General features: G+C 29.8%; 117 protein-coding genes, 2 riboswitches and 1 other annotated feature (1 of these 120 running past the window's edge). Of the genes, 28 read left to right on the top strand and 89 right to left on the bottom strand.

The features are described from left to right. The 22 genes from N4A55_RS12960 to lgt form a co-directional block, all read right to left on the bottom strand. Positions 1 to 1317, bottom strand: partial view of a YifB family Mg chelatase-like AAA ATPase gene (locus N4A55_RS12960; RefSeq protein ID WP_293757068.1) — the 5' portion only. The gene continues 222 nt to the left of window position 1, outside the view; only the first 1317 of its 1539 coding nucleotides appear in the window; its start codon is at positions 1315 to 1317; its stop codon lies off the left edge, out of view. Between the two features lie 222 nt (positions 1318 to 1539). Then, a complete protein-coding gene (locus tag N4A55_RS12955; RefSeq protein WP_293757066.1) occupies positions 1540 to 1947 on the bottom strand; it encodes a DUF6241 domain-containing protein in 408 nt (135 codons plus the stop codon). A 280-nt stretch (positions 1948 to 2227) separates the two neighbouring features. After that, positions 2228 to 2683, bottom strand: coding sequence for a transcriptional regulator NrdR (gene nrdR / locus N4A55_RS12950; protein ID WP_293757064.1), 456 nt, complete (start codon positions 2681 to 2683; stop codon positions 2228 to 2230). Between the two features lie 119 nt (positions 2684 to 2802). Next, the gene (locus tag N4A55_RS12945; protein ID WP_113675232.1) at positions 2803 to 3066 is read right to left on the bottom strand and encodes a YlmC/YmxH family sporulation protein; all 264 of its coding nucleotides are present in this window, start codon (positions 3064 to 3066) and stop codon (positions 2803 to 2805) included. Between the two features lie 58 nt (positions 3067 to 3124). Continuing rightward, positions 3125 to 3901, bottom strand: a complete 777-nt coding sequence (sigG, locus tag N4A55_RS12940) for an RNA polymerase sporulation sigma factor SigG (RefSeq protein WP_293757062.1) — start codon at positions 3899 to 3901, stop codon at positions 3125 to 3127. Positions 3902 to 3983: 82 nt separating this feature from the next. Then, the gene (sigE, locus tag N4A55_RS12935; protein ID WP_443083836.1) at positions 3984 to 4694 is read right to left on the bottom strand and encodes an RNA polymerase sporulation sigma factor SigE; all 711 of its coding nucleotides are present in this window, start codon (positions 4692 to 4694) and stop codon (positions 3984 to 3986) included. Positions 4695 to 4790: 96 nt separating this feature from the next. Then, on the bottom strand, positions 4791 to 5708 hold the full coding sequence (locus N4A55_RS12930; protein WP_293757058.1) for a sigma-E processing peptidase SpoIIGA: 918 nt from the start codon (positions 5706 to 5708) through the stop codon (positions 4791 to 4793). A gap of 237 nt (positions 5709 to 5945) precedes the next feature. Then, entirely contained in the window at positions 5946 to 7064 is a 1119-nt protein-coding gene (ftsZ, locus tag N4A55_RS12925) for a cell division protein FtsZ (protein WP_293757056.1), read from the bottom strand. Between the two features lie 191 nt (positions 7065 to 7255). Further along, positions 7256 to 8011: a cell division protein FtsQ/DivIB gene (locus N4A55_RS12920; RefSeq protein WP_293757054.1), complete on the bottom strand. Its 756-nt coding sequence runs from the start codon at positions 8009 to 8011 to the stop codon at positions 7256 to 7258. A 10-nt stretch (positions 8012 to 8021) separates the two neighbouring features. Then, entirely contained in the window at positions 8022 to 9278 is a 1257-nt protein-coding gene (murA, locus tag N4A55_RS12915) for a UDP-N-acetylglucosamine 1-carboxyvinyltransferase (RefSeq protein WP_293757052.1), read from the bottom strand. 165 nt (positions 9279 to 9443) lie between these two features. Beyond that, positions 9444 to 10598 (bottom strand): FtsW/RodA/SpoVE family cell cycle protein, encoded by a 1155-nt coding sequence (locus tag N4A55_RS12910; RefSeq protein WP_293757050.1) that lies wholly within the window; start codon positions 10596 to 10598, stop codon positions 9444 to 9446. Positions 10599 to 10607: 9 nt separating this feature from the next. Beyond that, positions 10608 to 11960 carry a UDP-N-acetylmuramoyl-L-alanine--D-glutamate ligase gene (murD, locus tag N4A55_RS12905; protein ID WP_293757048.1) on the bottom strand — a complete coding sequence of 451 codons (1353 nt, stop codon included), beginning with the start codon at positions 11958 to 11960 and terminating at the stop codon, positions 10608 to 10610. Positions 11961 to 11980: 20 nt separating this feature from the next. Beyond that, positions 11981 to 12949, bottom strand: coding sequence for a phospho-N-acetylmuramoyl-pentapeptide-transferase (mraY, locus tag N4A55_RS12900; protein WP_293757046.1), 969 nt, complete (start codon positions 12947 to 12949; stop codon positions 11981 to 11983). A 45-nt stretch (positions 12950 to 12994) separates the two neighbouring features. Continuing rightward, positions 12995 to 14383 (bottom strand): UDP-N-acetylmuramoyl-tripeptide--D-alanyl-D-alanine ligase, encoded by a 1389-nt coding sequence (locus N4A55_RS12895; protein ID WP_293757044.1) that lies wholly within the window; start codon positions 14381 to 14383, stop codon positions 12995 to 12997. 27 nt (positions 14384 to 14410) lie between these two features. Beyond that, complete coding sequence (locus tag N4A55_RS12890) at positions 14411 to 15868, bottom strand: UDP-N-acetylmuramoyl-L-alanyl-D-glutamate--2,6-diaminopimelate ligase (protein ID WP_293757042.1); 1458 nt, start codon at positions 15866 to 15868, stop codon at positions 14411 to 14413. An 86-nt stretch (positions 15869 to 15954) separates the two neighbouring features. After that, positions 15955 to 17880: a penicillin-binding transpeptidase domain-containing protein gene (locus N4A55_RS12885; protein WP_293757040.1), complete on the bottom strand. Its 1926-nt coding sequence runs from the start codon at positions 17878 to 17880 to the stop codon at positions 15955 to 15957. 80 nt (positions 17881 to 17960) lie between these two features. Continuing rightward, a complete protein-coding gene (locus N4A55_RS12880) occupies positions 17961 to 19757 on the bottom strand; it encodes a peptidoglycan D,D-transpeptidase FtsI family protein (RefSeq protein ID WP_293757038.1) in 1797 nt (598 codons plus the stop codon). Positions 19758 to 19762: 5 nt separating this feature from the next. Further along, on the bottom strand, positions 19763 to 20296 hold the full coding sequence (locus N4A55_RS12875) for a hypothetical protein (protein WP_293757036.1): 534 nt from the start codon (positions 20294 to 20296) through the stop codon (positions 19763 to 19765). A 3-nt stretch (positions 20297 to 20299) separates the two neighbouring features. Next, a complete protein-coding gene (gene rsmH, locus N4A55_RS12870) occupies positions 20300 to 21241 on the bottom strand; it encodes a 16S rRNA (cytosine(1402)-N(4))-methyltransferase RsmH (RefSeq protein WP_293757034.1) in 942 nt (313 codons plus the stop codon). Between the two features lie 41 nt (positions 21242 to 21282). Continuing rightward, complete coding sequence (gene mraZ, locus N4A55_RS12865; protein ID WP_293757228.1) at positions 21283 to 21714, bottom strand: division/cell wall cluster transcriptional repressor MraZ; 432 nt, start codon at positions 21712 to 21714, stop codon at positions 21283 to 21285. Between the two features lie 396 nt (positions 21715 to 22110). Beyond that, entirely contained in the window at positions 22111 to 22281 is a 171-nt protein-coding gene (locus N4A55_RS12860; RefSeq protein ID WP_293757032.1) for a Spo0E family sporulation regulatory protein-aspartic acid phosphatase, read from the bottom strand. A 53-nt stretch (positions 22282 to 22334) separates the two neighbouring features. After that, positions 22335 to 23192 (bottom strand): prolipoprotein diacylglyceryl transferase, encoded by an 858-nt coding sequence (gene lgt, locus N4A55_RS12855; RefSeq protein ID WP_293757030.1) that lies wholly within the window; start codon positions 23190 to 23192, stop codon positions 22335 to 22337. A 275-nt stretch (positions 23193 to 23467) separates the two neighbouring features. On the opposite strand from lgt, the gene N4A55_RS12850 reads away from it, so the two are divergent. Then, positions 23468 to 23641, top strand: coding sequence for a hypothetical protein (locus tag N4A55_RS12850; protein ID WP_293757028.1), 174 nt, complete (start codon positions 23468 to 23470; stop codon positions 23639 to 23641). 177 nt (positions 23642 to 23818) lie between these two features. Beyond that, positions 23819 to 24916 carry a redox-regulated ATPase YchF gene (gene ychF, locus N4A55_RS12845; RefSeq protein ID WP_293757026.1) on the top strand — a complete coding sequence of 366 codons (1098 nt, stop codon included), beginning with the start codon at positions 23819 to 23821 and terminating at the stop codon, positions 24914 to 24916. Positions 24917 to 25074: 158 nt separating this feature from the next. On the opposite strand, the gene N4A55_RS12840 is transcribed toward ychF, so the two are convergent. The 3 genes from N4A55_RS12840 to N4A55_RS12830 are packed head-to-tail and all read right to left on the bottom strand — an operon-like array spanning position 25075 to position 27855. After that, on the bottom strand, positions 25075 to 25761 hold the full coding sequence (locus tag N4A55_RS12840) for a hypothetical protein (RefSeq protein ID WP_293757024.1): 687 nt from the start codon (positions 25759 to 25761) through the stop codon (positions 25075 to 25077). Next, positions 25754 to 27196, bottom strand: a complete 1443-nt coding sequence (locus N4A55_RS12835) for a sensor histidine kinase (RefSeq protein ID WP_293757022.1) — start codon at positions 27194 to 27196, stop codon at positions 25754 to 25756. Before N4A55_RS12835 ends, N4A55_RS12840 begins: the two co-directional genes overlap by 8 nt. Positions 27197 to 27198: 2 nt before the next feature. Beyond that, entirely contained in the window at positions 27199 to 27855 is a 657-nt protein-coding gene (locus N4A55_RS12830; protein WP_293757020.1) for a response regulator transcription factor, read from the bottom strand. Between the two features lie 156 nt (positions 27856 to 28011). Between N4A55_RS12830 and N4A55_RS12825 the strand changes: the two genes are divergently transcribed. After that, positions 28012 to 28701, top strand: a complete 690-nt coding sequence (locus N4A55_RS12825; RefSeq protein ID WP_293757018.1) for a coenzyme F420-0:L-glutamate ligase — start codon at positions 28012 to 28014, stop codon at positions 28699 to 28701. Between the two features lie 46 nt (positions 28702 to 28747). Here the strand turns inward: N4A55_RS12825 and N4A55_RS12820 are convergent, their stop codons facing one another. From N4A55_RS12820 to N4A55_RS12775, 10 genes are all read right to left on the bottom strand, one after another. Beyond that, complete coding sequence (locus tag N4A55_RS12820) at positions 28748 to 30427, bottom strand: BatD family protein (RefSeq protein ID WP_293757016.1); 1680 nt, start codon at positions 30425 to 30427, stop codon at positions 28748 to 28750. Continuing rightward, positions 30417 to 31262 (bottom strand): tetratricopeptide repeat protein, encoded by an 846-nt coding sequence (locus N4A55_RS12815; RefSeq protein WP_293757014.1) that lies wholly within the window; start codon positions 31260 to 31262, stop codon positions 30417 to 30419. The genes N4A55_RS12820 and N4A55_RS12815 overlap by 11 nt, the downstream gene beginning before the upstream one ends. Continuing rightward, positions 31259 to 32248, bottom strand: coding sequence for a VWA domain-containing protein (locus N4A55_RS12810; protein WP_293757012.1), 990 nt, complete (start codon positions 32246 to 32248; stop codon positions 31259 to 31261). The genes N4A55_RS12815 and N4A55_RS12810 overlap by 4 nt, the downstream gene beginning before the upstream one ends. 37 nt (positions 32249 to 32285) lie before the next feature. Then, positions 32286 to 33254 (bottom strand): VWA domain-containing protein, encoded by a 969-nt coding sequence (locus N4A55_RS12805; RefSeq protein WP_293757010.1) that lies wholly within the window; start codon positions 33252 to 33254, stop codon positions 32286 to 32288. Next, complete coding sequence (locus tag N4A55_RS12800) at positions 33251 to 34042, bottom strand: hypothetical protein (RefSeq protein ID WP_293757008.1); 792 nt, start codon at positions 34040 to 34042, stop codon at positions 33251 to 33253. Before N4A55_RS12800 ends, N4A55_RS12805 begins: the two co-directional genes overlap by 4 nt. Continuing rightward, a complete protein-coding gene (locus tag N4A55_RS12795; RefSeq protein WP_293757006.1) occupies positions 34039 to 34860 on the bottom strand; it encodes a DUF58 domain-containing protein in 822 nt (273 codons plus the stop codon). The genes N4A55_RS12800 and N4A55_RS12795 overlap by 4 nt, the downstream gene beginning before the upstream one ends. A 15-nt stretch (positions 34861 to 34875) precedes the next feature. Beyond that, positions 34876 to 35829: an AAA family ATPase gene (locus N4A55_RS12790; RefSeq protein WP_293757004.1), complete on the bottom strand. Its 954-nt coding sequence runs from the start codon at positions 35827 to 35829 to the stop codon at positions 34876 to 34878. Positions 35830 to 35987: 158 nt separating this feature from the next. After that, positions 35988 to 36911: a DUF5655 domain-containing protein gene (locus N4A55_RS12785; RefSeq protein ID WP_293757003.1), complete on the bottom strand. Its 924-nt coding sequence runs from the start codon at positions 36909 to 36911 to the stop codon at positions 35988 to 35990. Between the two features lie 471 nt (positions 36912 to 37382). Next, positions 37383 to 38231 (bottom strand): patatin-like phospholipase family protein, encoded by an 849-nt coding sequence (locus tag N4A55_RS12780; protein WP_293757001.1) that lies wholly within the window; start codon positions 38229 to 38231, stop codon positions 37383 to 37385. Between the two features lie 220 nt (positions 38232 to 38451). Next, a complete protein-coding gene (locus N4A55_RS12775; protein ID WP_293756999.1) occupies positions 38452 to 39786 on the bottom strand; it encodes a diguanylate cyclase domain-containing protein in 1335 nt (444 codons plus the stop codon). A gap of 266 nt (positions 39787 to 40052) precedes the next feature. Between N4A55_RS12775 and coaBC the strand changes: the two genes are divergently transcribed. The 6 genes from coaBC (at position 40053) to N4A55_RS12745 (ending at position 44824) form a co-directional block, all read left to right on the top strand. Further along, the gene (gene coaBC, locus N4A55_RS12770; RefSeq protein WP_293756997.1) at positions 40053 to 41249 is read left to right on the top strand and encodes a bifunctional phosphopantothenoylcysteine decarboxylase/phosphopantothenate--cysteine ligase CoaBC; all 1197 of its coding nucleotides are present in this window, start codon (positions 40053 to 40055) and stop codon (positions 41247 to 41249) included. 148 nt (positions 41250 to 41397) lie between these two features. Beyond that, positions 41398 to 42300 (top strand): Rossmann-like and DUF2520 domain-containing protein, encoded by a 903-nt coding sequence (locus tag N4A55_RS12765; protein WP_293756995.1) that lies wholly within the window; start codon positions 41398 to 41400, stop codon positions 42298 to 42300. Positions 42301 to 42313: 13 nt separating this feature from the next. After that, entirely contained in the window at positions 42314 to 43102 is a 789-nt protein-coding gene (gene panB, locus N4A55_RS12760; RefSeq protein ID WP_293757226.1) for a 3-methyl-2-oxobutanoate hydroxymethyltransferase, read from the top strand. Then, the gene (panC, locus tag N4A55_RS12755; RefSeq protein WP_293756993.1) at positions 43099 to 43947 is read left to right on the top strand and encodes a pantoate--beta-alanine ligase; all 849 of its coding nucleotides are present in this window, start codon (positions 43099 to 43101) and stop codon (positions 43945 to 43947) included. Before panB ends, panC begins: the two co-directional genes overlap by 4 nt. Before the next feature lies 1 nt (position 43948). Continuing rightward, entirely contained in the window at positions 43949 to 44299 is a 351-nt protein-coding gene (panD, locus tag N4A55_RS12750) for an aspartate 1-decarboxylase (protein WP_293756991.1), read from the top strand. A 126-nt stretch (positions 44300 to 44425) separates the two neighbouring features. Beyond that, positions 44426 to 44824 (top strand): hypothetical protein, encoded by a 399-nt coding sequence (locus N4A55_RS12745; protein WP_293756989.1) that lies wholly within the window; start codon positions 44426 to 44428, stop codon positions 44822 to 44824. 216 nt (positions 44825 to 45040) lie between these two features. On the opposite strand, the gene N4A55_RS12740 is transcribed toward N4A55_RS12745, so the two are convergent. The 18 genes from N4A55_RS12740 to N4A55_RS12655 form a co-directional block, all read right to left on the bottom strand. After that, positions 45041 to 46426: a sensor histidine kinase gene (locus tag N4A55_RS12740; RefSeq protein ID WP_293756987.1), complete on the bottom strand. Its 1386-nt coding sequence runs from the start codon at positions 46424 to 46426 to the stop codon at positions 45041 to 45043. Positions 46427 to 46428: 2 nt separating this feature from the next. Further along, positions 46429 to 47145, bottom strand: coding sequence for a response regulator transcription factor (locus N4A55_RS12735; RefSeq protein ID WP_293756985.1), 717 nt, complete (start codon positions 47143 to 47145; stop codon positions 46429 to 46431). Between the two features lie 121 nt (positions 47146 to 47266). Then, positions 47267 to 47719: a hypothetical protein gene (locus N4A55_RS12730; RefSeq protein ID WP_293756983.1), complete on the bottom strand. Its 453-nt coding sequence runs from the start codon at positions 47717 to 47719 to the stop codon at positions 47267 to 47269. 76 nt (positions 47720 to 47795) lie between these two features. Next, positions 47796 to 48686, bottom strand: coding sequence for a damage-control phosphatase ARMT1 family protein (locus N4A55_RS12725; RefSeq protein WP_293756981.1), 891 nt, complete (start codon positions 48684 to 48686; stop codon positions 47796 to 47798). 109 nt (positions 48687 to 48795) lie between these two features. Next, positions 48796 to 49110, bottom strand: coding sequence for a YbjQ family protein (locus tag N4A55_RS12720; protein ID WP_293756979.1), 315 nt, complete (start codon positions 49108 to 49110; stop codon positions 48796 to 48798). After that, positions 49091 to 49324: a hypothetical protein gene (locus N4A55_RS12715; RefSeq protein WP_293756977.1), complete on the bottom strand. Its 234-nt coding sequence runs from the start codon at positions 49322 to 49324 to the stop codon at positions 49091 to 49093. Before N4A55_RS12715 ends, N4A55_RS12720 begins: the two co-directional genes overlap by 20 nt. Before the next feature lie 104 nt (positions 49325 to 49428). Then, complete coding sequence (locus tag N4A55_RS12710; protein ID WP_293756975.1) at positions 49429 to 50259, bottom strand: stalk domain-containing protein; 831 nt, start codon at positions 50257 to 50259, stop codon at positions 49429 to 49431. Between the two features lie 17 nt (positions 50260 to 50276). Next, on the bottom strand, positions 50277 to 50675 hold the full coding sequence (locus tag N4A55_RS12705; protein WP_293756973.1) for a GerW family sporulation protein: 399 nt from the start codon (positions 50673 to 50675) through the stop codon (positions 50277 to 50279). A 33-nt stretch (positions 50676 to 50708) separates the two neighbouring features. Then, positions 50709 to 51647, bottom strand: a complete 939-nt coding sequence (locus N4A55_RS12700) for a DUF2953 domain-containing protein (protein ID WP_293756971.1) — start codon at positions 51645 to 51647, stop codon at positions 50709 to 50711. A gap of 19 nt (positions 51648 to 51666) precedes the next feature. After that, the gene (locus N4A55_RS12695; protein ID WP_293756969.1) at positions 51667 to 52368 is read right to left on the bottom strand and encodes a TIGR01906 family membrane protein; all 702 of its coding nucleotides are present in this window, start codon (positions 52366 to 52368) and stop codon (positions 51667 to 51669) included. A gap of 46 nt (positions 52369 to 52414) precedes the next feature. Next, entirely contained in the window at positions 52415 to 52729 is a 315-nt protein-coding gene (locus N4A55_RS12690) for a hypothetical protein (RefSeq protein WP_293756967.1), read from the bottom strand. 181 nt (positions 52730 to 52910) lie between these two features. Beyond that, positions 52911 to 53081 (bottom strand): hypothetical protein, encoded by a 171-nt coding sequence (locus N4A55_RS12685; protein WP_293756965.1) that lies wholly within the window; start codon positions 53079 to 53081, stop codon positions 52911 to 52913. A 116-nt stretch (positions 53082 to 53197) separates the two neighbouring features. Further along, positions 53198 to 54625, bottom strand: a complete 1428-nt coding sequence (locus N4A55_RS12680) for a hypothetical protein (RefSeq protein WP_293756963.1) — start codon at positions 54623 to 54625, stop codon at positions 53198 to 53200. Between the two features lie 8 nt (positions 54626 to 54633). Beyond that, positions 54634 to 55857 (bottom strand): ABC transporter permease, encoded by a 1224-nt coding sequence (locus N4A55_RS12675; RefSeq protein ID WP_293756961.1) that lies wholly within the window; start codon positions 55855 to 55857, stop codon positions 54634 to 54636. A 39-nt stretch (positions 55858 to 55896) separates the two neighbouring features. After that, entirely contained in the window at positions 55897 to 57108 is a 1212-nt protein-coding gene (locus tag N4A55_RS12670; RefSeq protein WP_293756959.1) for an ABC transporter permease, read from the bottom strand. Between the two features lies 1 nt (position 57109). After that, on the bottom strand, positions 57110 to 58675 hold the full coding sequence (locus tag N4A55_RS12665) for a hypothetical protein (RefSeq protein WP_293756957.1): 1566 nt from the start codon (positions 58673 to 58675) through the stop codon (positions 57110 to 57112). Between the two features lie 268 nt (positions 58676 to 58943). Continuing rightward, entirely contained in the window at positions 58944 to 60203 is a 1260-nt protein-coding gene (gene rpsA, locus N4A55_RS12660; protein ID WP_293756955.1) for a 30S ribosomal protein S1, read from the bottom strand. A 129-nt stretch (positions 60204 to 60332) separates the two neighbouring features. Then, positions 60333 to 60491 carry a hypothetical protein gene (locus tag N4A55_RS12655; RefSeq protein WP_293756953.1) on the bottom strand — a complete coding sequence of 53 codons (159 nt, stop codon included), beginning with the start codon at positions 60489 to 60491 and terminating at the stop codon, positions 60333 to 60335. A gap of 150 nt (positions 60492 to 60641) precedes the next feature. Here N4A55_RS12655 and N4A55_RS12650 point away from each other — a divergent pair, with 150 nt between their 5' ends. Together N4A55_RS12650 and N4A55_RS12645 are read left to right on the top strand one after the other, a co-directional pair. Next, positions 60642 to 60821, top strand: a complete 180-nt coding sequence (locus N4A55_RS12650) for a spore coat protein (protein ID WP_293756951.1) — start codon at positions 60642 to 60644, stop codon at positions 60819 to 60821. Between the two features lie 16 nt (positions 60822 to 60837). Continuing rightward, entirely contained in the window at positions 60838 to 61092 is a 255-nt protein-coding gene (locus N4A55_RS12645) for a spore coat protein (RefSeq protein WP_113675372.1), read from the top strand. A gap of 67 nt (positions 61093 to 61159) precedes the next feature. On the opposite strand, the gene N4A55_RS12640 is transcribed toward N4A55_RS12645, so the two are convergent. Genes N4A55_RS12640 through N4A55_RS12630 form a run of 3 tightly spaced genes read right to left on the bottom strand, consistent with a single transcriptional unit; the run spans position 61160 to position 65250 of the window. Continuing rightward, positions 61160 to 63316 (bottom strand): DNA topoisomerase III, encoded by a 2157-nt coding sequence (locus tag N4A55_RS12640; RefSeq protein WP_293756948.1) that lies wholly within the window; start codon positions 63314 to 63316, stop codon positions 61160 to 61162. 17 nt (positions 63317 to 63333) lie between these two features. Then, complete coding sequence (locus N4A55_RS12635; RefSeq protein WP_293756946.1) at positions 63334 to 64011, bottom strand: uracil-DNA glycosylase; 678 nt, start codon at positions 64009 to 64011, stop codon at positions 63334 to 63336. A 21-nt stretch (positions 64012 to 64032) separates the two neighbouring features. Further along, positions 64033 to 65250 carry a mechanosensitive ion channel family protein gene (locus N4A55_RS12630; RefSeq protein ID WP_293756944.1) on the bottom strand — a complete coding sequence of 406 codons (1218 nt, stop codon included), beginning with the start codon at positions 65248 to 65250 and terminating at the stop codon, positions 64033 to 64035. 223 nt (positions 65251 to 65473) lie between these two features. On the opposite strand from N4A55_RS12630, the gene N4A55_RS12625 reads away from it, so the two are divergent. Together N4A55_RS12625 and N4A55_RS12620 are read left to right on the top strand one after the other, a co-directional pair. Further along, positions 65474 to 65869 carry a hypothetical protein gene (locus N4A55_RS12625; protein WP_293756942.1) on the top strand — a complete coding sequence of 132 codons (396 nt, stop codon included), beginning with the start codon at positions 65474 to 65476 and terminating at the stop codon, positions 65867 to 65869. Between the two features lie 142 nt (positions 65870 to 66011). Continuing rightward, positions 66012 to 66323 (top strand): hypothetical protein, encoded by a 312-nt coding sequence (locus tag N4A55_RS12620; protein WP_212691358.1) that lies wholly within the window; start codon positions 66012 to 66014, stop codon positions 66321 to 66323. A gap of 24 nt (positions 66324 to 66347) precedes the next feature. Here the strand turns inward: N4A55_RS12620 and N4A55_RS12615 are convergent, their stop codons facing one another. Further along, complete coding sequence (locus tag N4A55_RS12615) at positions 66348 to 66707, bottom strand: MmcQ/YjbR family DNA-binding protein (RefSeq protein WP_202975256.1); 360 nt, start codon at positions 66705 to 66707, stop codon at positions 66348 to 66350. A gap of 26 nt (positions 66708 to 66733) precedes the next feature. Then, positions 66734 to 68674, bottom strand: a complete 1941-nt coding sequence (locus tag N4A55_RS12610; protein WP_293756938.1) for an endonuclease MutS2 — start codon at positions 68672 to 68674, stop codon at positions 66734 to 66736. Between the two features lie 559 nt (positions 68675 to 69233). Here N4A55_RS12610 and N4A55_RS12605 point away from each other — a divergent pair. Next, the gene (locus tag N4A55_RS12605) at positions 69234 to 69428 is read left to right on the top strand and encodes a hypothetical protein (protein ID WP_293756936.1); all 195 of its coding nucleotides are present in this window, start codon (positions 69234 to 69236) and stop codon (positions 69426 to 69428) included. A 115-nt stretch (positions 69429 to 69543) separates the two neighbouring features. Here the strand turns inward: N4A55_RS12605 and N4A55_RS12600 are convergent, their stop codons facing one another. Further along, on the bottom strand, positions 69544 to 70350 hold the full coding sequence (locus N4A55_RS12600; RefSeq protein WP_293756934.1) for a rhomboid family intramembrane serine protease: 807 nt from the start codon (positions 70348 to 70350) through the stop codon (positions 69544 to 69546). A 226-nt stretch (positions 70351 to 70576) separates the two neighbouring features. Here N4A55_RS12600 and N4A55_RS12595 point away from each other — a divergent pair, with 226 nt between their 5' ends. Both N4A55_RS12595 and N4A55_RS12590 read left to right on the top strand, forming a co-directional pair. After that, positions 70577 to 71011: a MarR family winged helix-turn-helix transcriptional regulator gene (locus N4A55_RS12595; RefSeq protein ID WP_293756932.1), complete on the top strand. Its 435-nt coding sequence runs from the start codon at positions 70577 to 70579 to the stop codon at positions 71009 to 71011. Between the two features lie 96 nt (positions 71012 to 71107). Further along, positions 71108 to 71581: a glutathione peroxidase gene (locus N4A55_RS12590; RefSeq protein ID WP_293756930.1), complete on the top strand. Its 474-nt coding sequence runs from the start codon at positions 71108 to 71110 to the stop codon at positions 71579 to 71581. A 157-nt stretch (positions 71582 to 71738) separates the two neighbouring features. Here N4A55_RS12590 and ald read toward each other — a convergent pair whose 3' ends face one another. From ald to gcvT, 7 genes are all read right to left on the bottom strand, one after another. Continuing rightward, entirely contained in the window at positions 71739 to 72857 is a 1119-nt protein-coding gene (ald, locus tag N4A55_RS12585; protein WP_293756928.1) for an alanine dehydrogenase, read from the bottom strand. Between the two features lie 102 nt (positions 72858 to 72959). Next, positions 72960 to 73421: an Lrp/AsnC family transcriptional regulator gene (locus N4A55_RS12580; RefSeq protein ID WP_293756926.1), complete on the bottom strand. Its 462-nt coding sequence runs from the start codon at positions 73419 to 73421 to the stop codon at positions 72960 to 72962. A gap of 356 nt (positions 73422 to 73777) precedes the next feature. Next, positions 73778 to 75184, bottom strand: a complete 1407-nt coding sequence (gene lpdA / locus N4A55_RS12575; RefSeq protein ID WP_293756924.1) for a dihydrolipoyl dehydrogenase — start codon at positions 75182 to 75184, stop codon at positions 73778 to 73780. Between the two features lie 24 nt (positions 75185 to 75208). Continuing rightward, positions 75209 to 76663, bottom strand: a complete 1455-nt coding sequence (gcvPB, locus tag N4A55_RS12570) for an aminomethyl-transferring glycine dehydrogenase subunit GcvPB (RefSeq protein WP_293756922.1) — start codon at positions 76661 to 76663, stop codon at positions 75209 to 75211. Beyond that, a complete protein-coding gene (gene gcvPA / locus N4A55_RS12565; protein WP_293756920.1) occupies positions 76664 to 78004 on the bottom strand; it encodes an aminomethyl-transferring glycine dehydrogenase subunit GcvPA in 1341 nt (446 codons plus the stop codon). Between the two features lie 28 nt (positions 78005 to 78032). Continuing rightward, the gene (gcvH, locus tag N4A55_RS12560) at positions 78033 to 78410 is read right to left on the bottom strand and encodes a glycine cleavage system protein GcvH (protein ID WP_293756918.1); all 378 of its coding nucleotides are present in this window, start codon (positions 78408 to 78410) and stop codon (positions 78033 to 78035) included. Between the two features lie 70 nt (positions 78411 to 78480). Further along, positions 78481 to 79587, bottom strand: coding sequence for a glycine cleavage system aminomethyltransferase GcvT (gcvT, locus tag N4A55_RS12555; protein WP_293756916.1), 1107 nt, complete (start codon positions 79585 to 79587; stop codon positions 78481 to 78483). A 211-nt stretch (positions 79588 to 79798) separates the two neighbouring features. Then, a riboswitch (glycine riboswitch) is annotated at positions 79799 to 79873 on the bottom strand. A gap of 3 nt (positions 79874 to 79876) precedes the next feature. Further along, positions 79877 to 79977, bottom strand: a riboswitch (glycine riboswitch). 282 nt (positions 79978 to 80259) lie between these two features. On the opposite strand from gcvT, the gene N4A55_RS12550 reads away from it, so the two are divergent. The 3 genes from N4A55_RS12550 (at position 80260) to N4A55_RS12540 (ending at position 83316) form a co-directional block, all read left to right on the top strand. Then, complete coding sequence (locus N4A55_RS12550; RefSeq protein WP_293756914.1) at positions 80260 to 81459, top strand: LysM peptidoglycan-binding domain-containing protein; 1200 nt, start codon at positions 80260 to 80262, stop codon at positions 81457 to 81459. 87 nt (positions 81460 to 81546) lie between these two features. Further along, positions 81547 to 81855 (top strand): hypothetical protein, encoded by a 309-nt coding sequence (locus N4A55_RS12545; RefSeq protein ID WP_293756912.1) that lies wholly within the window; start codon positions 81547 to 81549, stop codon positions 81853 to 81855. A gap of 9 nt (positions 81856 to 81864) precedes the next feature. Beyond that, positions 81865 to 83316 (top strand): spore germination protein, encoded by a 1452-nt coding sequence (locus tag N4A55_RS12540; protein ID WP_293756910.1) that lies wholly within the window; start codon positions 81865 to 81867, stop codon positions 83314 to 83316. Between the two features lie 31 nt (positions 83317 to 83347). Here the strand turns inward: N4A55_RS12540 and N4A55_RS12535 are convergent, their stop codons facing one another. The 3 genes from N4A55_RS12535 to N4A55_RS12525 are packed head-to-tail and all read right to left on the bottom strand — an operon-like array spanning position 83348 to position 85187. Then, entirely contained in the window at positions 83348 to 84079 is a 732-nt protein-coding gene (locus N4A55_RS12535) for a class I SAM-dependent methyltransferase (protein WP_293756908.1), read from the bottom strand. A gap of 8 nt (positions 84080 to 84087) precedes the next feature. Continuing rightward, positions 84088 to 84453: a DUF4363 family protein gene (locus N4A55_RS12530; protein WP_293756906.1), complete on the bottom strand. Its 366-nt coding sequence runs from the start codon at positions 84451 to 84453 to the stop codon at positions 84088 to 84090. Positions 84454 to 84482: 29 nt separating this feature from the next. Next, positions 84483 to 85187 carry a DUF421 domain-containing protein gene (locus N4A55_RS12525; protein ID WP_293756904.1) on the bottom strand — a complete coding sequence of 235 codons (705 nt, stop codon included), beginning with the start codon at positions 85185 to 85187 and terminating at the stop codon, positions 84483 to 84485. A 269-nt stretch (positions 85188 to 85456) separates the two neighbouring features. Here N4A55_RS12525 and N4A55_RS12520 point away from each other — a divergent pair, with 269 nt between their 5' ends. Then, positions 85457 to 86818: an aminotransferase class V-fold PLP-dependent enzyme gene (locus tag N4A55_RS12520; RefSeq protein ID WP_293756902.1), complete on the top strand. Its 1362-nt coding sequence runs from the start codon at positions 85457 to 85459 to the stop codon at positions 86816 to 86818. Between the two features lie 31 nt (positions 86819 to 86849). On the opposite strand, the gene abc-f is transcribed toward N4A55_RS12520, so the two are convergent. Together abc-f and N4A55_RS12510 are read right to left on the bottom strand one after the other, a co-directional pair. Further along, the gene (gene abc-f / locus N4A55_RS12515) at positions 86850 to 88763 is read right to left on the bottom strand and encodes a ribosomal protection-like ABC-F family protein (RefSeq protein WP_293756899.1); all 1914 of its coding nucleotides are present in this window, start codon (positions 88761 to 88763) and stop codon (positions 86850 to 86852) included. Positions 88764 to 88871: 108 nt separating this feature from the next. Next, on the bottom strand, positions 88872 to 89018 hold the full coding sequence (locus N4A55_RS12510) for a hypothetical protein (protein ID WP_293756896.1): 147 nt from the start codon (positions 89016 to 89018) through the stop codon (positions 88872 to 88874). Between the two features lie 308 nt (positions 89019 to 89326). Between N4A55_RS12510 and nrdJ the strand changes: the two genes are divergently transcribed. Next, positions 89327 to 91684, top strand: coding sequence for a ribonucleoside-triphosphate reductase, adenosylcobalamin-dependent (nrdJ, locus tag N4A55_RS12505; RefSeq protein ID WP_293756894.1), 2358 nt, complete (start codon positions 89327 to 89329; stop codon positions 91682 to 91684). Positions 91685 to 91776: 92 nt separating this feature from the next. Here the strand turns inward: nrdJ and N4A55_RS12500 are convergent, their stop codons facing one another. Further along, positions 91777 to 92037 (bottom strand): hypothetical protein, encoded by a 261-nt coding sequence (locus N4A55_RS12500; RefSeq protein WP_293756891.1) that lies wholly within the window; start codon positions 92035 to 92037, stop codon positions 91777 to 91779. A gap of 163 nt (positions 92038 to 92200) precedes the next feature. On the opposite strand from N4A55_RS12500, the gene N4A55_RS12495 reads away from it, so the two are divergent. Beyond that, positions 92201 to 92536: a YlbF family regulator gene (locus N4A55_RS12495; protein WP_293756888.1), complete on the top strand. Its 336-nt coding sequence runs from the start codon at positions 92201 to 92203 to the stop codon at positions 92534 to 92536. Between the two features lie 105 nt (positions 92537 to 92641). Here N4A55_RS12495 and N4A55_RS12490 read toward each other — a convergent pair whose 3' ends face one another. The 9 genes from N4A55_RS12490 to ku form a co-directional block, all read right to left on the bottom strand. Then, positions 92642 to 92995, bottom strand: a complete 354-nt coding sequence (locus N4A55_RS12490; protein ID WP_293756886.1) for a hypothetical protein — start codon at positions 92993 to 92995, stop codon at positions 92642 to 92644. A gap of 138 nt (positions 92996 to 93133) precedes the next feature. Beyond that, on the bottom strand, positions 93134 to 94390 hold the full coding sequence (locus N4A55_RS12485; protein ID WP_293756883.1) for a hypothetical protein: 1257 nt from the start codon (positions 94388 to 94390) through the stop codon (positions 93134 to 93136). Between the two features lie 233 nt (positions 94391 to 94623). Beyond that, positions 94624 to 95694: an NAD(P)H-dependent flavin oxidoreductase gene (locus N4A55_RS12480; RefSeq protein ID WP_443083834.1), complete on the bottom strand. Its 1071-nt coding sequence runs from the start codon at positions 95692 to 95694 to the stop codon at positions 94624 to 94626. A gap of 208 nt (positions 95695 to 95902) precedes the next feature. Then, positions 95903 to 97579 (bottom strand): 2-isopropylmalate synthase, encoded by a 1677-nt coding sequence (gene leuA, locus N4A55_RS12475; RefSeq protein WP_293756878.1) that lies wholly within the window; start codon positions 97577 to 97579, stop codon positions 95903 to 95905. Positions 97580 to 97865: 286 nt separating this feature from the next. After that, positions 97866 to 98108, bottom strand: a binding site (T-box leader). Positions 98109 to 98206: 98 nt separating this feature from the next. Next, positions 98207 to 99682, bottom strand: a complete 1476-nt coding sequence (gene gltX / locus N4A55_RS12470) for a glutamate--tRNA ligase (protein WP_293756875.1) — start codon at positions 99680 to 99682, stop codon at positions 98207 to 98209. 133 nt (positions 99683 to 99815) lie between these two features. After that, positions 99816 to 101063: an EAL domain-containing protein gene (locus N4A55_RS12465; RefSeq protein ID WP_293756872.1), complete on the bottom strand. Its 1248-nt coding sequence runs from the start codon at positions 101061 to 101063 to the stop codon at positions 99816 to 99818. A 175-nt stretch (positions 101064 to 101238) separates the two neighbouring features. Further along, positions 101239 to 102132, bottom strand: a complete 894-nt coding sequence (gene ligD, locus N4A55_RS12460) for a non-homologous end-joining DNA ligase (protein ID WP_293756870.1) — start codon at positions 102130 to 102132, stop codon at positions 101239 to 101241. Then, positions 102125 to 103072 (bottom strand): ATP-dependent DNA ligase, encoded by a 948-nt coding sequence (locus N4A55_RS12455; RefSeq protein ID WP_293756868.1) that lies wholly within the window; start codon positions 103070 to 103072, stop codon positions 102125 to 102127. Before N4A55_RS12455 ends, ligD begins: the two co-directional genes overlap by 8 nt. 18 nt (positions 103073 to 103090) lie before the next feature. Continuing rightward, complete coding sequence (ku, locus tag N4A55_RS12450; protein WP_293756866.1) at positions 103091 to 103930, bottom strand: non-homologous end joining protein Ku; 840 nt, start codon at positions 103928 to 103930, stop codon at positions 103091 to 103093. Positions 103931 to 104133: 203 nt separating this feature from the next. Here ku and N4A55_RS12445 point away from each other — a divergent pair, with 203 nt between their 5' ends. From N4A55_RS12445 to N4A55_RS12435, 3 genes are all read left to right on the top strand, one after another. Continuing rightward, complete coding sequence (locus N4A55_RS12445; RefSeq protein WP_293756864.1) at positions 104134 to 104301, top strand: hypothetical protein; 168 nt, start codon at positions 104134 to 104136, stop codon at positions 104299 to 104301. Between the two features lie 81 nt (positions 104302 to 104382). Beyond that, entirely contained in the window at positions 104383 to 105018 is a 636-nt protein-coding gene (locus N4A55_RS12440; protein WP_293756862.1) for a lactate utilization protein, read from the top strand. Between the two features lie 131 nt (positions 105019 to 105149). Continuing rightward, a complete protein-coding gene (locus N4A55_RS12435) occupies positions 105150 to 106649 on the top strand; it encodes a TraB/GumN family protein (protein WP_293756860.1) in 1500 nt (499 codons plus the stop codon). 263 nt (positions 106650 to 106912) lie between these two features. Here N4A55_RS12435 and glyA read toward each other — a convergent pair whose 3' ends face one another. Continuing rightward, a complete protein-coding gene (glyA, locus tag N4A55_RS12430; RefSeq protein ID WP_293756858.1) occupies positions 106913 to 108145 on the bottom strand; it encodes a serine hydroxymethyltransferase in 1233 nt (410 codons plus the stop codon). Between the two features lie 364 nt (positions 108146 to 108509). Here glyA and N4A55_RS12425 point away from each other — a divergent pair, with 364 nt between their 5' ends. Continuing rightward, positions 108510 to 109286 (top strand): threonine/serine exporter family protein, encoded by a 777-nt coding sequence (locus tag N4A55_RS12425; RefSeq protein ID WP_293756856.1) that lies wholly within the window; start codon positions 108510 to 108512, stop codon positions 109284 to 109286. Next, entirely contained in the window at positions 109283 to 109702 is a 420-nt protein-coding gene (locus tag N4A55_RS12420) for a threonine/serine exporter family protein (RefSeq protein ID WP_293756854.1), read from the top strand. The genes N4A55_RS12425 and N4A55_RS12420 overlap by 4 nt, the downstream gene beginning before the upstream one ends. Positions 109703 to 109776: 74 nt before the next feature. Here the strand turns inward: N4A55_RS12420 and N4A55_RS12415 are convergent, their stop codons facing one another. The 5 genes from N4A55_RS12415 to N4A55_RS12395 form a co-directional block, all read right to left on the bottom strand. Then, entirely contained in the window at positions 109777 to 109986 is a 210-nt protein-coding gene (locus N4A55_RS12415; protein ID WP_293756852.1) for a hypothetical protein, read from the bottom strand. Between the two features lie 3 nt (positions 109987 to 109989). Further along, complete coding sequence (locus N4A55_RS12410) at positions 109990 to 110706, bottom strand: N-acetylmuramoyl-L-alanine amidase (protein ID WP_293756850.1); 717 nt, start codon at positions 110704 to 110706, stop codon at positions 109990 to 109992. 182 nt (positions 110707 to 110888) lie between these two features. Beyond that, a complete protein-coding gene (locus N4A55_RS12405) occupies positions 110889 to 111059 on the bottom strand; it encodes a hypothetical protein (RefSeq protein ID WP_293756849.1) in 171 nt (56 codons plus the stop codon). A gap of 155 nt (positions 111060 to 111214) precedes the next feature. After that, on the bottom strand, positions 111215 to 111700 hold the full coding sequence (locus tag N4A55_RS12400) for a GNAT family N-acetyltransferase (RefSeq protein ID WP_293756847.1): 486 nt from the start codon (positions 111698 to 111700) through the stop codon (positions 111215 to 111217). Between the two features lie 92 nt (positions 111701 to 111792). Further along, positions 111793 to 112449 (bottom strand): HAD family hydrolase, encoded by a 657-nt coding sequence (locus tag N4A55_RS12395; RefSeq protein ID WP_293756835.1) that lies wholly within the window; start codon positions 112447 to 112449, stop codon positions 111793 to 111795. Positions 112450 to 112635: 186 nt separating this feature from the next. Between N4A55_RS12395 and N4A55_RS12390 the strand changes: the two genes are divergently transcribed. Continuing rightward, on the top strand, positions 112636 to 112809 hold the full coding sequence (locus tag N4A55_RS12390) for a hypothetical protein (protein ID WP_293756832.1): 174 nt from the start codon (positions 112636 to 112638) through the stop codon (positions 112807 to 112809). A 49-nt stretch (positions 112810 to 112858) separates the two neighbouring features. Here N4A55_RS12390 and N4A55_RS12385 read toward each other — a convergent pair whose 3' ends face one another. Beyond that, the gene (locus N4A55_RS12385; RefSeq protein WP_293756829.1) at positions 112859 to 113662 is read right to left on the bottom strand and encodes a hypothetical protein; all 804 of its coding nucleotides are present in this window, start codon (positions 113660 to 113662) and stop codon (positions 112859 to 112861) included. Between the two features lie 38 nt (positions 113663 to 113700). Beyond that, positions 113701 to 115104, bottom strand: a complete 1404-nt coding sequence (locus tag N4A55_RS12380; RefSeq protein WP_293757224.1) for a recombinase family protein — start codon at positions 115102 to 115104, stop codon at positions 113701 to 113703. Positions 115105 to 115343 lie beyond the last annotated feature (239 nt).

The raw sequence follows: 115343 nt of genomic DNA, 5'->3' as shown, positions 1-115343 counted from the left end.
CATTGAGTTAAAATATATCTTAGAATCTTTATATCGTTCTTGCTGAATCTCATGGGCTCTCATTACTCGTTTTTTAATATCCTTTGAAGTTTCCATTGTCTTCTTATTATTAAGTTCATTGTAGTTAACATTATTGGCCTCTACATGCAAATCTATTCTATCTAGTAGTGGGCCAGATATTTTATTAAGATATCTTTTTATTTGTAATGGAGTACAGCTACATTTTTCTCTATCTGGATAATATCCGCACGGACAAGGATTAAGAGAAGCTATAAGCATAAAATTAGCTGGATATGTAATTGTTGCACTCACCCTAGAAATTGTTACTTTACCATCTTCTAGAGGTTGTCTCATTACTTCTAATACATTTTTGCTAAACTCAGGTATCTCATCTAAGAACAATACCCCATTATGAGACAAACTTATTTCTCCTGGTCTTGGAATTCTTCCTCCACCTGTCAACGCTGAGTTTGATACCGTATGATGGGGAGCCCTAAATGGTCTCTTAGTAACTAGAGCCTGATCTTTTTTTAACAATCCAGCTACACTATATATCTTAGTTATTTCTATACTTTCTTCAAAAGTCAGATCTGGCAATATGGTAGGTAATCTCTTTGCCATCATAGTTTTGCCAGAGCCAGGAGGACCTATCATTAAAACGTTATGAGCCCCTGCGGCTGCTATTTCTAATGCCCTTCTAACATTTTCTTGACCTTTTATATCACTAAAATCAATTATATTTTCTTCATTATCCCATGATTCATGGAACAACTTTTCTATATTAATTCCCTTTGGTTCTATTTTAATATTGTTATTTAATAATTCAACAACCTCAGATAAGTTTCTAACACCGATAACATCAATACCTTCTACCACTGCACCTTCATCAACATTATCTATAGGCATGATACATCTTTCAAAACCATTCTTATATGCACTATAAACAATTGGAAGTATACCATTTACTTTCTGAACTTCTCCATTAAGAGATAATTCCCCAATGATTAAGGTTTTATCCAATGATTTGGTGTCTATTAACTCCATACATGATAAGATACAGGTAGCTATTGGTAAATCAAATGCAGGTCCTTCCTTTCTTATATCAGCTGGAGCTAAATTCACTGTTATTCTCTTGCAAGGAAAACTAAATCCTGAATTGTTAATAGATGTTCTTACTCTTTCTATAGATTCTTTAACGGCAGAGTCTGGTAATCCGACCAAATCAAGTCTAGGAAAACCGCTTGATATATCTACCTCCACCCCAACAATGTATCCGTCTATGCCCAGCAACGCAGCACTATAAACTCTGTTAAACATGTTGTCCCCCCTTGTCATATGTATATTTGGTTATGCAATAAAATGAAATGTTAAACAATTTAAGAATTTATTATGTCCAACTTATTAAAGCATTAACCTTATTAGTAATTTTTAGTATATAAATAATCTACATAATTATATCATAAAATAATCATATTATTAATAACAAATTAATATTTCAATTAAATATAACTAAACACTAAGTACTACAATCTAAATTGACTATTCTTTTAATTTATAAGCTTTTCCGACACTTCCACCTAACTTATCCCACAGATAATTATGTTCATCAACTGTACAGGAAAAATCTTCATTCTTCCAGTTATATAATATAGTCAAGAGTCTCTTTTTATCAGGATAATCAGATACAAGAACTTCGGTAATTAAGTAGTTTACTCTTTCTTCAGTAATCTCAATCTCACCCCATATTTCATCAGCAACAATTTTAGTGTTGGCCATCATGTGCATTTCCTTCCATACTTCTTTTTCATCTCTAACATATACTTTAGTTAGTTCTGTCGTTTGAATAAGTTCTTGATACTTGGTATCGTCAATCTGTTTAATTTTGTTTGAGCATCCAGTTATAGATATAATTATTAAAATTAATATAAACATCCTATTTATTTTCAAGTCTCTCACCTCTAGCTAGTTGAATATTTTTACATGGTATAATTAGAATAAGTTCCCCTTTTATACTAGCTTTTCCAAACTGAATTAGGATTATTATATTCATACTAAACTAACAAGTGTTATATTATTCCATACATTAAAAGAGACTATACCTCGTCTTCCGTAGGAAGTTTAATCGTTAGGAAAGTTTCCTTGATGGCATATGAAAATGCTTCTGTTTCATATGCTTAATTAGAAGAACTTTCCTATAAAAAACAAAAGAGGCTTCCCACTGGGAAACCTACTTATCATTCAATATTTTTTTCAATTCATCCATAAAAGTATTAATATCTTTGAACTCACGATATATAGATGCAAATCTAACATATGCTACTTCATCTATGGTCTTAAGTTTTTCCATCACCTTTTGACCGATATCTTTACTTTTAACTTCTTTTTTTAATGAATTATACAAACTATTTTCTATTTCATCTACTAATCCTTCAATTTCACTCATTGACACAGAACGTTTATGACAAGATCTAACAACACCATTCATTAATTTATTTCGATTATACGGTTCTCTTGTCTTATCTTTTTTAATAATGACTAAAGGTATTGTTTCTATCTTTTCATAAGTAGTAAATCTTTTGCCACATGCTTCACATTGTCTTCTTCTACGTATTAAATTGTTTTCATCTGATGGTCTTGAGTCAACTACTTTTGTATTATCCTCATTGCAAAAAGGACATCTCATAAGTTATTCTCCCTACTTTCCGCTTATAGCCACTATTTTAGTCATATTATAAGTTATAAGCAGAAAAAGGTCAACCTTTGATTTTAAATACTTATAATTATTTAAAATACTTTTAATAATTAGTATTCTGATTCAACCAATGACTTATCCACATTGATATCAACCAGAATAATATCTTCACCTATTTTTTTTATGCTATCCCAGGGTATTTGATATTCCTTGCCTCTACCAAACATTCCAAATATTTTAGCTGGTCCTGGAACAATTAGTTTAATCAATTTACCTTCCTGTAAATCAACTTCAATATCACTTATAAATCCTAATCTAATACCATCGTTAGAATTTATAACTTCTTTTTGTTTCATATCATATATTCTAACCATACTAATTTCCCCCTAAAAGCTGTCCTTACTTAGATTACTATTTTAAATAATTTACTAGTTAATTTAAGTATCTTTTCATATGTCTTATAGCTGATTTTTCCAGTCTCGATACTTGTGCTTGAGAAATACTTATCTCACTAGCAACTTCCATTTGTGTTTTACCTTCAAAAAATCTAAGCTTCAGTATATTAAACTCTCTTTTAGGGAGTTTTTTCATAGCTTCACCAAGAGCTATTGATCTAACCCATCTTTCCTCTTTATTCTTTTTGTCACTTACTTGATCCATTATATATAAGGAATCGCCCCCATCATTATAAACTGGTTCAAATAGTGACACAGGATCTTGAATAGCATCAAGAGCAAAAACAACATCTTCTTTTTTCATATCTAACTCTTTTGATATTTCCATAATAGTTGGTTCTTTATTATTCTGTCGTAATAACTTTTCTTTTGCTTGTAAAGCTTTATAAGCTGTATCTCTAAGAGACCTACTGACCCTTATACTATTATTATCTCTTAGATACCTTCTTATTTCCCCTATTATCATTGGTACGGCATATGTTGAAAATTTAACATTTTGAGTAATATCAAAGTTATCTATCGCCTTAATAAGTCCTACACAACCAACTTGAAACAAATCATCTACCATTTCCCCTGAATTACTAAATCTCTGGATTACACTTAATACTAACCTCAGATTACCGTGAATATATTCATCACGAGCAGCAAGATCTCCATCAAGTATCCTATTAAATAATTCTTCCTTTTCTTTATTCTTCAATATGGGTAATTTAGATGTATTCACACCACATATTTCAACTTTGTTCAATGCCATACGCTACCTCCAGTAATCATTTTGTCATATATTTTTCCTTATACTAAAATGATTGCCAGTGGTAATATATTTATACCTTTTTTTATTGCATTCTAATAATTTCCTTTTGTAATCTTTTTATAATTTTCTTCTCAAGCCTTGATATATATGATTGTGATATGCCTAACATATCAGCAACTTCTTTTTGAGTTTTTTCTTCGCCATCTGCTTTCAGTCCAAATCTAAGTTCAACAATAACTCTTTCTCTATTAGACAATTTGCTAAGAGCCTTTTTCAATAATTCTTTATCTACTTCTTCTTCAATATTTCTATAAATAACGTCTTCCTCAGTACCTAGTATATCCGATAATAATAGTTCGTTTCCGTCCCAATCTACATTAAGGGGTTCATCAATAGATATCTCTAACTTTGTTTTATTATTTCTTCTTAGATACATAAGGATTTCATTTTCTATACATCTAGAAGCATAGGTTGCTAACTTGATTTTTTTATCAGGTTTGAAAGTATTTATAGATTTTATCAATCCTATGGTACCAATTGAAATTAAATCTTCTACTCCAATACCAGTATTTTCAAATTTCTTAGCTATATATACTACAAGTCTTAGATTATGCTCAATAAGTATAGATTTCACCTTAAAATCGTTCTCACTACCAAGCATAGCAATAATCCTTGATTCTTCTTCATTCCCAAGTGGAGCAGGCAATATCTCACTACCACCAATGTAGTGAATCTCTCCATTATCCCACAAAAATAATTTTCTAAATCTCTCAATAAATTTTATGCTAAAAATATCAAATATGTTTTTACTTTTACATACCAATTCTATTCCCCCTATTATATCTCTTGCTTTATATTAGAATCAAAACAAAAGATAACCAATAATATTCTAATGTACACTAACTAATTCGGGATGTATAAGGACTTGGTAACTGTTATCATTGGAAAGCTTTTTATCATAAACAGCAATCACCACATCTCTATAATCTTTTGTTTCATCACCAAGGTTAATACATATATTATCCGCAACAATTCCTAGTAACATACCATTTTCATTACCAAGTGAAGAAAATGGTATAAGCCTTAATTTCAAATTACTATTTTTACCAAAATCTGTAAAATTAGAAATGTTATATAAATCACTAGAGATACTTAGTAACTTATCATAACAATCTTTTTTTAGTAAATTCTTTAATAGTCCACTTTCTGCAATAAGAACAGGATTTTTTGTTATAGGATCGTATAGATTATTGCCTGTATCCAATAAGCCATTAACCTTAATCTTACAATCGTCAATATTGATTTCAAGTCCAAATAAATTTTTATTAGCCCTAATTGTACTAGACATTACTTTTCTAACGATTCTAAATATGATAATTGCAATTATTCCAAAAATTACAAATAGCCCTACTCTCAAATTCATATTATATGTACCATTTATTACTTTGCTTACAGCAACTCCAATAAATGAATAGTAATATAATGCAAACATTAATCCTCCAAGCATGATTGCGCTCAAATACATAATAATTGTTAATTTTACAAATTCACTTAATCTTATAGGTCTGAATGATATGTATATTAATAATATACTAGTTAACAAGTATCCTACGATAACATTGAAAAAATAACTGTCATAAGGAAGTATGACTATAATACACATCATTAATGCTCCAACCATAGCACCAATAAATAACCTAATCTTCTTGGTATTTTTCTTAGTTAGAATTTTAACTATCCATAGTATAATATAGTCCATTATCAAATTAATAATGAAGACTATGTCAATATAAACTTCTAAATACACGCCCCCCCTCCTTTACAAATTTGTAATAAATCAATGTTTTCTTAGTTTTGCTATATGAATACTATAGTATATTTTATTCACATATTCTTTAAGCTATGCTAATTATAGCATGCTTAATTGGAATAATTTGTCAAAAACTATAAATGAATTCTGTTTTTTTTTTTATATTTTTCAACAATAAAGTTGACAAAAATTAAAGAGGCTACTCCCGAAGGAATAACCTCTCACTTAATAATACTATCTATTTCTTTTTCTTTGTAAAAATGGTGGAATATCTATAGGTTTTTCATCAATATGTATATCTGTCTGAACCTTTTGCTCTGTCTCAGTAGTAGCACTAACCATTTCACTGGTTTTAGAACTAATCTTACTAGGATTATCAGTTTTACCTTCTGTAATAGGTATTTCAAAACCAGTTGCAATTACAGTTACTACCAATTCATCTTCGAGAGAATCATCAATAATCTGACCATAGATTATATTTGAATCATTGCCTGTAGCTTCTTGTATTAATTGAATTGCATCATTAGCCTCGAACATGGACATATTCGAATCACCACTAATGTTAATAAGTATGTGTTTCGCCCCATCAATAGTTGTTTCAAGTAATGGACTTGAAATAGCCATTTGTGCAGCTTCCTCAGATTTATTATCACCTTTAGCTTTTCCAATACCAATATGTGCAATACCTTTATTAGACATTACAGTTTCTACATCAGCAAAGTCAAGGTTAATTATACCTGGTGTATAAATAAGATCCGAAATGCCTTGTACACCTTGTTGTAATATTTCATCAGCTTTCTTGAAAGCATCTTTTACCGTTGTTCTTCTATCAATAATAGATAACAATTTTTGATTAGGTATGACAATTAATGTATCCACTGATTTCTTTAATGCAGTTATTCCTGCATCTGCATTCTTCATTCTAACTCTGCCTTCAAAATCAAAAGGTTTTGTTACAACACCAACTGTAAGAATCCCCATCTCTCTAGAAATGTTAGTTATTACAGGGGCTGCACCAGTACCAGTACCACCGCCCATACCAGCAGTTACAAATACCATATCTGCGCCTTTAATAGCTTCAGATAGTTCTTCTTTGCTCTCTTCAGCAGCTTTCAGACCAACTTCTGGATTAGCTCCAGCTCCTAGTCCTCTAGTGAGTTTTTCACCAATTTGAATTTTAACAGAAGCTTTTGAACACTGTAGAGCTTGTACATCAGTATTAACAGCTATAAACTCAACACCATTTAACCTATCTTCTATCATTCTATTAACAGCGTTATTTCCACCTCCACCTACTCCAATGACAACAATCTTCGCCACACTTGCCTTTTCATTCATCTTAATTTCAAGCAAAGTAGTTCCTCCTAACAAATCTTTCTTAATCTATATGTATTTAAGTGATTTTATTTACATAATCTCTTACACATAATAATATATTTTTTTGGATAATTAATCAATATAAAAATTGATTTTTTTGATTATTTTTTTATGTATTTAATTAAAAATAAAACTATTTTAAGTTTTTACTTATTAAAACCTAGTCATTATTTACTATTATAGGGAGTAAATATAATTTTTCTTTTTTCCGCATCCGTTAAGTCAATTGTTCCTTCTACACCTTTAGGTATTTTTTCCATTAAGCCTTTCAGTAGTTCAAATTTCCTATTAATGTCATTTATGTTGCCCATTGATATAGATATTTTGTCGATTTTTATTATAATTTGTTCTGGATCATTGTAATTAAAATCAATATAGTCTATTTTGAAATCAAATTTTTTCATCTTATGTGAGATTTCTAATATAGCTTTAAAAATGTCTGTATCATCCGCAAACAACTTGTCCCCAATTACAAAATGGTCAAAAGATAGCCCGTGTACAATAGGTATATTAACTTGCAAATCATTTGTATAATCAATTACAGTACCGTTTTTACTAAGACATAGGTATTTACCCATATATGGAATATAGGATATTACACTTTTTTCAGTTACCACAATATCTACATTGTTATAAGAACGGTACTTAATATCTATATTCTCAATATATGGATATTCTTCCAAACAAAGCTCTTTAGAAGCTAATTTATATACAAACAAATTTGTCTTTTCATGAATACCTACAATATTCTTAATCATCTCTTCACTATATAATTTATTTCCTATAACAGTAATGATATTTACATTAATAAGTTGAAAGGCAAAAATAACTAGGATAAATACTAAGCAAATTATTAATAAGACAAATTTACCTGTTTTATTTTTACGCTTTCTAACTTTTTCCATCGAAATAACATTAGACATATTATCACCTTTAATCTGAAGAGTATTTTATATTGGCTCCCAACAAGCTTAAATCTTTTTCCAAATTTTCGTATCCTCTTAAAATATGACTAGCATTATTAACAATAGTTTTACCTTCTGCTCCTAGGCCTGCTAGTACTAATGCCGCACCACCTCTTAAATCTTCTGCAAAAACTTCTGCTCCATTTAATCTGTTAACTCCCTTTAATACTGCTATTCTTCCATCTATAATAATATCAGCACCCATTCTAACTAATTCGGCAACATGTTTATACCTTGATTCAAATATTGTTTCAGCTATAATACTTGTTCCATCAGCTGTAACAAGACAACTCATTAACTGGGCTTGCATATCAGTAGGAAAACCCGGATAAGGTTGTGTTCTTATTAGATCAAGTGATTTTAATCTTTCGGGCGCTTTTATTAATATACTATCTTCAAATTCTTTTATAAAACATCCCATCTCATTAATTTTAGTTATTGTTGAGTTTAGATGTTCTTTACATACGTCTTTTAATAGGACTTCTCCTCCTGCAGCAGCAACTGCACACATGTAAGTACCTGCCACTATTCTATCTGGCATTATCCTATATTCAACTGAATTTAATTTATTAACACCTTTTATGATAATTGTATCTGTTCCAGCCCCTTCTATCTTAGCTCCCATTTTACATAAAAATTCTTGTAATTCTACTATTTCAGGTTCTTTAGCAGCATTATTAATAGTTGTAATTCCTTCTGAGAGTACTGCTGTCAACATTATATTTTCAGTGGCTCCAACACTTGGATAATCAAGACTAACCTTATTGCCGATTATTTCGTTAGTGCTACATTCAATAAACCCATGCCTATCTTTTATATCAACATTCATCTGCTTTAAAGCTTTCAAGTGCAAATCAATTGGACGAGTTCCAATAGAACAACCACCTGGAAAAGATATCTTCACAGTTTTTAATCTTCCAAGAACAGAACCTAATAGGATAATGGAAGATCTCATCATCTGAACATATTTTTCTGGTATTATATGAGTTGTTATATTGGAAGAGTCGATTATTAATACATCTTTATCCCATTTAATTGTACACCCTATTGCAGTTAGTATGTTGAGCATATTATAGACATCTAGTATTTTTGGACAGTTATGAAAATATGTCTTCCCTTCATTCAAAACAGTAGCTGCAAGTAATGGGAGAACTGCATTCTTTGACCCTTGCACTTTTATTTCGCCACTTAGACTGTATCCGCCTTCTATAATATATTTACCCATGTACTGCGACCTCCGCACAAATAGCAATTCTATATAATTCATAGTATTCATTTACTGCTTTTATGTTACTATATAACTTATCCCTTAATCAATTATAGTAACATATAAGGTTAATATAACAATAAATGATTAATCATTGTAACGTGCGGGTTGTTTTATGTATTTCTATCCCGCTTTATTAATCTTTGATTTTCTAGCTATACCAAGTACCATACCTATCTCAACCATAAGAAATAATAATGACGAACCTCCATAACTAATGAATGGTAAAGGCATACCTGTTGCAGGTATTGAATTGGTAACTACTGCGATATTAATTATTACTTGCAATCCAATCTGTGCCATTACACCAACAACTATAAGCAAACTATTAAGATCAGAGCAATTACTAGCTATTACCATACATCTCCATATAAGTAAGATGAACAAAATGATAAGGGCCAAAGCTCCAATTAAACCTAATTCTTCACATACTATTGAAAATATGATATCGTTATGTGCCTCAGGGATAAAACCTCTTTTTTGCATACTTTGACCTAGACCCGTGCCAAATAAACCACCTGTACCTATAGCATATAAGGATTGTATAGTCTGATATCCTTTTCCAAGGGGATCTGTCCAAGGTCCTTCAAGCCATATCTTAACTCTATCTGCTCTATAACCAGCTAGCAATATTCCAAGTCCACCACCTATAGCGCCTGGCAGAGCAGTTATCAACATCAGTTTGTAGACTTTGGGTACTGCTACAAATAAAATAGCCACACCTAATGCAAAAACAACAATAGCTGTACTCATATTGGTTGCACCAACTAACGCTGTTGGAATTCCTATAATAAATAATATGAACATCATTAATCTATATTTATCTAAGTGACTTACCATTTTTGATGCAACATAAGCAATAACAATAATAATCATCAACTTGGCAAACTCAGAAGGCTGGAAATTGACAGGTCCAATAACCAGCCATCTCTTAGCCCCTTTAATTTCTTTACCAACAAGTAATACCAGAACCAAAAAACCTAGAGACATTATGTAAAGTAACAAAGCAAATCTATTAAAAACATGAAAGTCTATTCTTGATACAATCATCATTACAATTATTCCTAGAACACCCCACATAATTTGCTTCTTAAGGTAATGAGTACTATCATTGTACATATCAATACTATAATAATAACTAGAGCTATATATCATAATGATTCCAAAAACAATAAGAATAACCACTATTGCAACAAGAGTAAAATCTGTTTGATTGTTTTTCCTCTTTATAAGCGACCGTTTCTTACTATGTCTCTTGATTGTTTTTTCATGCAACATAACCCCTCCCTATTGGTTATCTAATTCACTAACATATTGCTTAAATAAATTACCTCTTTCTTCAAAGTTTTTAAACATATCCCAACTTGCACATGCAGGTGATAACAAAACATTGTCTCCATTTTCAGCCAAAAAATATGCCTTATCTACTGCTTCTTTTAGGTTATTTACTTGATATATTGATTCAAATCCATTCTCTCTAGCAGCATCTTCAATCTTATATGCTGTTTCACCAAATAGAATTAAACCTTTCACTTTATTATCGAACGCTTGTATCCAGCTATGGTAACTTCCACCTTTATCCATACCACCGCCAATTAGAATTGTATTATTTTTCATTGATTTTATTCCATTAATTGCAGCATCTTCATTAGTTGCCTTTGAATCATTGAAATATTTAACTCCTTTAATAGTGGCTACATATTCAACTCTATGGGCAACTCCTCTAAAATTCTCTATTACTTCACTAATCACATTAGTAGGAACCTGCATGCATGTTGTAATCCCTACTGCTGCCATAATGTTTTCAACATTGTGTTCACCTAGTTTATTTATATCTATGACTCTTTCTTCTGCTCCATGAATATTAGTACATATATAACCATCTTTTAAGTATACTCCCTTAGCATCTATTGGAGATTTACCAAAATATATGACGTTACATGGTATTCTATCAGCTAACCCTCTACATATTTCATTATCATAATTAATAATGCAATAATCGTCTTTTGATTGATTCTCTGAGATTCTAAGTTTTGCGTTAATGTAATTATCATATGTTTTATGTCTATTAAGATGATCTGGAGTTATGTTCAATATTGCACTGACTCTAGGAGCAAAATCGTGTATTGTCTCAAGCTGAAAACTACTTATCTCAGCTACTATTGTTGAATCTTTGTCAGTTTTATTAATTATCTGTGAAAAAGGAATTCCAATATTACCAACAACAAAAGTATTCTTATTATAATTTTCCATTATTTCACCAACAAGAGTTGTTGTAGTTGTTTTTCCATTAGTTCCAGTAATAGCTACTATAGGAGCATCACAGAATCTATATGATAATTCTATTTCACTCCAAACAGGTATACCTAATTCAAAAATCTTCTTCACAAAAGGAAGATCAAGAGGTACACCAGGGCTTATGATTACCAACCAAGTATTATCTAAATTATTATAATCAAATTCTCCAAAAACAAATCTTGGTTCTTTTCCATCAAATAATTTTATACTATCTACCAATTGCTTCTGACTTTTTCCATCATAAACTGTGACATTAGCTTTTTTTTCTAAGCATAATTTTGCTGCACTTATACCACTTAATGCCATTCCAATAACAAGTATATTCTTATCCTTTAATTCCATTCTAGCAGCACTCCTTTATCCTAAAAAAATCCATTAAAAGCTAATAATCCTATTAGACTTAAGATTGCTGTAATTATACAAAAAACCACAACAACCTTTGTCTCATTCCATCCAGATAATTCAAAATGATGATGTATAGGCGCCATTTTAAAGAATCTCTTTTTAGTAAGTTTAAAATAAAATACTTGAATCATAACTGATAAAGCTTCAACAACATATATTAACCCAACTATCAATAAAAATATAGGCATTTTCAAGTATATAGCTGTAGCAGCTACAAATCCACCTAATGCCAGTGAACCTGTATCTCCCATGAATACTTTAGCAGGGTAAGTATTAAATAATAAGAATCCTAGCAAACTACCTACAGCAGCACATGTAATAGGTGTAATCTCGCTTTTTATTCCTATGCTTACTACTGTAAAAAATGTAGCAACCAATACAGTTACACCAGAAGCCAAACCATCTAATCCATCTGTAAGATTAACGCTATTTACTGTACCAATCATAATAATAAATATTAATGGTATATAAGCCCATCCAAGATCAATTGCTAATCCTCCTGTAAAAGGAACATAAACCTCTGTGCCTAGTGAAGCTACATTAAACATGTAATAGCAGTATAATCCAGTTATTATAAATTGAGCTATAATTTTTTGATATGCTTTTAAACCTAGAGAACGTTTCATAACTACTTTAATAAAATCATCTAGAAATCCTATAATACCAAAACTTACTGTTATGAATAGTATAGGTATAATATCAGGATTGCTTCCAACATAAATCAATGATGTCAAAAGTATACCTGCTAGTATAACTACACCACCCATTGTAGGTGTTCCAGCTTTCTTCAAATGAGTTCTTGGTCCGTCATCCCTAACGAATTGACCGAATTTTAGTCTAGCCAAAAATGGGATAACAATTGGACACAGCACCACACTAATAAAAAATGAAATCAGTACTGGTATTATATAGGATGTATTTGTCATAAGTTCCACCTCTTTAAATTTCTCATTCTTTCGTTTTACTTTTATTTATAATGCCTTCAACTTTTCAACTATCTTTTCAAGATGCATTCCTCTAGATGCTTTTATTATAATTGTGTCATTGTTGTTAACCAAATTATCAATATCACCTATCAGATTTTCTTTTGCACTATAATATAATACTTTATCTTTATCCATTCCATGAGTAGTAGCACTATCAAAAATATATTTGGCATCTTTACCTACACATATGAGCAGATCGATATTTTTATCAGCTGCTTCTTCTCCTATTCTGCTATGAGCGTCCCTAGCCCTTTCTCCCATCTCGAACATATCCCCTAGAATAGCTACTTTTCTACCCTTAGTATCTAAGTTAGTCAATGTATCCAGAGCTGATTTCATAGAGTCAACACTAGCATTATAAGCATCATTAATAACTACTATATCATTATCAAGTATAATTTTATCCATTCTCATCTTATAAGGTTTATAATTGCAGGCACCTTGTTCAATTTCACTTACAGTCATATTTAGATGATTCCCAATTATAATCCCTGGTAATATATTATATAACATATGTTTACCAAGTGTATTTATTCTGATATCAAACTCTATATTATCTCCTTTTACTGTACCTTCTAGTCCATCCCAACCTAATATTTTATATTCATCTATATAAAAATCATTACTGTCATCAAAACCAAAAGTAAGTGTCTTGAATGATATTCTATCCTTGAGTTTTCTAAGATAAGGATCATCACCATTTAATATTACTAGACCATCTTTCTTAAGGAAGTCTAGTATTTCACTCTTAGCCTTCAGAATGTTGTCTTTCGTACCAAAGTATTCAATATGTGCTTCACCAATGTTCGTAATTACAGCTATATCAGGATTAGCAATCTCGCTAAGTCTATGAAGTTCGCCATAATGATTCATACCCATTTCAAGAATAACTACTTGATGTTTTTCTTCTAACTTGAATATAGTTAGAGGAAGTCCTATCTCGTTATTAAAATTCCCACTAGTCTTATGAACAAGATATTTAGCACTTAATACAGACCCAATCATTTCTTTACAACTGGTTTTCCCAACACTACCTGTTACAGCTATAACAGGTATTTCAAACATAGAAAGGTAATACTTGGCAAAATCTTTTAAAGCTTGCCCTGTATTATCCACCAATAATCCTAGTCTATCAGAAGGTATCTTTGCTTTATCTTCCGTAAAACATATTATAGCACCTTTTTCATATGCAGCTAATATAAAATTATGACCGTCAAAGTTATCTCCCTTTATAGGTATAAATATATCATTTTTTTGTATGGTTCTTGAATCAATTGAGACATTATTATATCCTTTATCTTGCTTCAATAGTTCTTTACCTATAATATCCCCTTTTACTACTTCAGCAATAGTCTCTACATCTACTTGCTTCATTAATAAATCATTTCCTTTCTTAGGCAATTATTCTTCTGTCATAAAATAATTCAATACTACTTCAGTATCATCAAAGTGAATCACTTTATCATGAAGTATTTGATAATCTTCATGACCTTTGCCCGCTATAAGGATTAAATCTCCTTCTTTTGCCATAGAAAGGGCTGTGTGTATACCTTTTAATCTATCAGCTACTTTAACATATTCACAATGAGTCTTTTTAATACCTATTTCAACTTCATCAATAATAGAAATTGGATTTTCAGTTCTTGGATTATCAGAAGTTATTACACAATAATCAGAGTTATTACCAGCGATTTCACCCATTATAGGTCGTTTGCTGGTATCTCTATCTCCACCACAGCCGAATACAGTAATAATTCTTTCTTTTGCAAATTCTTTCATGGATTGTAATACATTAAGTAATCCATCAGGTGCATGAGCATAATCAATAATTACTGTATAACCTTTACTGCTTGTAAAAGATTGAAATCTCCCTCTAATTCCTTTGTTTTTTTTAAGTCCATTTATAACTACATCCATAGGTACACCTAGAACTAAACAAGATCCCATAGCTGCTAATGCATTATACACGCTAAACTTTCCAGGCGTATTGAGAGTTATCTCATATAAATCTCCTTCATAAACCACATTAAAAGTAACTCCCCTTAGGTCAATACTCAACTGTGTAGCATTCAAGTCCGCTTTATCATTTTCAATACCATAAGTAAGATATCTTTTGCACGTACCATTCTCTATCATATATGGTCCATACTTGTCATCTATATTTATTACTCCTGTATCACACATTTTGAATAATTTCAATTTGGCATCTCTGTAATTTTCCATTGTCTTATGAAAATCAAGGTGATCTAAAGTAAGATTAGTGTATATACCTACGTCAAATTTGCAAGCATCTACCCGATGAAGAGCAAGTGAATGAGATGATACTTCCATTACTACTGCATTAACATTTTCCTGAACCATATTATAGAATAATTCTTGTAGATCAAGTGATTCAGGTGTAGTCCTGCTAGCCTTTAGCACTTTAGCTCCTATTCTATTCTCAATTGTACCAATAATTCCAGTTTTTTTATTGAACTCTTCAATAATACTCTTTGTTAGATAAGTTATTGATGTTTTTCCATTGGTACCAGTAACACCAATCAACCTAAACTTATTGGATGGATGATTATAATATCTTTCAGCAATATATGCTATAGCTTTTCTTGTATCAGCAACTTTTAGTATAGCAATATCCTTATCAATTCCTTCAATATCATCTTCTACCAAAATAGCTTTTGCACCTTTTGACACTGCACTTTTTGCAAAATTATGTCCATCGACTTTAAAACCTTTTATGCAAACAAATAGACTAGCATCAGTTACTTTTCTGGAATCATATTGTATATTTGATATATTGATATCTTCATTTCCTTGTAAAACTTTATAATCTATATTCTTTAACAGTCCTTGTAATTTCAAACTATCTCCTCCAAACTGAGCGAATTATATAATACTATTATGTAATTCCCAAACTATAATTTACCATTAATATTACCATAATTTTTTTAATCTGCAAAGAGTATTAATTTACTGTCTCTATTAACTTTATCATTTGGTAGTGGAAACTGCTCTGTTATAGTTTCACCATTACCAATATTTACTATCTCTAATTCTATATCTTTTATTATTTTTTTTGCTTCATCTATATTCTTACCTAATAAATTAGGTATAGTAATCTCTCCAACTTTAAATTCATCAAAATCTCTTTGGATATATTTGGGGTTAATTCCCATATATGGTAAAATATTTTCATATAATTCTCTAATTACAGGGGCTGCAACAGTACCTCCATAATATATTCCTTCTGGTTCATCAACTAATACAAGGGCAATGACCTGAGGATTATCTGCTGGTGCGAATCCTAAGAAAGAAGATATATATTTGTTACTGCTTCTAGGAAGTTTTTCTGAAGTAGCTGTTTTACCTCCTACTTTATAACCTGGAACATAACATCTTCTACCTGTACCTTCTGAAACAACACTTTCTAAAAGATTAGCCATAGTATCTGATGTTTCCTTACTAATAGCTGTTTTCAAGTTGTCATATTTTAAGGTTTCAATAGGTTCTCCATCTTGATTAAGAATCTCTATACCAAAATGAGGAGTTATAAGTTTACCTCCGTTAACTACTGCTGAACCTGCTCTAATAAGCTGCAACGGGGTTATCTGAAAAGATTGACCAAATGACATGGTAGCAAGCTCTACAGGTCCAATATCAGCCTTTTTATGCATTATACTTACCGCCTCACCTGGCAAATCAATTCCTGTCTTGGTCAACAAACCAAATTTGTCAAAGTACTTAAGGAACTTATCTACTCCCAGTCTCTCCGCTACAGCCATAAAAACTGGGTTACAGGAATTCTGAACACCTTGAACAAAAGTCTCTGAACCATGTCCTCCTGCCTTATGACATCTTATTCGTCTATCAGCGACGATACTATAACCAGGGCAGAAAAAAGTATCATCCAGTTTAACTACTTTTTCTTCTAACCCTGCTGAAGCAGTTACTACCTTAAAAGTCGAACCTGGTTCATAAGTATCGTTAATACAATAATTTCGCCATATTTGATTAAGTATTTTTTGTTGTTCTTCACTTGATTCTATTTGTAAATCCCCAAGATCGAAAGGTTTATTAAGGTCAAAGTCTGGTTTATTTGCCATAGCATATATCTCTCCGTTTTGAGGATTCATTACTATGATAGAGCCTCTATTAGCATTCTTGGATATAAGCACTTTTTCAAGTGCTTGTTCTGCATATTTTTGAATGTTAACATCCATACTTGTAACCAAATGATAACCTGCTACTGAGTCTTTTCTACTTTCTGCTAAGTTTTCAATTTCAATACCTTTTGCATTGGTCCTAGTCAATATCATACCTACTTCGCCTTTTAAGTACTTATCATATTTTACTTCAAGACCAATAATCCCTTGATTATCCTTGCCAACAAAACCTATTACATGAGAACCTAGAGTTGAAAATGGGTAGATTCTTTTATAATCTTCATCAATAATGATTCCATCCAAGTCATACTCTCTTATCTCATCTGCAACCTCTTTTTCTACGTTCATCTTAATTCTTTCTAGTGCTACTTTATTTTCAACTTTTTTCTTAACTAAATCATGTTCTAATTCTAATTTGTCGCATAGAACTTCTATTACTTTTTCTTTGTTAGTAATCTGGTTATGTATAACAGAAACGCATGTGACAGATTTATTAACTGCAATAGGTATACCATTTCGATCAAGTATACTACCACGTTCAGCTTTTATAACTCGTTCTCTATTATGAAGTTCTTCTGCTTTTTCCTGTAGAAAATCAGCCCTGCAAATCATTATATAACCTACACGAAAACATAGCATGAAAAGTAATAAAACATACACAGAACATATAAAAAACGTTCTTTTTCTATTATGTGTTTTTGTTCTTAACATTATTTCACCATAACATTAACTTTTATATAATTCTATGAGTTTTCATAAATGTTATGCTTAATTTAAAGGAAACTTAATAATTAATTCCTCTCACCCTCTATACGAGGATAAATATTCATATATGGAAGTGTCTTTTCCATTATACTCTTAAAAATATTCTGTGCAAATATACTTGTTGGCTTTGGTGATTCAGGTTCATCTACAATTACTAATAACGCTATCTTTGGATTATCTACTGGTGCAAATCCTAGAAAAGATACCATATATTTTTCTGCTGATCTAGGTAATTTTTCTGCTGTACCTGTTTTACCTCCAATATCATATCCTTCAATAGCAACTCTCTTTCCTGTACCATTCTCAACAACTGAATGTAACGCTTCTTTTATGGTCTGGGCTGTTTTTGACGATATGACTTGTCTTACTTTTTTGGAATCATTTGCTTTTACAATATTACCATTTTCGTTAACAATCTTTTTCATCGTATGTGGTTCATATAAATATCCACCATTAATCAATGAACCAAAAGATGTTATTAATTGAAGTGGAGTTATAGTAAAACCTTGTCCAAAAGAACAAGTAGCAAGTTCTACTGGTCCTAATCCTTCTATTCCATAATATTTCGAATCTCCCTCACCTATTAAATCAATATTAGTCTTTGATCCAAATCCAAACAGCTGTTGATAATCATAAAAGATCTCTTTTCCTACTTTTGCACCTATATCCATAAAAGCAACATTACATGAATTTTCTAATGCTCCTACTACTGTCAAGTCTCCATGTCCATCTGATTTCCAGCATGAAATATTACTGCCGTAAAGCCTTTTGCTACCTCCACAATGATAAGTTTCGGTCATTGTTACTTTCTTTTCTTCTATAGCAACAGCTGCTACAAATGGTTTAAAAGTTGAACCTGGTTCATAAGTATCACTAATATTAAAATTACGCCATAATCCATTAAGAAAATTAGATTTCTTTTCTAGGGGCATATTCTTAATTTCTTCTTCCGTGAAATAAGCAGTCAAATCGTATGGATCATTCAAGTTATAATTAGGATAACTAGCCATAGCAAGTACTTCTCCATTTTGTGGATTAGTAGCAACTACATATACATTCTTGGGATTACTATCTAAGTTAGCCTTTATAGCTTCTTCTGCATAGTATTGAATAGTTTGGTCTATAGTAAGTACTACATCATTGCCGTTTTTAGGTTCTATGTATTTATTTTCTATATAATTACCATCATTGATAACACCAAATTCTCTACCTTCTTCTCCTCTTAGATAATTACCATAAGTTTCTTCAATACCCCATCTACCTTGATTACCCTTATCCACAAATCCTAATACATCACATAACATATTGTTGTTAGGATACAACCTCTTATAAACTTCCTTTAGATGAAGTCCTTTATATTTCCTTTTTCTTATATCTTCAAATTCATTTTCTATTTCGCTGTAATTAAGATTATATGCTAAGACCTCATAATTACTGAAAGCTCTATTTTTCAATAAATCCTTTAGGTCAGACTCTTGAATTTCATAAGTATTAACTAAGAAATTAATAGTCTCATTTATATCTTCTTCATCACACTTAGCTAATACTCCTGGATCAAAAATCAAATCATATACTTTTTTGCTCTCTGCAAAAACCCTGCCGTTTCTATCATATATTGTCCCTCTCTTAGGTTCTAAGAGATTATTATATCTAACACTATTATTAACTTGTTGTGATAATACACGTTTTTTATAGTTCAAACTTTCTGCATTAATTATGGAATATACTCGAAAGCATAATAAAAGAATGCATATAATAAAAATAAAGAAAAGGAAAACTAGATTCCTTTTCGCTCTGTATGTATAATCTTTCGTATTATTCAATGATATCACCTTCCCTTTGTTAGAATAAAACTTACGATTTTGTTAAAATCATTATTCTGTTGGGTTGGTTTTGTTATATCAGTCAATTGTTCAGTATAACTATTCTGTGCCACATTTAATTTATTTATTTGATTTTTACTAGGTACTACCATACCAAGCTTAGTTGTTGCTATTTCATATATTATATTGAGGTCAATATTAGCATTGATACTTTCTTCAATTAATTTATTGTTCTTCTTGAGATTATTGAGTCTATTTTCTAACGCTACAATATTATCACATCGATCTGATACGGTAAATTGTGTTTTTATCATGATTAAGCACATAACCATGGTAAGACATAGTATAAGTGAGAATTTCAGCTTATATTTGTATCTCTTAACAACTCTTCTCTGCGCCTTATTTCTTCTAACTTCATTCAAATTATTTTCATTAATTGAATCTCTGTTATACGTATTATAATCTCTTTCTAATTTGGCTGCATTATTCCCTATCACATAGAATTGATTATGAGTATTATAGTGTTGTTTTTTGCTCATTTACTACACCTCAACTTTCTCAAAAATTCTAAGTTTAGCACTTTTAGATCGATTATTGCTACTCAACTCTTCTTCAGTAGCTATAATTGGCTTTCTAGTTATTATCTTGCCTTTTGATTTTTTATTACAAACACATATAGGAAAATCTGGAGGGCATGTACAAGGATCATTATTATCTTTAAATGCTCTTTTAACAATTCTATCTTCTAATGAATGAAATGTTATAATGCATAATCTTCCTCCATCATTAAGTCTATCTACCATATCATCTAATGTATCTTTTAATACATTTAATTCTTCATTTAATTCAATCCTAATAGCTTGGAATGTTCTCTTAGCAGGATGTCCACCTTTTTGCATAGCTTTCTTAGGTATTGATTTTCTAATTATATCAACTAACTCTAACGTAGTTTTTATTGGTTTTTCTTGTCTTGCTACTACTATGTTTTTGACAATTCTAGAAGCCCATTTCTCTTCTCCATATGTTCTTATTACTTTATATAATTCTTCTTCTTCATAGTTATTTATAATATCAGCTGCTGTAGCTGTCTGTCTTGTATCCATTCGCATATCAAGAGGTGCTTCCTTCATATATGAAAATCCTCTTTCCGCAGTATCAAGTTGATGTGATGAAACGCCAAGGTCCAATAAGATACCATCTACTTTTGGAATATCTTCTTCATTAAGGACTGATTCAAATTCTGAAAAATTAGCACGATGAATTCTAACTATATCTTTATATTCTGCTAGTTTCATTGTACTTGCATTAATAGCATTTTCATCTTGGTCAATACCTATTAGCAATCCGTCTCTATTAAGTTTTCTACATATTTCATAAGAATGCCCTGCTCCGCCAAGAGTTCCATCAATATATATACCATTTGGCTTAATGTTAAGTCCTTCTATGCATTCTTCTAACAGTACTGACTTATGTTGAAATGCCATTTTTACTCCCTCTTTCTATTATGTCTATTATGTCTATTAAACTATATGTCTAGGTCTTCCATGTCTTCTGCTAATTCGCTTATATCAATATCGTCATCAGCATTGTATTCTTCCCAATTCTCTTTGGACCAAATCTCTACCCTATTGGAAACACCAATTAAGATGACTTCCTTTTCAAGCAATGAATATTCTCTAAGATGTGAAGGTATCAATATTCTACCCTGCTTGTCCAAATTACATTCATTAGCTGAAGCGATAAAGAATCTTTGAATCCTTCTTGCATCTTTTTTCTTCATAGGGTTATTATTTAACTTCTCAATGAATTTATTCCACTCTTCTTCTGTATATACCATCAAACAATTATCGAATCCTTTGGTTATGTAAAAAGTCTCGCCTAGTAGAGTCCTGAATTTTGCAGGTACTATTAATCTTCCTTTATCATCAATAGAATGTTTATATTCACCTATAAACATAGCATTCACCTGCACTCCTTAAATAGTTTCATCTATTCATCCACTTTCTACCACTTAACACCACTTTCTACCACCTATATCCATATAATAGTATATATGAAATAGTTTTTCAAGTATTTGAACAAAAAAAAATAACAGACTCATGGATCCAATCTGTTATTTTATATAAATTTTTATTAGATTTTTATACATTATTACTACTTTTGCAATGATACTGCTATTTAAAACGAATGCTTTTTAGTATTTTTTGTATTTTTGGTATAATATTTCTATTTATTTTATACAAATTTTAAATTTAAATTTACAATTCAAACTACTTAATGTACTTATAGTAATTAACTCTCACTTCAAATAATTCAAAAGTACTAATACCCATTTTCCATATTTTAAGGAAAATTAATTTTTTAATTTAACGTACTGCTTTTCTGTCACATTTGCCTTAACATAATAACCTTCAATAAGTTTGTCGAGTTCAACACTAACTCTATAAATTTCTTGTTGATCAGCTTTGCAAGCGATCATTTCGTCAAGAATTTCCCTTAGCTGCTCAATATTGTAATTCTGCATTTCTCATTCCCCTTAGCTTTTAAGCATCTTTCAATATTTGTAGCATTCGTTTTCTATCTTATTCTCTTCCTCCTCATGATTATTATAAACACTAATGACACAACTATAAGGACCCCTGCAAGTAATTGTGAAACTGGAATACCCGAACTACCAATTATTAATTGATCTGTTCTTAGACCTTCAATCCAAACTCTACCTAAACCATATCCCAAAAGGTATAGTGCAAATATTTCTCCGTTGAATTTTCTTCTTTTGAAATAAATTAATAATAGAACCAAAACACCTAAATTCCATAGTGATTCATATAAAAATGTTGGTTGGACTTGTATATAATCTACACCATTTACCGTTTTGATTTTATCAAGTAATTGTACAGGAATATACTTAGCCTTAGTAGTTTTTAGCATCATAGCTAGATGATTCTCAGTGTAACCCCCAAATGCTTCCATATTAACGAAATTACCCCATCTACCAATGATTTGTCCAAGTATCAGGCCCGGAGCTGCAGTATCTGCAAAATTCCAGAAATCAACTTTTTTACGCTTTGAAAATATGATTAGAGTTATTACTGCTCCGATGATTCCTCCATAGATAGCTAGTCCACCTTCTCTGAATGCAAATATCTTCACTAGATTATCTTTATATTCATCCCATGAGAATATAACGTAGAATAATCTAGCAGAAACTATTGAAACGATAAGTGCATAAATCAAAAAATCAGGGTATAAGGCTTCATCTATTCCATTTCTCTTAGCTAATTGAATTGCAACAAATAATCCTGCGAGTATCCCAAATCCTATTATCAAACCATACCAATATACATCTAAACCAAATATTCTAAATGCAACTGGGTCGATATTTTTTATCTCTATACCTAGATTGGGAAAAATTATATCTGGTGTTAAATTCATTTTTTCATTCCTCCATAAAAAATCATATTACAAATATAATATAGTATATTCTTAGAAAATGCAAACTTTTCGTCCACATTTACCATAACATTTTTTTATACGACATATACAGACAAAAACCTCTTGTACATTAACTGTATATAAGTGATATTGTTGTATACTAACTTAATAAATCAGTTTAATATATATTATTGATTATTTTTATCATATTGTGTTATACTAATATATAATTATAATATAATAACATATCATAGATAAAATAAGGAGGAACTATAATGAATAGACCTAATCATAGAAGACCACATCATAGAGTAGGTGAAAAACAAGTACAACAACAATTACAGGAAAAAAGCATAATGGAATTTGACATAAAAAAAACTTCCATTATTATCGCTATATTTTGTTTTATTCAAGGTTGGTTAATTGGACTTGCAATGAATAGAAAATAGCTTGTATATTAATTCCTAGGTTAATAACCTAGGTTTTTGTTTGTTTTATATAAGCAACTTATTAAAATAGGTATATAGATAATTAATTTCAATATATATAGTTGACAATACTGCTAAATAATATTTATAATAACAGCAGTAAAAAATAATATTATTAATTAGGAAGGAAGACGACCAATGAAATTAGGAATTGTAGGATTACCAAACGTTGGTAAGAGTACGTTATTCAATTCATTAACTAAGGCTGGAGCAGAATCTGCTAACTATCCATTCTGTACTATTGACCCTAATATAGGTATCGTTACAGTCCCAGACCCAAGACTTGATGAATTAACTAAATTATATGATTCTAAAAAAACTATACCTGCAGTTATAGAGTTTGTTGATATCGCCGGACTAGTAAAAGGCGCTAGCAAAGGTGAAGGACTTGGTAATAAGTTTTTATCAAATATAAGAGAGGTAGACGCTATAGTTCATGTAGTGAGATGTTTTGAAGATACTAACGTAGTTCATGTAGACGGTTCTATCGACCCTATAAGAGATATTGAAACCATCAATCTTGAATTGATCTTCTCTGACATTGAAATATTAGATAGAAGAATATCTAAAACAACTAAATCTCTAAAAGGAGATAAATCCCTTGCAAAAGAAATAGAAGTCTTAAAGAAATTAAAAGAGGAATTAGAAGAAGGTAAATCAGCAAGAAACGTTGAGTTTAATTCAGAAGAAGATATCAAATTCGTTGAATCCCTTAATCTTCTTACATATAAACCTGTTATCTATGGGACTAACGTTACAGAAGATGATCTTCCAGATGATGGAGCTAGTAATCCTTATGTACAATTAGTAAAAGAATTCGCTAAGGAAGAAGCTTCTGAGGCGTTTGTAATATGTGCTAAGATAGAAGAAGAGATTTCTGAACTTGATGATGATGAAAGAGCAATGTTCCTAGAGGATCTTGGCATAAAAGATGCTGGTCTTGAAAAATTAATCAATGCAAGCTACAGTCTTCTTGGTCTTATTAGTTTCCTTACTGCTGGAGAAAAAGAAACAAGAGCTTGGACAATTACAAAAGGTACAAAAGCTCCTGGTGCAGCTGGTAAGATCCATACTGACTTTGAAAAAGGCTTTATCCGTGCAGAAGTAGTCAAGTACGAAGACCTTATCGCATGTGGTAATTATACTGCTGCAAAAGAAAAAGGATTAGTTGGAGTTGAAGGTAAGGAATATGTTGTACAAGATGGAGATGTAATGTTGTTTAGATTCAATGTGTAAATAAAGTTATTGCACAAAATCAAAACCTCCTACTGATGATTATTTCACCATTAGGAGGTTTTATTTTATCTATTTATACTGCACCCTATATCTTAAAACCGTCCTCAATTTTGATTCCTCAGTCTTTCTTACATTAGAAAGATAAATTTGTCTATTTATCATGGAATATCTTTTTTATTTAATTCTTCATAAATAGTGTAGAAAGAAACTATTTCACCAGTTTTTTTATTAAGATAAATAATAGTAAATATTCCTAGATTTTTATCATCTTCTATAATTAAAGTATACATATAATTATTAACGGTATCAATTATTTTAGGTTCTTCAATTTGATTAATATTATTTTTATCAATGAAATCCAATGCTATCTCATTTAAAACTTCTACTGATAGATTTTCCTTATCACTTGGTTCAGACGCTTGCAAACTATGGTTATAATCGCTTATTCTGCCATCTTTTGCATTAATAAAAAAAGAAAATCTCTCATCTACTTTTGGTAACTCAAACTTAATAGAATAAAATCCCAATTCTAGGTCTATAAGGTCTTGCTCACTGATATTCTTATAATCTTTTAATAAATCCTTATCTTCATAAATACATTCTATCTTTAGCTCATTTAGATAAAGTTTTCTATCTAAGTTATACTCTATGAATTCCAAAGCATATACAAGAGCTTCATCTTTAGTTATCTTATCGCTTTTTTCCTCTGTATCCAATCTAAGGTTGGATAGATCATATTCTTCTTCATATAGAGTATCTTTTTTAATCTTAGTACTAATTCTACAAGAACTAAGGAGTAAATTTGCTATCAATAATATTATAAGGAGTATTAATTTTTTATGCATCCTGGTTACCTCCTTGATTATTATTGAAAGTCAACACTATAGATGTTCCTTTACTTAATTCACTCATTACATCTATTTTGATATGATGAAATTCTGCAATCTTAGAACATAATGCAAGTCCTAATCCAGCTCCATTCTCTGAACGTGTTCTTGATTTATCAATCATGTAGAAGGGTTCAAAAATCTTATCAATACTTTCTTTATCCATTCCAATACCATAATCTGTTATGGTAACTTGTTGATCAATACTATCTATTGATATCAATATTTTTGAATCTTCATAAGAAGCTCGTATTGCATTCTCTATAAGATTAATAAATAATACTTGCATCAAATCATTCTCCATATAACAATCAAAATCATCACCTATTAATTTTATATCAATTGATTTTTCTAAGAGTTTTGGTCTTAGAGTCCCAATCGATTGACTGCAAATATCTTTTATTGCATATTTCCTAAATTCAAATGAATCCTTTTTTATTAATAATAGATCCATAAGTTTAAAAGATAACTGCTGCAACCTCTGCCCTTCTTTATGAATATATTCTAGTCCCTCATAAAATACCTTCTCGTCATATTTTGAACGCAGCAGATAATCTGCATAACCAATTATAGATGTAAGAGGTGTCCTTAGTTCATGTGTTAAATTTTCAATGAAACGCTGTTTTTCATTATTCTGTTCTTGCAACTTATCGATTCGAGTGGATATCTCATCTGCCATATGATTAAAATTATCAGCCAATATACCTATCTCATCCCCAGAACGGATTGATACTCTTTCAGAATATTTACCTTTTGTAATCTTTATTGTAGCCTGAGTCAACTTCGAAAGAGGCTTAGTCAAGAAATTACTAATTATAAACATCAACAACAAGAATACAACCAAAAAGCATAAATATAGTTTTAATGTAAAATCATATTGTACAATACGTTCCTCATAAATATTAGACAAATCATATATATATGAAAAATAATAATTATCATCACTGAATTTTAAAATACTGGATATAAATATATAACTTCTATCTCCCACATCCTTAATTATATATTGTCTGGTATTAGGTTTTAGATTATTAAGATCCTCTCTTGTAATATTATCAATGAAATCTGTATTACTGAAAATAACTTCTTGTTTATCATTATTGAGTTCCAGATAAAAATTATCAGAATTATAATTATTAGCATATACATTAAATGAAGAAATTAGGGTTTGAGTACTAGATAGAGTATCCCTTGAATATCTTTGTAGTTTTTCATAAGCTGGAATATCCATATTTATACCATTATATATGTTTTGATGTTCATTAAGACTATTAGTTACTTGCTGTGTAAGGGTATTATTATGAAATGTTTCAATGATAACAACTACTGTAATCCAAAAGATTAAAGAAAATAAGATTATCGAGAATAGATACATTTTAAACCAAATCTTCAATATTATTCCTCCAATCGATATCCGATTTTGTAAACAGTCTTGATGTTATTCTGTAAGTCCAGTTTTCGACGCAGTGTACCAACATGCATGTCTACAGTTCTTGTTCCACCCAAATAATCAAAATTCCAAACTAATTCTATAAGTTTTTCTCGTGAAAGTGCGATGTTTTTGTTTTTGACAAGTATACATATTAGCTCATATTCTTTTAGTGTCAAATCAATTATTTCATTATTCTTACGTACAATATGTTCAGATACATTTATTTCAATATCCTTGAATCTTAAGATATTATTTACTTTATTAAAACGTCTAAGAATAGTTTCTATTCTTGCTAATAACTCTATTGCTTCAAAAGGTTTAACTATATAATCTTCAGCCCCTAATTTCAGTCCCTCTACTCTATTGATAACGTCTGATTTAGCAGTTAAGAATATTACTGGTATATCTAAATGTTCAATCTTTTGCATCAATGTAAAACCATCTATCTTAGGCAACATCACATCTAATAAAATCAAATCATAACTATTCTCTAATATAAGTTCAAGAGCTAATTCACCATCATAGGCTTGTTCCGTATAATACCCTGCTGATTGTAAATAAAGTTTAATTAAATTAGATATCGCTACTTCATCCTCAACAATTAGTATATTCCTTTTCAATATATAACCTCCTAGTAAATATGTGTATTATTTTATATCACATATAAATGAAGGTCAATAGAAAACATGTTAATTTACAACTTCTTTACAAGTAAATACAACTTATTATATATGTTGATTTTATACTAATATTATATAACAGAGAGGAGAATACCTATGTACGTCAACGATAATAAAAAAGAAATAATTACAGTGGATAATATAAATTATAGTAGATTGGCTATAAAAACCCATGTTATCACCTATAAGTATGATTTGATGGATATTGTAGAAAAATATATTTTAGATAACTATAAAAAGGATGATTTAGTATTTATATCAGAAAAAATGGTAGCATGTACACAAAAACGTGCTATTCCTATAAAAGATATCAAGCCAAGAAAACTTGCCAAAATTTTATCAAAATATGTAACCAAATCTTCTTATGGTATAGGTTTGGGGATGCCCGAAACAATGGAAATGGCTTTTAGGGAATGTGGTACCTTAAGAATTTTGTTAGGTTGTTTCATTAGTATATTAGGTAAAATATTTAAAAAAAGCGGGTGGTTCTATAAAATAGTTGGTGATAAAGCAAGAGGTATTGATGGTCCTTGCGAATATACTTTACCACCTTATAATAATTATGTAGTTCTACTCCCGGATAATCCTAAGAAGCTATGTCAAGATATATTTGAAATGTATAATATCCATGTATCAATTATTGATTGTAATGATCTTGGAATTAATATTTTGGGATTATCCGACAACAATCCATACACCGAAGAACTCCTTTGCAAAATATTGAAAGATAATCCTCTAGGTCAATCAAATCAACAAACTCCTATAGGTATCATAAGAAAAAAATAGTTTTCTCTTCATTATCCAATAAAAATTTTAAATACTATCATTAATTTTATTTAATCTTATTATATATCTCCTTAATTTTCTCTTTTAGATATTTATTATCTCTATTAGAGCTATCTTTCTTATTTTCCATATAATTAATGATTTCCACTACAATATCAGCAACTTCATGCTCCTCAATACTACTTCTTATAAAGTCTTTAGAATTAGCTTTTAAGCTTATATTATAATGGTGCTTTATCATGTCATTTAGAATATTGTAGATATCATTTTCATTATCACTGTTCTTTAATCCCTTATACATATTTTTAAGCTCTTTGTCTTGTTTCTTAGCATATGCCCTTAAAACAATTAATAATACAGCTAATAGTATTAAGATAATGAGTATAATAAAAGCTATCAACAAACCTTTCTTGCTCATTTTCAGTGTAACGTAATCCTTATCAGTCATATTGTAACTGACTTGATTAATTTTAATCTTTTGAGACGTTGCATATTCTTTGTTATCTGTTTTATCTCCATTATCAGACTGATTATTTTCTGGGACTTCACCAGTTACGGTAATAGTCTTTCCAGGTATCTCAGCTTTTTTATAAGTTCCTGATACAGTATCAAAGTAGGATATGTAGATAGGATCAATCTTGATATCTCCGTTTTTTTCTGGAACCAATATTACTTCAAATTGCTTTTTAGCATTGTATTGATTATTTTCAATGCTTTCATCCATACCTTTTACTGTTTCGTAAACTGAAAATCCACGTACCCCATCTTTTATTATCTTATCTAGAATCTCTAAGTTGCAATTACCAGAAGCTGTAACATTAAGAGTCAGTGAATCTCCATATTCTAACTGGTCTTTATTAAACTCAGCTTCTATTTTCAAGTCACCAACCAGCCCCGAAAAATCATCAGGCTTATTTTCCTCTGGCAAAGGCTTAATAGTTATCTCTTTTTCAGTTGTCCCTAAGTATACTGGTTTAGATGAATCAAAAAAATTCGATGTAGCAATATTAGCTTGAAATTTATATGAAGGTATTGTTACCTTACCTGTCTTTATTGGTGATAAATACATCTTCTTAGCTTCGTATTTAACATATTTATTACCATCAACATAAACATAGTTACCTTTTAGGTCATCATTGGCAACTTCATTAACCATAAAGTCATCAAAACCTATTTGATCTGCAAAACCATAGCTTTCAATGCTATAACGTGAATAGAGTTCATAAGTCAAACCAATCTTTTGCCCAAAATAAATTTCGTCATCAGAGATTAAAGTCTTTAAAAATATATCTTTGACCTCCTCATTATGAACATCATCATTCCTTTTGCTGACATTTACTTTCAATGAATTGGTTTTACGTATATCTCCCTTATAATTGATACTACCTTGAAGAGTGAATTCTCCTTCTTTCTTTGGCATCAACACATAAGAAACATCAATCTGACTAGTTGTATCTCCATTAATAATTCTAGTAGATGTGGATTGACTTGTTGATAATACATCAAAATTATCTAAACCGTCTATTACCAGATCCTTACATCCATTAGCATTTATTATAGAAAAAACTAGATTAGTACTAACTCCTTCCTCTAGATTAAGACTGTCGATATCAAGACGAAACTCTGCCTCTTTTTTTGCTAAAACGCTTCCTTCTGTAAGTAATATAAGTGTAGTTATCAAACATAATATGAAGGAAATTCTAACTTTCATTCTTTTACCAGTCATACTTCTCCTCCTTACCACTGTTTTTTACTTGTTGATTATTTTTTAAACTACTCTCTTCTTGTTTCTCCAACATCTGTAGTACCTGCATTATGTCTTTATCATATTGTTCACCTTCGGAGGTATCTTCCTTATTCATGCTGCTACTATCTTCTTTATCTTCGTCAGACTTTTCGCCCTGTTCTTGCTGAATCTTCTTATCATCATCTTGATTTCCTTCTTGATTCTTGGATTGTTCACTTTCTTGTTCCTCTTCTTTGTTTTTATCTTCTCCATTCTCGTTTATATTTTCATCATCACTATCAGATTCTTCATTTTGGTTTTCTTTGTTATCCTGTTGATTTTGATCTTGCTGATTCTGATTATTTTTATTCATCTCATCTATTTTACTTTTAACAAGCTCATAATTATATTTTAATTCTACATTTCTAGGGAAATTGACCATACCGTTTTTATAAACTTCCAGAGCCTTACTGTAGCTCTCCATTTTCTGATTCATGTCATTACTGCTATCAGCTAGCTTATAACTGCAATTTCCTTGATTCAAATATTTGTCTACTCTATCAGAAGCTTTATCATAATATTCAATTGCCTGTTCATATTTATTTAATTGATATGATGCTTGTCCAGAGTTATAGTTAAGTATGGTATTTTCAGGATTCTTTTCTAGTCCCTTTCTATAAACTTCTAGGGATTTCTCATAGTCTTCTGAAGCATATAATTTATTACCACGCACTATAGATTTATTTATGCCATTATTAAAATCAAGTACCCCAGTTAAAAAAAGTACCAACATAACTAATATTAATGATCCAGATATAAAAGAAATCTTTTTCATTGCAACTTCCTCCTTTCTGGAATTAAATATGCTAGAACAAATAATAATATCCCTGCACCTAAAAAGTATTGATATAACAATCTATATCTCTTCAGTTTTCTAGTTTTCAGTACGTCTCTTTTTAGATAACGAATATCATTTATTAGGGAATTAATCTCTTCACCTGTTAATGAAGATTGATAATATGCCCCATCACCACTAGAAGCCAATCTTTTTAATATATCAGAATTCAATTTTGACATTACTGGTTGCCCATTCTGGTCTTTCTTATAATCTATGACATCATTAGTTATAGGATCATATACAGGTATTAAACCGCCTTTATCCGTACCTATACCAATAGTAAATACTTTCAAGTTATCATCATTAATCTTTTTCAATACTTCCAAACTGTTGGAATCATGTTCTTCTCCATCACTCAAAACAATTACAACTTTATCTGCACTGGAAGTCTGGTCAAAAGATTTATCCGCTAGACTAATTGCCGTACCAACATTACTGCCTCCTCCACCAATCATATCAGTATCAATTACCTTAAGAAACATCTTAGCCAAATCATAATCATCAGTCAAAGGCATTTGAACAAAAGCTGATGATGAAAAAGGAATAAAACCTATCCTATCTCCTTCAAGATTGTCTATTATATTCTCAACTATCTTCCTAGCTCTGCTAATCCTATTAGGCTTGATATCTTCAGCTAACATACTCTTGGAAGTATCAATGAGAACATATATGTCAAGTCCTTTCCTATTCACTTCCGTAAGCCCTTTTAGCTTTTGAGGTCCAAGAAGAGAAAATACTATCAAACCAATAGCAATAGTCATTAGAATGATTTTGACGGATATAAATCTCACCTTAGCATCAAACTTCAACAAAATCAATATTTTTTTCTTTTTATAATATCCTAGTATAAAAACAGCCAAACATGCTATCAGAATTATGATATATATTACATTAAAAGGATATCTAAATTCTAAACCATTCAATAAAATAACCCTCTTTCTATCTTAGTTACTGCATACATTATGGAATTTGAATATAAAAATAACGGTCAAGAAAAATACCTAGTAACAGCATAATAAGAGCTACTTTAATTAAATCAAAAGCAAGTTCTTTGTACTGTACAAAATCGTCCCTGTCAAATTTTGTCTTCTCTAGTTCATTTATATCTGAAAATATCTTAGACATAGCCTGAGGATCTTTTGCTCTATAATACTTGCCATCAGTTTTTTTAGCGATATCTTTTAATAATTCTTCATCAAGCCCACCTTCATATCGTTGATATCTAGTTTGTCCAAAGAAGTCTACTGGAAATATGGTCTCATCTGTTCCTACACCAATAGTATATATTTTAATGCCTAATTCTTCTGCCAAATCAGATGCTGTACTGGGATTAATAGCTCCTGCGTTATTTTCACCGTCAGTAACTAATATCATAACCTTAGATTGTGAATCACTCTTTTTCAGTCTGTTAAGTCCAACAGAAATAGACATACCAATTGCTGTACCTTTATCATTGACAGATTCTGTGGTTATTTCTTCTAATGACTGCTTTACAATGTTATGGTCAAGTGTTAATGGTATTCTAGTATATGCAGTTCCAGCAAAAATCACTAGAGCCAATCTATCTGATGGTCTATCTTCTACAAAATCCTCAATAGTCTTCTTAGCAACTTCAAGACGATTAGGCTTAAAATCCACAGATTCCATAGAACCAGAAACATCTAATACCATTGCAATATCTATCCCTTTTTCATGTATGGTATCTGGTTGGTTAGTCAACTGAGGTCTAGAAAGTGCTACAACTAATATTATTAAACTCAAACATATTATGTACTTACCGATTTTATGCTTAAAAGTTTTTTTGAGTCCAGAACTTTTTAGAAGCTTAACACTAGAAAATTTTAATGTACTTTTGTTTTTTTTGATTATAAAAAAATATATAATTATAGGTATAAATAATAAGAAATACCAATTCGCTAATCGTATCATACTTCTACCTCTTTTACTTGTTCAATTTTTTCCACCAATTCTACAAGTCTTATAAGTAATTCTTGTTTTTGTTCTGTGGTAACTACTACTCCTGTGAATTTGTAGTAATCACACATCTGAAGCCAAGATTTAATATTAGGTATAAAAGACTCTAAAACATTTATTGATGAAATCTCAATTATTATTTCATTACATGTTTTACCTCTAATAGAACATGAATACTTTGTTTGTAGGTAATTCTTTAGATTCAATGTCATAATAACAAAACAATCACGTTCTTCTAATGAAATTTCATCTGTTGCCTTTTTAAAAGCAACAAAAGCACTAACTAAACTAGTTTTTCTTCTTTTTATGTATTGCCATAGACTTATACAACCCATTATCAAAAAGATAGCTGTCAAGAGATAAAATATATAACTATAATTAAATGAGAATCCATAACTCTTTGTACCCCCATCACCTTCATATATACTATCTCTATCAATCTCATCAAGAGTTGATTTTATATCTAGTTCTATTACATTATTGTCTAACTGAATAGTTTTTTTACCAGTTTCAAAACTGCGAAAAGTCAATAAATAACCTTTGTCAGTATTATTTATATCAACTATTTCAAAATCCTTGAATTTAGCTCTTATATCATCTTCACTATATGAGTTTGTTTCTATCTCGATCTTAATCAAATCACCAACGTATATACTTCTTTCCTCAGCTAATATAGTCATAGATGTAATAAGTAACAACAAAGATATTAAACTAATTAAAAATGCAACTTTCTTCTTTCTCATCTATTACCCCTTCTTCTGAAAAATTGTTTTAACGGTTTATAATAATCTTCGTCAGTGTATATGTTAATTATATTTTTTCGATACATCTTAAAGTTATTATCTAATTTGTATTCTTTCTTAAGATTATCTAGCGCTATTATCTCTCCTGTCTCCAAGTCTTCAAAAGTAAAGATAGCTCCAGCAGGAATTAGTTCTTCAGTTCTATCAATAACACGTACCATAACTAAATCATGGCGTCCAGAAGTTATTTTCAGATCTTTTGCATAACCTTCATCAAGGAAATCTGATATAACAAAAACCACACTTCTCTTTTTTTCAATTCTGTTGAAGTATTGTAGTGTTCTCCCAAGATTGGTTCCTTTATTCTTAGGTTTGAAATCAAGAATATTTTCTATAATTGATAAAACATGCTTTCTACCATTTTTAGAAGGAATGAATTTCTCTACTTCATTAGTAAATAGAATCATACCAACTCTATCATTGTTTTTACTTGCTGATAGAGCTAATGTTGCACCAATACTTGCTATCAATTCTTTTTTATTACCAAAATCACTTGATTTTGACATATCAATTATTAAAAACATGTTCAGTTCTCGTTCTTCGCAGAATTGTTTTACATATGCTTTGTTATGACGAGCTGTAACGTTCCAATCAATATTTCTAACATCATCACCATGATAGTACTGCCTAATATCGTCAAATTCCATTCCTTTACCTTTGAAACCGGAACGATATTCACCTGAAAATATTTCTTCAACTATTTTATTGGATTTTATTTCAATTTGTCTTATCTTCTTAATCATTTCTCTTGAAACCATTGTTTAACTCCTTATCTATGGTAAGTTAACCTTTTCCAAAATTCCAGCTATTATATCTTCAGAAGTAATATCATCAGCTTCAGCTTCATATGAGAGTAATATTCTATGTCTTAGAACATCATATGCCATTGATTTTATATCGTCTGGCACTACATAATCACGTCCTTCTAAGAATGCTCGTCCTTTTGCTGACTTGATAAGGCCTAAACTAGCACGTGGAGATGCACCGCATGCTATATAATTAGATTTCTCTCTAGTTTTCAATACGATATCCAGTACGTAGTTCTTAACATTATCATCTATATAAATACCGTTAATTTGTTCTCTTAGATGTAATATATCACTGCATGACAAAATATTAGTAAGGTTAGGTTCATAATAATTATCCATAGTAAAACGATCAATGATTTTACTTTCTTCGTTTCTATTAGGATATTGGACTTTTAGTTTCATCATGAATCTATCCTGTTGTGCTTCTGGTAATGGATAAGTACCTTGTTCTTCAAGTGGGTTCTGTGTAGCTATTACTAAAAATGGTCTTTGAAGCTGATAAGTAGTATCCCCTATTGTTACTTGTTTTTCCTGCATTGCTTCTAGTAAAGCTGATTGTACCTTAGCAGGGGCACGGTTAATCTCATCAGCAAGTATTAGATTACTGAAGATAGGTCCTTTCTTAATAATGAATTCACCAGTCTTTTGATTATATATCTCTGTACCAAGTATATCTGCTGGTAATAAGTCTGGAGTAAACTGTATCCTCTTGTAATCAACTCCACTTACCTTAGCTATAGTACTTGCTGTCAGGGATTTTGCTAGACCTGGGACACCTTCTAATAAGATATGTCCTCCAGTCATAAGACCAATAAGTATTCTGTCAACCATATAGTCCTGACCAACAATCACCTTATTTATTTCATCTCTTAGTGAATATATTATCTGTTGTTTATCAGATAAACTTGTTATTTCCATTTCTTAATCCTCCTTAGTAATACAAATATGATATTTTATGCAATACCAATAAATACTATTTTATATTTATTTTTTGAATTATATATGAATAAATTGTTAATTATAGCAAAATATTTAATATTTTTATTCCACTGCTCCATATTCCCTTTTGCTTTTTCCTATGCTAATGTTCTCTTTTGGTATACTTGTTGTATTAAACTAAAAATATATTTAATATCTTTATCATTACTTATCTGTATTTCGTAATCTCCATTACCCCAATGACCTATATTAGTAACATTTTTAGTTATATTCCTTTTATCATCTATAGTTCCTGTTTTTGTGTTTAACCATATCTTTAATGATTTTTTTTGTAAACATATATCTATCATAATCTTTTTATTATATACAAAGCCTATTTCCATTTTCTTAGCCTTAATGTCTATCGTATTGTCTAATGCCAATATATATTCTTTTATTTTTTTATATAACTTAATTATATCTTCACTTGAGTTCATTAGATGTTGTTCTTCAGTATAAGCTTTCATTTCTTTATTTACTTTTTCCATATCATTACTTGTAATTGATATAGTTTTTATAGATTCTACTTTCTTAGATGCTTTTATTTGATTAAAATATATTGTATCATTATTGAATCTCTTTATTTCCCATAACTCATAAGGTAGATCTTTAAAATTAATTGATTCTTTTTGATAATTATTAAAAGTTGGTGATACAAATATAATTCTAGATTGTGTCCAGTCCACATCACTTTTTCTTAGAACACTTTTACAGTTTTCATTGTATTCAAGTATGAAATCAGCTTTATTATTAAGCATGAGTGAAAGATATGCATATCCTTGATCTATAACACTGAAGTTACTATTATTCTTATATTCTATAATTACAAAAGCTTTACTGTTCTCATCAAAAGCTAAAGTATCAAGCCTAAAATTATTAAGAGCAAATTCTCTTTTGACGAATTTCAAATCAAAAATATTTGCTAAGTTATCTTCACATAGCTTATGTAATTCGTATTCTTTTGAAAAAGGTTTTTCTACTACTTGTTCTAGATTAGTTCCATTTATCTTATATAGAAACATATATTTTTCCCCTTTAAACTTACCATTTTTTACATTTATCGACTATATTATAACATAATAGATATATAACATAAATAAAAATCAAATAAAATCTCTCTCCTAGTTCTATATACAACTAGAAGAGAGATCTTTTATTATATCCATTATTTAATTTAATTTATATAACTCTAATATTATAATCACAACCCTCTTTAACAAGACAGTTATCTAACCTTATTAAGCAACCATGACGAATAGTTAATTTTATCTCTTAGGTCTGCTACGATTTCCGTCATGCAGATAGCCACTTAGAAGATACCATATTCCTATTCGCTTGACCCACTAGAAAATTTCTTTGGGAGCGACCCCTTATCTTTTTAGAATAAGACTAGTATAAGGCTGGTTTTTGTTGAAAATTGTAAGAAATATTATATTATATCTATAAAGAAAAATCAAGTAAAAATATTTACAAAAAAGAATTAATTTTCCATTTTATTTTATGTATTCTAACAATGTTGTATACTCCTTCTTCCCATCCTCATAACCATGATTATAGAACTCATTAAGCTTTTCCACACTTTTTTCAAATCTGGAAACAGGAGGAAGAGTTGGACGCATAACAAAAATATCTCCCTTTTTCTCAAGTTCATCTATATAATCCATTGTTTTGTTATATACTTTATACCTATTTTCCAAAGCAGAAATTAATCTTGGATAAGCCGCATATTTTCGTTTGCACAATCTTATCATAGTTTTTGAAGGTACTTTTTTACGATAGCCCTTGTTTCTTGTTAATATAACTACAATCTTTTTATTTCCTAACTCCATTGCTCTATCTATAGGTACAGAATCAGCAATACCCCCATCAAGATATGGAATATCATTAATCCATACCATAGGTGCAATCAAAGGCACACTGCTAGAAGCTCTGCATATGGACATAAGTTCCTCTTTTTTATCAGGTTTCATATACTCCGCTTTTCCACTTACACAATTAGTAGCAACTATTTCACATTCAGTATCAGAATCAAAAAAAGCCTCATAATCAAATGGAAAAACTATATTAGCAAAGTCATCAAATAATAAATCCATATCTATCAATTTGCCTTTTTTAACAAGCTTCCTAATACCATAATACACATTTTCTTTCTTAGTAATTATCATACAATCCTTAGATCTTCCAATCTGTCCAGAAATATAATCTACACAATTACATGATCCTGCTGAAACCCCTAATATATTAGACACTACTAATTCTTGCTCCATAAAATAATCCAAAATACCTGCTGTATATACTCCTCTAGTAGCACCACCCTCTAACACCAATGTTGCTTGATACATTACATAATACACCACCTTATAATTACATACGAATGATTCATAAACATTGGTATAATTATAATACAAAACATTTATTTTTTCAATTATGAGACAGTAACTAATTTTATTCCTGGACCATCATGAACAGAGTATTTCATGTTTACAATAAAATCTATGAATTTAATAAAATAAAAGATTGTCTTACCAATAGATAAATTTTGGTAAGATGCCCTTTGTAATATTATTTTGACAATCTTTTTTCTTCATACATCCTAGAATCTGCAACATTCATGATTCTTTCTAGGGTATCTCCATCTATTGGATAAGTAGCAAGTCCAATACTAGGTACAACCTCAATATGATTATCTTGATATTTAAATCTAAATAATGTTTCTTCCCTTATTATTCTAAAAGCATATTCTAAATCTTGTAATTCATTGATATCAGAAACTAAGATAAGAAATTCATCCCCACCTATTCTAAATCCTCTTTTTTTATTAATTCCAATAGCTTGGATTCTCTTAGCGAATTCAATCAAGACTAAATCTCCAACCTTGTGACCATAATTATCATTTATGGCTTTAAAATGATTAATATCAATTAAGAATAGACCAATAAATTCATTATTTGCTTCTGCTTTTTTTAATATAGTTTGATAATAGTAATCTAAAAAATATCTATTATTTAATCCTGTCAATTGATCATTCATAGCTTGATAGTTTAACTGGTACCTTGTATAGAAAATTATATGGAGAAAGATACCAATTATTAGGCCGATTAATATACTTAACGCTCTATAAGCCAAAATTATTGTTTTATTTTTTTTCCATCCATGTAATGGTTCTATAACAACTTTCCATTTATTATTAAGAATTTCAATATTTAGAACTAGACCCTCTCTGTCAATTAATTTGCTATCACCATGAAAGGGTTGCAAAGGGAAATCCTCTAGATTATATATGGTTACATTAAGCTTTGATTCTTCTGCAATTACATCCATATATTCGAGATATTTATCTCCATCTAAAACAACGCTTATCTGCCCCTTATATTCTCCTTCAAAGACTATTGGTAAACGAGCTATGAATCCAACTCCTCCTTGAATTAAATTTACAGGTCCAATAAATAAGCGTTTTAATGTTTTTTTTACCTTAATTATATCATCTTTCTGACTAGTTATTGTCGTCAAATCGACTCCTATAACTTCTTTATTACCTTCTCTTGGATAATTCCATATTACTGTTGTATCCTCCATAATCCCTATATTTCTTATAAGGGTTTTTTTTGTGGATAAAAGATTATCTAGATATTTATTCGAATCTTCTTCTGAAATATCTGGATTGATTTTTATATATGTCATATACCCTTCTAATAAATTAATACTCTCATTAATAATAGTTTCTGCTCTTGATTGAAACCTAAGAAATCTTTCTAAAACTTCTAACCTCTGTCTTTGATTATATTTGTTTTCTATAGTATCAATAGATAAAAAAAACAATGTCATAATAACTATACTTATAGAAACACCTATACCCATAGAACAGATAAATTGTTGTCTCTTTGTTTTAAGTTTCAAATATAGTCCCTCCGTATTATCAGTCTACAAACAAGTGAAGAGATTCATAATAACTTTACTCTTTTAATAATAAACATCGTTATTCTATATATTACTTATAACTCGCACTATGTACATATTATACCATAAAACAGATAATAATTCTATGTTACATGTTACTCCATAAAATAATTTACTATAGCTATAACATTAAATTTAAAATTAATATTGATTTTTACTTTTTCTAGTGGTATATTGAAGATACTACACCGAAAGGAGATTTCCAAATGCTAAAAGGAAAAACTATCGTTATTGGTGTAAGTGGTGGAATTGCAGTATACAAGGTATGTGACCTTGTTAGTAAACTAAAGAAATTAAATGCTGATGTACATGTAATTATGACTAAATCAGCTACAGAATTTGTTGCACCCTTGACGTTTCAATCATTATCATGGCAACCTGTGATTGTAGATATGTTTGATAAAATAGTTCAATGGGATATTGAACATATTGCTTTAGCCAAGTCAGCTGATTTGTTTCTAGTTGCTCCTGCTACAGCTAACATAATAGGTAAAATAGCAAATGGAATAGCAGATGATATGTTATCAACAACCATCATGGCAACTAAAGCACCTATAGTTATTGCCCCTGCTATGAATACCAACATGTATCAAAATCCTATAGTACAAGATAATATTAAAAAACTAAAGAATCATGGCTATAAATTCATTAAGCCAGATTCAGGAAGATTAGCATGTGGTGACTTAGGCATAGGAAAACTAGCCAATGTAGACACTATTATTGAATCAATTACCATGAATTTATTAGATGATAAACCTTTTGCTGGACAAAAAATATTGATAACAGCTGGACCAACAAGAGAAGCTCTTGACCCAGTTCGTTATATGACCAATCATTCTTCTGGCAAAATGGGTTATTCTATTGCTGAAGCAGCAGTGATAAAAGGAGCAGAAGTAACATTAATATCTGGACCTGTTACCTTAGAAAAACCCAATAACCTAAAAAAATATATTCAGATTGAATCAGCTGAAGAAATGTTTACTGCCGTGAAAGACAATCTGAAAGACCAGAATATAATTATTAAATCTGCAGCTGTAGCAGACTATCGCCCAGAGGTTTATGTAGATAAAAAAATAAAAAAATCAGACGATGATTTCAAGCTTACACTAACCCGTAATCCAGACATACTAAAATGGATCGGCATGCACAAAACCCCAGAACAATTAATAGTGGGATTTGCAGCTGAAACCAACGATGTTATGGAAAATGGAATTAGTAAACTGAAGAAAAAAAATATTGACATGATAATAGTTAATGATGTCACTAGGGCAGATGCCGGTTTTGGCACTGATACCAATTGTGTAACATTAATTGACAAAAAAGGTAATAAGAAAACCTATCCAGTTATGCCTAAAAAACAATTAGCCCATAGTATACTGGATTATATTATAGCTAATCTCTAAAAAATTTAATAGATAATATCTGCTTTGATTCATAGAACAAAGACAGTATCAAGGAAAAACATGGTATATTAATTATTATATCCTACCTTCTTAGACGCTGTCTAAGAAGGTTTTTTTAATGTAGCTTATGAAAAAATAGGAGGTTTCAATGTTTGGATTTATAGGAGCTGGAAAAGTTGGAACAACATTAGGTATGTATTTTAACAATATGCATCTACCTATCAGTGGTTATAATAGTAAGTCACTTGCATCAGCTAAGAAAAGTGCTGCTTTAACCAATAGCAATACTTATGAAAATATTACCCAATTAGTTGATTCATCAAAATATATCATGATAACTACTCCTGATGACTTAATAGAAGATGTTGTCCTTCAATTAATATCAATAAATGCAAAATGGGATGATAAAGTGGTTTGTCATACAAGTGGTACTCATCCCTCCACTATACTTGAACCTCTTTCCAAATTAGGTTCAACTACCCTATCACTACATCCTATGTTATCATTTGCTGATATTAATTATGCATTAACCATGTTACCGCAAACACCACTTACATTAGAAGGTAAAGGAAACTTGACTGATGATTTCAGAAAAATACTGCTAAATATTAATTTAGAAATACACAACATAAGTTCAGAGCAAAAGTCCCTATACCATGCAGCAGCTTGTATAGTATCTAACTATCTTGTTACTGTAATTGATACAGGATTAGAAACTCTTAACAGAATTGGATTAAAGCAGGAATCATCATTAGAACTAATAGAATCCTTAGTAAAAGGAACAATCAATAACATTTTTGAAAAAGGGACTGTGAATGCTCTGACTGGACCTATGGCTCGAGGTGATGTCCATACTATCAAGACACATATACGAGCTTTATCTAGAGAAGATAGAAGCCTGGAACAATTTTATCGTTTACTAGGTGATAGAACTCTAAGTCTAGTAAAAAAACAAAACAAATTAAACGAATACACTCTAAATACTTTAAAGGAGGTATTACAAGGTGAAAACTGTAACTACACAAACAATAAGGAACAAGAAAAAGAATAACAAAATAATAACAATGTTGACAGCATATGACTACCCTACAGCAGCTATACTAGATGAAACAGGTATTGACATAATATTGGTTGGCGATTCATTAGGAATGGTTATCTTAGGTTATGAAAATACTACAGAGGTAACTATAGAAGATATGCTTCATCATGTAAAAGCAGTTTCTAGAGGCAGTAAACACTCATTAATCGTTGCTGACCTTCCCTTCCTAACTTACCACACAGGAAAATACGAAGCTGTGAGAAATGCAGGACGTCTAGTTCAAGAAGGCAAAGCTAATGCTGTAAAACTTGAAGGCGGAACAGAAGTAATAAAGCAAACCAAAGCAATTATAAATGCAGGAATCCCTGTTATGGGACATATAGGACTAACCCCTCAATCAATTAATCAATTAGGCGGTTATTATATTCAAGGAAAATCTGAAGAAAAAGCTAAAAAATTACTTGAAGATGCAATGGCTCTAGAAGAAGCCGGAGCATTTGCAATTGTACTTGAATGTATACCAACGGAATTAGCAAAACTTATTACAGAAAAGGTAGAAATTCCTACTATAGGTATCGGTGCAGGTTCTGACTGTGATGGTCAGGTATTAGTCACCAATGATATATTGAACCTATATTCTGATATAGTACCAAAATTTGTTAAGCAGTATTCTAATGTACAAGATGAAATCATGAAAGCTGTCAGCAATTATATAAGAGACGTAAAACAAAAGACTTTTCCTAGTAAAGAACACGTTTTTCATATAAAGCAGGATGTAATTGATTCAATATATGGTGGAGGGAAAAAATCATGAAAATATTTAATGATATAAATAAACTGCGAAAACATCTGGAAATCTATCGTACAGAAGGCAAAACTATAGGTTTAGTGCCTACTATGGGATATCTACATAAGGGACATATCTCTTTAGTACAAAAATCAGTTACAGATAATGATATAACAGTACTAAGTATCTATGTAAATCCCACTCAATTTGGTCCTACTGAAGATTTGGATAAATACCCAAAAGATATAGAAAATGATAAAAAGCTTGCCAATGAAGCGGGAGTAGATGTTATTTTCATACCAACCAATGGGGTAATGTACCTAGATAATCACGCTACTTATGTCACTGTTAACAATCTTACAGATAATCTATGTGGTAAATCAAGACCTACTCATTTTAGAGGTGTAACAACTATTGTAACTAAATTATTCAATATAGTTCAGCCAAATCAAGCTTATTTTGGACAAAAAGATGCTCAACAGGCTATAGTCATCAAGAAAATGGTTAAAGACATGAACATGCCTATTGATATAATCATCTGCCCTATTGTAAGGGAAAATGATGGTCTAGCATTAAGTTCTCGTAACACATACCTAAATCATGAAGAGCGCAATCAAGCTACTATTTTATATGAATCTCTCCAAAAATCAAAAGAGTGTATCAAAAACGGTGAACAATCAGCCACAATCATAAAAGATATCATTAAAAAAATGATTGAAGAAAAACCTTCATCAACTATAGACTATATAAGCATAGTTAATGAAGATACACTTAAAGATATAGATTATATTCAGGGTAATATTCTCATTGCTCTTGCTGTTAAAATCGGTCAAACAAGATTGATTGATAATCTAAGAATGGAGGTAATCTAATATGTTAATTGAAATGATGACAGGAAAACTACACAGAGCAACTGTAACTGATGCTAACCTCAACTATGTAGGAAGCATCACCATTGATGAACACCTAATGGAATTAGCAGATATATTGCCTGGACAGAAAGTGCAGATAGTTAATAATAATAACGGCTCTCGATTAGAGACATATGTAATAAAAGGAGAACGTAACAGCGGTACCATATGTCTAAACGGAGCAGCTGCCAGACTTGTACAACCAGGTGATATAATAATCATTATCGCCTACGCATTGATGGATAAAGAAGAAGCTAAAAACTATAAACCAAAAGTTGTTGTTCTAGATAACAAAAATCAAATTCTTGTTTAAACCCAGTAATATTCTCAATCAATTTGACTATAACTAACCTTATATTAATTGTTCATTATATTTATTAGAGTAACATGTTTCATAACTTAAAATATAATGAAGCAAGTACAATAATAAGAGGTTATAATGAATATGACTAATAGCGAACAAGAAAATAGTATCCAACATCAAGGTAATAGAAAAACTTATGAAGTAGATAAATGGATAAGAGAATATGAAACAGGAATTCGTGTCCCAAAATCTAAAAGAGCAAAAAATAATTTAGACAAAGCATACGAAAATGCAAAACAATATATAGAAAACGATAAAAAAATTGATTATTATAAAAAGCAAAAGAAATACCAAGAAGAACAAAAGAAAAAATATAAAGGTAGTGAAATACAAAAATATCATCAAAATAATATTGATAAATTAAATGACCAAATAAAGGATACAAAAAAAGAAAAACAAAAAAATTATAAACAATGGAAAAAATATGATCAAGCATATCAAAAGGAACAGCAAAAAGCAAATAAAAAGAGATAGCTGTTAAAAATAATACTATAAATAAAATGACTCTTCAATACTTAATATTTTTGAAGAGTCATTTTTCCATTTATTAGCTTAGCATTATATCTAATCCTATCAACGAGGGCATCCTTCTGAATATACCTATCATCCTGTTCTTCTAGCAGCTAGAACTGATTGTTTCTCTTAGTAGTCTTATATCAAGATTCTACCCCCATTATTTTAAGATTAATTTTAAGTGGCTAACTTGAATTTAATAGTAAATATAGATCCTTTTCCAAGTTCACTGTCAACTGTTATTATGCCTTTATGTGCTTTCACTAGTTCCTTAACTATGGATAATCCTATACCAGCACCGCCTGTCTTTCTACTCCTTGATTCATCCCCTCTATAGAATCGTTGAAATATATACGACAAATCCTCTTTCTTAATCCCTATACCAGAATCAATAAATCTAATTATGGCTTTGTCTGTGTTTTTTGTCAATGTAACTTTTACAATGCCTCCACTATTGGTATATTTATAAGCATTGGTTAGTAGGTTAACGAATATCTGTTTCAATCTATCCCTATCTCCATTTACATATATATCTTTTTCTAATTCAACTATAAGCTTAATATCTTTACTATCCATCAGTGGTATGAATCCCTCAATTATAGTTGACAACTCATTTTCAATATTTATCTTACTTGTATTAAGTCTTAGGTGTTCGCTCTCAACTATCACTAATTCATTGAGATCATTAATTAGTTTGGTCATTCTCACGATCTCATCATTCAATTTTGCAAGTCTCTCTGGTGATGGCTCTAGAACTCCATCCATCAATGCTTCTATTTGGCTCCTAAGTACTGCCAGAGGACTTCTAAGTTCATGGGAAATATCGTTACTGAGTCTTTTTCTTAATTGTTCTTGTTCACTGAGCTGCCTAGCTAATTCTTCAATAGAAGTTGCTAATTCGTTTAATTCTTTTGTATCAGTTTTTATTGATTTTACACGTTCATAATTACCTTTTGAAATATTATGGGTGCTATCCTTTATCTCAATAATAGGACGTGTAAGTCTTCTAACAAGTAATAGGCTTAAAAAAATAGCAAGTAACACAGCTATAAAAAATGAGATTACATATAATATATTTATTGTATAGATAAAATCATTATCTTCTTTTGCAGTGATAATGTTTTTATAATGTCCTATACTAAGATATCCAATTGTTTGACCTTCATAACTCAATTTTTTCTCTAAATAAGTATAGTCTTCCTTAAAAGGTTTTTTATGCATAGCTTTACCCATTCCAATGGCTTTACCCATTCCCATACTGCTGACAAATATAACTTCCTTATCTATATCTTGCAATACAATCTCTACATTCTTAAAATGTGCTTGCTGTTTCAGATAAGACAGCTCTCTATTATCAATAATGCCATCATTCTCAATACTAGTATTAACATATGTTATTATTTCTTCATTATCAACTTTATTTTGCTCTATCACATAATCGGTAAAATAATATTTTATTCCTATATTAGATAATATGATAATTACTATTACTGTAACCAATGATATTATTATAGAATTTTTTACTATTCTTTTACTGAGACTTACCATAACCATTTCACCCATTTCTAATCCTTTTTACCTTTAAACTTATATCCTACACCATAAACCGTCAAAAGATATTCAGGTTTTTTTATATTATCTTCCAATTTTTTACGGAGGTTTTTAATATGTGCATCAATGGTTCTATCATACCCTACAAATTCATAACCTAGAGCTACATCTATTATTTGAGACCTAGTAAATACTTTGTTTGGGTTTTTAACAAAAAGTAATAGAATTTCATATTCATTAGGAGTAATATTAAGTATCTCTCCAGCTTTCTTAACAATGTGTTCTTCTTTATCAATTATTATGTCATTATTATTGAATGATATTATATTATCATTGTTAATTTTAGTTTTTTTATTAGTACGTCTAAGTATTGCCTTAACCCTCATAACCAATTCTCTAGGACTGAAAGGCTTAGTCAAGTAATCATCTGCCCCAAGTGCTAGTCCATTTATTTTATCATCTTCCAAGCTTTTTGCAGTAAGCATTAATATAGGTACATCTGATTCTTCTCTTATTTTTTCACAAATCTTTTCACCAGATAAATCTGGAAGCATCAAATCTAATATTATAAAATTGGGATCAATATTTTTATAGAGGGATAATCCTTCTTTCCCATTATCAGCAGTAAAAACCTCATAATCTTCTTTCTTAAGATATGCTTCCACTACTTCTAACAATCCATGTTCATCATCTATAATAAGTATTTTTTCTTCCATTTTTTTCCCTTTCATATAGTCATCAAGTTCTTGGATGTTAATATATAAATAGTACTTTTATTATATTTTATCAAATTACCTTTATATATGCAAAAAAGCAGCTATGAGCTGCCTTTTGCATCTTTTGAATTAAGTATTATTTAGCTCTTCTTCCATAGACTAATCCTCTACCGCCATTGCGTCTTCCATAGCCATTACCATTACATGCTCCTCGTCCATTTCCCTTTCTACGACCTAGACCAATTTTTCGTCCTAATTTCTGTGGATTACTTGGATCACAATTACTAGCATTTTCTTTTATATTTGCTATGAATTCATCAGCTTTCTCTCTAGTTAAGTGACCTTGCTCTACTTTCTCTTCAATCAAGGCTATTTTTTGTTCTACCATCTTATCTACAAATTCATCATAGACTTCATTTTCCTTAGCTAATTCACCGAAAGTCTTACCTTCTTGTCTTAATTCATAAGCTTCTTCTTCTGTAATCCCAGTAAGGTCTGAATAAATTTGTGCTGGAGTAGCTGCAAATGCAGCCATTCCTACTAATAGTGAACCTAACAAACCGAATGTAATTAACTTTGTTTTTTTCATATATATTTCCTCCTTTTTGATTTGTTATTGTAATTATAAAATAACAATATGAAAAAGTTATGAAGAAATAAGAAAATCAAAATAAAGTTTTATCAATATCCTTTTCGTATAGAAACATTGCTGATAACTTATCTATCTTAAGTCTCTTAGTTATCATGTCACATTTACATAGGAACAGATAGAAAATGTTATGACCGCTACCAGATAATGTCTCAAAATTCCCTTGTCCTTTGGATATAATCATATCTGCTTTATTATAAAATACCTCTTTGAATTCGTCAGATACTTCATCTAAATCTGTACCAGGAATATCTGTACCATTATTTATTATTTGGGCATGTTTATCTATACCAACAAAATAAGCATCTTCTTCATTAGCATCATTAAGTGCTGGTTTACCTCTTGTTGCAAAATAGATTGTTATATCAGGAAACTCTTTTTTAATTTCTTCCAGTAAAATTTTATCAAAAACAATTTCACCTGTATTGTCTCCTAGATATAATATTTCTTTTGCATTAGATAATTCCTTATAGAATTTATCATACACCTCTTTATCAATTTCACTCTCCATAGTTCTTTTGATGATATCTTCAACAAGCTTCATAGTAATATTATCAAGAGCTCCAAAATCAACTATATTACCAGCCATAGCTATTCTAATAGCATCTAGGAATCTATTGTCAGAATCATAAAGCATTGTCTTTATATTATCTTCCATAGCTAATAATTTTTCATTAAAAAGCTTCTTTTCTTCTTTATAAAAGTCTTCAATACCTGTAAGATTATGTAATATTCTCATTACCTTAGTGCTTATGTAAGGAGCTGTTTTTTCATATTCAGTATCAGCAACTTCTAATAGAACCTTGTTCATAAATTTATATTTCTCTTTTTTGTCTTCAATATATTTGTCAGCTAGTTGATTAGCTTTATTAATAATACAAGCTATACAATCTACATGTGAGTACATACTTTTTTGTATCCTTTCTACTTATATTTTGTTCAAATGCTTTTATTTTATATTTTAAATATCTTTTTTAAATAATTAGAAAAATCTAGGCAAGATGCCTAGATTAATATTACTCTACAAATTTAACTGCTGTTCCATATGCAATAACTTCAGCAGCGCCTTGCATGATAGCACTAGAAGCATATCTGATATTAACAATACCATCAGCATTTAGAGCTGTGGCTTCTTCAACCATACGTTTTGTAGCTAATGCTCTTGCTTCATTCATCATTTTATTATACGTACCAAGTTCACCACCAACAATTGTTTTAAATGAACTCATAATATCTTTACCAACATGTTTAGATTGAATAGTGGAACCTTTGACGATTGATAGTGTTTCTAGTTGTTTTCCTGAGATGTAATCAGTATTTACTAAGATCATCTTCATTTTCCTCCTTTAATTCATCTAGTCTTCTTATAAGATTTACTATAAGTGCAATAATTACCCATATTATACCTATAGCAAATATCACTCCAATAATCTTAACTATTAGAACGTCTGAGATAATTGCTTTAAACGAAAAGCCATATAGCATGAGTGCATTTATCAAACATAATAATACTGTTATAAAAATAGGTGCAAACTTCTTACTCATATTGGTCACCTCTCTGTAAAAAACATGTTATGGGTCTCATATTATTACTTTATCTAATTGATAGGCATCATAACACCTATTATTATAACTCATCTATCTCTATATTAATAATAGAAATATTCAGTATCTATTTTTTTATAAAAATCTTTTGACTTGGATTTAAAGGGCCTGTGATTGAAAAACAAACATTTATCTATGTTATTTACTCCCTCTAAAGCCATCTTAGCTGCGATGATACAATCTGTAGTTGGTTCTTTTTCTGCAAAACTTGCTTTGTGAGCTGGTGGAAATTGCACACAATATGTCTTGTCATAAATAACACCTTTTATTGTACTAGGAAACTCTGGACTATTTTTCCTATTTATGACAACATTAGCTACAGCAATCTTTGCATCAAAGCTTATATAATTAACCTCAGCAGTTATTATCTTGGCTAATAAAATCAGATCTTCGTCTGTATAACCTCTGTTAAGCAGACTAGTAGCTGGAACAACAAGATTTTCTCTAAGTATTTTTACAGTATATACTTTCTTCTTCCAATCTACTGTGCAGTTCATACCTTCTGCAAAAAATCTTATAGGAACCATAGTTCTATCATCTACTACTGGTGGTACAATTTCAAGTTCATATTGCTCACCATTAATATCTACAATATTAGAGTCTGTAGATAACTCAATTTTATTATCTGCTTCATTGATTGTTATCTTATGTGTATCTCCATCCCATAGAACTTCTGCACTTAGAGCATTGGCTATGGATCTTAGTGGTACATACACAGTATCATTCATCATGATTGGTTCAGTATCCATAATAATATAATTATCATTTACTTTTACTGATATTGGGGGAACTTTATCTATTGCTAATACTGGAACATTGAATAAAATAATGGAACTCATACATAAACATATTAATGTTTTACATAATTTTTTCATTATATTTTCTCCTAATATTATTCCTCGTCTTCTGGGTATTTTTCTTTTGTTATTTTCTCTTCCTTAACATTATCTTTCTTTTTTGCAGTAAATTTATCCATTATATTAGGAACCATATCAATTATTTTAGTTAAGCTATCTTGATTTTTAACATTAACTAATTTTGTTTGACCATCTTGGATTACTAGAACAGCACTTGGACTAATCTTAGCACCTAATGCTCCTCCACCAACACCTTTTGTTTTTTCTTTTGCTTCTTCAGAAGCCCCTGCACCTACACCAAATGAAACATCAACTAATGGTAGTATTATAGTATTTCCAATATTAATGGCTTCGCCTACTACTGTTTTTGTAGAAACGAAATTTTCCATTCCATTAAATAATGATTCTACAGTTTTTTTAAAATTTGATTCCATTTATTTTCCTCCTTAAGTTCATAGATATATTTTTTATACCTTATATGTTTTATATATTTTTCTTACTCTTTTATCTAAAATAATACTTAATGTATTTTTTAGTAACACAATTAAATATATTTTCCCTTTTCCATAAAAACATCCTTGAAGTATTTTCTCATTGAAATCAGGGACAACTTTTAATTTATTACCAGTAACAGTATATAATATACTTACTACACCTACTACATATCCTGTTGAAGCAGGATCACCAGTACCAATAATCAACTTAGACTGAAATTTCTTAGGTAAAATGTGTTTTATCATTTTTAACACTTTATCTTTTATCATTTTAATGACAGCTCGATTTTCTTCATTTTTTATAAAATCTTTTATTGTACTGTATATTTGTTTCCATTTACTATTTGTTGCCTTATCTTTGTTAACTTTATTATCTTTTTTCTTTTTCTTCTTGGTCTTTTTTTCTTTTATTTTATTATTTTTTTTAACTCTATTTTTATTTAATTCTTCACTTTTTTGATTAACCTTGTCTCCCAAATTTACTTTGTCATTTTTGTCTTCTTTTATTTCATCTTTTTTCCCTTGCAAATCATCTTTTTTGGTTTTAATATTGCACTCTACATTATCTACCTTAGATTCTGATTTAACTATAATATCTTTTTTCTTTTGTTTTTTCCTACTCTTTTTATTATTAACTTTTTTTACCTTTTTATGTTTCTTTTCTGCCATAATGTCTTTACCAAATATTTTTAGGCTCATTTTGGTATCATTATCCATATGATATTTAAATGATACTATATGAAGTAACCAATTAACTTTCACATCCAACTTTATTGTATCATATTTTTCACCTTGAGTACTATATCTTATTGGTACAAACAGTATAGTTAATATACATAATACCACAAATAGTATTATAAACAATATTATATATAAAAAAATTTTTAATAATCCAAGTAATATAAATAACATAATTAACCACCTGTATACCTTATTTTATACTTTTAATATACTGCTTAAATAATTTTTTCTTTGTTACCTCAATGATAATAAGTGATACAATGGCACTTACAACAAAGATTCCTACTATAATCATAGCTGTTTGGAAGAAAAATATTTCTGGCACTATATTAATTAGAATATCTGTCTTAGGATCTAATAACCATAGATCATTAGAAAAAAATATTTCATGAAATATAGTAAAATATTTATTGAAATCAATTAATAATAAGCCACTTAGTATTAATATCAACATAATTATAACAGCAAATACATATTTAACCATAGAAAATGTAATGGTCAGCATCTTCTTATTTGTTATAGCCATATAACTAATGGCTATAACAAATATAATCAAACTAATATTTCTTATATATGTACCTATAACAAATATTTTTTTAACATCAACCATATGGCTTTTTTCACGTTCACCAAAAACCTCTTGTTCTCTGCCATTTATAACAGCTTTCATATCTAATGATTCTCTGGAGTCTTTTAGATAGGCTATCATATTAATAGTAACTTTAGTTAGTTCATCAAGACTCATGTTTGTTTGTTCTAAAATGTCATGTCTTTCATACTGACATTGATAATGATTTATATTGTATGCAACAACTTCTACTGAAGTAAATAATAAAATAAAAAATAGTAAAACTCCAATTATAATACTACCAACAATATTTAAGTATTTCATAGAATCCCCATTTCTTTATTAACCTTATATATCGTAATATAAATAATTAACTAGTCTTAAAATAGGCTTTTAAATTAACAGTAGAAGAACTGGTATACACATCATCATATATGTCTCTAACCAACTCAAATGCATTATCTCTGCCCTTGGCAATACCTATTATTAAAAATGTATTTCCCTTATCTTGTAGTCTATATAATTCAGTTGATAGTAATATTTCCATAGGATTTTTTGATTCTTCTATACACGTCAAAAAATAAACATCCCTTATATGTTTTTTTCTTTTTAGCTTCTTAAATATTTTATTTGCTTTTTTATCATTGATCTCTTTACTTATATATATGTTGTCTGCATATTCCATATAAACACCCTTTTAACCTATGACTCTAAATGATGCATTATCAATAACATCAAAATAACTTATATTAATAGTATAGCAAAAAAAAATTATAATACAATATATTTTTGGTATTAAGTAATAGTATTATAGTATAATAAAAATCCTTCCATCAAGTGTAATCTTAATGAAAGGATAATTCTTATTAGCTAAGTGCTTTTTCAAGCTTAGGTATCTTATTAACAGGAAAAGCTCTAAGAAGCTGCATATATTGATTCTCAGATAAACCTTGTGTAGAACAATATAATTCAATTTTTCTATCTACATCAGCGTGTTTATAGTTCTCAAAGAATTTAGTAAATTGTTTTTGCTCCATTTTCGTCTACCTTTCTTGTATAATTGTTAATCAATCATAGTTGATAATAATATTATACCCATAAAAAAATATAATATTATTAGAAAAGTATTTTTTATGCAACCAATAATATTTAATTATGATAAAGGCGATAGATCATCTATTACCTGTCTCAATAACTCCTTAGAAGCATTTTTTTCATTTAAATCAGAGCATTGTTCTAATGAATTAATAATATAGCTGTGGATTTCTTGGGGTTTCTTGAATGTCACTGGTAAATAATATAATAATCGTGACATAATTGCTCGTCTGTATATTTGAGATTTATCCTTTAGATACTCATCAATACAAAAAATTAATTCCTTTTTGATTTTTGCTAGAGTAAATTCATCTATTCTATCATCATCTTCTGTCATATCCATTTTTTCAGGATTCATAAAATAACTTGACGTAGCTGACATATAATCTAGTTTTTGTATGTTTTTATAAGTAACAGAAAAACCATATTCCTTAATAAACTTATTATACTTTGTATTCGCTGTTTCTATTACTGGTGCATATTTTTCTATATCACCCAGATTAGTTTCTATAACACCTTCTATTCTTTCAAGTGAGTTAAAAAGTTCATCATCAGCACCAATCTTTTCACCTTTTATTTTAATTATATGAAATAACTCATCTACTATATGTAAAGTATCATTATCAGCAAATGAACTAAACCTGTCACAATAACTGATTTCTATCAAGTTGTTTATGATACTAGCTCCTAACGTATATACTGAATAAATCTTTTCAATTTTATTTGCTATATCTATTTTGATATCAACAATGTTATCATATTGTGGCTTTTCTATATTCTTATAATCCGTATTTCTAAGAATCTCTATATTCTCCCATATGTCTCTATGGTAACCTTTATAATCTTGTCCAAGTATTGCAGTACCTTTTAACATATCAATAAAATTATTTAAGTCTGATATGTAAGCACCTTTGTATAGTTCAAGTGAATTCTCTATATATTCATGGAATTTATTTTTAGTTATTCTTATAGGTAGCTGACTTAAAGTCAATTTTATCTTTTCATTTATTACTATATTTTCATCTGTCTCAAAGATGAATTGTAGAAGATTACCAGCAAAACTACTATCATCTTCTAAGTCATAATAATTATGAATGAATCTACCTTCTATTCTATTTAAAATGTATTCATATGTTTCAACTTCATCAGTATAATATGATAGCATCTCAATATTTGACTCGATTTTATCCCTAATTTTCATTAAATCTTGTCTCTCATAAACTAAACTTTCAAGATTTGCGTAGTTGTCAAATATTGCTATAACCCATTTAGTTATTTCTTTGGATTGGCTATCTTTTAATAGGTAATTATTATTTTTTGTATCATCCAACATCTCAAGAAAAGTAATACAATTAAATAATAGATCATAAACAGCAACTTTATATTGACTAAACTGATAATTTTCTGCTAACTGCTCTAATGTACTTTCTAGATTTTTATTAGTTCTAATATTGTTTTTTATGGTAGAAAAATTCATTGGTTCCATTTATCTTATCACCTTTCTCCGTATTTATTAATAGAATATGTTATTAATATCATTATAATTGTATATAGTAACATTATTCCAATGTAGTTCAATAAATCAATGATATCAAATCCTACAGTAATAATATCTATCAGATAATTCAATGTCCAATAATTAGGAATTAAATAGCATAGACTTTTAATTCCCCAAGAAAGCAAGTCAATACTGAAAAAACTACCGCTGACAATTCCCATAATCAATATAAATATTGTGAATATCATAGTATATGTATCAGTCTTGTCTATTACACTAGTAAAGAACATAATCAATGATGATATACTTATAATAAACATAAGTAATGCAATAAAAGTACCAAAAAATATTTTTAGATGATTATCTGTAGCATATACACTATTGATTATCGAAAAAATCATCCCAATGATACTACCTGAAACAACTAGACTCAAATAGTTGCCTAATATAATAGTTGCATTATTAGTACTTGTTATCTGTATTTTCCCTAGCATACCATTCTCTTTATCTTTAATAATGCTAATAGCAGCAAATAATAAGAAAAAAGATATAAAAGAAATGATTATACCTAATATCATCTTTTTGTAAATCAAATCATTATGAATAGTCTTTTCATCAATACTGGATTTGTTGCTATCAACAAATTCAACCTTTATATAATAATGCTTATCATTACTATAATCTTGCATAGAAAGCCCATATTTATAAGCTTCTTTTAGAATAGCATCTTTGCCATCATAATCATTTTCTTCTAAAGATCTTTCTAGTAGATTGATACTTTTAGTCAAACATAAATCTCTTAATACTTTTTCAGCAAATATGTCTCCTATAAATTTTGCAATATTGCTACCTCTTATATAATAGACATCAATAATCTCATCATATTTCTCATTGATAATATTGTCTTCTAGATCTTTTTTTAATATATATATAGCTTCAATCTGTCCATTTTTCAATTTGCTCATTGCTTCAGTTTCAGTACTACGGATAACACGTAAAATCTTATCATCATCCAGATTATCCAATATATTCTTAGACATGTCAGTGACATCCTTGTCTACTACGGCAACAGGTATGCTACTACTCTCATCAGCATTATGATACAAAGTACCAACGAGCATACAAGGTAAGCTTATCATTATAATTAATAATATAATAATTATTTTACTTTTAAACAATAACTTCAATCTACTTTGCAATATGTTAAACAACCTGTTCATACTATCACCATTTTCTATACTTTATTTCTTTCTGGTACATTAGTTGCTATTTTTGTATCTTACAAAAGATAAGTATGTAAGCAATATACTCATTAAAATAAACACACCCATAATTATAATACCATACATGTACTTATACCCACTATCTAAATATAGCATTCCTTTAATCATCCAATAATTAGGAGTAATCACAGCTATCTTTCTTAGTACATCAGGCATATAATGTATTGGAATTATACTGCCACCTATAATGGCATTTATGAAAATAAATATATTACTGACTAATATGACATTCTCATCTCTTTTTAACAAGCTAGAAATAAACATAGCAAAACTCACTGCAAACAATATGCAGTTTATAATATATAAAACTATATATCCTAGATTATTATGAATGGTTAGATTGGTAGTGATTGATATCATTAAAAACCATACTATTACAATAATAAAAATAAAAACTGTAGAGCTAAGTAATTTACTTAATAGATATCTAAAAATTGATATTCTAGCTATTTTTAATCTTTTAAAACACATATGCTCTCTTTCTCTAAGTAAATCTATAGCTGTAAATATAGACATGTACATTAAGAACATCATTATTACCCCTATAAAAAAGTAATTAACTGATGTGGTAGAAGGTATATTGATTAGTTCATTATATCTAAAAAATCTATTTCTTCCTACTGAAGTCATAACTAATTCATAGGAGATTTCATTGTTATACAATGAAATCTCCTCATTAGTCATAGACAGTTCTTTCATTTTATCATATAATACTTCTACTCCCACTTGAACAGAAGTAATATAATTTTCATAGCTTTCCATAACATTTTTAAACAAAATTGCTTTCACAGGGTCCTTATAAGCAATTTTGACCTCTACTGGATCTTTCTCAAATCTCATCAAACTATCAGCAAAATCTTCGGGAACTTCAACTAATGCATCATATTTTCCTTGTTCAAAAGCTTCTTTTAATTCATTATTTCCAATATTTATATTGATAAAGTCGGTAAACGACTCATTACCTTTATAAGCTTCAATAAGAGCTGAACTATACAAGCTTTTATCATTATCAATTATACCTATGTTGATAGGTTTTACAAATGATTTTTCTACTTGGCTATTGGTAAAAAACAAGAATACAAATACAAATATAGCTATAGGTAAAACAAACAATAAAATGTTTCGTTTTTTTTCTCTTATCAACTCTTTGAAATTTTTATTAAATAGTCCCCAAAAAGTAATTATCATTTTACTGCATTTGACCTCCACTAAACTGTCCTATTAATTGACTTAAGAATGGGTTAGTCATCACCTTACCCATTATTGTATTTTGCATTTCAACAATTAACTCTTCTATCTGTTGTTGATCAAGTTCTATAGGATTAACACCTTCTGATTTGTCAACACCATTAAACTCAAGTTTCTTATCTATTGAGTTGATTACACATTCTAATTTTACTCCCATTTTCATGTTTGCCTTAGTATCATTAATCTCTTCAATGAAATCAACTTTTCTTATGGTATTGTTCTTGTCAACAAAAACATCTGCCTTAATATTAATTCCTGCTTCCATTAGATCTGTTAAGGTATTAATATCAAATCCTTCTTCTGCCATCTTCTGCAAGATAGTTTTACCATCTAATTCATCTAACATATCTTCATAATTATTCTTGAATTCTTCGATACCATTTTTAAATTCTTCCTCAGTTATATCAAAATATGTATAATCTTCATTGGCAATAATTTTTTCTGAAACTTTATCAACAACTTCATAAATAAATGCTTTGGCATCTTTATCAGTTACCATTTCATCCATTATCTTAAAAACAAATTCCATCATTTTAGAATAATCGAATTGTAATGGATACTTATCACAACTAATATTTTTATCACCAACTCTTACTGATTCTTTAGTTATATTTCCTAGTATTCCTTTGACAAATTCACTAGTTAATTCATTGTATTTACTTTTATCAATATTTTTAGCTGATGGATAATTATCTTTGTCTAATAGTTCTAGATAATCTTTCCAATCAATACTAATGTCTGTTTTTTCTTTTATCTTATTGAATAGACTGTCCCATGTAACGTAGAGAGTCCTATCATATATGAAAGGTATATTGATTCCAACTAATTCTTTATCAACATAGAAATCAGCAGCCATTAGTTTATTATTCTGCATATTAACGTTGATAACCCCTTCCATAATATGCTCTTTTTTATCCATTTTAGTATTTACATCAAAACTAAAATCTTTAATGATATTTGCAACAAGTGCTGCTTGTGGATCACTAGTGTCCATACCTTGAATGTCTAAATCAGTAAAAGAAAAGTTATAATCTAAGTCTATTGAGTTAGCTTTTAATAATTTTTCATAAGCATCTACTAATTTCTCTTCCCCGCTTTTTTTACTAAATAAGTTTTTTCCAAATATTAATACTGTAGCTAGAGCTAAGACTGCAACTATAACTCCAACAGCTACTCCAGCAACTACTTTATTTCCTTTATTACCTCTATTATTACTATCGTCTTCCTTAATATCGTTAACTTTTTCTGTACCTTCTTCAATAACTTCGTAAATGTCATTATCCATCACGTTGTTATCGGTAAGATTATTATTAAAATCTGTTCCTACAGTACTATCTTGTATAGTCTTATCGTCATTTTGATTAAGTTGCTTGTTGTCATTTTCCATAGATAAATTCTCCTCATTAATTATTTCTGGCTCAGCATTATCTGTAAATTTATACCCACAGATACCACAAAACGTAGATTCTTCTAAGCATTCACCATTACATTTTGGACATTTCTTCATAATTCCCTCCTCAGTTTATAATAATATTCTTATTACTTTATTTTATTTACTATATTTAAAATAATGAATAAAAATAGGAAACTATTTCATATGCAATGTTATTTTTAACTAATGCCATCGTTAAATAATTATGACATAAAACAAGAATATTTTCAATATAATTTTATTTCCTTTTTATATAAAAAGAACATTCCATGTATTTGCGATGATACCTTGGAATGTTCTTCACATTTCATTATAGAACTCTTCAACATATGTTCTAATTGAATTATTCTTTAAAATTATCCATTATTCCTTTAAAAACATCTTTCAAACTAGTTGATATCTCTGAGTCATCATTAAATTTATTAAATTCTTCTTTATTAACATCGTCTTTAGCTTCTTTTATACTAAGTTTTATTTTCTTGCCTTCTTCATCTATGCCTAGTAATTTTACAGTAACTTTATCGCCGATTTCTAGAACATCTTCTGGTTTCTCTATTCTTTTGTCAGCTATTTCTGATATATGAACTAGTCCTTCTATACCGCCTTCTAACATAACAAATGCTCCAAAACTTAATAATCTTACAACAGTACCTTCATAGATATTGCCTTCAGTATATTTTTCTTTTATATTAAGCCATGGATCATCATTAACATTTTTTAGTCCTAGTGAGATTCTTTCTCTTTCCTTATCAACATCAAGTACATATACTTCAACATTGTCCCCTACGTTTACTACTTCTGAAGGGTGTTTAACTCTCTTCCATGACAAATCATTAATATGTACAAGTCCATCTATACCACCTATATCAACGAAAGCTCCAAAATTAGTGATTCTCTTAACTACACCAGACATTCTATCATTTTTATTAATGCCCCCAAGTAATTTATGCTTTTTCTTTTCTAGTTCTTCTTTTTCAAGTTCTTTTCTAGATAAAATAACATTTTTCTTTTCTACATCTAAGTCAATTACTCTTGCTTCTAGTTCTTTACCTACAAACTCATTCAAGTCTTCTACATAATTAACTGATAATCTAGAACCAGGCATAAAAGCTCTTATACCTTTTATAACGCACTTAATTCCACCTTTAACTGCTTCTTTTGCAATTACCTTTACTGTAGTTTTATTCTCAAAAGCTTCTTTTAATTCATCCCAAACTATGATTTGTTCAGCTTTTTTAATAGAAAGCAGTACATTTCCTTCACCATCATGTAGATCTGTGACTTGTGCTTTGATTATGTCATTTTCCTTATATAAGTCTTTTAGACTTACATCTTCATCATGTATTATTTCTTGCACTGGTACAATACCATCAGAAATATATCCTATGTTAACAAGTATTTCTGTATCAGTTACAGATAATACTTTACCTTCAACAATATCACCTTCTGCAAGTTTAACAAAAGTATTATCAATCTCCTTAGCATAATCTTCCATTGAAGGTGTATTCTCTACTTCTGTTTCTTTGATTTCTTCTTTAACTTCTTCTTTATCCACAGCATCCACGATTTCTGCTGAAGACTTCTCAGTAAATTTTTCGTCCATTTTACTTCTCCTTTCTAATAACTTAACTTTCGTAGCAACAAGAATGCTACGAAAGTTGTCTAATAAATATACCTTATTATATAATACATTAAAATAACAATATTGAAAAGGTTTTTTGTATACAAATTACTAATCAATTATGTTTTTTGCTTTTTTATTACCTGTCTTAGCTTTTCCTTGTATTTCTTGTACTATTCTCATATCATTTTTAGGAAATCTATGCTTTCTATTACTTTCTGTTCCATGTGGTTCTTCTGGGTCAGGTCTTCTCATGCCAGCTTTAGCCATATTAATACCTCCTGATTTTTAATTGATTGCACTTATTATGGTATGTAAACTTTAATATATTATTAGTTTTTAATAAAAAATTTTTTTATGAATATTTTACTAAATTTGTATAATAATAATTATACAATCAAATTTTTATAGGAGGTTATTATGACAACAAAAGAATTATCTTACATTAATGATGTTCTTACACAAACAAAAGTATTGATTGAGAAATACCAAGATTATAGTACTCAAGTACAAGATGAAACTCTTAAAAATCTATGTAATCAAATGGCTACTAAGCATATGGATTGCTATAACGGTATATTTAATCAATTAAACAGTTAACTAAGGAGGTTTTTTTATGCGTAAAGACGAAGATTTATTAAATGATTGTTTAGTTTCTGAAAAACAGTTATGCTCAACATTATCAACAGCCGTTACAGAAGCTGCTACCCCTAATGTTAGACAAGAATTTGAAAATGCATTAAATAATTCATTCTGCACTCAAGATAATGTGTATAAGGAAATGGCTACTAAGGGTTGGTATAAGACTGAAGCAGCACAACAAAATAAAATATCAGAAGCTAAAACAAAATTTTCTAATAAACCAATGTAATAATTAAAGAGACTGTATCATGATTAGAAATTCAACTTAATCATGATACAGTCCTTTTAACATAGTATTAAATATTTAATTTTGATAGTGAATCTGCAAAAGCATTATTCAATGGTTTCTCAGCATCTTTTTTCATCTTGTTCATATAATTCTTCACTTGTTTTTTATTCATTTGATTAGATTTGGCTTCTTTTCTCTTGTTCCATGAAGTTAGCTTTTCTTTGAAACCACAATTATTGCATATAAACATTTTTTTGTCTCCCTCACCAACCATTATCATTTTCTTATGGCACTGGGGACATCTTGCATTCGTTGCTCTATTAAGCATTTTCTTATAGCCGCATTCTCTATCTTTACAGACTAGCATCTCACCTTTTTTATTATTGACTTTTAATAGATTGCTACCGCAATCTGGGCATTTTTCGCCTGTAATATTATCATGCTTAAAAGTTACATTATCTTTTTTAACTTTCTCTACAAGTTCTTTTGTATAGTTTTTTATATTTTCGGTGAACCTAGATTCTTTTACATTACCTTTACTTATACCAGTCAATTCCATTTCCCATTTTGCAGTGAGTATAGGTGATTTTATATCTTCTGGTACTAATTCTACCAATTGTTTCCCTTTGGAGGTAGGATGTATTTTACCATCTTTATTTTCTATATAATAGGTATTATATAGTTTCTCTATGATATCTGCCCTTGTTGCTACAGTACCAATTCCCCCTACACTTGATAGAGTTTCTTTCATTTTATTTTCTTTGACAAATCTCTTAGGATTTTCCATATCTGCTAATAGTAAGGCTTCAGTATATCTTGAAGGCGGTTTTGTTAATCCTTCGTTATAGAAAACTTTATCAATCTTCACTTTGTCATTCTTTTTAAATTTTATTTGTTCATTTTTAATGTCTTCATTACCAGAGCCTATCTGTTTCCAACCTTGATTAATAATATTTTTGTAAGTTACATTAAACAATTCGTCTTTTACACTAAGTCTTACTTTTATTTCTTTATATTCACAAGGCTTAGAAAGAACTTCTAAAAACCTTTTTACTATAAGATCATATATTTTTCTTTCGTCTGAGGATAGGTCATTTAGAAATACTGTTTGTTCAGTAGGAATAATGGCATGGTGGTCAGTTACTTTTTTATCATCTACAAATCTACTGGAAATATTCAATTTCGTTCTTATTAATGCTCTCGCAAAACCTTTATATGAACTGGATGTTATACTTTCTAATCTTTCTTTTAATGTAGGCACTATATCTTTTGATATATACTTGGAATCAGTCCTTGGATAAGTAACCGCTTTATGATGCTCATATAATTGCTGCATTATTTGTAATGTTCTCTTTGCAGAAAAACCATATTTATTATTTGCATCAATTTGTAGTGTTGTCAAATCATATGCATAAGGAGCATTTATTTTCTTGACCTTTTCTTCTACACTCTTTACAACACCATCTACATTTTTTAGTTTATTTAATATGCTATCTCTTTTTTCTTTGTTGAATATTCTTGAGTTGCCTTCCTTAGCCAAAAGGTTAAATTCAACATTTTTTGCTGAACACTTTATTTCCCAGTATTTTGCTGGGACAAATTTATTTATTTCTTTTTCTCTTTGAACTATCATGTTAAGTGTTGGTGTTTGAACTCTACCAGCTGATAATTGTACATTATGTTTGCATGTTAATGCTCTAGTTAAATTAAGTCCAACAAACCAATCTGCTTTTGACCTTGCAAATGCTGACCTATATAGATTCCAATATGTCTTTCCATCCTTCAAGTTCTTAAATCCATCTTTTATTGCTTTATCTGTTTGTGAGGAAATCCATAATCTTTTTATAGGTTTTTTGACTCTTGCTTTCTCTATAATCCATCTTGCTACAAGTTCACCTTCTCTTCCAGCATCTGTTGCAATTACAATTTCTGTTATATCTTTGCTGTTCATTAGATTCTTAACAACACCAAATTGTCTGGAAGTTTTCTTGATAACCACTAATTTCATCTTTTCTGGAAGCATGGGCAAGTCATTCATATTCCAACTCTTATATCTTTCATGGTAACTTTCTGGATTCGCTAAAGTAACTAGATGTCCAAGTGCCCAAGTCACCACATATTTATCTCCATATAATGCTCCGTCTGATTTTCTTTTACATGAAAGAACTCTTCCGATTTCTCTACCAACCGAAGGTTTCTCAGCTAATACTAACGTTTTACCCATTTTTTATCCATCCTTTTTTATATCTCATCTATTTGCCAATCTACTTCTTCTTTATTAACTCTTTTCAAAAAATCATTTGCTTTAGAAAATGGTTTGCTACCAAAAAAGCCCCTACTTGCTGATAATGGACTTGGATGAACAGATTTTATAATATAATGTCTATCACCCATAATAAGTTTTTCCTTAGAAATTGCATAGTTTCCCCATAAAATGAAAACAACAGGTTCTTCTCGCTCATTCAGGAGAGATATTATTTTATCAGTAAATATCTGCCACCCTATTTTACTGTGAGAAGAAGGTTTGGAAGCTCTTACAGTTAATGAAGCATTCAATAATAGTATACCTTGCTTAGCCCACTTAGTGAGATTACCATGACTTGGCATTTCACAACCCAAATCATTATTCAATTCTTTATATATGTTTACTAGAGAGGGTGGTATCCTCACTCCTTTTTTTACTGAAAAACTCAACCCATGTGCTTGATTAGGTCCATGATAAGGATCTTGACCTAATATAACAACTTTTACATCTTCATATGATGTGTAATGTAATGCATTAAATATATCATACATGTCAGGATATACAGTGTAATTACTATATTCATTTTTTAACTGATATCGTAATTTTTTATAATATTCTTTATCAAATTCATCTTTCAGAAGTTCTTGCCAATCATTTTCAAATATTTTTTTCATCTAATTCCATCCCCTTTTATTTTACTTAGCCAATTTTACAAAATCTGAACCTGATGGATTTTGATATACTTTTAAATCGAACTCACTAATTATAGCGAAAAGATGGTCAAAAATATCTGCCATGATTCCTTCGTAATTAGACCATGCTGTATCATTAGTGAAGCAATATATTTCTATTGGTAATCCTCTATCTGTAGGAGCTAATTGTCTTACTAGTAAAGTAAAATCATTATGTATATTGGTATTTCTCTTGAGATACTCTATCACATAAGCTCTAAATGAACCAATATTAGTAAGTTTCCTGCCATTAACATTGTTAACCATGTTATAACTCTTATTATAAGCATTAATATCACATTGTTTGCTAGTTAAATAATCTTTTAATATGTCCACTTCCATTAAATGGTCATATAGCTTATCATCAAGAAATCTAATAGTGTTTATGTCTATATGGATTGCTCTCTTTATTCTTCTTCCACCAGCGTCTGTCATTCCTCTCCAATTCTTGAATGATTCATCTATAAACTTATAAGCAGGAACGTTGACTAAGGTTTTATCCCAATTTTCCACAGTAATATTAGTTAATGATATATCAACTACTTCTCCATCTGCACCAAATTGTTGCATTTCTATCCAATCACCGATTTTCAATAAATTATTAGTTGATAATTGAATTCCTGCAACAAGACCTAATATGGAATCTCTGAATATTAGAATAATAATAGCTGACATTCCTCCAAGCCCACTTAACATAGCCCAAGCCGCAGAATCACTTGTGAATATTGCAACAATGAATACCACAGCAAATACACATATTATAATTTTGATAACTTGTATAATCCCTTTTATGGGTCTACTCTTAGAAAACTCTTTAGTCCTATATATTTGTTGTATGGAATCTAATATCTTAAATAAAGTTAAAGTTAGTATGATCAGAATATATGCATATACAGTACTCTGTATTATCTCCCTTGATTCAAATGAATTAGAGAATAAATATATTATTATAGCTGGAGCTATATGTGAAATATTATGAAATACTTTTTTCTCATATAATATTTCATCAAAAACATTATCTGTTTTATTAACTATTTTCTGGATAATATTGAGTATAATATATTTGGTTATTTTTTGAACTATAATACAAATCAATATAATTATCATTGTAGATATAGCAATACTTACCCATTGATTATATATATTATATCTCTCTAACAACATACCAATACGATTTACCATTCTTATTTACCTCTCTAATCTTCATTGTATTTTCATAATAAAGTGTACATTTCTTTCTAGCAATCATCCTGTAAATCATTACTTATATATCTTTATCATGCTATTTTCTATAGCATAAAAATTATAGCATATAAATATAAATTTTTCTATTTTATTTTTCACACATTAGGACACCTAGACATACTATATACTAGGACAAGATAATAAAAGGAGGTTAGAACAAATGGCTGACGGTTATGGTTTCCATCATGATCTTGGTAGATTAATAGGTCAAACAGTTACTATTTTTACAACAAGTGGAGGCGCATCAGGTTGTGGTTTTACTGGTATAGTTCTTGCTTGTACAGAGTGCTTTATTAAGTTATTAACTTGCCCAGGTGGAGCTCCTACTTATCCAATTCAAGGACCATGTGCTGCATGTTGTGGTCAAGGTTGCAACACTTGTAAAACTAATCTTAGTGGCTGCGGTGGCGGTTGCGGCGGCGGAAGTGGTTATGGTTGCGGTGGCGGTTGCTGTGGTTTCGGTTACAGTGGATATGGTTGCTACAATAATTTAGGATCTGTTACTTTGATACCATGTGACAAGATTGCATCTTTCGTACAAAACGCAGTTCAATAGTAATAAAAAAGCAGGGATTTCCCTGCTTTCTTCATATAGTATTATTAATATACAACTCTCTATCAGTAATAATTATTCTAACATTCTAATATAATTAATCACATAGATTTCTTCTCTCTATAGTTAAACTATAGAGTACAATATGGTGATTAATATGGTTGATAATATATTCTCAGATAACTTGAAAAAGTTCCTTTATAAGACAGTTACGATTCATACTGTAGGGTGTAATGATAATAGCGTTGATTTTACCGGAACACTTGCAGCAATCCATGAAGATTACGTTACATTAATTCTGACGCTAGGGGTAATAAAAAAGCATGACGAATCACCAAAAAATATGATTAATTTCAATAGAACCTTTAATAACTCTCCCCCTTGTTTATATAAGCCTGGCTCTATTGCCGATATTCCCATTTCCAAAATAGCAGCAATAATTCATTATCCAGTATAATCAACGTATCCTTACCCCATATATTCATTTTTTATCTAAAATTTCTCTTTCACTTTTCTTAAGTTTACTATAGACAAGCATATATGATTTATCAATCAATTCTGTAATCATGGAATCAGGTAAGCTGCCATCTATAATAACTGTATTCCAATGTTTTTTATTCATATGATATCCTGGTATGATAGCTTCAAAATTATCTCTAAGGTAAAGAGCTTCACTAGGGTCACTTTTCAAGTTAACCCTAAGCTCATCATTTCCACTGTTGAAAAGACCAAACATTTTGTTGCATACCTTAAATACTGGTACATCGTCCCCGAAAGGATAATCTTCATAAGCACCTGGTTTACTTAGTATATATTTTTTCACTTCATCACGTGTCAACATATTATTCCTCCATATCGTTTTAAATTCTACTCAATTTCTCTTACCATGTCTTTTACATATTTCCTATTCATAGTCTTCTTTTTCTTTCTATTTTCTTTTGTTTCAAATATGATATCCATATCATAATCTTCTGGATATAGATCTTTACTATCTAAGAATGGTGATAACCTTTTAATCTGAACGAGCATCTTTTTATTTCTTACCATCACTCCAACTTCACCTTTTTTATTTACCTTCTCATAGACTACGCCTTTTTGTTTAACAGTATGGACATAGACTACATCTCCAATATTATATTCTACTATTGATTTCTTAGTTTCCTCAGTCTGTTTTTGTCTATCTAAGGATTTGGGTCGTTTAGCTTTTGTATAGTAGTTAACTTTTAATTTTTCCTTGTTGGTTTGCCCACTAGATAGTAATGATTTGTAATTCTTTTCTTCATTATAAGTTATTTTATGCGCTCTTTCAATAACATCTGTTTTCATACCTAGTCTAAGGGCTATTATGAAAGCATTACTTTCTCCAGCTTCCCCTATCACTAATTTGTACATAGGTTTTAATGTCGCTATATCAAATGTCATTCTTCCATTGTTGAATCCTTTATGTTCTGTTGCAAATGTTTTGACTTTGCTATAGTGGGATGTAGCTATAATTGTTGATCCTCTATCATATAGTTCCTCTAGTACAGATACTGCTAACCCTTCTCCTTCAGCTGGGTCTGTTCCTGCACCTAACTCATCTAGTATTATTAATGTGTATTTAGTATTAGCCTTCATTATCTCTATTATATTCTTAACATGTGCGGAAAAGGTACTAAGGGACTGTTCTATACTCTGACCATCACCAATATCAACTAATATATCACTATATATTGAGAATTCGCTTCCCTCTTGAACTGGAACATGTAATCCAGATTGTATCATTGCCGTAAATAATCCTATGGTCTTAAGTGCTACAGTCTTACCACCCGTGTTAGGTCCTGTTATCACTAATGCACTATAGTCATTGCCTACTTCAAAATCTAGTGGAACTACATCATTACCAAGCATTGGATGTTTACCACCATTAATCTTGATATAACCTTCAAAATTAACTTCAGCACTTCTTCCATTGATACTTTTACTGTACTTGCCTTTTGCAAATACATAATCATAATAAGCCATGGTTTCTATATTAATGTTCAATTCTCTGCTATAGGATTCAACCATGTAAGTCAAATATAATAGAATCTGATATTCTTCCTTTTCCTCGTCTATTTTCAGTAGATCCAGTTCACTTTGTAATTTTCTTACTGCCTGAGGTTCTATAAACAATGTAGAACCTGTTGAGGATTTATCTATTACACTACCAGCTATATTATTTCTATATTCGCTTTTTACAGCTATGATATGTCTTCCGTTTTTAATGCTTACTATATTTTCTTGTAGGTATTTTCTATTAGCAGGCGATTTTATTATATCATCCAATTTCACCTTCACTCTATTTTCTGCAATGTATATTTTTTTCCTTATCTTTTCTAGTTGTGTACTGGCTTTATCTACAACACGACCATTATCTATACATCTATCTATTTCCTCAATGACATCACTTAGTTCAAACATGGAAAAAGCATACTGACTGATTATAGGTGCTATATACTTCCTTTCTTCCATGTATCTTTTCAACTTTTTGGTACTACGCAATAATCCTAAGATACTTTGTAAGTCTTCTGGATTAAGGGCTGTTCCTTTTCCCAATTTTTCTATAATATTTTCTATACCTACAAGATTTTGAATAGGTACTGCTGAACTTTTATCCATGATACTTCTTGCTTCTGTTGTTTCAATCAATTGATTTTTGACCCTGTCTATATCATCACTGGGTTTTATATCATCAATCAACTTCTTACCTAATTCTGATACTGCTAAATCTCTTAGATTTTCCTTGATTTTATTATATTCTAATAGCTCTAAAGCTTTTATATTCAACGATATTACCTCCATTTTTGTCTACATTAAAATTTATTATTGATTGCAGGTTCCATAAAATAGAATTATAATATTTTAAATTAAAAAAGCCGAAAATGAACATAATCATTTTCAGCCATAATTACACAAATATTTTATATATGAAACGTATATAAATATGATAATTACAGTATATAAATGTTCAATTAAAAAATCTAATAATAAGTACAACTATTAAACCTATCATGTAGGTATAATCAGTACTTACTTAGGCATATAAAAAAGCATAATAATTCTACCAATAAGTAAAATTATTATAATTTTATCATGCCGTTATGAAATTAGATTAGTTAAAGAACACTTTCGCCATAAACGTACCTCTCACATTTATATACTAAATTATCTAATTTCATCTTACTAGATAATCTTATCTTTGTCAATAAATAAATATTTTGATTGCTAGCAGTATAATAAAAACTATAATTATACTTAATATTTAATATTTTTTAGGACAAGGTGTAACCATATTAATAGTACAAGCATATATTATATTAGAACAAGCTTGAAAAGGAGGTTTAATATGAAACGTTATGGTAAATATGATTACGATTGCGACTATGACTACGATTATGATTGGGATTACGATTGTGATGATGATTATGATTGGGGTAAAGAATGTTGCCATCGCAAACCAAAATATGAAAAATATATTTGTAAATGCTATTGCATATGCAAAAAATGTAAACCTAGAAAAAAACATCATTGTTGCTACTAATTAATTTTATATGAATCATCTTGTAAAGAAAAATAGTTCTGTCTAATCAGAACTATTTTTCTTATATAGTAATTTAATTATACTCTAAAAAATCTAAATTCCAGCCAATAATAATCTAATTATTTCCCTTAATATGTTCATGATTATGAAGGTGATCCATACAATATTCATGATAGCCATGACATTTTGAACAATATCTAAATTCTAAGTTACTATCGTCAAGTTCAGTTCTTCCGCAAACTGTACATTTATGAACAGATGCTTTTTTATTACTATTTACTCCTGCATTATATTGTTTTTTTCTGTAATAACTTGTTGTAGTATTTTTTGTACCTTTAATAATATCTTTTCCAAAGAATATAAAGTAATTAATTAGCGCCATTATAGCAGCTAATCTAGCAGGAGAATTACCCATTAATATTATATAAGCAAAATATGCCCAGTCCAACCATGCCAACCACTTCATCTTTACTGGTATAATAAAAAACAATAATACTTGGTAATCTGGATAGAGTCTAGCAAATGCTAAGAACAATGACAAATTAATATAGAAGGAACTAATTACTGGTATATTTGTTATGAATGCTCCTACTATAGCACCTATGATTCCTAATAAATAATAGATATTAAACTTGAAACTTCCCCATTCATGTTCTAGTGTACTACCTATCATATAATAAAAATATAATACAAACACTAAAAAGATTGTACTGGTGGTAGGTGGAAAAAATACAAAAGTAACTAATCTCCAGATTTCACCTTGTTTTATTAATTGTGGTATTAGTGCTAAGTTTAATGTGGTTTGTATGGGAGAAAACCTCATAAAAATATATACAAAAGCATTACATACTACTATATATAACATTAGATTTCTTATTGCAAATCTACCTAGTTTCCTTTCTAATTTATTAAGAAATTTCATAAACTACCTCCTCGTTCTGTTTATTTTAGTCATATACAATTAATTTATTATGTAAATTAAGTTACATAATAATAGTAATTTTACCTCTTTAGTAATATTAAGTCAATCAAAAAAAAACATATAGGGAGTTGACAAATAACTACTAGTAGCATATAATAAAACTATAATTTAATTTAACTCAATTAAATTTGTATCAATTAATGATAAATAGGAGCTACTAAATAAGATGGATAAATATGATAAAATAAAATTGGAGAATCAGATATGCTTTCCTCTTTATGCATTATCTAGAGAAATTATTAAACTATACAAACCATTACTAAGTAAATACAATCTAACTTATACTCAATATGTAACTATGTTAGTAATATGGGAAGAACAAAAAATCATTTTTAAAGAAATAGGCAGAAGGCTACATTTAGACTCAGGTACACTCACTCCAGTTATTAAGAAATTAGAATCAATGGGCTTAATAACTAAGTACAGAAACATAGAAGATGATAGATTGGTTACAATAGAATTAACTCAAAAAGGACTTTTACTACGTGATGATATTGTTGACGTACCCACAAAATTGTACTCTCAGTTTAAAGGAAACGAAGAATCTCTTACAATGTTAAAGAAATATCTAGATTTAGTATTAAAAAACATATCAAAATAGAATACAAGACATTTATTTCTTGTTTTTATTTTACCATATTTGATTTATCAAAATTAAATTTAACAAAATCAATAACTATGAAGGGAGATTAATAGTATGAATTTTTATGATTTTTCAGCTACAAGTATGAACCAAAAAGAAACATCTATGAGACAATATGAGGGAAAGGTAGTTCTTGTTGTAAATACGGCAAGTAAATGTGGATTAACACCTCAATTCAAAGAACTAGAAGCATTATATCAAGAATACAAAGAACAAGGTTTAGAAATTATAGGTTTTCCATGTAACCAATTTGCTAATCAAGACTCTGGTACTAATAAAGAAATACACGAATTTTGCCAACTAAATTATGGAGTTACTTTTACTATGTTTGAAAAGATTAATGTTAATGGAGAAAACGCTCATCCTCTTTACAAATATCTTAAAAATAATAGTAACTCAGTATTCGGAAAAGAGATAAAATGGAATTTTACCAAATTCTTAATTGATTCTAAAGGCAATATTATAAAAAGATATGCTCCTACAACAAAACCATCAAAACTAAAAAAAGATATACAAGAACTATTATAAATACGTATTATTATATTAATTATAATTAGACATTTAATTATAATAACATTGTTACTAACTAATTTGACGGCTCTCATAATACATTACAATACTACCAAAAAAGTATTATGAGACCGCCATATTTACTGATACACATATTATTATTGTGAATAATAATCTATTTTAATAAAGTCATTGGATCATAATATTCTAGATTTAATCCTGTTGCTACATTATCATAGGTTACCTTTCCATCATAAGTATTAAGACCTAATAATAATCTCTTATCTTCAAGCAAAGCTTCTTTCACACCTTTATTAGCCATTTTTACAAGATATGGAAGAGTTACACCTGTTAAAGCATAAGTAGATGTTCTTGGAACAGCTCCTGGCATATTAGCTACACTATAATGAATAACTCCATATCTTTCATAACATGGATTATCGTGAGTAGTTATATGATCTATAGTTTCTATAGAACCACCCTGGTCAATAGCTACATCAACTATAACAGAACCTTTCTTCATTGTCTTAACCATTTCTTCTTTTACTATCTTAGGAGCTTTTGCGCCTTTTACAAGTACAGCACCAATTAATAAATCAGCCTTTTTAACCATTTGACAGATATTATAATCGTTACAGATAAGTGTTGAAACTCTTCCACCAAATATATCATCTAATTGTGCAAGACGATGAGCATTGATATCAAGTATTGTTACTCTAGCTCCAAGACCTAATGCCATTTTTGCTGCGTTAGTACCAACGATTCCTCCACCTATAATAACAACTTCTGCTGGTAAAACTCCTGGTACACCACCAAGTAGAACACCCATTCCACCAGTATATTTTTGAAGTAAATGAGCACCAACTTGAGTTGACATTCTTCCTGCTACTTCGCTCATAGGAACTAGTAATGGTAAAGAACCGTCTTTATCTTCAACAGTTTCATAAGCTATACCAGTAACCTTTTTCCTTAGTAAAGCTTTAGTAAGAGGCTCATTAGGAGCAAGGTGTAAATATGTATATAGTGTTTGACCTTCTTTGAATAGGTCATACTCACATTCTAAAGGCTCTTTTACTTTTACTATGATATCTGATGTATCGAATATATCAGTATTTTTTTCTTTTATAACCCCACCAGCTTCAACATATTCTTCATTAGTAATACCACTGCCAAGTCCTGCCTTAGTTTCAACATATACCGTGTGACCATTTTTTACTAAAGCACTTACACCTGCAGGAGTTAATCCTACCCTGTTTTCGTTGTTTTTAATTTCTTTTAATACACCTATAATCATAAATTTCCTCCTTCATAAATAATTATATATACTATACAGTTAATTGCTGTAATCGGTATTAGCTAAACTGTATACTACCAACAGGATACTTATAAGCATTTTCTATTTTGATGTCTCCATTGATGGAATAATTGAGTGTGCATTCTTGACTGTAGATAAAACTACGTTTGTTTTAGTTTTTTTGATGCCTTCAATTGCTTTTATTTTATTCAATAGTTGTTCTAGAGAAAACGTATCCTTAGTAACGATTTTTAATGAATAATCATATTCTCCAGCTATATACAGACAATCAAGTATTTCATCTGTTTCTTTGATAAAGTTAATAAAATCATCAGTATACTTAGGTCTATCAATAGCAACGAACATGATTGCTGTCAATCTTTTATTCAGATAATTAGGGTTGATAATTGTTGTATATTGATCTATGATACCTCCAGATTCAAGTTTTTTCAGCCTATCACTTACGGCTGATATAGACAAATTAATCTTGGAGCTTATTTCTGAAACAGTAGACCTTGCATTTTTTTGCAATAATCTCAAAATACTAATATCAATCGAATCCATACAGTCCTCTTTTCTAATAATTATATTGGGAGTAACTCTTTTTTGTATCCTATTCTTAGAGTATAATATATTAACTTCTTACAAACTCTATTAGTAATATTTAAGTTTACTCATAATACATAACATAATAATTCTTGTATATGTGTATTTATGGCTGAATAATTAATCTGTGAAATGTCTTATAATGTCAGTATATACTATGGAAAACCATTTTAAAATATTATTGATTTAAATCAGTAATATTTTTTGTGATTTAAATATTCATCTTTAATATTTTTTACCATTTTTTTGATTGGCTTATTTATATTTATATGATAATAAATTAACCAATTAACATATGTCAGATAATTAATCTATTATAACTTATAATTGTTTTTTGGTATTAAATGTATGCCTCTATTTTGAGTATCTAAAGCAGCTTCATGTATTGCCTCTCCAAGAGTTGGATGAGCATGGATTGTTTTAATAACATCAACAGTCTTTAAACCATTTTGGATAGCTAAAACTCCTTCATGTATTAAATCAGATGCATGAGGTCCTAATATATGCATACCTAATATTGCATCATCTTCTCCACTTGCAATAATCTTAACAAATCCTTCTTCTTCTCCTAGAGCCATTGCTTTTCCATTAGCTGAAAACATGAATTTGCCAATTTTCACATTAATATTCTCTTCCTTTGCTTGTTGTTCCGTAATCCCTACACAAGCAATCTCAGGAAATACAAATATACAGCTTGGTACCACTTGAGAACCTTCATTAGAGCTAACTCCCATTATATAATCCACTACTTCAATTCCTTGATGTGAGGCCACATGTGCAAGCATTATCTTACCGTTCACATCACCTATAGCATATATTCCTTTTTGAGACGTTTGATAATTCTCATCAACTTTGATACCCTTACTATCATAATCAATACTGATTTCAGTTAATCCTAAGTTTACTAGATTAGGTTTTCTTCCCACTGCAACCAATATTTTATCTGCTTCTACTATCTTTTGTTTATTGTTACTTTCGTAACATACTTGCAGTTTATTGTTATCACTAATAATCTTAGTGACTTTTGATTTAGTCATAATATCAATATTTTTTCTCTTTGCCATTGATTTAAAACGTTTTGATATACCTATATCTACACCACTTAAAATATTGGGCAAATACTCTATTACAGAAACTTGTGACCCAAAAGCATTGAAGATACTAGCGAATTCCATACCAACAACGCCACCACCTATAATCACTAATTTTTCTGGTATCTCTTCACACTCTAATATTTCTTTAGTTGTAAGGACATTTGGTTCGCAGATTCCATCAATAGGAGGTTTTACAGGCATTGAACCTGTTGCTATTATTATATTTTTTCCTTTTATAATCTCTTTATCTCCATTTGTTTTGATAACTTCTATAGTTTGCTGATCTTTTATTATGCCTGTACCATCTATTATCAAAATACCATTATCATTCAATAATTTTTCTACACCACTGACTAATTTTTCTACTATGTTATCTTTTCTTTTTAGCACACTCTTATAATCAATATTATAGTTCTCTATGTCTATACCAAATTCGTTGCTTCTGCCTAGGGTATTTACTATCTCAGCATTTCTATATAGAGCTTTTGTAGGTATACAACCTCTATTAAGACAAGTACCTCCAAATCTATCCTTCTCGATTATACATACCTTCGCACCAAGCTGAGCGGCTCTTATGGCTGCCACATAACCTCCAGGTCCACCACCTATTACAATAATATCCTTCATTGATCCACCTCCCATTTATTAAGATTATTTTGTGTAACGTAATATTGGTTTTCTAGCTGCTGTAACTTCATCAAATCTTCTGATACAAGTTTTAAATGGAGCTTTTTTCAATTTCTCTGGATTACTAATAGACTCTTCTTTTATTTTGATAAGAGCATCTATAAAACCATCCATATTTTCCTTGCTTTCAGTTTCTGTAGGCTCTATCATCATAGCACTATCTATTATAAGTGGGAAATATATTGTAGGTGGATGATATCCATAATCCATAAGTCTCTTAGCAACATCTAATGTTGTTACTTGACCTTCATTTTCTCCTAATCCACCTAAAACAAATTCATGTTTACATACTTCATCAACTGGTAATATATAATCATCTTTTAATCTTTCCTTCATATAATTAGCATTAAGTACTGCTAACCTGCTCGCCTGTCTCAAGCCTTCTCCTCCCATAGTAAGAATATAAGTGTAAGCTTTTACAAGCACTCCAAAATTACCATAGAAGTTTTTAACTGCTCCTATAGATGTTTCTATACTATTTTTAAGAGTATATTCGTCGCCTTCTTTCTCTACTATTGGCATTGGAAGGAATGGAGCTAATTCTTTAACCACACCAACTGGTCCACTGCCTGGTCCTCCTCCTCCATGAGGTGCTGAAAATGTCTTATGTAGATTAAGATGGACAATATCAAATCCCATATCACCAGGACGTGTTATTCCCATATTAGCATTCATATTAGCACCATCATAATAAAGTAGTCCTCCTACCTCATGAACCAACTCTGATATAGTTAGGATATCCTTTTCAAATAGACCAAGTGTATTAGGATTAGTAAGCATAAGCCCTGCAACATCTTCGTCTAATACTTCTTTTAGCGCCTGAATATCTACAATTCCCTTGTCATTTGATTTAATTTCAACAGATGTAAAACCTGCCATACTAGTACTAGCTGGATTAGTACCATGTGCAGAATCAGGGATGATTATTTTTTTCTTATTATGATTACCATTATAATCATGATATGCCTTAACTATCATAAGTCCTGTCAATTCTCCTTGAGCCCCTGCCGCAGGCTGTAAAGAAACTTTTGACATACCAGTTATCTCTTGTAGGCTTTCTTGTAGGTTATACATTAATTCTAATGCTCCCTGCACTGTGCTTTCTGGCTGTAAAGGATGAAGTTTTGTAAACCCATCAAGGGAAGCCATATCTTCATTTATCTTTGGATTATATTTCATTGTACAAGAACCAAGAGGATAGAATCCAGTGTCTACGCCAAAGTTCTTATTAGATAATAACGTAAAATGACGTATTACATCTACTTCACTTACTTGTGGCAACTGTGCATCTTCTTTTCTAAGAAATTCAGCTGGAATAAGTTCCTCTATGTTAGTATTAGGCACGTCACACTCTGGAAGGCTATAGCTTTTTCTACCATCTTTTGATATCTCAAAAATCAATTTATTGTATTCTATCATTTACATCCCCTCCATTATGTTTACTAAATCATCTATTTGTTTCTTTGTTCTTTTCTCAGTTACACATAGGAGAATATCATTATTATAATTACTATAATCCCCTCCTAGTTCATAACCCCCAAGAATATTATTATGTAGAAGCTCTTTATTAACTATTTCAGGTTTTATACTGCTCTTAACCACAAACTCCATAAAGAATGGTCTATTGAATCTAAGTTTGTATTTACTGGACTTACTTATTAGTTCAGCAGCATAATGAGCTCTTTGCAGACAATTGTTAGCTACTTCTTTTAATCCTTCTTTACCGAGAGTACTAAGATATATAGCAGCAGTAAGAGCGTTAAGACCTTGGTTGGAAGTAATATTGGAAGTTGCTTTATCACGTCTTATATGTTGTTCTCTAGCTTGTAGAGTCAACACAAAACCTCTTTTTCCATTTACATCTTTTGCCTGACCTACTATCCTACCTGGGAGTTTTCTCATCAATTTTTTAGTACAGGAAATAAATCCTAGATATGGACCTCCGAAATTAAGTGAATTACCTAGACTCTGACCTTCACCAATAACTATATCAGCACCATATTCACCTGGAGTTTTTAGAATAGCCAGTGATATTGGGTCTACATTAATCATTAATAGACCTTTTGAATTATGGGTAATTTTTTCTACCTCACTCATATCTTCGATAATTCCAAAGAAGTTAGGATTTTGAACAATCACTCCTGCAACATCTTTATTCATCTTAATTCTTAGATCATCTATATTAGTTACACCATCATTTTCTTCTATTTCAATAAATTCTATTCCCTTATATTTTGTATAAGTCTCTAAAACTTTTCTTGTACCTGGACTCACAGTCCTAGATACAGCAATTTTATTTCTTCTTGTGGCTCCACATGCCATAAGGGCTCCCTCTGCTGTAGCTGTAGAACCGTCATATAATGAAGCATTGGCAACATCCATACCTGTCAATTCACATATCATACTTTGATATTCAAATATAGCCTGTAATGTGCCTTGACTAATTTCAGGTTGGTATGGAGTGTAAGCAGTATAGAATTCCGAACGTGAAGTTATATGTTTGATAATAGATGGTATATAATGGTCATATGCTCCTGCTCCTAAAAAACATACTAGATCATCTACTCCTTTATTACTATCAGCAAACTTTTTCATGTACTGACTTACTTCTAATTCACTCATAGGTTTATTAATATTCAATAATTCCTTTAACCTTATTTTCTCAGGTACATCATCAAATAAAGCATCTATGCTCTCTACCCCTATAACTTCTAACATACTCTTTATATCTTCTTCTGTATGTGGTAAATATGGAAACATAAGCTACCTACCTCCTTACATATTAATTTTATTTATCGCAAAACTCTGCATATTCTTTTGCATTCATTAGATCTTCTATTTCATTTTCATCAGCTAATTCAATTTTACAGATGTAGTTAGTATATGGGTCAGTATTAATTAACTCTGGCTCATCATCCAAATCTTCATTAACCTGGGTTATTGTACCTCCAACAGGCATATATATATCTGATGCAGCTTTTACTGATTCTACAACACTAAAAGCATCTTCCTTAGAGAATTCATCATCTATTTCTGGTAATTCCACATAAACTATTTGACCCATAGCATGTTGTGCATAATCTGATACACCTATTATTGCAGTATCTCCATCAACTTTAACCCATTCATGATTTTTAGTGTAATAATAATCTTCCATTATTTTCATTGTTAATTCCTCCTAATTTTATTTTATATTGTTTAGTATAAATATAACGAGGCATTGCCTCTATGTTTAACTACTTAGAATAATTTTTCTTATAGAATTTTTTGCTTACTACCTTAGCTGGCACTTGTTTTTTTCTGATCTTAACACTTACATCTGTCCCCATTTTAGTATAATCTATATTAATTAAACCAAGAGCTACAGTTTTACCTACTGATGGTGATTGATAACCTGTAGTAACAACTCCTATCTTATCTCCTTGAGGTGATAAAATATCATAACCATGTCTAGCTATCCCTTTTCCAAGCAATTCAATACCAACAAGCTTTCTTGATAGTCCCTGCTCTTTTTGTTTAACCAATACATCTTTACCTATAAAATCTGTGTCTAATTTCACAAAATATCCTAATGATGCTTCTAAAGGAGTTATGTCTTTATCTATTTCATTTCCATATAAGGGTAATGCAACCTCGAATCTAAGTGTATCCCTGCAACCTAATCCAGCAGGTTTTAATCCTTCATCTTTACCCGCTTCCATTATTGCTTCCCATATATTGACTATATTGTCTAGAGAAGTATATATTTCAAAACCATCTTCTCCTGTATATCCTGTTCTTGATACAATACATTTATTATTATTGACTAATACGTTCTCATTGAATCTAAAAAATGTAATTGCCTGCAAATCTGTATCTGTCAATTTTTGGAGTATTTCTTGTGCTTTTGGTCCTTGTATCGCAATTTCTGCTACATCATCGCTAATATTTTCTAAATCAACATCAAATGAACCTTTCTGTTCTACCATCCAATTGTAGTCTTTTTCAATATTGCTTGCATTAATGACAAGAAGATAGTTAGTAGTATTATGTTTATAGACTAACAAATCATCTACAACACCACCGTTTTCATAGCACATAAGCGTATACATAACTCCATTATCTGTAATGATTGATATATCGTTTGTAACTAGATTCTGTATGTATTTTTCTGCCTCTTCTCCCTTAATTGTAACTTCACCCATATGACTTACGTCAAACATCCCTGCATTATTTCTTACAGCATTGTGCTCTTCAAGAATACTTTCATAATATAATGGAAGTTCAAAACCTGCAAAATCTACTATGTTTCCATTATATTTCTTATGAGTATCATATAAAGCTGTTCTTTTACTTTGTTCCATATGTAAACCTCCCTTATTTATATATTGAACTTATATATCTATACACCCATTTTAATTAGTTCAATATATTTCCCTTAATTTTAAAAACCTATTAGTTCTAAATAATTGCTGCCTCTATAGCAATTATTTAATTCAACTTATATTGAAATAAATATATTAGTATTATGATTTAAAAAAGGATAAGAGAGCATTTTAATATAAATGCCGTCTTATCCTGTATTTTTACCTGAGAGATTCTATCATTAAGATATTGCTCCTTCGGTGCTTTCAAAAAGCTTTCCAGAATTCCCATCCAATTACGATCCTTTTACCTGAAAGATTCCATAGAAATATGGCTTATTTCTATGTTGCTTCTTCGGCTCCTTAATAGGTATCTCTCGCAATTTTCCCATAGGATTCACTATTTAATTATTATCTAAATCATATTATATACTATTATATATGTTAATGAGTATTATAATTACCACTCATCATTTATAATTTCATAATAATGTATTTTGAGAAATATTTCAAGTGTTTCCATAAAATAAGGTTAAAAATAATAGTATCAAGTGTTATATTAATCTTATTTTCCCTAAAAAAATATATTAATACAATAAATTTTACTCAATAATTTTAATTCATAATACATAACCTAATATTATAAAAAAATATATCATCAAGGAGGTAATTATGAACTTTAATAATAATTATAGATTAATTAAACAGGATAACGGAGAATATACACTTATACTCTATTTAGACAGTATTGATACTGAATTTGCTGATGAATATGGACAGATTAATATTAAAAAGAAAAATCAATTTTATGATGCTATTAGAGACTATATTAATACGCAATTTCCAAAACTTAAAATAAACTTATGTAAGGTTATGCTAGGTACTATGCTTATTGCATCAGTTCCATTAATGAACAATACAAATGTAAGTGCAGCTACTACTAGTACCACATACAAGGTAGTCAGCGGAGATACCTTATGGAAAATATCCAAGAAATATGATACAACCGTAGATGCCTTAAAGTCATTGAATAACTTAAAATCAGATGTCATTTATGTTAATCAGGATCTGTTAATTCCAAGAGGAGGAGCTACTTATAAGGTAGTGGCTGGTGATACCCTCTACAAAATCTCAAAAGCCTATGGTACAACTGTTAATAATTTAAAAAAGCTTAACAATTTATCTAGTGATGTTATATACATTGGTCAAACATTAAAAATAAATGGAGTTAGTTCTAATACCACTACAGGTACCATAGATACACCTTCTGCCACACCTACCGTAAGCTATATTACTCATTCAGTCCAATCCGGAGAAAATATATGGACTATATCAATTAAATACGGTATACCTCAGACGGAACTTATGAAAGTTAATAATTATAACGAAAATACCATGCTAAGTATTGGACAAAGAGTGAAAGTACCAGTCCATAATATACCTGTTAAGTCTACTGTATCAACTAAACATGGTGAATATCTTGATTGGTTTTTGGAGGCACAATATGTATTTCCCATTAACGAAACAGCTAAAATAACGGATTTTCATACTGGAAAAACTTTTAATATAAAGAGAACTATTGGAGCTAATCATGCTGATTGCGAACCCCTTACAGCTAATGATACAGCAATTGCAAAGGGAATATGGGGTGGTTATTCATGGGTAGTAAGACCTGTTATCGTAGAAATTGATGGAAGAAAAGTAGCTGCTTCAATGTCTTTTATGCCTCATAGTATACAATATATAACCAATAATAACTTTACGGGTCATTTTGATATTCATTTTCTTAACAGCACAAGACATAAAGATGGACTAATTAATGATGAACATCAAAAGCAAATAAAAATAGCGGCAGGTATATCTTCGATATAATAGAGGTGTTAATTTTTATTTGACAACATATATAATTAGTAATTGGTAATACTTATTATATATAATAATTATCAAGGAAGTGATTAAATGAATTTAAATAATTCTATACATTGCCCTGTTTGTAATTCCACTAATCTAATAGCAAAACATCAAGCTACCTTCACCTATTCTTATAAGATAGGTACAGGTGATAATAATATACCGCAAAATGATAAGAATCTATCTTTTGAATTTGATACTAGGGAAAATGGGGATTCTTTTCAATACATCCAATGTGTAGATTGTGGTACCAAATTCCCATGTGATTTCAACTTAAATCCTGACCAATTCGATTTCACTATACTCCAAAAAGCTGTACGCTCTGACCGCACAAGAAAACCTGAATTCTTAGGATAGGAGATTATAATGATATTATCGAAAAACCTGACAAAAAATATTGATGTAATCAATAAAATACTACCTATCAAAAAAAGCTTTGATATCATTGGACGAGACCTTACTTTTGGGAATACAAAAGGATATCTTGTCTTTATAGATGGATTTGCAAAAGACGATATAATGTTATGGTTATTAGAAAACCTACAGAACCTACCTACGCAGGATACCAATATCAATGATTTAAAACAATGGATCTCAAGTCATATTGGATATATAGAAGTTGAAACCTTCAATGATTATGATACTATTAGAGATTCTGTACTATCAGGAGCAGTCGGGTTAATATTAGAAAATCAATCTGAGGGTATAATAATTGATGCTAGAACTTATCCTACAAGAGGTCCAGAAGAACCTGATCTTGAAAAAGTAACTCGAGGTTCTCGTGATGGATTAGTTGAAACTGTTATCTTCAATACTGCATTAATAAGAAGAAGGGTAAGAGATTCTAGATTAATCTTTGAAATGACTACCGTAGGAAAACGTTCTAAAACAGATGTTTCAATTGGTTATATAGCAGACCTTGTTGATGATAAACTACTTGAAGACCTTCACAAAAAAATTGATAATATTCAAGTTGAATCCCTTATCATGGCTGAAAAATCACTAGAAGAACTTTTAATAAAGAAAAAATGGTATAACCCAATGCCACAAGTACGTTTTACAGAAAGACCTGACGTTGTGGCAGCTCATCTTCTTGAGGGTCATATTGTTATTATAGTAGATACATCCCCAAGTGTAATATTATTGCCTACTACATTCTTTCATTTTACTCAACATTCGGAAGACTATTATCAAAATCCGTTAGTAGGAACATATATAAGATGGATAAGGTTTTTGTCCATTTTTATAGCTACGGTATTATCACCACTTTGGCTTTTATTGGCATTAAATCCATGGTATTTACCTGAAGCTTTAGAATTCATTGGTCCAGAAGAAGTTGGTAATATTCCTTTATTCATTCAATTCATTATATTGGAGTTAGGTCTTGATATGTTAAGGATTGCATCAATTCATACCCCTAATACCTTATCTACTTCTCTAGGTATAATCGGTGGTTTGATTCTTAGTCAGTTTGCTGTAGATGTAGGTTGGTTCATACCAGAAACCATATTGTATATGGCAATTGTAGGAATATGTACTTTTGCTTCTCCAAGCATTGAATTTGCACTAGCAATACGCTTATTTAGACTATTCCTATTATTGTTAACTGGTTTATTTAATGCATATGGATTTTTTGCCGGTATAATAATCATACTTATCATTATGGGAACAACCAAAACCTTTAGTGGTATGCGATATACATGGCCTCTCATTCCTTTTAATGGGAAAGCCCTTTCTAATATACTCCTTAGAAAACCTATAATTGAAATCAAAAGAAATACCAAAAAATACAAAGAAAACAATAAATCAGTAAACTAAATATTATAATACGTTTTTTAACCTGTATCTTTTATTCACCTAATGATGCCTCTACAACCAAAGGCAGATGATTATAAGATGCAGGTTCTCTATTAAAATTCTTATAGAACTTAATATTACGAAATCCTAGTTTTTCAAGATAAGTATTCAATTGTTTTTCCAATAAAGGATACAGGTATATTTCATTTGAAATTATCTCTCCTGTGTTTCTTATAGTTAATCTTGTCTCAAAAATTAATCTTTCATCCCTTATTTGTTCTGTATAGAATCTCTCAAATTTGATATACTCATTTTCTATGATAGGTAATTTTTTGATACTTTTATCTAAGATATACTGATAATTCAATATCTGAATTAAAAGCTTACCATTAGCTTTTAGAACAGCTTTCATATTCTTCAAAGCTTCAAATATCTCCTCTTCATTAGTCAAGTGAACTAATGTATTACCAAAACAAGTAACTATATCAAAACTATTTTTTTTGAATTTTTCTTCTATTTTCAACATATCCATAACTTGAAAACAGATATTGTCCTTTTCAAAATTATTTGCTGCATATTTTATCATTTCAGAATTCAGGTCAATCCCTATAACTTCTACATCTTTTGCAGCAATAGTTCCAGCCATATGTCCAGTAGCACATCCAATATCTAATAATCTACAAGATGAATAATCTGAAATACTTTCTAGGACGTAATTAACCATGCTTTCTTTCAAAGGAAATATGTTATCATAAGATTTAGATATACTTTTATAAAAACTCATTTATCCACCTACTCTTCTAAGTTGTTCCAGTATGATTTCAGTTCTTCAAATCCAATTAAGGATTGATCTTTGTTTTCACCACGTATTGACCCCTTAAGCCTAGCAATAGATAGTTCAATACCCATTAAGTCATCTCTTTCAACACTGAATTGAATTCTTTTGCTTACCATATCCCATGCATCTATTAATTTTTCTATGTCTTCTTGACCTTTTTTCCAATCACCATTTACTATATCTTCATTCAAGTTCTGTAATAATGTTTCCACATCATCTCGATTTGTGAAAGATTTTTTTAAGAAACTACCAGAATTCATTATTAGAATAAATATTCCTAAAAGTATGCAAGTGCATGTGATTATTATAACCCTCTTCATTTAGAACTTTCCTTTCTATTATAACCATTTTACAAGGATTTGTCATCTAGATGGTCTCTATATAAATCAATATATAACTCACCTGATGTATTAAGTACTGCCAAGAAAACTTCCTGAGGATTTTTTATTCCTCTAGTCTTCAATTGACTGTTAAGCCATTTTTCATCTAAATCAACCTTTTCAAGATTATGCTCCATAACCACACCATTATAGATTAATTCTGTACTAAGTCCTATATAATCTGTTGATATATTCATATCTTTTGGAGTCAAAGCTTGAAATTGAGATTTTTTAAGTACCGTTAACTTTCCATTGGTTTCAAGTACCGCAAATTCAACTTGACTAATATCAAAAATATTATTTACTCTTAACTGCTCCAATAATTCATATAAACTATATCTTAGCTTTTTTAAGTTTTTTTCAAGTATTTTTCCGTTAGCTATTAGTACTCTAGGTTTTCCATTAATGTATTCTGATAATATAGGGAATTTTATCGTAAGTACCTGAACTAAGTATACCAGTGCAGCCCATACTACCAATCCTACCCAATGTGGCCATGCAGCAGAACTTAAATCAGTAGTAAGTGTAGACGCCATCGATCCAATAGTTATTCCTAGAATATATTCAAATAGAGTTAATTGACTAACTTGCTGTTTTCCTAGTAGACGTGTAAATATTAACAATGAAAAGAAACCTATTACACCTCTTACAATGACTACAAGACTCTCATTCAAACTTATCACCTCCTACATTAGTATTTACTATTATCATGAATAATATGTTATATCATACTATGTAAAAATTAAGTAGGTTTACATTTTCTTCACGTATTCAAATAGCTGGCATATTATATTAAAAAAGGTTTTTACTATCTAACATAGATATTATTTTGATTATTAATGATTAGCTTTAATATAGTTAATCATTGATATTTTTATAGATCTTCAATCCGTGATAGGACTCTATTACGGATTGAAGTAATAGATAAATGAGGTGGATTTTTATGCATTACTACTCTTCTCAACCAAATTATAAATATCTTGTAGTAGGTACTGACGTATCAATTCCTTTATCTAACGGTAAATACACCAAAGAAATTAACTTTGATAATGCTGCAACTACACCACCATTGACATCTGTTATGGAAGCTATTAATGATTTTGCCCCCTGGTATTCATCTATACATCGTGGAACAGGCTATAAATCTAATCTATCATCAGAAATATACGATGCTACAAGAAAAACTGTAGCTGATTTTGTTAACATGGATAGGGACTATTCTACAGTCATATTTGTTAAGAATACTACTGAAGCTATTAATAAAGTTTCCAATAAATTATCACAAGTTATTCATAATGGAATAATATTATCTTCATTCATGGAACATCATTCCAATGATCTGCCCTGGAGAAAAAATTTTAACATGGACTATATTAATTTGGATAATAAAGGAAATCTATCTCTAGAAGACTGTGAACAAAAGCTAAAAAAGTATAAGGGTAAAGTTAGATTAGTAACCATTTCTGGAGCTTCTAATGTTACTGGATACAAAACTGATATTCATGAATTTGCAAAGCTAGCACATAGGTACGGAGCTAAAATCCTTATTGACGGTGCTCAGCTTATTCCTCATTCACCTATAGACATGAAACCATCTTATACAAATGATCATATTGACTATCTAGTTTTTTCTGGTCATAAAATATATGCACCTTTTGGTACAGGTGTCCTTATAGGTCCTAAGAATGTTTTCAAGTATGGTTCACCTACTCAGGTTGGTGGTGGGACTGTAAAAATAGTTACACCCAGTAGTGTTATGTGGGATGATGTACCATATAAAGAGGAAGCAGGGACCCCTAATATCATGGGAGTAGTTGCCCTCAATGCTTCATTAATGGAAATGAAAAAGTTAGGTATGTATTACATAGAAAACATGGAATTAAACCTAACTGAATATACATTAAATAAATTAAACAAGATTAAAGACGTTATCATATATGGTAATGAAAATGATTGTGACAATAGAATAGGTATCATTACATTCAATATAAAAGGGCTACATCATTCTGTAGTAGCTAATATTTTATCAGAAGAAGCAGGTATAAGCGTAAGAAGCGGATGCTTCTGTGCTCAACCTTATGTACAAAAATTATTATACCTAACCAAAAATGATATCAATAAACTGCGAAAAAATCCTCGTTATCCACGTCCTGGCATGGTTAGAATAAGTTTCGGTCTGTATAATGATTATTCAGAAGTTGACATATTGATAGAACTAATAGAAAAAATAATAAAAAACAAATCATATTACTTAAAAAAATACCCTTCCAAACATCATAAAATTTCTAGTTCTGCAAGATATTAAAATAGAGGATAGAGGAGCTTATGAAGCTCCTCTATAGTATTATTTCTTCGCTAATGCTTTCCCATTCTTCTAGTAGTTTACTAAGTACTTCTTTCTTATTATTTTGTTTAATGGATATTTCATTCAGTTTACCTACATCTGTACTATTTTCTAACATCTCTTTGTCTAGTTCATCAATAGATAATTCTATTGATTCAATCTCTATTTCTATTGATTCTAATAGTTTCTTTTTTCTTTTTATAATCTTTTCATTATCATTTTCTCTTTTACGATTATAATTTTTATTACTACTTCTATTTACTTGTCCTCTTTTAAGGATAATACTATCAGCTTTTTTCAGTAATTCATTCTTATAATATTCATAATCTCCATTATAGAATTCTAACCTTTCATTTTCTATTTCCCCTATTTTAGTAGCTATTTTATTAATAAAATAACGGTCATGAGATACAAAAAGTATAGTACCCTTAAAATCAAGTAATGTCTCTTCTAAGATTTCCCTTGAATCAATATCCAAATGATTCGTTGGTTCGTCTAATATCATGAAATTAACTTTTTCGTACATGAGCATACATAATTTTAATCTGCTTTTTTCTCCCCCAGATAAAATACTTATTTTTTTGTATACTTCATCTTTAATAAATAATACCTTAGCCAATTCTTTTCTTGCTTCTCCTATTGTGATGTTATACTTATATTGAAATGCTTCAAGTATAGATGTATTTTCATCTTCAAATTTAACCTCTTGAGGCAGATATCCGATATTTATGTTTGAACCATATTTTATACTGCCTTTATCTTTTTCAAAATCTTCCATTACAATCTTTATCAATGTAGATTTACCTGTGCCGTTATCACCAAGTATAGCTAAACTATCTTGATAGAACAATGTCAGATTAAGCCCTGAAAACAGTATTCTGCTTTCAAAACTCTTTTCAATCTCTTTCAATATCAAAACTTCTTTTCCTGTTCTATCAAATCCTTTACTAGACAATTTGATTTTAGTTTTCTCCAAAACAGGTTTATCTAATTTTTCCATTTTAGCAAGTCTTTTTTCCAACTCTTTGGCTCTAACATACATCTTATCGCTGTCACGCATCTTCCCCCAGATACGATACCTTTTAATCTGCTCTTCCATCTTATTGATCTTCTTCTGGTTTTGCTTATATCTATTGTATGCTTCAATAAACCGTCTTTCTTTTTCCATTAGATAATATGTGTAGTTACCATGATATATTGAAGTACCATTATATTCTAATTCAACTATTTTATTAACCACTCTATCCAAAAAATATCTATCATGAGATATTATAAGTACTGAACCTTTGTATTCTTTCAAGTACTCTTCCAACCATTCAATTGATTTTAAATCAAGATGATTGGAAGGTTCGTCAAGAAGTAGCAACTCTGGTTTTTCTAATAATATCTTACCAAGCATAATCTTAGATTTTTCACCACCGCTTAGATTAGCAAACTTCATCTTCTGTATGGAGTCAGATATCCTAAGTCCTATTGTTACCTTACTCATCTTCTCATCAATGTCATATCCTCCTAGAAGCTCAAACCTTTCTTGAAGCTGACCGTATTCCTTCATGAGTTTATCAATATCATTACCCTCATTAGTTAATGAATGTTCAATCTTTATCATCTTCTTTTTAATATCATATACATCACTAAATGCAAGATAAAGTACTTCCTTAACACTATAATCTTCTTCAAAGACAGGTATTTGGTCAAGGTATCCTAGAGTGACGCCTTTACGATAGAAAACTTCACCTTCATAATCTTCATGCCCCATAAGAATTTTCATTATGGTTGTCTTACCAGTTCCATTCCCACCAATTAATCCAACTATTTCTCCTGTTTTTATATCAAAACTAACATTTTCAAATATTTTATTAGCTCCAAAACTCTTTGATAAATTATTAATCCCCAATTCTATCATTGTAATCATACCTTTCAATTTTTATTAATATTTAAACGCAAAAAATCCTAGACATTAGTCTAGGATTAATAAACAATTATATCTATATATGCTATACTTACTCCTTATCTAGGTATCAGTATTCTCATACATACATCCTTCAACTAACTTACTATATAATGGATATTTAAAAATAGACGCACTTGTAGTAGGACAATCTAAAATTGCTGTTATATTTCTTTTAAATACCATCCATAAATCAGTTGATTGAGTCATTTTTTAACACACCTTTTCTTAATTATAAGCTTGTATTTCTAACATTAAATCCTTCTTTATACTAAACTGGACTAGAAAAATATAATAATTAGGATATTTCACACTGCTTATTAATTATTAATTTTATCACAAGTTATTCTTCCAGTCAAATTATCAAATATAAATTTTACAGATGCCCACTTTCTAATTGACACATTTTTCTATTACTGATACAATATATTGTATATTATTGAACAGCCAACCCCAATATAATGTGTTTAAGTTACTGTTAGTGTGTTAAGATAAAAAGATGAAAGGGATGAATAATAATGATAAAAGTTTTGAAAAGAAATGGCTCCATTGTAGATTTTGATGTCAATAAAATTATTACAGCTATATTATTATCAATGTCAGAAACTAAGGCAAGCATTGATAATGTATTAGCTGAAACAATCGCTAAAAAAGCAAAAGAAAAATTACATACTTACAATAACCCCGTATCAGTGGAAATAATACAAGACTTAGTTGAAGAATCCTTAATGGACTCTCCTAGAAAAGATGCTGCAAAAAGATACATCCTCTATAGATACGAAAGAGATAAGACAAGAGATAGAAGAAGCAAACGTACCGATGGGAGGATATTGTCAGAAGAATTTGTCAGTCGTTACAAGCATCGCCCAAACCCAATGAAACAATTAGGTTCTTTTGTTTATTATAGAACATATTCTAGGTGGCTTCCTGAAGAAAAAAGACGTGAATATTGGTGGGAAACCGTAAGACGAGCTGTAGAATACAATTGTAGTTTAGTCCCTACTACAAAATCTGAAGCAGAAAAATTATATGATAATATCTTTAACCTAAGGCAATTCTTATCAGGGCGTACTTTTTGGGTAGGTAATACTGATGTTGCTAAGAATTATCCTATGTCTAATTATAATTGTTCATTTACGATTATTGATGACTTCGATGCCTTCAAGGATCTGTTTTATCTGTTAATGATAGGCTCTGGAGTAGGTATTAGAATATTAAAAGACGATATTGCTAAGTTACCAAAGATTAGAACTAAATTTGATATTATTCATGAAGATTATACCCCTACTCCAATGCATCTACGAGAAGATAATACAAGTCTAGAATTCAGCCATAACAATACTGCTAAAATAATTATAGGTGATAGCAAAGAAGGATGGGTTCAAGCGATAGATTTTTATCTAAAAGTATTATATAGTAATGAATATCGTAAAATAAATACCATAATAATTAATTATAATCACGTGAGACCAAAAGGCGAAAAACTTAAGACATTCGGCGGTACAGCAAGCGGTCACTCCAGCTTGAAAAACATGTTTATAAAAGCTACTAATATCATCAAAAAACGTGGTGTATTGAACGGAGAAGATTATACTAAACTTCTACCAATTGATTGCCTTGATATAGCTAATATCATTGGCGAGAATGTAGTTGTAGGTGGTGTTAGAAGAACCGCTGAGATTGTACTTGTTGATCCAGATGACAAAGAAGCTATTGAAGCAAAAAATAATCTATATAAGCAAATTGACGGTCAATGGATTGTTGATGAAGATATCATTCACCGTCAAATGAGTAATAATTCCATCTATTATAGAGAAAAACCCTCTAGAGAACAATTACATTGGCAGTTAGAGCAAATGCGTTATTCTGGGGAACCCGGATGGGTTAATGAAGCTGCTGGTAAGAAAAGAAGATTCAATATGAACGGTGTCAATCCTTGCGGTGAGATTTTACTTGATTCAAAAGGATTATGTAATCTAACCACCGTCAATGTATTCTCTTTTATCAACAAGGATAATACTTTAGATTATGATAATCTATATGAAGCTCAAAAATTATCAGCAAGAGCTGGATATAGAATGACTTGTACAGAATTAGAGATTCCTAGATGGAACTACATTCATAAAAGAGATAAACTATTAGGCTGTTCCTTGACTGGATGGCAAGATATGGTTAATGCAGTTGGGCTTACTACAAAACAGCAAGGTGAATTACTTAAAAAATTAAGAGAAATTGCTAAAACATCTGCCAAAGATTATGCTAGTGAAATAGGTGAAAACGAACCTTTACTAGTAACAACCGTTAAACCTGAAGGAACTCTAAGTCAATTACCAACTGTATCCAGTGGGGTTCATTATTCACATTCTCCATATTATATTAGGAGAATTAGAATAAATAGTGACGACCCGTTAGTAAAAGTATGTGAAGAATTAGAATACCCTATTTTTCCAGAAGTTGGTCAAGATTCTAAGTCATGTACTACCAAAGTCATAGAATTTCCTGTAAAAGCTCCAAAAGGAGTTACCAAATACGATGTTACAGCAATTCAACAATTAGAGAATTATCAACTTTTTATGGAAAACTATGTAGATCATAACTGTTCTATAACTGTACATGTAAGAGAACATGAATGGGATGAGGTTGAAGAATGGGTATGGAATAATTGGAATAATATTGTTGCATTATCTTTCTTATCATTAGATGACAATTTCTACAAGCTATTGCCTTATGAAGCTATAGAGGCGGAAGAATATAATGAAAGAACTGTCAAGTTAAGGCCTTTTTTACCTAGTCTTATCAGCAAATATGAAAAAGAAGAGATTGATTTTGACATTGGTGACTCCAGTTGTGACAATGGAGTTTGCCCAATAAGATAATATAATTATGTATGCTGTCTTACTATACTATCCTAGATAAAATATATAGTAGACAGCACCTTTGCTCTTTATATTTACTTTTTAAACTACTTTTATATGACAATTCTTCCCTCTTCAAATTGAAATATTTTTCTTATTTCAAATGTAGGTGTAATACTTATAGTGAAAACGGCACTTTTAGCAACTCTTCTAGTACCTTCAGTAACATTCAGTGTAAAAGGTATATTTGCTTTTACCAATATATTAATAATGCTATGTATTTGTCCTAACGTAATGACTCCAAGTTCATTACAATCTTTAAAAATATAAGATGATAATAATGATAGAACATCATTAATATTTTCCTCTCTCATTCTCCCACCTACCTACAAGTACCTTATATCATTATATGTAATACAATTTTTATTGATACTTATACGTTTTATTTATAAAAATTTAAGGCAACATATTTATTTATCATATTTTATAGTTCTACGAATATATTGTAATCACAAACAAATATTTGAGGTGACATATTTGAGTATTGAAAGAAAAACTATGGAAATGATTAGCTTAATTAAAAACAGACCAGAATTCAAAAATGCAAAGAATCTAAAAAACCGGATTTTGCAAGATAGAAATTTGACAACAATGATTAAGAATTTCCAATCTCAACAGGCTGACTTATATAGAAAGAATCTTCCTCCTAATCAAATGGAAGCTGAAATGAAAAAAATCTCAGACAATTTCGAAAGAATTTCAAGTAAAACCATAATTAAAGATTACGCAGAAGCAATGCAGCAAGTTCAAGAAATGATATATCAGTCCAATATGACAATACTAGAATCTATTGACAAAGAGCTGAATATATAATATCTATAAATTCAAAAGTTATTATGCTAATATATTTTATATAGTTTTATTGTCTAAAAAACATACATAAGTAATATATGGAATAAGACGCTTAATATTAGCGCCTTATTCCATATCTATCATATCGTCATCTTCATACATATCATCATACATATCGTATATAATACTATCCATAGCCATTCTATTCATACTATACATCTGATTCAAACTATCCATAGCCAATGCGTTTATATCATGCATTGCCATAGCTACCATATTAGTCATAGCATACACTGCCATCTGATGTCTCATTATCATAGGGTTCATTGCAGGCATTTGACCCATGAACATCATCTGTTCCATGTCATCCATATCTTCCATATCATACATATCATTAGGGTATTTTTGTTTTGCTGGTACCATACGATTCTTTTTGGCATCTTTTTCCATAACACTATCAAAACTATACGTCTTCTCCATCAGATTACTCCTTATATTATTTCTAATATTAATATATGTTAGTAATTATCATAGTGATAGAATAATTAGCATTTTTTATTTGGCTAGCATTTATGCTGTACCCTTTAGTCTTGAAACTGTTATTTATATATCTTAATGTTAAATGTTTAAGAAATTTCTTAAATAACCTATTATTTTATTCATCCTATTCTTTCGTTGAAAGAAAACAAATGGTAGAACAAGTATAATAGTCATACCTACAAGAACCAGATTCGGCGGTAACCCATTCATCAAGTCACTGACTTTTTCTTCTCCAAAAATTAATAAAATAATTACCATAGCAATATAATCGACATCTAAAGCAAAGAAAGAAGCAATGAGCCATATTCCAATATTACCAATCTCATAGCTTAATAGCCACTTCAAAATTAATGCCGAATAGCCGAGAAAAATTACAAAGCTTACAATAGCTGCAATTGGCATACCTTCATCAAAAAAATGACCAATCATCACCAAAAATAACATACTATTCATATAAAGCAAATATTGAAAAGGTTTGAGGAAAAACATTTTAATAATGGTGTCCGCAGGTTTTAGCTTTTGCTTTTTCTTATACCTCTTATCCTTTTTCTCATATCTCTTGTTCATTATTTTTTCCTTTTGTTTTTTTGTATAAGAGTTTTTATAAGATGGATTCAAAAATACTTGATAAGCTAGTTTTAAGTATATTCGAGACATCTCCAAGAAAATAATATTAAGATATATTCCAATACATATCTTTGCCCCTTGATAAATCCCATATAGAATAGGATAGATTCCATGTAATACATGAATCTGTATAATCAATAACAAAATATATCGTCCTAATAATACTATAAGAATAGCCACACCAGTAATATATGTAGCTAATTTTATAAATCTTATATATATTTCATTAAGTTTTTGTAGAAAGGGTAGTTGTTGAATTCCATCAATACATCTTAGTATATGAATCAATATAAGAAAAAGACTAAAACCCATAGGTATCATTACAAAATTAGTGTATTGTTGACAATCTCTGTCATCCAGTATTAATAATACAAATAGGTAAGGTGCATTGGCTACAACAAATGACATGATCCCACTACCTATTGCTACTAATGGTTGTGTTTTATAACGTACAATAGGGATTAAATGAAGAAACATAATTACCCCATTACAAATAATAAAAGTAGATATATATTTACTAATATCCTCCCAAATAGGATCAATTAGTGTGTTATCTTTGATTCCAACAATGATAACAATAGCAAACACGGTACTCAGCAAACTCATTAAAAAATAGAAAACGATTTGACTTTCTACATTATATTCAATTTCTAATATATTTGGTTTAGATACTTTACTATGTATTTTATTATTAATCTTTTTAAGCATATGAAACCTCCAGTCATTTTTAATTTACCACATTTTATCATAATTTCAAATTTAAGTAAATATAATTTTTTTAGTATAACAATTTATGCCTTCACTTATAAGGTGGGGGTTATCTTAATTGGTGATATTATAACATGATTAGTTTTATGACATACTTTAGAAATGATAAAAAATGGTAGGGGGTATTACATGAAAATGCCCACCAAAATTGATCTGGTGGGTTATTATTTAGATTAATATAAATCTATTTCATTTTTTAATTTATTTATTAATTTTTTAACAGGTATGATTTCTTTTATTTCATTTGCTCTACTACCTGAGAATACCAATCCCTCTTTTCCTTGAACAGAGTTTATTAGTGCTTCTGAAATACAATATGGTGTTTCTCCTGGATTACAGGTATGAAGGCATGCAAAACATTTCTTGATAGGTATATTCCCTTTTTGTGTTTTACAGATAAAATTGTTATATATAGCTCTACCTGGAAGACCTACAGGACTTTTAATAAGACATATATCATTTTTTGTAGAATTAATGTAAGCTTCTTTGAAACTATCACATGCATCACATTCGTCTGTAGCAACAAATCTAGTTCCCATTTGAACACCTTGTGCTCCTGCTGATAAGATTTTCCCTATATCATTTCCATCAATAATTCCACCAGCTGCTATAACAGGTATATTTCTATTATATTTTTCTTCGTATGGAGATACCATGCTTAAAACATTTTTTACTATTTCTTCTAAACTTTTACATGTATTAGATATTAAGTCTTTTGCCTTGAAACCTAGATGTCCACCTGCCTTAGCTCCTTCTACTATTATGGCATCTGGTAAACGGTTATGTTTTTCCCACTGTTTAAGAATAATTCTAGCTGCTTTACTAGATGATACAATAGGAATAATTTTGGTAGTATTTCCCTTTACTATCTTAGGTAATTCCATAGGCAAACCCGCACCAGATATAATAATATCAATTTTTTCATTAATTACTGTTTTTACATACTCTTTATAATTAGTCATGGCTACCATTAGATTAACACCAATAATACCTTTCGGACTTAATTCCCTAGCTTTTTTTATCTCTTTCTTCAAAGCTCTCTTATTAGCTTCTAATGTATTAGTCAAAAAATCAGGTTCTGCATATCCAATCTGAACACCTGATATAACTCCAATACCACCTTCATTAGCTACTGCTGAAGCTAAATTAGCCTTTGATACGCCTATTCCCATACCACCTTGAATTATAGGTAATTTAATATTCAAATCTCCGATTTTCAACTTTGGTATATTCAATTCAGTCATCCTCCTAAAGTCATGTATTATTTGACAAACAAATATTTTGATAATCAAAGTATAATTCATTTTAATAATCTTGTCAAGTCAATAAGTGATTTTAAAAACTACGTCTTGAATTATTACTATTGCAATCATATAATAATATTGACTATGTGGTTAAAAAAAATACCTATAGATCAAACATTTTTTAATGTTTTCTCTATAGGTAGTATTTCTAGTTCTTCATATGACGATTTATTGCACTGATTAAAGCTCTTATAGAAGCTAGATTAATATTTGAATCTTTTCCTATACCAAATTTCACTTCATCTTTTTCATTTATAAGCCCTATATAAGCAACTGCTTGAGCATCTGCTCCACCATTCATACTGTGTTCTTCATATTCAACTAATTTGAATGGTTCTATATCTAATTCTCTTATACCTTTTACAAACGCTGCAATTGGACCATTACCTATACCTTTGACCTGTTTTGTTTCACCTCTAAAAGTTACTTCTGCTGAGACGGTTACTCTTACATCTTTTTTCTTAGTATCTTTATCTTCAATTATACTTTCGAATCTATTCAATGATAAGATGCTGTCTTGCTCAAAATACTCTTTATTGAATATATCAAATATCTCTTGAGGATTTAATTCTTTTCCTGTTCTATCAGTTACACCTTGTATTAATTTACCTACTTCTGGATGCATTTTCTTAGGTAATCTATAGCCATATTCTGATTGAAGTATATACGCAATGCCACCTTTTCCAGACTGGCTGTTAATTCTGATGATAGCTTCATATTCTCTACCTATATCTGAAGGATTAATTGGAAGATAAGGAACTTCCCAGTATTTATTCTCGTTTTGATTATTAACATCCAAACCTTTTTTAATAGCATCTTGATGCGAACCAGAAAAAGCTGTATAAACCAATTCCCCTGCATATGGATGACGCTCATGAACTTTTAATAATGTACACTCTTCATATACGTTAATTATATGGTTAATGTTATTAATATTCAATTCTGGATCAATTCCTTGTGAATATAGATTCATAGCAACTGTCAACATATCTAAGTTACCTGTTCTTTCACCATTACCAAATAAAGTACCCTCAACCCTATCAGCTCCAGCTAACATTGCAAGTTCAGTAGCTGCAACACCTGTTCCTCTATCATTATGAGTATGGACACTTATGATAACCCTGTCTCTACAACTAATATTTCTACTGAACCATTCAATCTGGTCAGCATAGACATTAGGCATAGACATTTCAACTGTAGCAGGTAAATTAATGATTATTTTATTTTCTTCTGTTGGCTCCCATGCTTCTATAACAGCTTCACAAATATCTAATGCATAATCAAGTTCTGTTCCAGTAAAACTTTCTGGTGAATATTCTAGAATAATTTCTTGGGCATTGCTTTTTTTAGCACATTCTTTTATTAATTTGACTCCATTTACTGCTATATCAATAATAGCTTTTTTATCTTTCTTAAATACAACTTCTCGTTGTAATGTTGATGTAGAATTATATACATGGACAATAGCCCTCTTACAACCATCAATAGCTTTAAAAGTCTTTTTAATAAGTTCTTCTCTCGCTTGTGTAAGAACTTGAATTGTCATATCATCATCTAGCATATTTTCTTCAATTAGTTTACGTGTAAAATCAAATTCCGCTTTTGAAGCTGAAGGAAAACCAACTTCAATCTCTTTAAAGCCCATTTCTTTTAATAGATAAAACATCTTTGTTTTCTTCTCAACATTCATAGGTATAGGAAGCGATTGATTACCATCTCTTAAGTCAACACTACACCAAATAGGTGCTTTTTTTATTGTATTGGAAGGCCACCTACGGTCATCTAATTTTACAGGTTCGTATTTTTTATAATTTCTAAAACTCATTCCAATTCCTCCTCCAAATGATTATTATTGTCAATTTAACTAAACTTAGTCATTATTTTTACTTATAAGACAAGAAAAGAAGCTACTTTTTTATCTTTTTTAAGAATAAAAAAACCTGCATCTCTTGATTCAAGAGACGAAGGCCCGTGGTACCACTCTTATTTATTTCTTTAGTAGAAATACACTTAGATGGATATAGTAAATGATAATTAACAAAATGTTTATAAATAGCGCCTATAAAATACACCTATAAAAATGGTGTATATAAATTAAAAAACCTTTCGTCAAAAGAGACGAAAGGTATAATTTATCGCAAACCACTCTTTACAAAAACAAATTTGTAATCCTATAGATACAGGTAACATTTACCGATATCCTGCCAATCTAACGGTTGGGTTCCGTCTCCTCCTACTAAACTTTCAGCGAGCAACTCCAAGGCGAGTTCAATATTTATCAAATGCTATTTCACACCAACCAATAGCTCTCTGTAATAATCCAAATATCTACTATTCCTTTTCACAGTCTTTTTACATATCAATTTTTTAATATATTATCATCAATTTATCCATTTGTCAATATTAAAAATGTATTTTTTTTAATTTACTAGTATTTTTATACATATAAAAACTATCTATTTAATTCTTTTTTTAATTTGTCTATTCCTGCTTCAATTCTTCTTATAGATTCTTCTTTACCTAATATATCTGCTAAGTCAAAAGCACCACCTGGTGTCATAGCTTTTCCTGATAAAGCAGTTCTCAAAGGCCATAACATCTGACCATTCTTGATACCTAATTCCTTAACAAAAGCCATTACAGCTTCGTGTAAGCTATCTACATCAAATTGTACTTGCCCCTTTAACATTGGAAGAATCTTTTCCAAATTCTCTAATGAGTTTTCTGGATTAGTCTTCATTCTTTTATGATTATACAGATCAATATTATAATCTGGTAATTCTTCAAAGAAGTCAAGATGAGCAGGTATATCTGTTAAAACTTCCACTCTTGATTTAATCAAAGGACTGATCTTTCTAAGATCGATATAGTCTTTTGTAATAACTTCCTTCATAAAAGGTAAAGCTAACTCATGGAATCTATCGTCTGACATTTTTTTGATATATTCCCCATTCATCCATTTGAACTTTGTCATATCAAATACAGCTGGAGATTTATTAATATGTTTATAATCAAATTCTTTTATAAGTGCTTCTTTTGTGAATATCTCTTCATTAGATCTTGGACTCCATCCTAACAGTGCCACAAAATTAACTATTGCTTCTGCAAGGAAACCTTGTTCTATAAGGTCTTCATATGATGAATGTCCACTCCTTTTACTTAATTTTTGATGTTCTTCATTAGTTATTAGAGGACAATGTACATAAGTAGGTACTTCCCAACCAAACGCTTCGTATAGTCTATTATACTTTGGTGAGGACGATAAATATTCGTTTCCTCTTACAACATGAGTTATTCCCATTAGATGATCGTCAATAACATTAGCAAAATTATATGTTGGATAACCATCTGACTTTATTAAAATCATATCATCCAATTCTGAATTATCTACAGTTATAGTTCCATATATATCATCATTAAATGATGTACTTCCAGTAGCAGGGTTATTCTGTCTAATAATATATGGTACATTATCAGTTAATTTTTTTTCTATTTCTTCTTTTGATAAGCTTAGACAATGTTTATCATATCTGTAAGTTTCTTTTGCTTCTTCTGCCTTGTTACGTAAATCGTCTAGTCTTTCCTTATCACAGAAACAATAGTATGCTTCCTCTTTATCTATTAATTCTTTTGCATATTTTAGATATATCCCTTGTGCTTGTCTCTCACTTTGAACATATGGACCTACACCACCATCTTTGTCAGGTCCTTCATCATGTATTAATCCAGTGTTTTTTAGAGTATTATAAATAATCTCTATAGCACCCTCTACATATCGCTCTCTATCTGTATCTTCTATTCGAAGTAAAAAATCTCCATCTTCATGCTTAGCTATTAAATAAGCATATAGAGCTGTTCTAAGATTACCAACATGCATTCTACCTGTTGGACTAGGTGCAAACCTAGTTCTAATTTTAACTTTTTCCATGTTACTGCCTCCATTATTTATTGATGTGTTTTATCAATATTTATATCAATACATTTAGCTATAATATTATATTAAGTTTTTATATAAGTCAACTAGATATATCCAATTTCATCATATTATATAATATTTTTTGCTAAACTGAATCTCTAACCGTATTAAACCTATGAATATTGATATTAAGACATAATATATATTGTTCACCTTTTGAATCCACTATGTACTTGGAAACCCCTAAACATATGTTATTGGTCAGTAATGAATGAAATGGTTTTGTTATCCAAACATCTAAGATTGTATTAACTAATCTTTCATAAATCTCTTTTTTAGAGAAATCCATATTTTTTTTGGATATATTAAATATTGAAGAATTTCTTGTTCTAAAATTATCTTTATTAATATAAGCATCACTAACCTGGATACCATTCATATCTAGAATCCAACAATTCTCAACATATGAATACTCATTAAATATTTGTTTGAAATTATCTTCTTCATGCCCAATATCAATACCGTCAATTTGTTCTTTTATGCTATTCATAAAATTAATAATCTTTGTCATGGTACTTCTATTACTATCAACTTTATTTTTAAAATAATATTCTTCCATATTATCTTTTTGTTGAAAATTATGTATTATATCATCAATTTTACTAGAAGATAATTTGCTAGGTCTAGCTATATAATAACCTTGAACAAACTGAGCTCCACATTCAATAAAAAAATTAAGGTCTTTTTCACTTTCTATACCTTTTGCAACTACAACCATTCCCATCTCATGTGCTATAGAAGATATGAATTTCAATAAGTATTTTCTATACTGTTCACTTTCCAGTTTTTGAAGTAAAAAAGTATTGATTTTAATGATATCTGGGTTAATTAATAATATCTTATCAAGATTATAATAATCTTTACCCATATCATCAATACTCATATAAAAGCCTTTTGCCCTATATTTTTCAATAAAGACTTCTATCTCTTTTACAGAGTATAAATCAAAATCACATAAATCTATTGCAATATTTTCGTATGGAATATTATACTCATCTGCACACTCGATCAAATAATCACAAGTAATTGAATAAGATATAAAGCTATTCTCAATATTAATAAATAATAGAGTACTTTTATTATTGTGATATATATGAGTAAATTCTTGTATTGCTTTTTTTACACATAATTTATCTAATTCAACAGTGAGTCCCCACAGTTTAGCTTGTCGAAATAATTCATTAGGATTAATACTTGTATTGGTGTTAGGATCAACTCCTCTTGCTAATGCTTCAATACCTACAGCAAAATCCTCATGAGGTGATAAAATAACTTGCATTAATATATCAATGCTCTCCTGTTCTATGATATCTGTAATACTAATGTTATTCATTATAATTACCCCTAGTTTTTATTTTGTCAATATTCTAAAATTTCTGGTTCTATTGCACTCTTAATTACAACTATCTAACTAAAAATTCTATAGTCCACTGATTTAACTAGGTTAATTATATCAATTAACTATTATATTGTAAATAAATTGTTACTCTCTCCTTATCATTGAGTATTTATTTTATTTGTTGAAGTATGGAACTTAAACTTTCAACATTTTTATTATCTAGCAGTGGTTCAAAAATATCCCCTACCTTTTTTATCCTATCCAAGGCATTGAATATAGTAAAATCTTGTGGTTTGATACCTGCTTTTACTTCTTCCCACTTCACTGGCATTGAAACAGAAGCATACTTGGTAGCTCTTGGGGAATAAGGTGTAATAATGCTTTTTCCTTCCCACATCTGTAAATAGTCAAAATATAATTTTTTTCCTCTTTTTTCTTTTAGTCTTTCTATAGTTATGATATCTGGATATTTATTAGCAAAATACTCAGCAAAAAATTTACTAATCTGCCTAGCTTTATTGTAATCATATTTTTCTCCAATAGGTATATATATCTGTAATCCAGTTGCACCAGAAGTTTTTACATAACTGGCAATGTTAAGCTTATTAAGTGTATCATATACTTTCAAAGCTACTTCAATAACCTGTTCAAAGACTTGTCCTTCTGATGGATCAAGGTCAAATACTAGATTAGTAGGTGAAAAAGGTTTTTGTGTTCTGTTGAAGGTTGTATGAAATTCAAGAGAAGCTAGATTGCCAAGCCATAAAAGAGTAGCTTGTTTATTAAGATTAATATACTCACTTCCATCTTTCCATCTAACCGAGTCAACAAATTCTGGAGCATAACTTGGAACCTTTTTCTGATAGAAGAATTTTTTATCGTACCCGTCAGGATACCTTATAGTAGTCAAAAATCTATCTTTTGCATGTTCTATAATATATGGTGTTATATATATTAAGTATTTTATATAATCCACTTTTGTTATACCAAGCTTAGGCCATAATAATTTATCTGGATTTGATATTTTTATTTTATTATTGTCTACCATAATAATTTTATCCACGATAGGTATACTCCTCTCCAATAGCTTCTGTAGCTTTTTTTGAACTAAAACCTATTATCTTTGGATGTCTTAAAGAGTTGGTATTTGTCCATTCTAAAAAGCTGATCCAACAGGTTAAAATAGGTTTTACCCATATGACATTTCTAGCTTTATCTATATTAATAAAGGGACTTTTATCTATACTGATTACACTCATGTATTCTTTTAGTAGATTAAGATCAGATTCCTTGAGTCCTATTCCCCCATTACCAATATAAATAATATTTCCTTCACTACTATATATTCCCAATAATAGCGATTTTATCTTACCATTACCTAACTGTATCCCCCCAATAGCTGTCAACATCTTTTTGAATATTTTAGTCTTGTACCACATATCATGTTTTTTGCCAGCTATATATTTACTCTTTATATTTTTGGATACTATACCTTCATAGTTTTTCTCTTCCATCAATTCATATAATTTTCTTCCATTATTAAATGAATCAGTTATTGTTATTATACTGCTTTTATTTAGTGTTTTATGGAGAATCTCTATTCTATCTTCTAAGGGGTAACTTCTTAAGTCTTTACCGTCTAAGAATAATATATCAAAAGCAATATATTTTATTGGATATTTATTTGCATAATATTTTATCTTAGACTTATTTCTGACTCTTTCTCTATTAAGTATATGATTAAAGGTGGGCCGTAAGTTATCATCAAGAACTATGATTTCACCATCAATAATACCATTTTTCCCATTAAAAAGATGATTAATCTCATTTAATTCAGGATAATAATCTGTTCTTTCATTACCATTTTTAGTAAAAACCTTGTGAGTATAATTGTCTATATACGTAATACCTCTTATACCATCCCATTTTATTTGATGTATGAAGTCATTATCCTCAATTATTTCTGTAGATAAAATAGGTTCCATGAGTTTTATTAATTCCATAATCAAAAGCCTCTCTATCTAACTTGTTTGTTTCTTTTTCTTTGATGTAGGTTTTTTCTTCTTTGTTGTAGGTGGTTTAACTTTCCCAGTCTTAGTCTCTTTCAAGCTAGCTTGTAGTGCTTCCATTAGATCTATCACATTTCTCTCTGGAGCTTCTTTGGTTACTTTTATTTCTTTGCCTGATATCTTCTTGTTAATTAATTCAATCATGGCTTCTCTATAATCGTCTTTGTATTTACTTGGATTAAATTCAGCTGTTAGATTATCAATTAATTGGTTAGCTATATTAAGTTCTTTTTCATCCACTTGTTCATCTTCTGGTAAACCTGGTACCTGACTAATGGGACGTACTTCATCTGGATAGAATATGGTTTCCATTACAAGTACATTCTTATATACTCTAAGAGCCGCTAGAGATTGTTTGTTTCTGATAGTTATAGTTGCTATAGCTATTTTTCCTGTTTCTTCCATTGCTTTTCTAAGGAGCTTATAAGCTTTTCCAACTATATCTTGTGGAGCAAGGTAATATGTTTTGTTAAAATATATGGGGTCTATCTCCGAAAGATTTACAAAATCAACTATCTCAATGGATTTACTGTTAATTTCATTTTTAACTGAATTCAAATCTTCATCACTTATAACTACAAAATGACCAGGCTCATATTCAAATCCTTTTACTATATCCTCTTCTGCAACCTCTTTGTTACATGTTGGACAAATTTTTTTATATTTAATCGGAGTATTGCACTCTTTATGAATATATCGAAATCTAATATCTTTATTTTCAGTAGCCGCAAACATTTTTATTGGTATATTGACTAAGCCAAAACTAATTGACCCTTTCCACATAGTATGCATATATTCGTCTTCCCTTCAATAAATTTAATAAAAATATACTAATTCTAATAAGTTGATAACAATATGCTATATAGAAAATCATGCTATATTCTTATTGCTAGTTATCTTATTATTTGTAAAAGCTAATGTAATAATTCATATAATCTCAATCATATTATTTAATAATAGGGTTATTACTTCTATTGTAAAGAAAGGAGATTTATATGATTTTTAACGAAATATACGTATACGATGAAAAAGGTAAAATCCTAATGTTGACTAATGAGAAACAACTTGATTATTATCTAAGACTAGGCTTTAAAAGAATTACCGAAGAAGAAGCAAAAGCTCTACCTGATTATGACAAAATAAAGGAAATTCTTGATTTATAATACATGACTATTGTTTATTAAGATGGTATACTACAATAAAGAAAAATCTTTAAAAAAATACATATTAAGGAGTTGAAGGTAATGACACCTAGAAAAAAATATTATGAAAACACAAGTAAGAATCTGATAAAACAATTTCAGAAAAGAAGGATTGAAGCTTATTATTGCGAAAACAAAGAACTAGCAAAAGATAAAATTCTTGAATTAATAAAGGATGGTTCTTCAGTTTCATGGGGTGGTTCAATGACTTTACATGAAATTAACTTATTTGATTCTCTTAAAAATGGTAATTATAATCTTTTAGACAGAAGTACTGCTAATAATAATGAAGAAGTATCAGAAATATATCATCTGGCTCTTTCTGCTGATTACTATCTAATGAGCTCTAATGCTATCACACTTGATGGTAAACTAGTCAATATTGATGGCAATGGTAATAGACTTGCTGCTTTAATATATGGTCCTAGTAATGTAATCGTCGTTGCTGGAATGAATAAAGTTGTTTTAGATGAAGAATCTGCATTAAATAGAGTTCGAAATGAAGCCTCACCTATTAATACAGTTAGATTAAATAAGAATACACCATGTTCAATCACAGGTAAATGTAGTGATTGCCTTAGTGATGATTGTATTTGTTGTCAAACAGTTATTACAAGAATGTCACGGGTTCCTAATAGAATTAAAGTTATTCTTGTTGGAGAAGAATTAGGATATTAATGTATATTTATTCATTTTTAATATTTTATGGCTGCCTTTCTATATGTTGACATAGATATATATGTATGATAATATCATTCAGTAACACATACATAGTTATTCTAGGCATTATAAGAAAGGTGGTTATTTTTGTGAAAAAAACAAGAAAGTTATTTACTATTTTGTGTATGTCACTTGTTCTTTGTTTTGTATCAATTAATTACAATTTTCAAGTAGCTTATGCAAATCCTGTACCAAGCAAGCAGCAGCCTGAGCAACCTAGCATATGGGCATTAGAAGATGTTCAGATGTTAAGTATCTATGATATTATTGATATATCTATGTTTAAAGAGTATCAATCAAATGTAACTTATAGAGAATTATATACTGTAGGTGTTAAGTTATATGAAAAACTAACTGGCAAAACAGTATCTGATGAAGATATAACAATTGATGATATAGCTTTACAAAAAGCTGCTTACAAATTATTTAACGTATTTTTATTAGATGATAATATGAATGTTGTAGTTACAAGAAAAGATGTTGTAGACGTTCTATATAATGTTATCAAAAAAGCTGAACCAACTTTCGACTACGAACTAGATTATTCCCTTACCTATGATGATATCTCATCAATGGATGGTAATCTTAATGGTGTAATATACTTAGTTTCTAATAACCTTCTAAATGGTATCGGTAATAATAAGCTAGGACTTGAAAATAGTTGTACTAAAGAACAACTTTTCGCTTTAACAAAAAGAGCTTATTATTATACAATTCAAAAATCTAATAGAGCTGCAAAAGGTGCTTTTTGGAAAGTTAGTGGTGGAAAAAATACAGTTTATCTCCTAGGTTCAATACATATAGCAGATTCAAGTATTTATCCAATGAATGATGACATATTAGAAGCTTTTGATTCATCTGATGCTTTAGCTGTTGAAGTTAATTTATTAGACAATAGAGAAGGAATTGCTTATATGCAGCAAAAAATGGTATATTCTGATGGAACTACTATAGAGCAACATGTTTCAAAAGAAACTTATGAAGCCTATGAAGAAGCAATGAAGAGTCTTGGTGTTCTTACAAAAGAACAATATGATTTATTAAAACCTTGGAGTGCGGCTTTTACTATTCAAAATCTACAAGTTGCTGATCAATCAATCCAAGCAGGACTTGGTGTAGATGTTTATTTTATGTCCAAGTCATTATTTAGAAAGCCAATAATTGAAATCGAAGGCTATAAATTTCAAACTGATTTATTTGAATCATTTGCTCCAGAGTTCCAAGAGCAATTTTTACAGAGTGTATTAGTAAAGCCAGAAGAAAAAGAAGAAAACAACGAAGATGTTGACCCTGCTATTGATTCTATGGATAATATTGATGTAATAGCTGGTATGTTAGAATCTTGGAGAACTGGAAATGTTGAAGAATTAGAAAAATCAGTTGCATATGATGAAAATTCTACTGATGAATTTACTAAGAAATTCTGGATTGATAGAAATGATCATATGTATGAAAGTGTATTAAGTTATCTTAATGATGATAGTGGAAAAACTTATTTTGTGATAGTTGGAGCTGGTCATATGGTAACAAATGCAGGGATAGTTAAGAAGTTAGAAGATGAAGGTTATAGTGTTGAACAGATAAAATAGCTTTTGTTTTGAGGCATAAAAAATAGTTAGTTTTGTGATTTGGGACTAACGTATGGGTATATTAGTGGTATATGATTCGTTTTACTTGCCTTACTCCAAAGGAACGGTCTGCGTAAAACGAACCATATACCACTTTTTTATGCCCGTTATTTCTAATATCATGAGTGTATGGTCAACTATTTTTCATAAGTGATTTTTATGTATTTCATTATAGAAAAAGCTCAGTGGGGTTAGCACTGAGCTTTTTGGTATATTATTTATTTTTAGTATAGTGGATATTTTTTTACTAGGTCTTTTACTAGATTTTCTGCTTTTTCTTTGTTGTTTTCGAAATCGCTTAGTGCTAGGTATATGATTTCAGCGATGGTATCCATATCTTCTTCTTTCATTCCTCTTGTTGTAACAGCAGGTGTTCCAAGTCTTATTCCGCTAGTTACAAATGGACTCTTAGGGTCAAATGGTACTGTGTTTTTGTTACATGTTACTGATATTTCGTCTAGTAATTTTTCTGCTACTTTACCAGTTAAGTCCATATTTTGAAGGTCAACTAATAGTAGATGATTATCAGTTCCCCCTGATACAAGATTCAATCCTCTTTTAGTTAGACCTTCTGCTAAAGCTTTAGCATTGTTAATTACTTGTTGCTGATATTTTTTAAAATCATCTGATAAGGCTTCTTTGAAGCTGACTGCTTTTGCAGCTATAACGTGCATCAAAGGTCCACCTTGGGTACCTGGGAATATAGCTTTATCAATTATCTTAGCATATTTTTCAGGACATAAGATAAGTCCACCTCTTGGTCCTCTTAATGTCTTATGAGTTGTAGATGTTACAAAATCAGCGTATGGTATTGGACTTGGGTGAAGTCCTGCAGCAATTAGTCCTGCAATATGTGCCATATCCACCATTAGGTAAGCTCCAACTTCATCAGCTACTTCTCTAAATTTCTTGAAATCTATAGTTCTAGCATAAGCACTTGCTCCTGCTACGATAAGTTTTGGCTTGCTTTCTTTTGCGATTTTCATTAGTTCATCGTAATCAATATAACCATCTTTGTTCACACCATATGGTACAATTTTATATTGTTTACCTGAAATATTAACAGGGCTTCCGTGTGTTAAGTGTCCCCCATGTGATAAATTCATACCCATAATAGTATCACCAGGATTAAGTACTGCAAAGTAAACAGCTAAGTTAGCATTAGCACCAGAATGAGGTTGAACATTAGCATGTTCTGCACCAAATAGTTCTTTTACTCTGTCTCTTGCTAGATCTTCCGCTATATCTACACATTCACAACCGCCATAATATCTTTTACCTGGGTATCCTTCTGCATATTTATTAGTTAATTGGCTACCCATTGCTGCTAATACTGCTTTTGAAACAAAATTCTCTGATGCTATTAGTTCAATGTTATCCCTTTGCCTGTTTATTTCCTTATTCATTGCATTTGCTAGTTCTTTATCAACGCTTTTAATTTCATCAAATGTATACATCTACATACCTCCATTTTTACTTAGTAAATTGATGAAATCATTATAGCATAAGTTAATCTATATTGGAATACGCATTTGATATATTTGATTCATTTCCTTTTTTTATGAATTTATGAAATACCTAGCTTAACATTCATTAATAATAAGAACAATATATATAAATATTAAAAATACCTAGCCCTGATAAGAATATAAGGCTAGAATAATTCCTATTAAAAATATTATATATTATAATTTTGAATATTGAATTGATACCTTATTAAGTATAGTGTACAATGTATTTGATTAGAATAACAGTTAGATTGTATATAAAATATTAAGAAATAAGCTAGTTTTAATAAAAGAATAATTATAAGGTGATCATATGAACTATAAACTAATTTTCAAATCAGCTATTCTTTCAGGAGAGATCATGTTAAGAAACGGTGCTGAGACTTATAGAGTTGAGGATACTATAAATAGAATATTGAAAACAACTAATTTTCAGGTTATAGAATCCTTTGTTACACCAACAGGAATATTTGCCACTTTAGACGATCCAACAATTGAAATGATTACATATGTGAAAAGGGTTAATAAACGAACTATTCATCTATCCAAAGTAGAACTTACTAACGATATTTCTAGAAAATATTGTACCAATCAACTTACTATAGAAGAAGCTTACGAAAAATTACTTGAAGTTAAAGGAAAACCTACTTATTCAAATATGCTGACAATCCTATCTACTGGTTTGGCCGCTGGTTTTTTTACAACAGTTTTCAGTGGAAATATTAAAGATTTTATTGTATCTTCTATTATCGGTGCCAACTTAGCTATTATAGATATATTTTTCAAAAAGTTGAATATATATAAATTCTTTTATGATATAGTTGGTGGTTGTTTAATTGCACTGTTCTCTATTTTATTTACTAAACTTATTCCTCTAGGAACAAACTTGAACTTAATAATTATTGGTTCCATCATGCCTTTGGTTCCAGGTGTTGCTTTTACCAATGCCATTAGAGATACCATTGAAGGTAATCTATTATCTGGTATATCAAGAGGTGTAGAAGCTTTAATTGTAGCAGCATCCATTGCAACTGGTGTAGGAGTAGTTCTAAAACTATATTATTTGTTATCTGGGGGTATAGCAATATGATCATTCAAGTTATAGCAGCTTTTTTTGCGACTTTGTTTTTCTCAATACTTTTTAATATCTCAAAGAATCAGCTACTTTATTGTGGTATAAACGGAGCTATAGGCTGGCTTGTTTATTTATTAACAATAAATATGGACTCCATTGTTTTTTCAACATTTCTTGGAGCTTTAACTATTAGTATTATAGCCCATATATTATCTAAAATAAGGAAAGCACCTGTTACAATATATTTAATTGCAGGTATTATCCCTTTGGTTCCTGGAGCAATATTATATAAGGCTATATATAATATTGTTATTCAAGATTATGGTATGTCTACATACTATGGCATACAGGCTATAGAACTGGCATGTGCTATAGCTGTAGCAGTTTTTTTGGTTGCTTCTGTAACAAAATCTCCACGAATGAAAAAATAATATATTGAACTTAATGAATTCAAGTTCAATATATTATTAGTTTTATAGTATGTCCATATCATATTTATCAATAATTATTTTTTGTCGTCCCACTTCTTAGTTTCCATTCCTTTATCATTAAGTACCCCTAGTAGAATCCCTATTGTGCATAGTCCTTCAACAATAATCATAACATTTTCATTAGGAACTTTTACACCTGCCGCAACAAGCATCATAATAATTGTACTAGCTATACTAATAATTACTTTGGTATTTGTTAACCTTCGTAGAATCTCTTTTTTCATCTACTACACCTCCTTTTTAAGTAATCTAGCTATAACTGTTGCTAGTTCCCCTCGTGATACTTTTTCATCGGGTTTAAACTCTCCATTGGGATATCCAGACATTATACCTTGTAAAACAATCTCGTTTATATACTGTTCTGCCCAATGCCCCTTAATATCAGTTAAGGTATTTTTATTATTCAATGCTTGTATAATTTGATCAAATGGGTATTTTTCTCCTGGACAATTTGGTTTCCTTCTTGGGTCAATTTCGTAATGCCCAAGTATATGTTTTCTATCTAAGAGTATATCAACATTCCATTTTCTTTTAACATAATCTATTATATATTGATGTAACCAAATGGTTGCTGCTAACTGCTTATTTGTTAATTTTCCTCGTGTCATCTTATGTATTCCTTCATGTTCTATAGAAACCGAATACCAATTAGGATTAACTCCCATCTCTTTCACAATAGAAGCAGTAGAATATTTTCTATTTTGTGAACTAATTCCATTAGCCCATGCATTATCTTCAATCTTAACAAATTGATATATCTCTCCTAATTTAGTAACAAGAAAATGTGCTGATGATACTGTATTACTAGAACTAGTAAACCAATTTATAGTAGATTTTTCTGTTCCTTCTGTTATGTGGTCAACAATTATTTTAGGGGCATGTCCTCTTCTGGTAGACTTGTTAGTGTTGTTATTTCCTTTCCAAATAATTTTATAATTATCCATTTATTCACCTCACTTTCTTATTTCTTCTTAAGTGTTTTATAATACCTAATTCATTATATGCTTATAAAAATGAGAAAGTGAACGTTATAAGAAATTTTGATTAGGTCATAACTTTAATTGTATATTTTCTCGTACTAAAAAAAGGCACTGTACATAAATAATTACATACACTGCCTTTTAGTCTAGGAATTTGAATTAACTTTTTTTCTTTTTTTTCTTGCATACTCAGCTTGCTTGTCCAAACACTCTTGACATCTTAGATATCCTGTACTATGTGGTTTACTGCAATCAATGCACAAACCCTGCTCTTTCCTAGATTCTTTTAATTTTCTTGTGTAATACGTACTTTTCATTGTTCCTCACTCTTTCTGACAATCATTCTAGTATATATTTTGTCCTTTATTAGAAGTTATTAAACTAATTATCTTTCTACATATTACCTATAAATAATATTCTACCATCATATATATGGTAAATCAATACTTTCCCGAAATCACTGAATATTAACTTATTTAATATTATATTGCCAATATCCTACATCTATCCATCTATTAAATTTCAGACCAACTTTTTCAAAATGTCCTGCTTTCTTGAATCCAATTTTTTCATGTAATTTCACACTTGGTTCATTAGGCAACGCTACTACTCCCATAATTACTCTATAATTAAGTTTTTGTAATCTATCAATTAATTCTTTATACAAAATAGTTCCAATACCTCTACCGTTATAATCTTTATCTAAGTATATTGAGGACTCAACGCAAAAACGATATGCACTTCTACCTCTCCACTTTGATACATAAGCATACCCAACTACTTTACCCTTATCTTCATATACTATAAAACAATATTTGTCAGTAATATATTTAATCTTATCTGTCATATCTTCTACTGTGACATTTTCTTCTTCAAAAGTAACAATTGTATTTTCCACATAATAATTGTATATATTACATATTGCCTGAGCATCACTTAATTTTACATCTCTAATCATATAAGTATTCCTTTCTAGTATATTTATTATAGTATTGATATCTTCGTATTCATTATTATATATGTTATTAGCTTATACAATTGCTATCACTTCTAATTATTCAGTTCATCAATAATTATATTAACTTCATTTAATGAATTACATATGTACCTTGCGTTTTTTGTAGCTATGTCTGATTCAGTAATGATATCTGGTATCCATATAGGTATCATATTCGCCCTAGATGCGGCTAATATACCGTTTTCTGAATCCTCTAAAACAATGCATTTTTCTGGATTTATCCCTAATTTCTTACTTGCCATAAGAAAAATATCTGGTTCAGGTTTTCCTTTTTCAATCTCATCACCGCAAACGATGGTGTTGAAGTAGTCAACTATATTAGTTTTTTTAAGTAACTCTAATGCATCACTTCTATTGGTTGATGTTGCAACCGCTGTAGGAACTTTTATTGACTTACAGTATTTCAAAAATTCTATAAGACCTTCTTTTATTGGAACACCATTTAATGACATATATTCTTTAGTGTAATCTATCCTAACTTTTCTCACTTCCTCAAAAGGGAAATCATTTCCAAGATTCTTAACAAGCAGTTTTCTAGTATCTACTAGAGTTCTTCCTACAGCTTTTATCATCAATTCCCTACTTATTTTATATCCAAATTCTTTACCTGCCCTTTCCCAACTATCCAAAGCAATACTCTCAGTATCTAACATTAATCCATCCATATCAAAAATTATCCCTTGTATCATAATAATTGCACTCCTTAATTTGATTTTCACTAATTCATTTAATGAAGATATACTCTTTTTATAATGATAATATTATTGTTCCCTGTTATACTAATCATTATATCAACTCATTAATTTAACTTCAAGAAATTTTAATTAAGTACAAACCTTGATGCATAGAATATTAGTGGAGGTGATAATTTAATAGTGGATGGGTACAAAGTAACGTCTTATATAACTAATTTATCCACCGGAGAAAGAGTTCCATATAATTCACTGACAAAAGAACAAAAAATAGAAGCTGAAAAAAAGATGATTTACCAAATGGTAAATGCTATAGGATATAGTGTAAAAAGTATGAAACCAACAAAAAATCAATAAAGCTATGTACCTAGAGTCTAACATTAGTTAGACTCTAACTTGCTATATCCTATAAGCAATTGTCACACTCTGTTTTAGTAGCTGCTTCATCTGCTGGAGTTGGATCTTCTACTGGGTCATAACAACAAGGTTTAATTGTTTTTGGTCTAGTACATAACTCCAGTGGTTGAATACTTTGTTCTAACAAATCACCTTCAACAAATTCTAAACAAGGATTTTGCTCGCAAGGGTTAATTGGTATACATTTTGGTGGTACACAAAGTCCTGCATGTTTAAGTCTATACTGGATAAAGTAGATAGTCTTTAGATATAATGATAATCCAACAGCCATACATCCGTCATCAAGGTCAAATTCTATAACTTTTGCTAATCCTTGGCAACCAATACCTTGTCGTAATTCATTATTTCTATCAGGTCCCTCAACAAATCCTAAATAATTTATACAAGGAATACATTCTTTACACTCTCCATAATATGAAACACCATATGGAGCATATAAATCAATTGTTATTGATGGTGGATTCGTATCATCATCACAATGTGGAGAATCTTTATCTGGGAGATATAGTGCTTGGAAACATTCTTCTGCTAATACTCTGCAATGTCTGTCTAATAATTTTGCTGCGAATCTAACTTTTAGTTTAGATAATGTAACTCTAACACAGTTAGGTCTTTTAGGTAAAGTTTCAACACATGAACCATCAATCTCACCAATACTAAAATCAATATCAATAACTTTTAATTCAATAGCTTTAGTACATGGATTATCTTCAAGTAAACATTCTGGTATCTTTATTTCTCTACAAAGATTAATACCGCATTCGTCAAATACTACTGGAGCAACACAAGTCAATAACTTAGGTTCACCTAATAGTCAAAGGAACACATATATCAATCATTTCTATAATAATTTATTTGAATTATTTTTTTTGCTACATCCACTTCTATTTTATCAATAAACGAACTATACATTTTATTTCTAATATGAATTGGATATTTATTAGTAGTAAATACATTGTGTAGTAAAATAGTTTTTTCTTCATCAAAAGATATACTGCTTATACTTTCTAATTCTTTCATTAGATTTTTACGTTCTTCACTTAATCTTGATTTATTTTCTCTGTATTCTTCAATAGAATCAATGTCTTCAATGTAAGCTTTTTTAATCTTATCATACATATTGTCTAATTTATTCAACTTACTCAAAATAAATTTTCTTTGGTTATTCATATATATTTTCTTATGTTTTGTAATGACTAATACATTATTAAAATCTTTAACCAATTTATCTTCCACCAATTTCTCAATAAAACTGACTCTAATCATCTTTCTTTGGAGACATGCTCCTTCAGAGCTTTTTCTGCATCTGAAATATGAATATCTTTTTTGATTATTTTTGTATACCATACTTCCTTTACAATATGCACATTTTATTAAACCTGACAGATAATGACTATATTCATTGGAATGATTGATCCTCTTAGTTTTTTTCATCCGTTCTATCTTTTTTTCCGCTTGATGGTATATATTATCATCAATTATCTTTTCATGGTTACCACTTGAAACTATCCACTCTTCTTCTTTTTTTAGTACACCATTTCTATTTTTCCTGTTCCATCTTACAATGCCAATATAAAATGGATTCTCCAGAATATATTTTATGGACTTACTTTGAAATAATCCATTATTCTTGGTATGATACCCCATATTATTTAGTGTATTAGCTATATTAACATAGCCCATATTATCATTAACAAATTTATTATAGATAAACTGTACAATTTCTTTTTCATTATCATCAACAACTACTTTCCCATTGACGAATTTATATCCTAGAGGAGGTCTTGTTTGCATTCCCCCTCTTCTTGCTTTTTCCTGCATACCCTTTTTAACTTCATCTGACAGATTAAGTGAATAATATTCAGCCATAGCTTCTAGCATACTCTCAAGGATAATGGAGAATTTATCTTCTTCCAACTGTTCTGTTATACTGATAACTTTTATATTACAGTCTTTTTTTAGAAGTGATTTGTAAACTACGCTATCCTCTCTACTTCTAGCAAATCTATCGAATTTATGAACCAAAATTACATCAAATGGCTTTGGTTTCTCTTTTGCCTTCTTAATCATGGTCATGAAAGCTGGTCTTTTATCAGCTTTCCTACCTGAAATTCCTTCATCTATAAATATATTACACTTAGGTATATATATATTATTTTTTTGGGCATATTTCATAATTGCATTTTTCTGGGCACTTGGGCTGTATTCTAGCTGCTCTGAAGTACTTACTCTTATATAAGCTGCACCTATAACTTGTAATCACCTTACGATACATTCTTCTTATTATATTCTATTTTATAATCTACTACTTTATTATACCCACACAAATTATTAGGGGGCTGTCGTTAAATAGACTAGCCCACACATAAAAAAAGTCAGTGTAACTCATTAGGAGTTAGGCTGACTTTTTTACAAGAAAAAAAGATGCCTAACGATAAACATCTTTTCTCCGCTACATATACATTGTATAATGT

This window comes from Vallitalea sp., from assembly GCF_025211055.1.
Taxonomy (GTDB): domain Bacteria; phylum Bacillota; class Clostridia; order Lachnospirales; family Vallitaleaceae; genus Vallitalea.
Note: the sequence above shows the minus strand (reverse complement) of the source record. Positions and strands in the feature narration are given on the sequence as shown.

What these genes read in the sequence shown, in the direction of transcription:
- N4A55_RS12675 (WP_293756961.1), bottom strand. Translation starts at nt 55,857, where the DNA reads ATGAACAGGTTGTTTAACATATTGCAAAGTAGATTGAAGTTATTGTTT.
- N4A55_RS12780 (WP_293757001.1), bottom strand. Translation starts at nt 38,231, where the DNA reads ATGTATCAAGCAACATTGGTGTTAGAGGGTGGTGCTACTAGAGGAGTA.
- N4A55_RS12715 (WP_293756977.1), bottom strand. Translation starts at nt 49,324, where the DNA reads ATGAGTAAGAAGTTTGCACCTATTTTTATAACAGTATTATTATGTTTG.
- N4A55_RS12655 (WP_293756953.1), bottom strand. Translation starts at nt 60,491, where the DNA reads ATGGCTAAAGCTGGCATGAGAAGACCTGACCCAGAAGAACCACATGGA.
- N4A55_RS12745 (WP_293756989.1), top strand. Translation starts at nt 44,426, where the DNA reads ATGAATATGACTAATAGCGAACAAGAAAATAGTATCCAACATCAAGGT.
- N4A55_RS12420 (WP_293756854.1), top strand. Translation starts at nt 109,283, where the DNA reads ATGATCATTCAAGTTATAGCAGCTTTTTTTGCGACTTTGTTTTTCTCA.
- ychF (WP_293757026.1), top strand. Translation starts at nt 23,819, where the DNA reads ATGAAATTAGGAATTGTAGGATTACCAAACGTTGGTAAGAGTACGTTA.
- rsmH (WP_293757034.1), bottom strand. Translation starts at nt 21,241, where the DNA reads ATGGCATTTCAACATAAGTCAGTACTGTTAGAAGAATGCATAGAAGGA.
- N4A55_RS12735 (WP_293756985.1), bottom strand. Translation starts at nt 47,145, where the DNA reads ATGAAAGGGAAAAAAATGGAAGAAAAAATACTTATTATAGATGATGAA.
- N4A55_RS12600 (WP_293756934.1), bottom strand. Translation starts at nt 70,350, where the DNA reads ATGAAATTTCTTAATAAATTAGAAAGGAAACTAGGTAGATTTGCAATA.
- nrdR (WP_293757064.1), bottom strand. Translation starts at nt 2,683, where the DNA reads ATGAGATGTCCTTTTTGCAATGAGGATAATACAAAAGTAGTTGACTCA.
- N4A55_RS12545 (WP_293756912.1), top strand. Translation starts at nt 81,547, where the DNA reads ATGAATTTAAATAATTCTATACATTGCCCTGTTTGTAATTCCACTAAT.
- N4A55_RS12635 (WP_293756946.1), bottom strand. Translation starts at nt 64,011, where the DNA reads ATGAAAAAAATATTTGAAAATGATTGGCAAGAACTTCTGAAAGATGAA.
- N4A55_RS12640 (WP_293756948.1), bottom strand. Translation starts at nt 63,316, where the DNA reads ATGGGTAAAACGTTAGTATTAGCTGAGAAACCTTCGGTTGGTAGAGAA.
- N4A55_RS12590 (WP_293756930.1), top strand. Translation starts at nt 71,108, where the DNA reads ATGAATTTTTATGATTTTTCAGCTACAAGTATGAACCAAAAAGAAACA.
- coaBC (WP_293756997.1), top strand. Translation starts at nt 40,053, where the DNA reads ATGCTAAAAGGAAAAACTATCGTTATTGGTGTAAGTGGTGGAATTGCA.
- gcvH (WP_293756918.1), bottom strand. Translation starts at nt 78,410, where the DNA reads ATGAAAATAATGGAAGATTATTATTACACTAAAAATCATGAATGGGTT.
- N4A55_RS12820 (WP_293757016.1), bottom strand. Translation starts at nt 30,427, where the DNA reads ATGACTGGTAAAAGAATGAAAGTTAGAATTTCCTTCATATTATGTTTG.
- lgt (WP_293757030.1), bottom strand. Translation starts at nt 23,192, where the DNA reads ATGAATTTAACACCAGATATAATTTTTCCCAATCTAGGTATAGAGATA.
- N4A55_RS12445 (WP_293756864.1), top strand. Translation starts at nt 104,134, where the DNA reads ATGATTTTTAACGAAATATACGTATACGATGAAAAAGGTAAAATCCTA.
- N4A55_RS12710 (WP_293756975.1), bottom strand. Translation starts at nt 50,259, where the DNA reads ATGAAAAAATTATGTAAAACATTAATATGTTTATGTATGAGTTCCATT.
- gcvPA (WP_293756920.1), bottom strand. Translation starts at nt 78,004, where the DNA reads ATGTTTCCATATTTACCACATACAGAAGAAGATATAAAGAGTATGTTA.
- N4A55_RS12645 (WP_113675372.1), top strand. Translation starts at nt 60,838, where the DNA reads ATGCGTAAAGACGAAGATTTATTAAATGATTGTTTAGTTTCTGAAAAA.
- N4A55_RS12500 (WP_293756891.1), bottom strand. Translation starts at nt 92,037, where the DNA reads ATGAGAGAGGAAAATATTAATGATGTTCTATCATTATTATCATCTTAT.
- N4A55_RS12885 (WP_293757040.1), bottom strand. Translation starts at nt 17,880, where the DNA reads ATGTTAAGAACAAAAACACATAATAGAAAAAGAACGTTTTTTATATGT.
- ald (WP_293756928.1), bottom strand. Translation starts at nt 72,857, where the DNA reads ATGATTATAGGTGTATTAAAAGAAATTAAAAACAACGAAAACAGGGTA.
- N4A55_RS12480 (WP_443083834.1), bottom strand. Translation starts at nt 95,694, where the DNA reads ATGACTGAATTGAATATACCAAAGTTGAAAATCGGAGATTTGAATATT.
- N4A55_RS12670 (WP_293756959.1), bottom strand. Translation starts at nt 57,108, where the DNA reads ATGATAATTACTTTTTGGGGACTATTTAATAAAAATTTCAAAGAGTTG.
- rpsA (WP_293756955.1), bottom strand. Translation starts at nt 60,203, where the DNA reads ATGGACGAAAAATTTACTGAGAAGTCTTCAGCAGAAATCGTGGATGCT.
- N4A55_RS12895 (WP_293757044.1), bottom strand. Translation starts at nt 14,383, where the DNA reads ATGAAGCAAGTAGATGTAGAGACTATTGCTGAAGTAGTAAAAGGGGAT.
- N4A55_RS12695 (WP_293756969.1), bottom strand. Translation starts at nt 52,368, where the DNA reads ATGAAATACTTAAATATTGTTGGTAGTATTATAATTGGAGTTTTACTA.
- gltX (WP_293756875.1), bottom strand. Translation starts at nt 99,682, where the DNA reads ATGGAAAAAGTTAAAATTAGAACTAGGTTTGCACCTAGTCCAACAGGT.
- N4A55_RS12395 (WP_293756835.1), bottom strand. Translation starts at nt 112,449, where the DNA reads ATGATACAAGGGATAATTTTTGATATGGATGGATTAATGTTAGATACT.
- N4A55_RS12840 (WP_293757024.1), bottom strand. Translation starts at nt 25,761, where the DNA reads ATGCATAAAAAATTAATACTCCTTATAATATTATTGATAGCAAATTTA.
- abc-f (WP_293756899.1), bottom strand. Translation starts at nt 88,763, where the DNA reads ATGATAGAATTGGGGATTAATAATTTATCAAAGAGTTTTGGAGCTAAT.
- N4A55_RS12580 (WP_293756926.1), bottom strand. Translation starts at nt 73,421, where the DNA reads ATGGATTCGATTGATATTAGTATTTTGAGATTATTGCAAAAAAATGCA.
- N4A55_RS12400 (WP_293756847.1), bottom strand. Translation starts at nt 111,700, where the DNA reads ATGATTAGAGATGTAAAATTAAGTGATGCTCAGGCAATATGTAATATA.
- mraZ (WP_293757228.1), bottom strand. Translation starts at nt 21,714, where the DNA reads ATGTTTATAGGTGAATATAAACATTCTATTGATGATAAAGGAAGATTA.
- N4A55_RS12595 (WP_293756932.1), top strand. Translation starts at nt 70,577, where the DNA reads ATGGATAAATATGATAAAATAAAATTGGAGAATCAGATATGCTTTCCT.
- N4A55_RS12630 (WP_293756944.1), bottom strand. Translation starts at nt 65,250, where the DNA reads ATGGTAAATCGTATTGGTATGTTGTTAGAGAGATATAATATATATAAT.
- N4A55_RS12520 (WP_293756902.1), top strand. Translation starts at nt 85,457, where the DNA reads ATGCATTACTACTCTTCTCAACCAAATTATAAATATCTTGTAGTAGGT.
- N4A55_RS12665 (WP_293756957.1), bottom strand. Translation starts at nt 58,675, where the DNA reads ATGAAGAAATGTCCAAAATGTAATGGTGAATGCTTAGAAGAATCTACG.
- panB (WP_293757226.1), top strand. Translation starts at nt 42,314, where the DNA reads ATGTTGACAGCATATGACTACCCTACAGCAGCTATACTAGATGAAACA.
- gcvPB (WP_293756922.1), bottom strand. Translation starts at nt 76,663, where the DNA reads ATGATAGAATACAATAAATTGATTTTTGAGATATCAAAAGATGGTAGA.
- N4A55_RS12535 (WP_293756908.1), bottom strand. Translation starts at nt 84,079, where the DNA reads ATGAGTTTTTATAAAAGTATATCTAAATCTTATGATAACATATTTCCT.
- N4A55_RS12910 (WP_293757050.1), bottom strand. Translation starts at nt 10,598, where the DNA reads ATGTTGCATGAAAAAACAATCAAGAGACATAGTAAGAAACGGTCGCTT.
- panD (WP_293756991.1), top strand. Translation starts at nt 43,949, where the DNA reads ATGTTAATTGAAATGATGACAGGAAAACTACACAGAGCAACTGTAACT.
- N4A55_RS12795 (WP_293757006.1), bottom strand. Translation starts at nt 34,860, where the DNA reads ATGGTTTCAAGAGAAATGATTAAGAAGATAAGACAAATTGAAATAAAA.
- ku (WP_293756866.1), bottom strand. Translation starts at nt 103,930, where the DNA reads ATGCATACTATGTGGAAAGGGTCAATTAGTTTTGGCTTAGTCAATATA.
- N4A55_RS12805 (WP_293757010.1), bottom strand. Translation starts at nt 33,254, where the DNA reads ATGATACGATTAGCGAATTGGTATTTCTTATTATTTATACCTATAATT.
- N4A55_RS12790 (WP_293757004.1), bottom strand. Translation starts at nt 35,829, where the DNA reads ATGGAAATAACAAGTTTATCTGATAAACAACAGATAATATATTCACTA.
- N4A55_RS12945 (WP_113675232.1), bottom strand. Translation starts at nt 3,066, where the DNA reads ATGGTTAGAATATATGATATGAAACAAAAAGAAGTTATAAATTCTAAC.
- N4A55_RS12705 (WP_293756973.1), bottom strand. Translation starts at nt 50,675, where the DNA reads ATGGAATCAAATTTTAAAAAAACTGTAGAATCATTATTTAATGGAATG.
- N4A55_RS12405 (WP_293756849.1), bottom strand. Translation starts at nt 111,059, where the DNA reads ATGAAAAGTACGTATTACACAAGAAAATTAAAAGAATCTAGGAAAGAG.
- N4A55_RS12485 (WP_293756883.1), bottom strand. Translation starts at nt 94,390, where the DNA reads ATGCTTAAAAAGATTAATAATAAAATACATAGTAAAGTATCTAAACCA.
- lpdA (WP_293756924.1), bottom strand. Translation starts at nt 75,184, where the DNA reads ATGAAGGATATTATTGTAATAGGTGGTGGACCTGGAGGTTATGTGGCA.
- sigG (WP_293757062.1), bottom strand. Translation starts at nt 3,901, where the DNA reads ATGGCATTGAACAAAGTTGAAATATGTGGTGTGAATACATCTAAATTA.
- N4A55_RS12815 (WP_293757014.1), bottom strand. Translation starts at nt 31,262, where the DNA reads ATGAAAAAGATTTCTTTTATATCTGGATCATTAATATTAGTTATGTTG.
- N4A55_RS12825 (WP_293757018.1), top strand. Translation starts at nt 28,012, where the DNA reads ATGTACGTCAACGATAATAAAAAAGAAATAATTACAGTGGATAATATA.
- N4A55_RS12730 (WP_293756983.1), bottom strand. Translation starts at nt 47,719, where the DNA reads ATGAAAAAAACAAAGTTAATTACATTCGGTTTGTTAGGTTCACTATTA.
- N4A55_RS12550 (WP_293756914.1), top strand. Translation starts at nt 80,260, where the DNA reads ATGAACTTTAATAATAATTATAGATTAATTAAACAGGATAACGGAGAA.
- gcvT (WP_293756916.1), bottom strand. Translation starts at nt 79,587, where the DNA reads ATGGAACAAAGTAAAAGAACAGCTTTATATGATACTCATAAGAAATAT.
- N4A55_RS12410 (WP_293756850.1), bottom strand. Translation starts at nt 110,706, where the DNA reads ATGGATAATTATAAAATTATTTGGAAAGGAAATAACAACACTAACAAG.
- panC (WP_293756993.1), top strand. Translation starts at nt 43,099, where the DNA reads ATGAAAATATTTAATGATATAAATAAACTGCGAAAACATCTGGAAATC.
- N4A55_RS12700 (WP_293756971.1), bottom strand. Translation starts at nt 51,647, where the DNA reads ATGTTATTTATATTACTTGGATTATTAAAAATTTTTTTATATATAATA.
- N4A55_RS12440 (WP_293756862.1), top strand. Translation starts at nt 104,383, where the DNA reads ATGACACCTAGAAAAAAATATTATGAAAACACAAGTAAGAATCTGATA.
- murA (WP_293757052.1), bottom strand. Translation starts at nt 9,278, where the DNA reads ATGGGTAAATATATTATAGAAGGCGGATACAGTCTAAGTGGCGAAATA.
- N4A55_RS12530 (WP_293756906.1), bottom strand. Translation starts at nt 84,453, where the DNA reads ATGAAGAGGGTTATAATAATCACATGCACTTGCATACTTTTAGGAATA.
- mraY (WP_293757046.1), bottom strand. Translation starts at nt 12,949, where the DNA reads ATGACAAATACATCCTATATAATACCAGTACTGATTTCATTTTTTATT.
- N4A55_RS12425 (WP_293756856.1), top strand. Translation starts at nt 108,510, where the DNA reads ATGAACTATAAACTAATTTTCAAATCAGCTATTCTTTCAGGAGAGATC.
- N4A55_RS12615 (WP_202975256.1), bottom strand. Translation starts at nt 66,707, where the DNA reads ATGTTGACACGTGATGAAGTGAAAAAATATATACTAAGTAAACCAGGT.
- N4A55_RS12415 (WP_293756852.1), bottom strand. Translation starts at nt 109,986, where the DNA reads ATGAAAAAAGAGATTCTACGAAGGTTAACAAATACCAAAGTAATTATT.
- N4A55_RS12620 (WP_212691358.1), top strand. Translation starts at nt 66,012, where the DNA reads ATGGTGATTAATATGGTTGATAATATATTCTCAGATAACTTGAAAAAG.
- glyA (WP_293756858.1), bottom strand. Translation starts at nt 108,145, where the DNA reads ATGTATACATTTGATGAAATTAAAAGCGTTGATAAAGAACTAGCAAAT.
- N4A55_RS12690 (WP_293756967.1), bottom strand. Translation starts at nt 52,729, where the DNA reads ATGGAATATGCAGACAACATATATATAAGTAAAGAGATCAATGATAAA.
- nrdJ (WP_293756894.1), top strand. Translation starts at nt 89,327, where the DNA reads ATGATAAAAGTTTTGAAAAGAAATGGCTCCATTGTAGATTTTGATGTC.
- N4A55_RS12540 (WP_293756910.1), top strand. Translation starts at nt 81,865, where the DNA reads ATGATATTATCGAAAAACCTGACAAAAAATATTGATGTAATCAATAAA.
- N4A55_RS12740 (WP_293756987.1), bottom strand. Translation starts at nt 46,426, where the DNA reads ATGGGTGAAATGGTTATGGTAAGTCTCAGTAAAAGAATAGTAAAAAAT.
- N4A55_RS12725 (WP_293756981.1), bottom strand. Translation starts at nt 48,686, where the DNA reads ATGTACTCACATGTAGATTGTATAGCTTGTATTATTAATAAAGCTAAT.
- N4A55_RS12860 (WP_293757032.1), bottom strand. Translation starts at nt 22,281, where the DNA reads ATGCAGAATTACAATATTGAGCAGCTAAGGGAAATTCTTGACGAAATG.
- N4A55_RS12800 (WP_293757008.1), bottom strand. Translation starts at nt 34,042, where the DNA reads ATGAGAAAGAAGAAAGTTGCATTTTTAATTAGTTTAATATCTTTGTTG.
- N4A55_RS12465 (WP_293756872.1), bottom strand. Translation starts at nt 101,063, where the DNA reads ATGAATAACATTAGTATTACAGATATCATAGAACAGGAGAGCATTGAT.
- N4A55_RS12875 (WP_293757036.1), bottom strand. Translation starts at nt 20,296, where the DNA reads ATGAGCAAAAAACAACACTATAATACTCATAATCAATTCTATGTGATA.
- N4A55_RS12920 (WP_293757054.1), bottom strand. Translation starts at nt 8,011, where the DNA reads ATGTCTAATGTTATTTCGATGGAAAAAGTTAGAAAGCGTAAAAATAAA.
- N4A55_RS12510 (WP_293756896.1), bottom strand. Translation starts at nt 89,018, where the DNA reads ATGACTCAATCAACTGATTTATGGATGGTATTTAAAAGAAATATAACA.
- N4A55_RS12605 (WP_293756936.1), top strand. Translation starts at nt 69,234, where the DNA reads ATGAAACGTTATGGTAAATATGATTACGATTGCGACTATGACTACGAT.
- N4A55_RS12625 (WP_293756942.1), top strand. Translation starts at nt 65,474, where the DNA reads ATGGCTGACGGTTATGGTTTCCATCATGATCTTGGTAGATTAATAGGT.
- N4A55_RS12785 (WP_293757003.1), bottom strand. Translation starts at nt 36,911, where the DNA reads ATGTTTCTATATAAGATAAATGGAACTAATCTAGAACAAGTAGTAGAA.
- murD (WP_293757048.1), bottom strand. Translation starts at nt 11,960, where the DNA reads ATGGAATTAAAGGATAAGAATATACTTGTTATTGGAATGGCATTAAGT.
- N4A55_RS12490 (WP_293756886.1), bottom strand. Translation starts at nt 92,995, where the DNA reads ATGGAGAAGACGTATAGTTTTGATAGTGTTATGGAAAAAGATGCCAAA.
- N4A55_RS12720 (WP_293756979.1), bottom strand. Translation starts at nt 49,110, where the DNA reads ATGATCTTAGTAAATACTGATTACATCTCAGGAAAACAACTAGAAACA.
- N4A55_RS12765 (WP_293756995.1), top strand. Translation starts at nt 41,398, where the DNA reads ATGTTTGGATTTATAGGAGCTGGAAAAGTTGGAACAACATTAGGTATG.
- N4A55_RS12850 (WP_293757028.1), top strand. Translation starts at nt 23,468, where the DNA reads ATGAATAGACCTAATCATAGAAGACCACATCATAGAGTAGGTGAAAAA.
- N4A55_RS12685 (WP_293756965.1), bottom strand. Translation starts at nt 53,081, where the DNA reads ATGGAGCAAAAACAATTTACTAAATTCTTTGAGAACTATAAACACGCT.
- N4A55_RS12455 (WP_293756868.1), bottom strand. Translation starts at nt 103,072, where the DNA reads ATGGAATTAATAAAACTCATGGAACCTATTTTATCTACAGAAATAATT.
- N4A55_RS12650 (WP_293756951.1), top strand. Translation starts at nt 60,642, where the DNA reads ATGACAACAAAAGAATTATCTTACATTAATGATGTTCTTACACAAACA.
- N4A55_RS12680 (WP_293756963.1), bottom strand. Translation starts at nt 54,625, where the DNA reads ATGGAACCAATGAATTTTTCTACCATAAAAAACAATATTAGAACTAAT.
- leuA (WP_293756878.1), bottom strand. Translation starts at nt 97,579, where the DNA reads ATGAGTTTTAGAAATTATAAAAAATACGAACCTGTAAAATTAGATGAC.